This is a genomic window from Streptomyces cynarae, assembly GCF_025642135.1.
Lineage (GTDB): Bacteria > Actinomycetota > Actinomycetes > Streptomycetales > Streptomycetaceae > Streptomyces > Streptomyces cynarae.
In genome coordinates this window covers 1,075,423-1,190,350 of sequence record NZ_CP106793.1, presented here as the reverse complement: position 1 = coordinate 1,190,350, position 114,928 = coordinate 1,075,423, and the positions used below count along the sequence as shown (strand labels likewise).

The 114,928-nt window shown below is 71.9% G+C and carries 95 protein-coding genes, 1 tRNA gene and 7 pseudogenes (2 of these 103 running past the window's edge); 51 read left to right on the top strand and 52 right to left on the bottom strand.

Going from position 1 to position 114,928, the window contains the following annotated elements:
- Positions 1-1,841, top strand: partial view of a SpoIIE family protein phosphatase gene (locus N8I84_RS05685; protein ID WP_263228523.1) — the 3' portion only. Its footprint begins 232 nt before the window's first position; the window shows 1,841 of its 2,073 coding nt (coding positions 233-2,073); its start codon lies off the left edge, out of view; its stop codon occupies positions 1,839-1,841.
- A 47-nt stretch (positions 1,842-1,888) separates the two neighbouring features.
- Positions 1,889-2,748: pseudogene (locus N8I84_RS05680) on the top strand (Fpg/Nei family DNA glycosylase).
- Between the two features lie 41 nt (positions 2,749-2,789).
- Here N8I84_RS05680 and N8I84_RS05675 read toward each other — a convergent pair.
- The 5 genes from N8I84_RS05675 to N8I84_RS05655 form a co-directional block, all read right to left on the bottom strand.
- Entirely contained in the window at positions 2,790-3,449 is a 660-nt protein-coding gene (locus N8I84_RS05675; protein WP_263228522.1) for a zf-HC2 domain-containing protein, read from the bottom strand.
- Positions 3,450-3,607: 158 nt separating this feature from the next.
- Positions 3,608-4,123 (bottom strand): hypothetical protein, encoded by a 516-nt coding sequence (locus N8I84_RS05670; protein WP_263228521.1) that lies wholly within the window; start codon positions 4,121-4,123, stop codon positions 3,608-3,610.
- 136 nt (positions 4,124-4,259) lie between these two features.
- Positions 4,260-4,808: a sigma-70 family RNA polymerase sigma factor gene (locus N8I84_RS05665; RefSeq protein ID WP_263228520.1), complete on the bottom strand. Its 549-nt coding sequence runs from the start codon at positions 4,806-4,808 to the stop codon at positions 4,260-4,262.
- Between the two features lie 134 nt (positions 4,809-4,942).
- Positions 4,943-6,367, bottom strand: a complete 1,425-nt coding sequence (locus tag N8I84_RS05660) for an amino acid permease (protein WP_263228519.1) — start codon at positions 6,365-6,367, stop codon at positions 4,943-4,945.
- Between the two features lie 95 nt (positions 6,368-6,462).
- The gene (locus N8I84_RS05655) at positions 6,463-6,924 is read right to left on the bottom strand and encodes a universal stress protein (RefSeq protein ID WP_200421865.1); all 462 of its coding nucleotides are present in this window, start codon (positions 6,922-6,924) and stop codon (positions 6,463-6,465) included.
- Between the two features lie 171 nt (positions 6,925-7,095).
- Between N8I84_RS05655 and N8I84_RS05650 the strand changes: the two are divergent.
- A pseudogene (locus N8I84_RS05650) lies at positions 7,096-7,604 on the top strand (polysaccharide deacetylase family protein); the annotation flags it as partial.
- Positions 7,605-7,722: 118 nt separating this feature from the next.
- Here the strand turns inward: N8I84_RS05650 and N8I84_RS05645 are convergent.
- The 4 genes from N8I84_RS05645 to N8I84_RS05630 form a co-directional block, all read right to left on the bottom strand.
- Positions 7,723-8,412 (bottom strand): class F sortase, encoded by a 690-nt coding sequence (locus N8I84_RS05645; RefSeq protein WP_263228518.1) that lies wholly within the window; start codon positions 8,410-8,412, stop codon positions 7,723-7,725.
- Positions 8,413-8,465: 53 nt separating this feature from the next.
- Positions 8,466-9,032: a hypothetical protein gene (locus N8I84_RS05640; protein WP_263228517.1), complete on the bottom strand. Its 567-nt coding sequence runs from the start codon at positions 9,030-9,032 to the stop codon at positions 8,466-8,468.
- A 264-nt stretch (positions 9,033-9,296) separates the two neighbouring features.
- Entirely contained in the window at positions 9,297-10,061 is a 765-nt protein-coding gene (locus tag N8I84_RS05635) for a bestrophin-like domain (protein WP_263228516.1), read from the bottom strand.
- Between the two features lie 16 nt (positions 10,062-10,077).
- Positions 10,078-10,206: a hypothetical protein gene (locus N8I84_RS05630; protein ID WP_263228515.1), complete on the bottom strand. Its 129-nt coding sequence runs from the start codon at positions 10,204-10,206 to the stop codon at positions 10,078-10,080.
- 749 nt (positions 10,207-10,955) lie between these two features.
- On the opposite strand from N8I84_RS05630, the gene N8I84_RS05625 reads away from it, so the two are divergent.
- The 3 genes from N8I84_RS05625 to N8I84_RS05615 all read left to right on the top strand — a co-directional run bounded on the left by N8I84_RS05625 (position 10,956) and on the right by N8I84_RS05615 (position 15,174).
- The gene (locus N8I84_RS05625; RefSeq protein WP_263228514.1) at positions 10,956-11,906 is read left to right on the top strand and encodes an SCO0930 family lipoprotein; all 951 of its coding nucleotides are present in this window, start codon (positions 10,956-10,958) and stop codon (positions 11,904-11,906) included.
- Positions 11,907-12,217: 311 nt separating this feature from the next.
- Positions 12,218-13,030: an SAM-dependent methyltransferase gene (locus N8I84_RS05620; RefSeq protein WP_263228513.1), complete on the top strand. Its 813-nt coding sequence runs from the start codon at positions 12,218-12,220 to the stop codon at positions 13,028-13,030.
- On the top strand, positions 13,027-15,174 hold the full coding sequence (locus tag N8I84_RS05615; protein ID WP_263228512.1) for a putative bifunctional diguanylate cyclase/phosphodiesterase: 2,148 nt from the start codon (positions 13,027-13,029) through the stop codon (positions 15,172-15,174). The genes N8I84_RS05620 and N8I84_RS05615 overlap by 4 nt, the downstream gene beginning before the upstream one ends.
- 4 nt (positions 15,175-15,178) lie before the next feature.
- On the opposite strand, the gene N8I84_RS05610 is transcribed toward N8I84_RS05615, so the two are convergent.
- Positions 15,179-16,042, bottom strand: coding sequence for a LysR family transcriptional regulator (locus N8I84_RS05610; RefSeq protein WP_263228511.1), 864 nt, complete (start codon positions 16,040-16,042; stop codon positions 15,179-15,181).
- Positions 16,043-16,164: 122 nt separating this feature from the next.
- Between N8I84_RS05610 and N8I84_RS05605 the strand changes: the two genes are divergently transcribed.
- Positions 16,165-17,055: an NAD(P)H-binding protein gene (locus tag N8I84_RS05605; protein ID WP_263228510.1), complete on the top strand. Its 891-nt coding sequence runs from the start codon at positions 16,165-16,167 to the stop codon at positions 17,053-17,055.
- A gap of 12 nt (positions 17,056-17,067) precedes the next feature.
- Here the strand turns inward: N8I84_RS05605 and N8I84_RS05600 are convergent, their stop codons facing one another.
- Positions 17,068-17,952, bottom strand: a complete 885-nt coding sequence (locus tag N8I84_RS05600; protein WP_263228509.1) for a LysR family transcriptional regulator — start codon at positions 17,950-17,952, stop codon at positions 17,068-17,070.
- Between the two features lie 120 nt (positions 17,953-18,072).
- Here N8I84_RS05600 and N8I84_RS05595 point away from each other — a divergent pair, with 120 nt between their 5' ends.
- From N8I84_RS05595 to N8I84_RS05565, 7 genes are all read left to right on the top strand, one after another.
- Positions 18,073-18,744 carry a succinate dehydrogenase gene (locus tag N8I84_RS05595; protein WP_263234671.1) on the top strand — a complete coding sequence of 224 codons (672 nt, stop codon included), beginning with the start codon at positions 18,073-18,075 and terminating at the stop codon, positions 18,742-18,744.
- Between the two features lies 1 nt (position 18,745).
- On the top strand, positions 18,746-20,704 hold the full coding sequence (locus tag N8I84_RS05590) for a fumarate reductase/succinate dehydrogenase flavoprotein subunit (RefSeq protein WP_263228508.1): 1,959 nt from the start codon (positions 18,746-18,748) through the stop codon (positions 20,702-20,704).
- Positions 20,701-21,450: a succinate dehydrogenase/fumarate reductase iron-sulfur subunit gene (locus N8I84_RS05585; RefSeq protein ID WP_263228507.1), complete on the top strand. Its 750-nt coding sequence runs from the start codon at positions 20,701-20,703 to the stop codon at positions 21,448-21,450. Before N8I84_RS05590 ends, N8I84_RS05585 begins: the two co-directional genes overlap by 4 nt.
- 239 nt (positions 21,451-21,689) lie before the next feature.
- Positions 21,690-22,460, top strand: coding sequence for a GNAT family N-acetyltransferase (locus N8I84_RS05580; RefSeq protein ID WP_263228506.1), 771 nt, complete (start codon positions 21,690-21,692; stop codon positions 22,458-22,460).
- A 172-nt stretch (positions 22,461-22,632) separates the two neighbouring features.
- Positions 22,633-23,445, top strand: a complete 813-nt coding sequence (locus tag N8I84_RS05575; protein ID WP_263228505.1) for a lysophospholipid acyltransferase family protein — start codon at positions 22,633-22,635, stop codon at positions 23,443-23,445.
- Positions 23,446-23,494: 49 nt separating this feature from the next.
- Positions 23,495-24,994, top strand: coding sequence for a metallophosphoesterase family protein (locus N8I84_RS05570; protein ID WP_263228504.1), 1,500 nt, complete (start codon positions 23,495-23,497; stop codon positions 24,992-24,994).
- 124 nt (positions 24,995-25,118) lie between these two features.
- Positions 25,119-25,592, top strand: a complete 474-nt coding sequence (locus N8I84_RS05565; RefSeq protein ID WP_263228503.1) for a nuclear transport factor 2 family protein — start codon at positions 25,119-25,121, stop codon at positions 25,590-25,592.
- Between the two features lie 70 nt (positions 25,593-25,662).
- Here N8I84_RS05565 and N8I84_RS05560 read toward each other — a convergent pair whose 3' ends face one another.
- Both N8I84_RS05560 and N8I84_RS05555 read right to left on the bottom strand, forming a co-directional pair.
- On the bottom strand, positions 25,663-26,364 hold the full coding sequence (locus N8I84_RS05560; RefSeq protein ID WP_263228502.1) for an HdeD family acid-resistance protein: 702 nt from the start codon (positions 26,362-26,364) through the stop codon (positions 25,663-25,665).
- Positions 26,365-26,539: 175 nt separating this feature from the next.
- Positions 26,540-28,495 (bottom strand): APC family permease, encoded by a 1,956-nt coding sequence (locus tag N8I84_RS05555; protein WP_263228501.1) that lies wholly within the window; start codon positions 28,493-28,495, stop codon positions 26,540-26,542.
- Positions 28,496-28,753: 258 nt separating this feature from the next.
- On the opposite strand from N8I84_RS05555, the gene N8I84_RS05550 reads away from it, so the two are divergent.
- Both N8I84_RS05550 and N8I84_RS05545 read left to right on the top strand, forming a co-directional pair.
- The gene (locus tag N8I84_RS05550; protein ID WP_263228500.1) at positions 28,754-29,158 is read left to right on the top strand and encodes a luciferase domain-containing protein; all 405 of its coding nucleotides are present in this window, start codon (positions 28,754-28,756) and stop codon (positions 29,156-29,158) included.
- Positions 29,159-29,267: 109 nt separating this feature from the next.
- Positions 29,268-30,482: an MFS transporter gene (locus N8I84_RS05545; RefSeq protein WP_263228499.1), complete on the top strand. Its 1,215-nt coding sequence runs from the start codon at positions 29,268-29,270 to the stop codon at positions 30,480-30,482.
- Between the two features lie 18 nt (positions 30,483-30,500).
- On the opposite strand, the gene N8I84_RS05540 is transcribed toward N8I84_RS05545, so the two are convergent.
- Positions 30,501-30,983 carry an inorganic diphosphatase gene (locus N8I84_RS05540; protein WP_263228498.1) on the bottom strand — a complete coding sequence of 161 codons (483 nt, stop codon included), beginning with the start codon at positions 30,981-30,983 and terminating at the stop codon, positions 30,501-30,503.
- Between the two features lie 202 nt (positions 30,984-31,185).
- Here N8I84_RS05540 and N8I84_RS05535 point away from each other — a divergent pair, with 202 nt between their 5' ends.
- Complete coding sequence (locus tag N8I84_RS05535) at positions 31,186-31,707, top strand: TIGR03668 family PPOX class F420-dependent oxidoreductase (protein ID WP_449334038.1); 522 nt, start codon at positions 31,186-31,188, stop codon at positions 31,705-31,707.
- On the top strand, positions 31,688-32,113 hold the full coding sequence (locus N8I84_RS05530; protein ID WP_263228497.1) for a CBS domain-containing protein: 426 nt from the start codon (positions 31,688-31,690) through the stop codon (positions 32,111-32,113). The genes N8I84_RS05535 and N8I84_RS05530 overlap by 20 nt, the downstream gene beginning before the upstream one ends.
- Positions 32,114-32,123: 10 nt before the next feature.
- Here N8I84_RS05530 and N8I84_RS05525 read toward each other — a convergent pair whose 3' ends face one another.
- On the bottom strand, positions 32,124-32,411 hold the full coding sequence (locus N8I84_RS05525; RefSeq protein WP_263228496.1) for a hypothetical protein: 288 nt from the start codon (positions 32,409-32,411) through the stop codon (positions 32,124-32,126).
- A gap of 149 nt (positions 32,412-32,560) precedes the next feature.
- Between N8I84_RS05525 and N8I84_RS05520 the strand changes: the two genes are divergently transcribed.
- Positions 32,561-33,379 (top strand): SAM-dependent methyltransferase, encoded by an 819-nt coding sequence (locus tag N8I84_RS05520; RefSeq protein WP_263228495.1) that lies wholly within the window; start codon positions 32,561-32,563, stop codon positions 33,377-33,379.
- Positions 33,380-33,389: 10 nt separating this feature from the next.
- Here the strand turns inward: N8I84_RS05520 and N8I84_RS05515 are convergent, their stop codons facing one another.
- Complete coding sequence (locus tag N8I84_RS05515) at positions 33,390-34,589, bottom strand: hypothetical protein (protein ID WP_263228494.1); 1,200 nt, start codon at positions 34,587-34,589, stop codon at positions 33,390-33,392.
- A gap of 264 nt (positions 34,590-34,853) precedes the next feature.
- On the opposite strand from N8I84_RS05515, the gene N8I84_RS05510 reads away from it, so the two are divergent.
- Entirely contained in the window at positions 34,854-35,549 is a 696-nt protein-coding gene (locus tag N8I84_RS05510; protein ID WP_263228493.1) for a helix-turn-helix transcriptional regulator, read from the top strand.
- Between the two features lie 35 nt (positions 35,550-35,584).
- Positions 35,585-36,073 (top strand): phosphatase domain-containing protein, encoded by a 489-nt coding sequence (locus N8I84_RS05505; protein ID WP_263228492.1) that lies wholly within the window; start codon positions 35,585-35,587, stop codon positions 36,071-36,073.
- A 68-nt stretch (positions 36,074-36,141) separates the two neighbouring features.
- Here the strand turns inward: N8I84_RS05505 and N8I84_RS05500 are convergent, their stop codons facing one another.
- The 7 genes and pseudogenes from N8I84_RS05500 to N8I84_RS05465 form a co-directional block, all read right to left on the bottom strand.
- A complete protein-coding gene (locus N8I84_RS05500) occupies positions 36,142-36,357 on the bottom strand; it encodes a dodecin (RefSeq protein WP_263228491.1) in 216 nt (71 codons plus the stop codon).
- A 62-nt stretch (positions 36,358-36,419) separates the two neighbouring features.
- Positions 36,420-37,391, bottom strand: a complete 972-nt coding sequence (gene egtD, locus N8I84_RS05495; protein ID WP_263228490.1) for an L-histidine N(alpha)-methyltransferase — start codon at positions 37,389-37,391, stop codon at positions 36,420-36,422.
- Positions 37,388-38,215 carry an ergothioneine biosynthesis protein EgtC gene (gene egtC, locus N8I84_RS05490; protein WP_263228489.1) on the bottom strand — a complete coding sequence of 276 codons (828 nt, stop codon included), beginning with the start codon at positions 38,213-38,215 and terminating at the stop codon, positions 37,388-37,390. Before egtC ends, egtD begins: the two co-directional genes overlap by 4 nt.
- A complete protein-coding gene (egtB, locus tag N8I84_RS05485) occupies positions 38,215-39,531 on the bottom strand; it encodes an ergothioneine biosynthesis protein EgtB (RefSeq protein ID WP_263228488.1) in 1,317 nt (438 codons plus the stop codon). The genes egtC and egtB overlap by 1 nt, the downstream gene beginning before the upstream one ends.
- Positions 39,528-40,845: pseudogene (gene egtA / locus N8I84_RS05480) on the bottom strand (ergothioneine biosynthesis glutamate--cysteine ligase EgtA). The gene egtB and the pseudogene egtA overlap by 4 nt, the downstream one beginning before the upstream one ends.
- Before the next feature lie 732 nt (positions 40,846-41,577).
- Entirely contained in the window at positions 41,578-42,024 is a 447-nt protein-coding gene (locus N8I84_RS05470) for a type II toxin-antitoxin system PemK/MazF family toxin (protein ID WP_263228487.1), read from the bottom strand.
- Between the two features lie 81 nt (positions 42,025-42,105).
- Entirely contained in the window at positions 42,106-42,300 is a 195-nt protein-coding gene (locus tag N8I84_RS05465; RefSeq protein WP_200422768.1) for an antitoxin, read from the bottom strand.
- Between the two features lie 93 nt (positions 42,301-42,393).
- Between N8I84_RS05465 and N8I84_RS05460 the strand changes: the two genes are divergently transcribed.
- Complete coding sequence (locus tag N8I84_RS05460) at positions 42,394-43,074, top strand: alpha/beta fold hydrolase (protein ID WP_263228486.1); 681 nt, start codon at positions 42,394-42,396, stop codon at positions 43,072-43,074.
- Between the two features lie 28 nt (positions 43,075-43,102).
- Here N8I84_RS05460 and N8I84_RS05455 read toward each other — a convergent pair whose 3' ends face one another.
- Positions 43,103-44,026, bottom strand: coding sequence for a LysR family transcriptional regulator (locus N8I84_RS05455; RefSeq protein WP_313884240.1), 924 nt, complete (start codon positions 44,024-44,026; stop codon positions 43,103-43,105).
- 203 nt (positions 44,027-44,229) lie between these two features.
- On the opposite strand from N8I84_RS05455, the gene N8I84_RS05450 reads away from it, so the two are divergent.
- Both N8I84_RS05450 and N8I84_RS05445 read left to right on the top strand, forming a co-directional pair.
- Entirely contained in the window at positions 44,230-45,546 is a 1,317-nt protein-coding gene (locus N8I84_RS05450) for a YbfB/YjiJ family MFS transporter (protein ID WP_263228485.1), read from the top strand.
- Between the two features lie 80 nt (positions 45,547-45,626).
- The gene (locus N8I84_RS05445; protein WP_263228484.1) at positions 45,627-46,232 is read left to right on the top strand and encodes a GOLPH3/VPS74 family protein; all 606 of its coding nucleotides are present in this window, start codon (positions 45,627-45,629) and stop codon (positions 46,230-46,232) included.
- Positions 46,233-46,259: 27 nt separating this feature from the next.
- Here N8I84_RS05445 and N8I84_RS05440 read toward each other — a convergent pair whose 3' ends face one another.
- From N8I84_RS05440 to N8I84_RS05415, 5 genes are all read right to left on the bottom strand, one after another.
- On the bottom strand, positions 46,260-46,955 hold the full coding sequence (locus N8I84_RS05440) for an SDR family oxidoreductase (RefSeq protein WP_263228483.1): 696 nt from the start codon (positions 46,953-46,955) through the stop codon (positions 46,260-46,262).
- An 84-nt stretch (positions 46,956-47,039) separates the two neighbouring features.
- Positions 47,040-47,642 (bottom strand): muconolactone Delta-isomerase family protein, encoded by a 603-nt coding sequence (locus N8I84_RS42680; protein ID WP_313884239.1) that lies wholly within the window; start codon positions 47,640-47,642, stop codon positions 47,040-47,042.
- Between the two features lie 333 nt (positions 47,643-47,975).
- Positions 47,976-49,463 carry a flotillin family protein gene (locus N8I84_RS05425; protein WP_263228482.1) on the bottom strand — a complete coding sequence of 496 codons (1,488 nt, stop codon included), beginning with the start codon at positions 49,461-49,463 and terminating at the stop codon, positions 47,976-47,978.
- Between the two features lie 134 nt (positions 49,464-49,597).
- Positions 49,598-49,822, bottom strand: coding sequence for a hypothetical protein (locus N8I84_RS05420; protein ID WP_263228481.1), 225 nt, complete (start codon positions 49,820-49,822; stop codon positions 49,598-49,600).
- Positions 49,819-51,267 carry an amidase gene (locus N8I84_RS05415; RefSeq protein ID WP_263228480.1) on the bottom strand — a complete coding sequence of 483 codons (1,449 nt, stop codon included), beginning with the start codon at positions 51,265-51,267 and terminating at the stop codon, positions 49,819-49,821. The genes N8I84_RS05420 and N8I84_RS05415 overlap by 4 nt, the downstream gene beginning before the upstream one ends.
- Before the next feature lie 156 nt (positions 51,268-51,423).
- Here N8I84_RS05415 and N8I84_RS05410 point away from each other — a divergent pair, with 156 nt between their 5' ends.
- Positions 51,424-52,458, top strand: a complete 1,035-nt coding sequence (locus tag N8I84_RS05410) for a LacI family DNA-binding transcriptional regulator (protein WP_263228479.1) — start codon at positions 51,424-51,426, stop codon at positions 52,456-52,458.
- Between the two features lie 63 nt (positions 52,459-52,521).
- A complete protein-coding gene (locus tag N8I84_RS05405; protein WP_263228478.1) occupies positions 52,522-53,955 on the top strand; it encodes a benzaldehyde dehydrogenase in 1,434 nt (477 codons plus the stop codon).
- Positions 53,956-53,973: 18 nt separating this feature from the next.
- On the opposite strand, the gene trxA is transcribed toward N8I84_RS05405, so the two are convergent.
- A complete protein-coding gene (gene trxA, locus N8I84_RS05400; RefSeq protein ID WP_390898855.1) occupies positions 53,974-54,405 on the bottom strand; it encodes a thioredoxin in 432 nt (143 codons plus the stop codon).
- A gap of 73 nt (positions 54,406-54,478) precedes the next feature.
- Here trxA and N8I84_RS05395 point away from each other — a divergent pair, with 73 nt between their 5' ends.
- A complete protein-coding gene (locus N8I84_RS05395) occupies positions 54,479-55,909 on the top strand; it encodes a dihydrolipoyl dehydrogenase family protein (RefSeq protein WP_263228475.1) in 1,431 nt (476 codons plus the stop codon).
- A gap of 11 nt (positions 55,910-55,920) precedes the next feature.
- On the opposite strand, the gene N8I84_RS05390 is transcribed toward N8I84_RS05395, so the two are convergent.
- Entirely contained in the window at positions 55,921-56,568 is a 648-nt protein-coding gene (locus N8I84_RS05390; RefSeq protein WP_263228473.1) for a peptide deformylase, read from the bottom strand.
- 135 nt (positions 56,569-56,703) lie between these two features.
- Here N8I84_RS05390 and N8I84_RS05385 point away from each other — a divergent pair, with 135 nt between their 5' ends.
- Both N8I84_RS05385 and N8I84_RS05380 read left to right on the top strand, forming a co-directional pair.
- The gene (locus N8I84_RS05385) at positions 56,704-58,098 is read left to right on the top strand and encodes a PepSY-associated TM helix domain-containing protein (protein WP_263228472.1); all 1,395 of its coding nucleotides are present in this window, start codon (positions 56,704-56,706) and stop codon (positions 58,096-58,098) included.
- Positions 58,099-58,424: 326 nt separating this feature from the next.
- Entirely contained in the window at positions 58,425-59,420 is a 996-nt protein-coding gene (locus N8I84_RS05380; protein ID WP_263234668.1) for a PP2C family protein-serine/threonine phosphatase, read from the top strand.
- A gap of 67 nt (positions 59,421-59,487) precedes the next feature.
- Here N8I84_RS05380 and N8I84_RS05375 read toward each other — a convergent pair whose 3' ends face one another.
- The 4 genes from N8I84_RS05375 to N8I84_RS05360 form a co-directional block, all read right to left on the bottom strand.
- The gene (locus tag N8I84_RS05375; protein WP_263228470.1) at positions 59,488-62,109 is read right to left on the bottom strand and encodes a CBM35 domain-containing protein; all 2,622 of its coding nucleotides are present in this window, start codon (positions 62,107-62,109) and stop codon (positions 59,488-59,490) included.
- Positions 62,110-62,432: 323 nt separating this feature from the next.
- Positions 62,433-63,515 carry a LacI family DNA-binding transcriptional regulator gene (locus N8I84_RS05370; RefSeq protein WP_263228468.1) on the bottom strand — a complete coding sequence of 361 codons (1,083 nt, stop codon included), beginning with the start codon at positions 63,513-63,515 and terminating at the stop codon, positions 62,433-62,435.
- A 331-nt stretch (positions 63,516-63,846) separates the two neighbouring features.
- Positions 63,847-65,337 (bottom strand): RICIN domain-containing protein, encoded by a 1,491-nt coding sequence (locus N8I84_RS05365; protein ID WP_263228466.1) that lies wholly within the window; start codon positions 65,335-65,337, stop codon positions 63,847-63,849.
- A 316-nt stretch (positions 65,338-65,653) separates the two neighbouring features.
- Positions 65,654-66,469, bottom strand: a complete 816-nt coding sequence (locus N8I84_RS05360; protein WP_263228465.1) for a maleylpyruvate isomerase family mycothiol-dependent enzyme — start codon at positions 66,467-66,469, stop codon at positions 65,654-65,656.
- 200 nt (positions 66,470-66,669) lie between these two features.
- On the opposite strand from N8I84_RS05360, the gene N8I84_RS05355 reads away from it, so the two are divergent.
- The 3 genes from N8I84_RS05355 (at position 66,670) to N8I84_RS05345 (ending at position 68,968) form a co-directional block, all read left to right on the top strand.
- Positions 66,670-67,719 carry a DNA topoisomerase IB gene (locus tag N8I84_RS05355; RefSeq protein ID WP_263228463.1) on the top strand — a complete coding sequence of 350 codons (1,050 nt, stop codon included), beginning with the start codon at positions 66,670-66,672 and terminating at the stop codon, positions 67,717-67,719.
- Between the two features lie 199 nt (positions 67,720-67,918).
- Positions 67,919-68,293, top strand: coding sequence for a hypothetical protein (locus N8I84_RS05350; protein WP_263228461.1), 375 nt, complete (start codon positions 67,919-67,921; stop codon positions 68,291-68,293).
- Positions 68,294-68,296: 3 nt separating this feature from the next.
- Positions 68,297-68,968: a hypothetical protein gene (locus N8I84_RS05345; RefSeq protein ID WP_263228459.1), complete on the top strand. Its 672-nt coding sequence runs from the start codon at positions 68,297-68,299 to the stop codon at positions 68,966-68,968.
- Positions 68,969-69,019: 51 nt separating this feature from the next.
- On the opposite strand, the gene N8I84_RS05340 is transcribed toward N8I84_RS05345, so the two are convergent.
- Entirely contained in the window at positions 69,020-69,283 is a 264-nt protein-coding gene (locus N8I84_RS05340) for a hypothetical protein (RefSeq protein WP_263228457.1), read from the bottom strand.
- Between the two features lie 764 nt (positions 69,284-70,047).
- Here N8I84_RS05340 and N8I84_RS05335 point away from each other — a divergent pair.
- Both N8I84_RS05335 and N8I84_RS05330 read left to right on the top strand, forming a co-directional pair.
- Positions 70,048-72,177, top strand: coding sequence for an RICIN domain-containing protein (locus N8I84_RS05335; protein ID WP_263234667.1), 2,130 nt, complete (start codon positions 70,048-70,050; stop codon positions 72,175-72,177).
- Between the two features lie 176 nt (positions 72,178-72,353).
- The gene (locus N8I84_RS05330) at positions 72,354-73,355 is read left to right on the top strand and encodes a DMT family transporter (protein ID WP_263228455.1); all 1,002 of its coding nucleotides are present in this window, start codon (positions 72,354-72,356) and stop codon (positions 73,353-73,355) included.
- A gap of 13 nt (positions 73,356-73,368) precedes the next feature.
- Here N8I84_RS05330 and N8I84_RS05325 read toward each other — a convergent pair whose 3' ends face one another.
- The 3 genes from N8I84_RS05325 to N8I84_RS05315 all read right to left on the bottom strand — a co-directional run bounded on the left by N8I84_RS05325 (position 73,369) and on the right by N8I84_RS05315 (position 77,447).
- On the bottom strand, positions 73,369-74,289 hold the full coding sequence (locus N8I84_RS05325; RefSeq protein WP_263228453.1) for an MBL fold metallo-hydrolase: 921 nt from the start codon (positions 74,287-74,289) through the stop codon (positions 73,369-73,371).
- Positions 74,290-74,375: 86 nt separating this feature from the next.
- The gene (locus N8I84_RS05320; protein WP_263228452.1) at positions 74,376-77,177 is read right to left on the bottom strand and encodes a SpoIIE family protein phosphatase/ATP-binding protein; all 2,802 of its coding nucleotides are present in this window, start codon (positions 77,175-77,177) and stop codon (positions 74,376-74,378) included.
- Positions 77,178-77,228: 51 nt separating this feature from the next.
- A complete protein-coding gene (locus N8I84_RS05315) occupies positions 77,229-77,447 on the bottom strand; it encodes a hypothetical protein (RefSeq protein WP_263228451.1) in 219 nt (72 codons plus the stop codon).
- Positions 77,448-77,608: 161 nt separating this feature from the next.
- Between N8I84_RS05315 and selA the strand changes: the two are divergent.
- Positions 77,609-78,990 (top strand): annotated as a pseudogene (selA, locus tag N8I84_RS05310) (L-seryl-tRNA(Sec) selenium transferase).
- 5 nt (positions 78,991-78,995) lie between these two features.
- Positions 78,996-80,744 (top strand): annotated as a pseudogene (gene selB / locus N8I84_RS05305) (selenocysteine-specific translation elongation factor); the annotation flags it as partial.
- A 34-nt stretch (positions 80,745-80,778) separates the two neighbouring features.
- Here selB and N8I84_RS05300 read toward each other — a convergent pair.
- Positions 80,779-80,872 (bottom strand) — tRNA-Sec (locus N8I84_RS05300).
- Between the two features lie 34 nt (positions 80,873-80,906).
- On the opposite strand from N8I84_RS05300, the gene selD reads away from it, so the two are divergent.
- The gene (selD, locus tag N8I84_RS05295; protein WP_263228450.1) at positions 80,907-81,914 is read left to right on the top strand and encodes a selenide, water dikinase SelD; all 1,008 of its coding nucleotides are present in this window, start codon (positions 80,907-80,909) and stop codon (positions 81,912-81,914) included.
- A 16-nt stretch (positions 81,915-81,930) separates the two neighbouring features.
- On the opposite strand, the gene fdh is transcribed toward selD, so the two are convergent.
- From fdh to N8I84_RS05275, 4 genes are all read right to left on the bottom strand, one after another.
- The gene (fdh, locus tag N8I84_RS05290) at positions 81,931-85,206 is read right to left on the bottom strand and encodes a formate dehydrogenase (RefSeq protein ID WP_263228448.1); all 3,276 of its coding nucleotides are present in this window, start codon (positions 85,204-85,206) and stop codon (positions 81,931-81,933) included.
- 5 nt (positions 85,207-85,211) lie between these two features.
- Positions 85,212-86,027, bottom strand: coding sequence for a hemerythrin domain-containing protein (locus N8I84_RS05285; protein ID WP_263228447.1), 816 nt, complete (start codon positions 86,025-86,027; stop codon positions 85,212-85,214).
- 85 nt (positions 86,028-86,112) lie between these two features.
- Complete coding sequence (nrfD, locus tag N8I84_RS05280; RefSeq protein ID WP_263228446.1) at positions 86,113-87,141, bottom strand: NrfD/PsrC family molybdoenzyme membrane anchor subunit; 1,029 nt, start codon at positions 87,139-87,141, stop codon at positions 86,113-86,115.
- On the bottom strand, positions 87,138-88,184 hold the full coding sequence (locus N8I84_RS05275) for a 4Fe-4S dicluster domain-containing protein (RefSeq protein WP_263228445.1): 1,047 nt from the start codon (positions 88,182-88,184) through the stop codon (positions 87,138-87,140). The genes nrfD and N8I84_RS05275 overlap by 4 nt, the downstream gene beginning before the upstream one ends.
- A gap of 170 nt (positions 88,185-88,354) precedes the next feature.
- On the opposite strand from N8I84_RS05275, the gene N8I84_RS05270 reads away from it, so the two are divergent.
- Positions 88,355-88,858: a MarR family winged helix-turn-helix transcriptional regulator gene (locus tag N8I84_RS05270; protein WP_263228444.1), complete on the top strand. Its 504-nt coding sequence runs from the start codon at positions 88,355-88,357 to the stop codon at positions 88,856-88,858.
- A 33-nt stretch (positions 88,859-88,891) separates the two neighbouring features.
- Here the strand turns inward: N8I84_RS05270 and N8I84_RS05265 are convergent, their stop codons facing one another.
- The 3 genes from N8I84_RS05265 to ctaD form a co-directional block, all read right to left on the bottom strand.
- Positions 88,892-89,632: a DUF4142 domain-containing protein gene (locus tag N8I84_RS05265; RefSeq protein WP_263228443.1), complete on the bottom strand. Its 741-nt coding sequence runs from the start codon at positions 89,630-89,632 to the stop codon at positions 88,892-88,894.
- Between the two features lie 128 nt (positions 89,633-89,760).
- Complete coding sequence (locus tag N8I84_RS05260; RefSeq protein ID WP_263228441.1) at positions 89,761-90,132, bottom strand: hypothetical protein; 372 nt, start codon at positions 90,130-90,132, stop codon at positions 89,761-89,763.
- Positions 90,129-91,841, bottom strand: coding sequence for an aa3-type cytochrome oxidase subunit I (gene ctaD, locus N8I84_RS05255; protein ID WP_263228440.1), 1,713 nt, complete (start codon positions 91,839-91,841; stop codon positions 90,129-90,131). Before ctaD ends, N8I84_RS05260 begins: the two co-directional genes overlap by 4 nt.
- A 210-nt stretch (positions 91,842-92,051) precedes the next feature.
- Between ctaD and N8I84_RS05250 the strand changes: the two genes are divergently transcribed.
- Positions 92,052-93,065, top strand: a complete 1,014-nt coding sequence (locus N8I84_RS05250) for a YihY/virulence factor BrkB family protein (RefSeq protein WP_263228438.1) — start codon at positions 92,052-92,054, stop codon at positions 93,063-93,065.
- 76 nt (positions 93,066-93,141) lie between these two features.
- Here N8I84_RS05250 and N8I84_RS05245 read toward each other — a convergent pair whose 3' ends face one another.
- Complete coding sequence (locus tag N8I84_RS05245; RefSeq protein WP_263228436.1) at positions 93,142-93,582, bottom strand: SPW repeat protein; 441 nt, start codon at positions 93,580-93,582, stop codon at positions 93,142-93,144.
- A gap of 201 nt (positions 93,583-93,783) precedes the next feature.
- On the opposite strand from N8I84_RS05245, the gene N8I84_RS05240 reads away from it, so the two are divergent.
- From N8I84_RS05240 to N8I84_RS05230, 3 genes are read left to right on the top strand one after another with little or no spacing between them, the layout of a single operon-like run.
- Positions 93,784-95,589, top strand: a complete 1,806-nt coding sequence (locus N8I84_RS05240; RefSeq protein ID WP_263234666.1) for a thiamine pyrophosphate-requiring protein — start codon at positions 93,784-93,786, stop codon at positions 95,587-95,589.
- The gene (locus tag N8I84_RS05235) at positions 95,579-96,742 is read left to right on the top strand and encodes an enolase C-terminal domain-like protein (protein WP_263228435.1); all 1,164 of its coding nucleotides are present in this window, start codon (positions 95,579-95,581) and stop codon (positions 96,740-96,742) included. The genes N8I84_RS05240 and N8I84_RS05235 overlap by 11 nt, the downstream gene beginning before the upstream one ends.
- A gap of 30 nt (positions 96,743-96,772) precedes the next feature.
- The gene (locus N8I84_RS05230) at positions 96,773-99,925 is read left to right on the top strand and encodes an FAD-binding and (Fe-S)-binding domain-containing protein (RefSeq protein WP_263228434.1); all 3,153 of its coding nucleotides are present in this window, start codon (positions 96,773-96,775) and stop codon (positions 99,923-99,925) included.
- A gap of 25 nt (positions 99,926-99,950) precedes the next feature.
- Here the strand turns inward: N8I84_RS05230 and N8I84_RS05225 are convergent, their stop codons facing one another.
- Together N8I84_RS05225 and N8I84_RS05220 are read right to left on the bottom strand one after the other, a co-directional pair.
- A complete protein-coding gene (locus N8I84_RS05225; RefSeq protein ID WP_263228433.1) occupies positions 99,951-100,760 on the bottom strand; it encodes a ribonuclease BN in 810 nt (269 codons plus the stop codon).
- A 275-nt stretch (positions 100,761-101,035) separates the two neighbouring features.
- Complete coding sequence (locus N8I84_RS05220; protein ID WP_263228432.1) at positions 101,036-101,269, bottom strand: hypothetical protein; 234 nt, start codon at positions 101,267-101,269, stop codon at positions 101,036-101,038.
- A 1-nt stretch (position 101,270) separates the two neighbouring features.
- Here N8I84_RS05220 and N8I84_RS05215 point away from each other — a divergent pair, with 1 nt between their 5' ends.
- From N8I84_RS05215 to N8I84_RS05205, 3 genes and pseudogenes are all read left to right on the top strand, one after another.
- Positions 101,271-101,768, top strand: a complete 498-nt coding sequence (locus N8I84_RS05215; RefSeq protein WP_263228431.1) for a hypothetical protein — start codon at positions 101,271-101,273, stop codon at positions 101,766-101,768.
- A gap of 231 nt (positions 101,769-101,999) precedes the next feature.
- Positions 102,000-105,122, top strand: a pseudogene (locus N8I84_RS42675) (HAD-IC family P-type ATPase); the annotation flags it as partial.
- A gap of 302 nt (positions 105,123-105,424) precedes the next feature.
- Positions 105,425-106,564 carry an HAD-IC family P-type ATPase gene (locus N8I84_RS05205; RefSeq protein WP_263228430.1) on the top strand — a complete coding sequence of 380 codons (1,140 nt, stop codon included), beginning with the start codon at positions 105,425-105,427 and terminating at the stop codon, positions 106,562-106,564.
- A gap of 25 nt (positions 106,565-106,589) precedes the next feature.
- Here the strand turns inward: N8I84_RS05205 and N8I84_RS05200 are convergent, their stop codons facing one another.
- Positions 106,590-106,730 carry a hypothetical protein gene (locus tag N8I84_RS05200; protein WP_263228428.1) on the bottom strand — a complete coding sequence of 47 codons (141 nt, stop codon included), beginning with the start codon at positions 106,728-106,730 and terminating at the stop codon, positions 106,590-106,592.
- Positions 106,731-106,877: 147 nt separating this feature from the next.
- Between N8I84_RS05200 and N8I84_RS05195 the strand changes: the two genes are divergently transcribed.
- The 3 genes from N8I84_RS05195 to N8I84_RS05185 all read left to right on the top strand — a co-directional run bounded on the left by N8I84_RS05195 (position 106,878) and on the right by N8I84_RS05185 (position 109,575).
- A complete protein-coding gene (locus N8I84_RS05195; RefSeq protein ID WP_263228427.1) occupies positions 106,878-107,288 on the top strand; it encodes a hypothetical protein in 411 nt (136 codons plus the stop codon).
- Between the two features lie 191 nt (positions 107,289-107,479).
- Positions 107,480-108,631 (top strand): glutathione-independent formaldehyde dehydrogenase, encoded by a 1,152-nt coding sequence (locus tag N8I84_RS05190; RefSeq protein WP_263228426.1) that lies wholly within the window; start codon positions 107,480-107,482, stop codon positions 108,629-108,631.
- Between the two features lie 62 nt (positions 108,632-108,693).
- Positions 108,694-109,575 (top strand): universal stress protein, encoded by an 882-nt coding sequence (locus tag N8I84_RS05185; protein WP_263228425.1) that lies wholly within the window; start codon positions 108,694-108,696, stop codon positions 109,573-109,575.
- 4 nt (positions 109,576-109,579) lie between these two features.
- Here N8I84_RS05185 and ftsH read toward each other — a convergent pair whose 3' ends face one another.
- A complete protein-coding gene (ftsH, locus tag N8I84_RS05180; protein WP_263228424.1) occupies positions 109,580-111,676 on the bottom strand; it encodes an ATP-dependent zinc metalloprotease FtsH in 2,097 nt (698 codons plus the stop codon).
- A gap of 323 nt (positions 111,677-111,999) precedes the next feature.
- Here ftsH and N8I84_RS05175 point away from each other — a divergent pair, with 323 nt between their 5' ends.
- From N8I84_RS05175 to N8I84_RS43065, 3 genes and pseudogenes are all read left to right on the top strand, one after another.
- A complete protein-coding gene (locus N8I84_RS05175; protein WP_263228423.1) occupies positions 112,000-113,565 on the top strand; it encodes a cytochrome P450 in 1,566 nt (521 codons plus the stop codon).
- A complete protein-coding gene (locus N8I84_RS05170; protein ID WP_263228421.1) occupies positions 113,549-114,553 on the top strand; it encodes a (-)-alpha-amorphene synthase in 1,005 nt (334 codons plus the stop codon). The genes N8I84_RS05175 and N8I84_RS05170 overlap by 17 nt, the downstream gene beginning before the upstream one ends.
- Positions 114,554-114,786: 233 nt before the next feature.
- A pseudogene (locus tag N8I84_RS43065) lies at positions 114,787-114,928 on the top strand (ATP-binding protein); it runs 2,782 nt beyond the window's last position.

The following is a 114,928-nucleotide window of genomic DNA, read 5'->3' as shown; positions in this document are numbered from 1 at the left end:
CCCTGGTGGCCCGGGCCATCAAGGACGGCAGCGAGAACTACGGCACCTACTTCCGCGTCCGCTGCCGCGACGGCACCCTGCGCTGGACCCACACCCAGGGCTACATCCGGCGCGACGAGACGGGCCGTCCGCGCCGGATCATCGGCATCGTGCGCGACGCCACCCAGGAGCTGCGCGACGGCCTGGCCCGCACGGAACAGCTGGCCCAGGACGAGGCGCTGCGCCGGCAGACGAGCATCGTCGAGTCCACCACCGCCGCGCTCGCCCACGCCCGCACCGTCCAGGACGTCATCGACGTCCTCAAGGACAGCCACGGCCTCACCCACCTGGGTGCGGCCAGCCTCGTCATGGGCCTGGTGGAGGCGGGCCGCATCCGGATCGTCGCCGAGGGCCCCGAGGGCAGCTCGGTGCCCGGCACCCGGGTCACGCGCGTCGACGAGGCCTACCCGATGAGCGAGGTGGTACGGACCCTCCGCCCGCGGTTCATCGAGTCGCCGGAGGAGTTCGCCGAGCGCTACCCCGTCCTGTGGCCGCACCTGACGGACCTGCGCATCACCTCCGCCGCCTATCTCCCGCTCGTCGCGCAGGCCCGCCCCATCGGCGCCATGGGCCTGCTCTACGACGACCGGCGCGGCTTCACCCCCGACGAGCGCAACGTCCTCGTCGCGCTCGGCAGCAGCATCGCGCAGAGCCTGCAACGGGCCATGCTCTACGAACAGGAGAAGGACCTCGCCCAGGGCCTCCAGCAGGCGATGCTGCCGCGCTCCATCCCCAGCGTGCCCGGCGCCGACGTCGCCGTCCGCTACCGCTCGGCGGCCCTCGGCCGGGACATCGGCGGCGACTGGTACGACCTGATCCCGCTGCCCGGGGACCGGGCCGGCGCCGTCATCGGTGACGTACAGGGCCACGACACCCACGCGGCCGCCGTCATGGGCCAGCTGCGCATCGTCCTGCGCGCCTACGCCGCCGAGGGCCACCCGCCCGCCACCGTGATGGCCCGTGCCTCCGTCTTCCTCAAGGAACTCGACACCGAACGCTTCGCGACCTGCCTGTACGCCGAGGCCGACCTGGCCACCGGAGTGGTGCAGCTGGTCCGCGCCGGCCATATCGACCCGCTGCTCAGGCTGTCCGAGGGCACCTGCCGGCGGCTGCCCGTCGAGGGCGGCCTGCCGCTCGGGCTGTCCGCCGAGTTCGACCGCCTGGAGTACCCGGTCACCACGGTGGAGCTGGACCCCGGCCAGACCCTGGTGCTGTGCACCGACGGCCTGATCGAAGAGCCGGGCGCCGACCTCGACGAGGGCGTGCACACCCTTCAGGAGCTGGTCTGCGCCGGCCCGGACGACGTGTGCGACCTCGCCGACCGGCTCATCGACGCGGCCGAGGAGCGGGGCGGCGACGACGACGTGGCCCTGCTGCTCCTGCGGCGCCGGGGGCTCACCCAGCGGTCCGGCGACCGCCTCCGGCAGGACGTCCCGCCCGGGGACCGGGAAGCCCTCACCGCCGCCCGGCACATGATCCGCGCCACCGTCCGCGCATGGGGTGCCGGCGAGCGCTCCGACGAGATCGAACTGGTCGCCGACGAGCTGATCACCAACGTCCTCGTGCACACCGAAGGCACCGCCGTCGTCACCCTGCGGGTCCTCACCGGCCACGCCCGCCGCTTCCGCGTCGAGGTCGAGGACGCCTCCAGCGCCCTGCCCCGCCGCCGTGACGCGGGCGAGTCGGAGGTCTCCGGCCGTGGCCTGCTGCTCGTCGACCGGCTCGCCGACGTGTGGGGCGTGGAGGCCCGCGGCGGCGGCAAGGTCGTATGGGGCGAGTTCACGGTCCAGGAACGCGGCTGACGGACGCGACGGGTGGCGACGTCGGTGGCTGGTGGCACCCTGGACACATGCCGGAACTGCCCGAGGTCGAAGCGCTCAGGGACTTCCTCGCCGACCGTCTCGTCGGCCACGAGGTGGTCCGGGTGCTGCCCGTCGCGATCAGCGTCCTGAAGACGTACGACCCACCGGTCACCGCCCTCGAGGGCCGCGAGGTCACCGGCGTCGCCCGTACGGCAAGTTCCTGGACCTGGACGCCGGCGGACTGCACTTCGTGACACACCTGGCCCGGGCCGGCTGGCTCCAGTGGAAGGACCGCCTGCCCGACGGCGCGCCCCGCCCCGGCAAGGGCCCGCTCGCGCTGCGGGTCGCGCTGGAGACCGGGGAGGGCTTCGACCTGACGGAGGCGGGCACTCAGAAGCGGCTGGCGGTGTACGTCGTCGGTGATCCGCTCCAGGTGCCGGGCATCGCCCGCCTGGGTCCGGACCCGCTGGCCGACGGCTTCGGCGAGCAGCGCCTCGCCGAGCTCCTCGCGGGGGAGCGGCGCCAGATCAAGGGCGCGCTGCGTGACCAGAGCCTGATCGCGGGCATCGGCAACGCCTACAGCGACGAGATCCTGCACGCCGCCCGGATGTCCCCGTTCAAGCTGGCCTCGTCGCTGTCGCCGGAGGATGTGCACCGCCTGTACGACGCACTGCGCACGACGCTGACCGAGGCGGTCGAGCGTTCGCGCGGCCTGGCCGCCGGGCGCCTGAAGGCGGAGAAGAAGACCGGCCTCCGGGTCCACGGCCGTACCGGGGAGCCCTGTCCGGTGTGCGGCGACACGATCCGCGAGGTCTCCTTCAGCGACTCCTCGCTGCAGTACTGCCCGACCTGCCAGACGGGCGGCAAGCCGCTGGCGGACCGCAGGCTGTCCCGGCTGCTCAAGTAGGCGGACCGTCCCGGCTGCTCGAGGAGAGAGGGCAGCGCCGGTCAGCGGGCCTTCAGCGTGACCAGGTGCTGTCCGTCCTTGGTGCGCACATCGAAGTGGTCGATCTGGTCCGATGGCATCCCCGTGCCGCCCTGGAGCGTGGTCGGCTCGCCGTCCTCCGCGGGATCCATCCAGCTCGCCACCGTCTGCTCCGAACCGTCCTTGCCGACCACGACGAGGCGGCAGGGATGCGGCCCCGACCGGTCCTTGACCGTCACGTCGATCTGGCTGCCCCAGACCTCGTCGTGCGCGGTGATCCGCGCCCATACGCCCGTGTCCGGGTCGGTCGCGGTCATGGCCGTCACGGTGGTGGACGTCGAGCCGTGCCCGGCGACCAGAGCCGTCGTCGGCCCTCCGACCGCGAACACCACGGCCGCCGCGACCGCGTACAGCCACCGCCGGCGCCCGCTGCGGTGCTTGGTCGCCACCTCGTCGAGCAGCCGCTCCAGCAGCCGGGGCCCGGGCGCCGCGAAGGGGTGCACGGACCGCGGGGTCGCCCTGCGGTAGAGCATCAACTGACGCGCGGCGGGGCGGAACTGCGTCACGTGCGCCGCGCACGTCGGGCACTCCATGAGGTGGTCCTCGAAGCGGAAGGCTTCCGCCTCGTCCAGGACGCCCAGCGCGTAGGCGCCGACGTCGCGGTGGCGTTCCAGGGACCTCATACCAAATCCTCAGGCCGGTGGGCGGGGTGGGGGTGGTGCTGCTGTTGCCCACCGGTACGGACCAGGCGGCCGAATCACTCAAGGCCGTTACCGAATCGCGGCCAAGAAAGGTGTTCGGAGCCGCCGGGCCGGCGGATTGGTCGTCCCGGGAAACTTCTTCAGAAGAGATGGATGGCGAGATGTCCCAGGGGGAGTCCCAGCTGCCAGGCCGGCGTCCACACCTTGGGGCCGTCGTCCTCGCCGACCACCGGGCCGCCGCCGGGCACCGCGTCCAGATCGGGGGCGAGCAGCTCGGTCTCCTCCAGCCAGCGCCAGGCCGCCGCGGCCAGCTCCAGGTCCGGCGCCGGTCCGCCCGACCGGGCCGCTTCCGCGGACAGCTCCGCCATCCGCTCGCACACCCAGTCCTGCCAGGGCTGGTCGTACGCCGTCAGCGAGAGCCAGGTCTCCAGTTGCGAGACGACCCGGATGCGGGAGAGCTCGCCACCCGTGTCGGACAGGAAGATCGTCAACGCCAGCGCGTCGCGCCCGGCGCGGAACTCGAAGGACGTCGGCGGCATCAGGTCGCCGGTCCGCAGCAGCTCGTCCGCGATGTACTCGGCGTACAGCCATGCCATGGGAACGGTCAGTTCACCGCCGTCGGTGCCGTCCGTGCTCTCGTGGCCTCTGTGCAACATCCCTTCCTGCCTTCCTCCGGTGCGTGCGCGTCGCCCGAGACTCGGGCCCCAGTCCGCAACACGGATGAGGCAAGCCCATTGCTCAACCATGGTCCGCAGCAAGGCGCTTTGCGAAGGCTTGACTCTGGCTTCGGTTTCACCGCAGGTCCGCCGCGTATCCCGGAAGGACCCGGCGCAGGGCGCGCAGGGCGTAGTACGCACGGGACTTCACAGTACCGGGCGGAATCCCCAGTGTTCGGGCGGCCTCCGCCACACTCGCCCCGTGGAAGTACACCTGCACCAGGACTTCCCTGTGCTCGGGAGTGAGTGTCTTCACAGCCCGCCGTACGTCGAGCGTCGCGGCGGCCCGTTCGGCGTGGTCGGCGATCACCCGGGCGTTCTCCGGGACGGCGTCCCCGACCTCGGCGGGACGGGCCTGACGCGCCCGCTTGGCGTCGATGGCGAGCCGCCGGCCGACGGTGAGCAGCCAGGGGCGCACGGAGTCGAAATCAGGCGCGCGCAGCGCTTCGGGGTGTTGCCAGGCGCGTACGAACGTCTCCTGCAGCAGGTCCTCGGCGCGCTGACGGTCACCGTCCGAGAGCCTGAGCAGCAGCGCGAAGAGGGGACGGCCGTGCTCGCGCTGCAACTCGGCCAGCTCGTGCTCGGCGGTCGTCCCGGTGGTGGGGGTGGTGCTTCCGGCCGTCATGGGCGTATGGCAACGCGCCTTCGCCCGCCGGGACAGAGCCGGGACGGCGCGGTGCGGTGGGCGGTCGCTGTTCGTCGGTGAACGGTGCGGTGAGCGGTCGACCGGAGAGGCGAGGCGGGCCTTCCGGTGTCGGATCAGGAGGTGGGCGGGGCCTTGGCCAGCTCGGAGCGCCGGTAGGAGTAACCGAAGTAGACGATCTGGCCGATCAGGAACCACACGGCGAACCGCACCCATGTCTCCCACCGCAGGAACGTGATCAGCCAGAGCGAGAAGACCACACCCATCGCGGGGAGGAACGGCATCCACGGCGTCCGGAACGTGCGCGGCAGGTCCGGCTGCCGGTAGCGCAGCACGATCACCGCCGTACACACCACGACGAACGCCAACAGGATGCCGATGTTGGTCAGTTCGGCCACCTGGGCGATCGGCAGGAACCCGGCGATGAGGGCCGAGGCGATCCCGACGATCCATGTCACACGGGTCGGGACGTGACGTGTGGGGTGCGTCTTGGCGAACCACGAGGGCAGCAGTCCGTCGCGCGACATGGAGAACCACACCCGGGTGACGCCCAGCATGAACGTGAACATGACGGTGAGGATGCCGATGATGGCCCCGATCGCGATCACGTCCGCGAGCCCGCTGAGGCCGACCGCCTTGAACGCACTGGAGAAGCCGCTCTCCTTGTCGATGTGCTGGTACTTCTGCATGCCCGTCAGGACCAGGCAGGCCGCCACGTACAGCACCATGGAGATCGCCAGCGAGTAGACGATCGCCTTCGGCATGTGGCGCTGTGCGTCCTTGGACTCCTCCGCGGCGGTCGACATGGCGTCGTAGCCGAAGACCGCGAAGAACACGGTCGCCGCACCGGTGAACGCGCCGCCGACGCCGTAGGGGAAGAACGGGTGGTAGTTGCCGCTGTCGATGTGGAAGACGCCGACACCGATCACCAGCAGCACGACGAGGATCTTCAACCCCACGACGAACGTCTCGAAACGGGCCGCGTTGCGGATGCCGAGGTTCAGCAAGTACGCGATCAGCAGGCACAGCACGAGCGCGAACAGGTCCACCCGGTGTCCGGCGCCCGTGCCCGGCGCCCCCAGCATCCACGCCGGCAGGTGCGCGCCCATCTCGCCGACGAGGAAGCCGAAGTAGCCGGAGATGCCGATGGCGACCACCGCCACGATCGCCGTGTACTCCAGCAGCAGGTCCCAGCCGATGAACCAGCCGGCGTACTCGCCGAGCACCGCGTAGCCGTACGTGTAGGCCGATCCCGCCTTCGGGATGAGCCCGGCGAACTCGGCGTACGACAGGGCGGCGGTCGCGCTCGCCAGGCCCGCGATCAGGAACGACACCAGGACCGCGGGTCCGGCGGTGCCGTTCGCGACCGTGCCGGCGAGGGTGAAGATGCCGGCGCCGATGATCCCGCCGACGCCGATCGCCGTCAGCTGCCACAGGCCGAGCGAGCGCTCGAGCCGGGTGCCCTCGCCGACCTCCGTCTCGTCGATGTGCTCGATGGGTTTGCGGCGGAGAATTCCCTCGCCCTTACGGAGTCCGGCCATGAGCCTCACCTCTTCGCGGACCTCTTCGCGGACGGCAATGCGCTGGCCGGATCATGATGGCGCAGCTCCGCCGGGGAGGGAAGACGGCGACCTCCCTACGGTACGACTGTTACGGGCCAGCGGCCCGCCTTCACCAGGCGGATCGCCACCGAGCCGACGATGCGGTGGCCGGCCTGCTCCGAGGCGCCGACCACGACGGCGTCCGCCTTCAACTCCTCGGCCGCCTTGACCAGGCCGTTGTACGGGTCGCCGCGGAAGGTGTGGAACTCCCAGCGCACGTCGAATATGCCCTTCACCCGCTCGGCGGCCTCACGGATCTGGGCGACCAGCTCCTCGGCGATCTCGTCGGTCGTCTCCGCCACCGGAACCCCGAGCGCCGCCCCGGCCGCCATCACCGGCTGGACGTACACGACCGCGAGCAGCGCGTGCTGCCGCCGGGCGAGACCGCCGGCGTAGGCCGCGGCCCGCAGCGACGAGTCGGAGCCGTCCACCCCGACGAGGATGACCTTGGGCCCGTCCGTGCCCCGCTCGAACTGGTGCGAGTGCTGTTCCGTCACATGGGCGAGGCTATCGGAATCCGCAGGTCCGGGCCGCTGCGGCCGGGGACCACGGGCCGGACGTCCGCTCAGGTCCGTACATTCGGGTACCTGGGTCCCATTGGGGTGATTTCCCCGTCGTGGTCGGTGTTGCGCGGCCGCGGGCGCACCGATCCGCGTGACTGAAGAATCATGAAAAAGGATCAGCTGCCCTCGCGGCGCCGCCTGCTGCTCGCCGGAGCCGCCGTCCTGGGCGTGGCCGGGGCGACGGGAGCGGCCGGACTGTTCCTCGAGGACGATCCGGTACGTGCGGCGCGCGGCGCACTCGCCGCCCCGGGCCCGGGGCCCGCACCCGGCAGAAGCCGTCCACGTTCCGGCTGCGGCCCATGACCGGGTCCGGCCCTGTGCGTCGCACGCCGGTGCGGACCGCCGCGCGGCGCGAGCCGATCCTGCGGATGCCGGGCCGCGGCAGGAGCATGGTGCTCACCTTCGACGACGGTCCCGACCCCCGCTACACCCCGGGCATCCCGCGGACCCTGCGCGAGTACGACGTGCGCGCGATGTTCTTCGTCTGCGGGGAGATGGCCGCGGACCACAAGGACCTGCTGCGCGAGATGGCCGACGACGGTCACATCGTCGGCAACCACACCTGGACCCACCCGTTGCTCACCCGGCTGACCCGCCCCGGGATCCGCTCCGATCGGCGCTGCGCGACTATCTGCCGTTCCTGCTGGGCGCCGGCTACCACCTCACCGTGCCGGGGAGGCGGTCGGCCTGAACACCCTGCCGGGCACGTGCGCCGGTCGCGGCCGGCCCCGCTCAGCGCACGGCGACCATCCGGGCGAACACCACCACGTTCCCCGCGTAGTTCCCGTCGACGAACTCTCCCCCGCAGGTGATGACCCGCAGTTCCGGCGCCCCCTTGTTCCCGTAGACGCGGTCGCCGGGGAAGTGGGCCTTGTCGAAGACCTCGTTGCCGTAGACCTCGAACACGGCCGTCCTGCCGTCCTGGCGCCGGACCTCGACGTGATGGCCCTTGCCCAGTGCACCGAGCCCGTAGAAGACGGCCGGCCCCTCATGGTTGTCGACATGGCCGACGATCACGGCCGTGCCCTTCTCACCGGGTGAGACCGCGCCGGTGAACCAGCCCGCCAGGTTCGGATCCTCGGGTGGCGGGGCGGCCACCCAGCCGGACGTGTCCAGGCCCACGGGTATGACGGGGGCGTCGATCTGGAGCGCCGGGATGCGGACACGCTCGACCGCGGAGTACGGCAGCGGATCGGGCGCCGAGACGCTGGACCCCGAGCCCGAGCCCGAGCCGGGGCCCGAGCGGGAGTCGGGGGCTGGGGCCGCCGCCTTCGCGGGCTGGGGCGGGCCCACAGGGGACTCGCCCGAACCGTTCCGCACGAGGGCGAGACCCGTGAGCAGCACCAGCGCGATCACGCCCCACGGGGCGCTCTTGCGCTGGTGCCCGCTCTCTCCTCCTTCGGCAGGCCCGGAAGCAGACATTCGCCATCCCCTCCCGGCGCCGCCGTCTCGCCGCGCCGTTCACGCTGTGACGGTCAGGAGGTGCTGCCGCGGCCACGGCGGCGCGTAAGGTGCCAGGCCGTGCCGACCGAGACCAGGACGAGGGCGGCACCGAGGCCGGTCTTCTTCAGGTCGAAGCCGCCGATGCTGCCACCCTCACCGGCGTGCACGCCGTGCTGTGGCCGCTCCGCCTCGCCGCGTCCGCGACCCGAGCCCTCGTCCCGCGACTCCTCGTCGCGGTCGTCGCGCCCGGCGGCCATGACGAGCTGCCGGTGGCCGGCCTGGTGGCCGCACTGGAACAGCACGTCGAACGTGGTGCCCGGCAGAGCGTTCCGGCCGACCGTGACCGTGGCCGAGTTCCGGCCGCGGGGGATGGTGACGTCGTCGAAGGCGCCCGAGAAGACCTTGGCGTCCTGGTTGCAGCCCCGCACCGGCAGGTTGATCCGCCCGCCGGGCGCGACCGCCGCCGGTTCCAGGTTGTAGGAGAAACCCGAGTTGCCCGCGCCGGCCTCCCCGCCTCGGGCGACGGCCGTCGTACACGCCGTGAGGGCCAGGGCACTGACGCCCAGCATTGCGGCCGAAGCGAGGCGAATCGCGCGCATGGTGAGCCTCCAGGTCTCCGAGGAGCCGTGCCGCGGACCTGTTCCGCTTGCGTCGAAAATGCACCTCGTTGCCCGAAACGCTAAGAAAGGGGGTGGCTGGGCGCGATCCCAGTAGAGCGAATGGGGTACGGGAATGTGCCGCTCAGGGGACGCGGGGCGGTGAAGGGGGCGGGCGCGGAGGGCGCCCGCCCGCTTGAGGGCTCGGTGGGTCCGCCCCAGCCATGAACGGCAGGGGCCGCCCGCCCGTTGAGGGGGCGGGCCCCGTCAGCCGTGCAGCTGTGGGAACAGCGCCAGGAACGGCTCCGAGGAGGCCGAGATGCCCCGGCTGTAGGGCGCGTCGAAGTCCCAGATCAGGAAGAGCAGGAAGGCGATCAGCGCCGAGAAGAGCCCCGCCAGCAGGAGTTCGCGGGCCGTGCGCCGGATCTGCAGCGCGAACACCATCCCGATGGTGACCACCGCCCCCGCGATCAGCCCGAACCACACCACCGGCGGCATCGTCGAGCCGGTGGCGTCGGCGCGCGCGTTGCGCGCCGCGTCGGCCGCCGTCACCTGGTCCACGAGCGGTTGGTACGCCTGCGCCTCGTAGTCCGTCTTCGGGTGGTAGTCGGTGACGTCCTGACGGATCCGCTGGAACAGCTCCTGGCCGCGGGCGGTCACCTCGCCGTGCTCGGCCATGGCCTTCCACTCGGTGGTGACCACATGGCCGACATACGCGTTGACGTCGGCGCGGACGCGGTCGCGGACGTCCGCCGGATAGACGCGGACGCGCTGCGAGATCTCGTGCAGCGCCTGTGCCTCGGCCTGCACATGGTCCTGGGCGGCGCTGCGGGCCTCCCACACCCCTGCGATGGCCAGGCCCAGCACGATGGCGTACACCACGCCGATCCACATCGTCATGTACTCGATCACGTCCGGGGTCTCGGACGGGTCCTCGTCCACGGCGGCCGTGCGGGCCCGGACCAGGGTCACCATGACCACGACGGCGCACGCGGCCGCCATCGCGAGGGTGAGAACAAGCCATTCCGACAACAGGTGCCTCCAGAGATCAGCGCGGACGCAGCGCGGCGATGGCGAACACCGCGGGCGCGACGATGAGCAGGGTGAACGTGAGCGGCGACGGCCCGTCGTGGGGCGGCCGCGGGTGGGACACGGGGTGGTAGGCCGGATAGCGCACCGGGGTCGGTGCCGGGTGCGGGCTCGGCCTGGGCGGGGGCGTCGGGGACGGCGTCGGTGCGGGCGGGGGATGTGGACGGGGACCGGGGCGGGTCTCGGGACCGGCCGCGGGGCCGGCGGCAGGCGCGCGGCGGCACGGGCTTCGGTGTGGGGTGCGGCCGCGGAGGTGGCGGTGGCTCGGGCGGCGGCTTGGGGGCGGGCGTCGGAGTCGGGGTCGGGGTGGGGCTGGGTGGCGGCGTGGGGCTCGGGCTCGGTGCGGAGCACGGCGGCGTGGGCCAGAGGTCGCCGCCCGCGACCGCCACCGCCTCCGTGCCGCCCGGGCCGGTCGAGGCGTACGCGCACGCGTCGGCCGACGCCGCCCCGGCGGGAACGCCCACGAGGAACCACGCCAGCGTCACCAGGACCAATCCCCGGGTGACGAGGGCCGTTCGGGGCCGTTGGGGTCGTTGCACGACCGAGATCATCGGCTTCACCGCGCCCCCGCACGCCCGGGCCCCGGCGAATTGCCTCGAAGGAGGGAGATCCGCCTTCGAGTTGTTTCGGGCAACCACGTCCGGTACGGACCGAGTTGGGCACATCCGTGCGAGGGGTGCCGGGGGCGGGCCGGGGCGGTGGCCGGAAACGCGTCACAGGTTCCGGAAAGAAATTCCCGGCCCGATTGAACACACCGGGCACTCCCGCCCGTACCCATGGCCACACAGCGGCGCACAGAGGACGCTGCAACACCGAAGCTGACAGCGGGAGTTGAGAATGAAGACAACCTGGCGGAGCGCCTCCCTCGTGGCGACCGCTGCCGCCGTGCTGGCGCTCACGACGGCGTGCGGTTCGCAGAGCGGCACCCAGTCGACGGGCAGCCAGAACGTGGGGGCCACCGCTCTCCCGGGCGGCCTGGGTTCCAGCCCCTCCCTCCCCGGAAACGGCTACGGCGCCGACTCCACCGCCGCGCCGAGCGCCTCCGCCTCCGCGGGCGGGCAGTCCGCGGGTCAGCTCGCCGTCGTCGACAACGCGAAGCTCGGCAAGATCGTCACGGACGGCGCCGGCTTCACCCTCTACCGCTTCGACCAGGACACGGCCGAGCCGCCGAAGTCCTCCTGCGACGGCGACTGCGCGAAGGCGTGGCCGCCGGTCCCCGCCGAAGGGGCCACCGTCGCCTCGGGTATCGACACCTCCCTGCTCGGTGAGGTCACCCGCTCCGACGGCACCAAGCAGCTCACCATCGCCGGCTGGCCGATGTACCGGTACGCCAAGGACACCAAGGCCGGTGACGTCAACGGCCAGGGAGTCAAGGGCACCTGGTTCGCGACCGCACCCACCGGCAAGAAGGCCGGCGCCGCCCTGCCCGGCCTGTCGGTCCGCAACGACCCCAAGCTCGGCCCGATCGTCGTCGACAAGAACGGCATGACGGTCTACCGCTTCCTGAAGGACAAGGCCTGGCCCGAGCCGGTGTCGAACTGCACCGGCGCCTGCCTGGAGAAGTGGCCCGTCGTCGCCCCCGTCTCGGCAGACGACACCAAGGGCGTCCAGAAGAAGGGCCTCATGGGCTTCACCCGCCCCGACGGCGCCAAGCAGATGACCGTCAACTGCTGGCCCATCTACACCTTCTCCGGCGACAAGGCCCCCGGAGACACCAACGGTCAGGGTGTGGGCGGCACCTGGTACGCCGTCTCGCCCGACGGAAAGCCGGTCGGCGCGCCGAAGTAGTGATCACACCTCCCCAGGGTTGATCGACCGCCTCACCCAGTCAGCGACGGAACGCGGAAGGGAGTGGACGCACAAGCCGGACGAACGGGACACAGGCGCGCACGACCGGTCCACCCCCTCCGCACCGCACGGAGGGGGTGGGCCCTTTGGCGCGGGCGGCTGCGCGCGCCCCCGCTCTCCACGGAAAGACCACGTGGTGACCGGGAACGGACGGTCAATTTCCGTTTTTACTCGCTCGGTTGGCGGACGATCAGTAGCCTCTGCTCGAACACCGGATCGCCTACACCGTCGCCAACGCCTTGGAGAGCTGCATGGAGCGCCCCGCCTGGGCCCCTCGGAGCATCGACATCTCCGTGCCGAGTGTCGCCCGTATGTACGACTTCTACCTGGGCGGCTCCCACAACTTCGAGGTCGACCGCGAAGCGGCGCGCAGGGCCATGGAGTACATGCCGGGGCTTCCCAAGATCATGCAGGCGAACCGGGCGTTCATGCGCCGCGCCGTGCGCTTCGCCGTTGGGGAGGGCATCACCCAGTTCCTCGACATCGGCTCCGGCATCCCCACCTTCGGCAACGTCCACGAGGTGGCGCAGCAGGCGCACCCGGGGGCGCGCGTGGTGTACGTAGACCACGACCCGGTGGCGGTCGCGCACAGCCGGGCCGTCCTCCAGGGCAACGAGCACGCGGACGTCGTCGCGGCCGACCTCCGCAAGCCCCAGGAGATCCTGGCGAGCCCTCAGGCGGAGCGACTGATAGACCGGAACCGGCCAGTCGCGCTCCTTCTCGTTGCCATACTGCACTTCGTGGAGGACACGGACGACCCGTACGGTGCGGTGGCCGAGTTGCGCGACTTGCTCGCGCCGGGCAGCCTGCTCGTTCTCACGCACGCCTCGTACGAGGGGATCCCGCTGCCGAAGGAGCGGGCCGACGGCGCGGTCGACGTGTACAACACCATCCGCAATCCGCTGATCATGCGCTCGCGCGACGAGATCGCGCGGTTCTTCGAGGGGTACGACATGGTGGAACCCGGGCTGGTGCCGATGCCGAAGTGGCGGCCCGACACGGCACCCGAGGACGAGGATCCCTTTTCGTTCGCGGGGTTCGCCGGCGTGGGGCGCTCGGCGTGACCGCGGGACCGGGTGGACCGGAGGACAGACTGCGCAGGTTCGCGACGATCTGGAGCCGGGCCGTCTATCCGGTGACCTCGACGTCGCTCACCCGGCCGGAGTTCGAGGAGCGACTGCTGCCGCTGGCCCGGCAGTTGAGCGAGGCGTTGCGGATCAGGGCGTTCGACGCCGCCGCGGCCAAGGGGATCGGCGCGGCGCTCATCGACGCGCACTGCACCGACCCGGAGGCCCTCAGCCGCACCCTCGACTGCGTCGACGCCTACCTCGTGCTCTACTGCGGCGACCCCGACGGCTCCGCGGAGGCGCAGGAGGCCCAGCGCACCCGCTGCTCGCGGTTGCAGCACGCGATGGCCGCCGGGTTCGCGGCGGCGCTCAAGGAGCGCACGCTGGCCGAACAGGAGGCCATCGCCCAGGCCGCCCTCACGGCCCAGGGCGAGGTGGCCGAGGCCCTGCACGCCACCGAGGCACGCTTCCGCGCGGTCTTCGAGGGCGCCGCCATAGGCATCGGCATCGCCGACCTCGACGGCAACGTGCTCCAGGTCAACGGCGCCCTGCTGCGCATGTTCGGCGGCTCCGAGCAGATGGTGCGCGGCCGCAACGTCGCCGAGTGGACCCACCCCGACGACGCACCGCAGGTCTGGCGCCTGTACGACGAGCTGGTGCGCGGCGAGCGGGACCACTACCACGTGGAGAAGGCCTTCTACCGGCCTGACGGAACGGTTTTGTGGACCAACCTCACGGTGTCCCTGCTGCGCGACGCCGACGGCAATCCGCAGTACCAGCTCGCGCTCATGGAGGACACCACCGAGCGGCGGCTGCTGAACCTCCGGCTGCGGTACGAGGCCACGCACGACGCGCTCACCGGCCTGCCCAACCGGACCCTGTTCTTCGAGCGGCTGGAGAAGGCCCTGGCGGCGGGGGAGGGCCGGCGGTTCGGCCTGTGCTACCTCGACCTGGACGGCTTCAAGACCATCAACGACAGCCTCGGCCACGCGGCCGGGGACCGGCTGCTCGTCGAGGTCGCCGACCGCCTGCAGGCCTGCGCGACCGGCCCCGGCGAGATGGTCGCGCGCCTCGGCGGCGACGAGTTCGTGGCGCTGACCACCGGGCCCGACACCGAGCGCGGGGTCGACGAGCTCGCCGGGCGCATCATGAACGCGCTGGTCACCCCGATCAGCGTCGACGGCCGCGAGCTGACCGTGCGCGGCAGCATCGGCATCGTCGAGGGCCCGGTCGGGGAGCGCGGCCCGGCGGAGGTGCTGCGCAGCGCGGACATCACCATGTACCGGGCGAAGTCGGCGGGGGGCAACCGCTACGAGCTCGCCGATCCCGAGGCCGACGCCCGGGCCATCACCCGGCACGGGCTGACCACGGCACTGCCCACGGCCCTGAACCGGGGCGAGTTCTTCATCGAGTACCAGCCGCTGGTCCACCTCGGCGACGGCAGGGTGCACGGCGCCGAGGCGCTGGTGCGCTGGCTGCACCCGCAGCACGGGGTGCTCGGCCCCGACCGTTTCATCCCCCTCGCCGAGCGCACCGGGCTGATCGTGCCGCTGGGCCGCTGGGTGCTCCAGGAGGCGGTACGGCAGGCCCGTGCCTGGCAGGAGAAGCAGGACCAGCCCGGCCCGCTGCGCATCAACGTCAACCTCTCGCCCTGCCAGCTCACCCATCCGGGGCTGGTCTCCGACACCGTCGAGATCCTGGAGCGGGCCGGCCTCGAGCCGGACGCGCTCTGCCTGGAGGTCACGGAGTCGGCGCTCATCGGCGCGGACGACGCTCTGCTCAAGCCGCTGCGCCGGCTGGCCGAGATGGGGGTGGACATCGCCCTCGACGACTTCGGCACCGGCTACTCGAACCTCGCCAACCTGCGCCGGCTGCCGGTGCGGGTCCTCAAGCTGGACCGTTCCTTCACCCAGAGCATGCAGCAGTACCCGGCGGACCCGGTCGACCTGAAGATCGTGGAGGGCATCGTCTCCCTCGCCCACAGCCTCGACCTCGCGGTCACGGTGGAGGGCGTGGAGACCGGCGCTCAGGCCGAACAGCTGCGGATGATGGGCTGCGACACGGCCCAGGGCTGGTACTACGCCCGCCCCGGCCCCCCGGAGCGCCTGCACGAACTGGCCCTGGTGGACGCGACGGGCTGAGCCGTCACGGCCGTACGGCCTGTGCGTCCACGGCGCCTGCCCGTACGGCCTCGGCCACGGAGACGGCGGCCCGAATCAGCGCAGCGGTGGCCGTCGAGCGGGACTGCTGCGGCCAGGCGATGGCCAGGACCGCGGGCGGCGCGTCCTCGACGGGGCGGTAGGCGACACCCGGGCGCGGGTAGCGGGCGGCGACGGAGGCGGGCAGCAGGGTGACCAGGTCGCCCAGCGGGATCAGCGTGAGCAGTTGGGCGAGATCGCGGCCCTCCCGCCGCATCCGGTCGATGAACGGGTGCAGATCGCCGGGGCGCAGGCCGAGGTCGGCGAGGCCGAGCCGGTCCCTGGAGGCCAGCGGGTGCGCCGCGGAGAGGACGGCGACGCGCGGCTCGGCGAACAGCGTCTCGACGTCCAAGCCGGTGCGGTCGAACGGCTCGTATACGAGGGCGGCGTCGGCCTCGCCCAGGCGCAGCAGTCGTGGCTGTTCCTGCCATCCGCACAGCCGGACCGTGACGGGCACGGCCCCGGGTTCGGCCGCGACGCGCTCCAGAATCGGCTCCAGCAGTCCGGCATCGCCGTCGGCCTTGACGGCCAGGACCAGCTTCCTCTCCCGGGCGGCCGCGCGCTGCGCCCGTCGAGCTGCGGCCTGCAGGGCCTCCAGCGCGACCCGCGCCTCCGCGAGGAGCACCTCGCCGGCCGGGGTCAGAGCGACGCTGTGCGTGGTCCGCTCGAACAGGGTGACACCGAGCTCCGCCTCCAGGTGCCGGATCGCACGGGACAGGGGCGGCGGGGAGATGCCCAGCCGCTCGGCCGCGCGGGCGAAGTTGAGTTCCTCGGCGACGGCGACGAAGTAGCGCAGCGGACGGGACTCCACGGTTCCCCCCTCCCGGTATTGCCTTGAGGGTAACAACCGGGAGCGGACCGGTCCTTCAGTTCCGGTGGGCCGGGGAGCAGTCTCGATCACGTCTTCCGAACCCGTTCTTCCCGGAGGTTCCCATGATTCTCGTCACCACCCCGACCGGACAGATCGGCAGCCGGGTCCTCGACGCCCTCCTCGACGCAGGGGACACGGTCGGGCCGATCCGGGTGATCGTCCGCGATCCCGCGCGCCTGACCCCGCGCGTCCGCGACCGCGTGGAGGCCGTGCGGGGATCGCACGCCGACCCCGACGTCGCCGCCAAGGCGTGCGCGGGCGTCGACCGGGTGTTCTGGCTGGTGCCCCCGACACCCACCGCCCACAGCGTCGAGGGGCACTTCCTCGACTTCACCCGGCCTCTCGTCGAGGCGATCGAGAACCAGGGCGTCCAGCGCGTCGTCGCCGTCTCCACCCTGGGCCGCGGGGTCGCCGAGAAGGCCGGGCAGATCTCGGCCTCGCTGGTCATGGACGACCGGATCCGGGCCACAGGCGTCCACCACCGGGCGCTGTGCCCGCCGTTCCTGATGGAGAACCTGCTGCACCAGGCCGAGTCGATGCGCAGCGGGGGCGTTTTCTCGCTGGCGGCCGACGGTGACCGGGTGCTGCGCACCTGTACCACTCGTGACGTCGGCGCCACCGCGGCGCGGCTGCTGCTCGACGACTCCTGGACCGGCCAGGCGGATGTGCCGCTGGTCGGCCCCGACGAACTGACCCCCGAAGGCATGGCGCGGATCCTGTCCGAGGTGCTGGACAGGCCTGTCCGCTTCCAGCGGATCAGCGCCGACGACCACAAGGTGATGCTCCTGCGTCACGGCGCGACCGAAGCCTGGGCGCAGGGCCTGGCCGACATGGTGCGGGCACTCGACGAGCAGGGCTTCTACGGCGTGGCCGAGCCGAGCAGCCCGGACACCGCGCCCACCTCCTTCCGCCGGTGGTGCGAGGAGGTGCTCAAACCGGCCGTGCTGGGCTGAGTCGTTCCGGCCTCACCGCTCCAGCAGCATCCGCTGCAGCTCCCGCGCCGCACGCGGCGGTGCCACATCGCTGCGGTGGGCCAGCGCGATCGTCCGGTACAGTCCGGGCCGGGCCAGCGGGGTCACCCGCAGCCCGCGCCCGGAACGGGTGGCGACCATCCGCGGGACCACGGCCACGCCCAGGCCCGCCCGCACGAAGCCCAGCACCGCGTCCATCTCGCCGCCCTCCACCGCGAAGACCGGCTCGAAGCCCTCGGCGCGGCACGCCGCCACGGTGAGTTCCCTCAGGTCGTAGCCGTGCCGGAACATCACCAGGCGCTCGCCCTCCAGATCCGCGATCCGGACCGTGCGGCGACCGCCGCCGGGTCGTGGCGCGTCCGGGGAGGAAACCACCACCAGGTCCTCGCGCAGCAGCTCCACCGTGGTCAGGGCGGGGGAGGGAGTGGGCAGCGGCAGCACGATCAGCGCCAGGTCGAGGGCGCCGCGCGCGAGCTCCCGTACCAGGTCGTGGGAGCCGCCCTCCTCGATCAGCAGCCGGATGCCGGGGTAGCGGTCGTGGAAGGCGCGCAGCACATCCGGCAGCAGGCCGGTGCACAGGCTCGGGGTGGCGCCCAGGCGGATCCGGCCGCTGCGCAGCTGCACCAGCTCCTGCACCTCGTGCCGGGCCGTGTCCGCGTCGGCCAGGATCCGGCGGGCCAGGGGCAGCAGCGCCTCCCCGGCGTCGGTGAGCGTGATGTTGCCGCGCGCCCGTAGGAACAGATCCGCCCCGAGCTCCCGCTCCAGCGCCCTGATCTGCTGCGACAGCGAGGGCTGGGCGACATGGACCAGCTCCGCGGCCCGGGTGAAGTGCCGGGTCTCGGCGACGGCCACGAAGTACTGGAGCTGCTGGAACTGCACTCACCCATCATAGGAGACGTCTATCGAAACGAGCCGGACCATGTCTTGGACCGATGAGGACATTCGGCCCTAGCGTGCTGTGACATGGCACTGGCAACGCGGACGGACCGACGGCCGTCCATGGCACGCACCGTGTGGGACTCCACTGTCGGCAAGAAGACCGTGATGGCGGTCAGCGGCCTGATCATGCTGCTGTACCTGGTCGCCCACGTGATCGGAAACCTGAAGATCTACTTCGGGGCGGGCGAGTTCAACCACTACGCCCACTGGCTGCGCACCGTCGGCGAGCCGTTCATGCACTACGAGTGGACGCTCTGGCTCATCCGGATCGTCCTGATCGTGGCCGTCGTCGCCCACGCCGTCTCCGCCTACCAGCTCAGCCGCCGCGACATCAAGGCCCGGCCCAGCAAGTACGTGCACAAAAGGCCGCGGGCGAGCTACGCCACCCGCACCATGCGCTGGGGCGGGATCATCCTCGGCCTGTTCATCGTCTGGCACGTCCTGGACCTGACCACCGGCACCGTGCACCCGGGCAGCTTCCAGCCCGGGCACCCGTACCAGAACGTCGTCGACGACTTCTCCCACTGGTACAGCGACGTCATCTACATCGTCGCGATGCTGGCGCTCGGCCTGCACATCCGGCACGGCTTCTGGAGCGCCGCCCAGACCCTCGGCGTCGGCAGCCGGAGGCGCGACCGCGCCCTGAAGACCGTCGCCAACGTCCTCGCGCTGCTGCTCACGGCCGGATTCATCGCCGTACCCGTGGGCGTCATGACCGGAGTGGTGAGCTGACATGACCGACTACGTGAACTACACATCCGGCGACCCGGTCGTCGACAGCAAGGCCCCCTCCGGCCCCGTCCACGAGCGCTGGGACAAGCGCCGCTTCGAGGCCAAGCTGGTCAACCCCGCCAACCGCCGCAAGCACACGGTCATCGTCGTCGGCACCGGCCTCGCCGGCGGCTCCGCGGGCGCCACCCTCGCCGAACAGGGCTACCACGTCGTCCAGTTCTGCTACCAGGACTCCCCGCGCCGCGCCCACTCGATCGCCGCGCAGGGCGGCATCAACGCGGCCAAGAACTACCGCAACGACGGCGACTCGATCCACCGGCTCTTCTACGACACCGTCAAGGGCGGCGACTTCCGCGCCCGCGAGTCCAACGTCCACCGTCTGGCCCAGATCTCGGTGGAGATCATCGACCAGTGCGTGGCGCAGGGCGTCCCCTTCGCCCGCGAGTACGGCGGCCTCCTCGACACCCGCTCCTTCGGCGGCGTCCAGGTCTCCCGCACCTTCTACGCCCGCGGCCAGACGGGCCAGCAGCTCCTCCTCGGCGCCTACCAGGCGCTGTCGCGGCAGATCGCCGCCGGGAACGTGGAGATGCACCCGCGCACCGAGATGCTCGACCTGATCGTCATCGACGGCCGGGCCCGCGGCATCGTCGCCCGGGACCTGATCACCGGCAAGATCGACACGTACTTCGCGGACGCCGTCGTCCTGGCCTCCGGCGGTTACGGCAACGTCTTCTACCTGTCGACGAACGCCATGAACTCCAACGCGACCGCGATCTGGCGGGCCCACCGGCGCGGCGCCTACTTCGCCAACCCCTGCTTCACACAGATCCACCCGACCTGCATCCCGCGCACCGGCGACCACCAGTCCAAGCTCACCCTGATGAGCGAGTCGCTGCGCAACGACGGCCGGATCTGGGTGCCCAAGGCCAAGGGCGACGACCGCCCGCCGAACGAGATCCCCGAGGACGAGCGCGACTACTACCTGGAGCGCATCTACCCGTCCTTCGGCAACCTCGTGCCGCGTGACATCGCCTCCCGCGCCGCGAAGAACGTCTGCGACGAGGGCCGCGGCGTCGGCCCCGGCGGCCAGGGCGTCTACCTCGACTTCGCGGACGCGATTCTGCGCATGGGCCGCAAGGCCGTCGAGGCCAAGTACGGCAACCTCTTCGACATGTACCAGCGGATCACCGACGAGGATCCGTACGAGGTACCGATGCGGATCTACCCCGCCGTCCACTACACGATGGGCGGCCTGTGGGTCGACTACGACCTGCAGACGACGGTTCCGGGCCTGTTCGCGATCGGCGAGGCCAACTTCTCCGACCACGGCGCCAACCGCCTCGGTGCCTCCGCGCTGATGCAGGGCCTGGCCGACGGCTACTTCGTCCTTCCGGCGACCATCAACGACTACCTGGCCCGCAACCCGCATCGGGCCGATGAAGACGCTGTCACCGTCGAACACCCCGCGGTGCAGGAGGTGCTGGCCGAGACCGAGGACCGGTTGAACCTGCTGCTCGCCGTCGACGGCGACCGTACCCCGGACTCCTTCCACCGCGAACTCGGCGAGCTGATGTGGGAGTTCTGCGGCATGGCCCGCAGCGACTCCGGTCTGCGCAAGGCCCTGGAGCGGATCCCGCAGATCCGTGAGGAGTTCTGGCGGCGGATCAAGGTGCCCGGCACCGGCGAGGAGCTCAACCAGTCGCTGGAGAAGGCCAACCGCATCGTCGACTACCTCGAGCTCGCCGAGCTGATGTGCCTCGACGCGCTGCACCGCACCGAGTCCTGCGGCGGCCACTTCCGCGAGGAGTCCCAGACCCCGGACGGCGAGGCCGCCCGCAAGGACGACGAGTTCTCCTACGCGGCCGCCTGGGAGTTCACGGGTACGGGCCAGGCCCCGACCCTCCACAAGGAAGACCTGGTCTTCGAGTACGTCCACCCCACCCAGCGGAGCTACGCATGAAGCTCACCCTGCGCGTCTGGCGGCAGAAGAACGCCGACGCCGACGGCGCCATGTCCACCTACGAGGTGGACGGCATCTCGCCCGACATGTCCTTCCTGGAGATGCTGGACGTCCTCAACGAACAGCTCATCCTCTCCGGAGAGGAACCCGTCGCCTTCGACCACGACTGCCGCGAGGGCATCTGCGGCGCGTGCAGCCTGGTGATCAACGGTGACGCGCACGGCCCCGAGCGCACCACCACCTGTCAGCTGCACATGCGGTCCTTCGAGGACGGCGACACCATCGACATCGAGCCCTGGCGGGCCGCCGCCTTCCCCGTGGTCAAGGACCTGGTCGTGGACCGCTCGGCCTTCGACCGGATCATCCAGGCCGGCGGCTACATCACCGCCCCGACCGGCTCCGCGCCCGAGGCCCACGCCACCCCCGTGCCCAAGGCGGACGCCGACTACGCGTTCGAGCACGCCGAGTGCATCGGCTGCGGCGCCTGCGTGGCCGCCTGCCCCAACGGCGCGGCGATGCTCTTCACCTCGGCCAAGATCAACCACCTCAACGTCCTGCCGCAGGGCGCGCCCGAGCGCGAGACCCGCGTGCTGGACATGGTGGCCCAGATGGACGAGGAGGGCTTCGGCGGCTGCACCCTCACCGGCGAGTGCGCCACCGCGTGCCCCAAGGGCATCCCGCCGGTCTCCATCACGAACATGAACAAGGAGTGGCTGCGGGCCACCCGCAAAGTGGGCAAGCGGTAGAGCCGCCCACACAGGAACGTTCGCCGGCAGGGTGCGGACGGGTGGGACCGGGTGTGGTGCTCAAGACCCGGTCCCGCCAGGCACCGTCCCGGCACACCTGGCATTCAACAACCCCACACCCGCTCTCCCTTCGCGGGCCACGCACAGGCCAACCGGCATCGGAAGAACAGGAGCGCGCAGACCGAACCGCTCAGGTCTGCGCCCGCACCGCCGAACCGGCCCGTGACCAGGAGAGAGCCATGACCGGCGTTTCCACCCTCGCCAGCCCCCCACCGCCGCTGGCGCCCACCCGCTACACCGTCTCCCTCGCCCGTGACGAGGCCGACGTCCGGGCCGCGCAGCGGCTGCGCCACGACGTCTTCGCCGGGGAGATGGGCGCCCTCCTGTCCACCCCGCAGCCCGGCCTGGACATCGACGCCTTCGACGCGTACTGCGACCACCTGCTCGTGACGGACTCGGTGACCGGCCAGGTCGTGGGCACCTACCGGCTGCTGCCGCCCGAGCGGGCCGCGATCGCCGGGCGGCTGTACTCGGAGGGCGAGTTCGACCTCGGCCCGCTCGCGCCGATCCGCTCCGGGCTCGTCGAGGTGGGCCGCTCCTGTGTCCACCCCGACCACCGCGACGGCACGGTCATCGGCCTGATCTGGGCCGGCATAGCCCGCTACATGACGGACGGCGGCCACGAGTGGCTGGCCGGCTGCTGCTCCCTGCCGCTCGCCGACGGCGGTGCCCTCGCCGCGGCCACCTGGGAGCGGGTGCGGGCCAAGTACCTGGCGCCCGAGGAGTACCGGGTACGACCGCTGCTGCCCTGGCGCCCCGGGACGCCGGCCCCGGAAGGGCACACCGAGCTGCCCCCGCTGCTGCGCGGTTACCTCCGCCTGGGCGCCTGGGTCTGCGGGCAGCCCGCGCACGACCCGGACTTCGGCGTCGCCGACCTGTACGTGCTGCTGTCGATGCGCCGGATCAACGCGCGCTATCTGCGGCACTTCCTCTCGCTCGTCCCGGCGTGATGAACACCCCCCGGACCGGAGTGACGAACGTGTCCGGTGTCGGCTCCGCCCTGCGGGCGCGCCGCGGCACCCCGGTGCTCGCGAGCACGACGGCGCTGCCGGCCCCGGACACGGCGCCCGGGCCGCGGCCCGTCGAGGTGCACGTGCGGCGCCCGCCCCGGCGAGCCCCTGGATGCCCAGCGCCCCCTGCTCGCCGCAGTCCTGCGTGGAGGCCGTGGCGTCGGCGGCCGCCGTACCGCGCGCCGTCCTGCGGTTCGCGGCGGTCCTGACGCTGATGGTCGCCGGGCTCGCGTTCTTCCCGGTCGTCCGCCGGATACCCGTCGCACCGCGTGAACGGGCCGTCCGGACCTGGTGCCGAACGGTCGTGCGCGCCACGGGCGTGCGGGTGCGGATCACCGGGGCCGCCCCGCCGGACGGCGGCCTGCTGATGGTCGCCAACCACATCTCCTGGCTGGACATCCCGCTGCTCGCCGCCGTGCGGCCCGGCCGGATGCTCGCCAAGTCCGACATCCGGCGGTGGCCGGTGGCGGGTGCGCTGACCGCCCTCAGCGGTGCCCTGTTCATCGACCGAAACCGGCTGCGGGCGCTGCCGGACACGGTCGCCCGCATCGCGGACGGCCTGCGCGGTGGTTCGGCGGTCGTGGTGTTCCCCGAGGGCAGCACCTGGTGCGGCAGGGCGCAGGGCCGCTTCCGGCGCGCCGCCTTCCAGGCGGCACTGGACGCGGGCGCGCCCGTCCAGCCGGTGCGGCTCCACTACCGGTACGACGGGGGCCCGGTGAGCACCGCGCCCGCGTTCGTGGGCAGCGACTCCCTGCTCACCTCCGTGTGGCGGGTCCTCACGGCACGCGGCCTCGTCGCCGAGGTCCGGGTCATGCCGGCACTGGCGCCGGGCGGCGCGCCGGACCGCCGCACCCTCACCCTGGCCGCCCAGCGGGCCGTCGGACTCCCGGAGCGCGCACGACCGGACCCGCACGCACACCTCTGAGGCACCCTCGCCGCTCCGGTGCGCCGTCGGTCATTGCTACGGTGCACCGGTGTCCGAATCCTCACGCGATACCGCCGAGGGCGCCGGCTGGGGCGCCGTAGAACGCGGCAGTTACCGGGACTTGATGCCGGGTCATGTCGAAAAGCTCTCCTGGCTGAACCCGAGAACCCTCTGGGCGGCACGCAACGGCGTGCTGGCCTCCTGGTTCGGCGACCCCACCGGTCGTACCCGGAGCCGCTGGGCAGAACAGTGCGAGGCGGCGGGCGCGCCCGCGGACAGGGTGATCCGGCGCGACGACCAGGACCGCTTCTCCTTCATGGTCCTCGGGGACACCGGCGAGGGGGACGACCCCCAGTACGCCGTGGTGCCGGGCTTCCTGAAGGTGGGTCAGGACACCAGCTTCGCCGTCATAGCCAGCGACGTGATCTACCCGGTCGGCGCGACCGCCGACTACGGGACCAAGTTCTTCCGCCCGTACCAGGACTACCGTGCACCCATCTACGCCATACCCGGCAACCACGACTGGTACGAGGACCTGTACGGGTTCATGAGCGTCTTCTGCGACGCCCCGCCGCTCGCCCCGGACCCGGCCTGCCGCCCGCCGCTCCGCGCCCGGCTGCGCTCCATGCTGTGGCACCGCCCGGGCGCACAGGACGAACAACGCCTCGCGGAGGCACGCGCGTTGCGCTCGGCACCCGAACAGCAGGCCGTGCAGCCCGGCCCGTACTGGGCCATCGACGCCGGACCCGTCCGTATCGTCGGCATCGACACGGGTCTGCTCGGCACCATCGACGCCGAACAGGGCCGCTGGCTGCGGGAGGTCTCCCGGGGGCCCCGCCCCAAGATCCTCGTCACCGGCTCGCCGCTGTACGTGGACGGCGAGCACCACCCCTGCCCCATCGACGGCGGCGGCACGGTCGACGACATCGTCCGCGCCCCGGACCACCGCTATGTCGCGGCGATCGGCGGAGACATCCACAACTACCAGCGCTACCCGGTGGACGTGGACGGCCGCACGATCCAGTACGTGGTCTCCGGCGGCGGCGGCGCGTTCATGCACGCCACCCACACCATCCCGCGCGTGTCCATCGCGGACGTCACCGAGAAGGAGTTCCGCTGCTACCCGCTGCGCGGCGACTCCCTCGCCTTCTACAGCAGGCTCTACGGACGCCGGCTGCGGCTGCGCCGCTTCTTCACCCTCACCGAGGCCGAGGCTACCGCCGTCATCGCCGAGCGCCTGGGCATCCCCCCGACCCGCAGCCAGGCGACACCCGCCCGGGTCACCTGGCGCACCCGCCTCGTCGCCAGTCTGCTGGGCGCCGGAGGCCGCCCCGACCGGACCTCCCGTATCCGGCTGCCCGTCCGTAAGATCTATACCCAGCTCTTCTCGCCGAGTTCGGCCACCTACAGCCCGCCGTTCTTCAAGAGCTTCCTGCGCCTGGACGTCACGACGGAGGCGGTCCGGCTGCGCTGCTTCGCCGCGACCGGCAACCGGCGCGAGGAACTCGACCCGCCCGTCGAGGACGAGGTGACCATTCCGCTTGTGTGAGGGCGAAAGGCCGGGGCGGGGCGTTGCGCGTGCGTCCGGACTGTCGCGGCTGCGGGAGGACCAGCGGTCTCGTACCGTGGTCGCCCGAGTGGGGAACAACCGTTCTCACTTTCGCGGAGGCGATATGACGCACCCACCCCGTCCACCGTTCCCGCCGTTCACCCACGAGACCGCAACGGAGAAGGTGCGGCTCGCGGAAGACGCCTGGAACACCCGCGACTCGGAGAAGGTCGCGCTCGCCTACACGGTGGACTCCCGCTGGCGCAATCGGGCGGAGTTCGTGACCGGCCGCGACGAGATCGTGGCCTTCCTCACCCGCAAGTGGCGTCGCGAGCTGGACTACCGGCTCATCAAGGAGCTCTGGGCCGTCGACGGCAACCGCATCGCGGTGAGGTTCGCCTACGAGTGCCACGACGACTCGGGCAACTGGTTCCGCTCCTACGGCAACGAGAACTGGGAGTTCGACGACAACGGCCTGATGCGCCGGCGACACGCGTCCATCAACGACCTCCCCATCCAGGAGGAGGACCGCCTGTTCCACTGGCCACCGGGACGCAGACCCGACGACCACCCGGGGCTGAGCGACCTGGGACTGTGACCACTCGGCGGCGCGCCGTGCGAACACGACCGACTCGCGATGAAAGCCAGTGGGTCACCGGCCCCGCCGATCAGTGCTGGGGGTGCGGGCGGGCGTGGAAGAGGGGGCGCCGCTGGGTGGCTGTGCCCGCAGCGAGTTGGCCGATCTCGATGCGCGTCCTGATCGCGCGGACCACCTCGGTCAGGCCCAGCACTATGGCCATGACGCCCACGACCAGGGTGAGTGTTGCGATCGAGGCGAACGGCATGATGATCATCACGATACCGGCCAGAGCGCCGATGATGCCGAAGGCCACGTGCCAGCCGCGCGCCGGCATGTCCTGGACGGATGCCGCCGCAGCCGTCTCCGTGGTGCCGCGCAGCAACCAGCTGAAGCCGATCCACAGGGCGAGCAGCAGGAGCGACTCCAGGGGGCCCCGGAAGGAGACCAACCCCAGCAGGATGGAGGCCGCACCGGTGATGAAATGCAGTACGCGAAGGTGCCTGGGGATGTGGGTGCCGAAGGCGGCGGCGAGCTGGAAGACGCCGGTGACCAGCAGATAGATGCCGAAGAGCACGCCGGCGACGCGCAGCGTCGCGCCTGGCCAGACCAGGGCGACGACGCCAAGGGCGATGCTGGCTAGGCCCATGGTGAGCAGGATCTGCCAGCCCATGTTCGCCAGGGCAGCCATGCCCTCGGCCAGGGGAGTCTCTTGTGTTCGCGGTGTCTGTTGCGTTCGCGGTTCTGTGCCGTGTGCGGGAACGGGGCCGGGGGAATCGGAAGGAGATGTCATGACACCTGCCTCCTTCTGGGAGCGGCGTGGTCACGTCAGTACACGTCCATCGTCACCCGATCGGCCTCATGTCGCTCGGTGGGACGGAGGATGCGGCGGTGGTCCGTGACGCAAGGCCACAGCGGACGCGCCCCCGCTCAGCCGACGCGCCCCCGCTCAGCCGACGCGCCCCCGTTCAGCCGACGTGGACCCGCGGTCGCCGCTTGCGCTCCGGCTCCGCCTCCCGCAGCACCTCCCGGGTGACCGGGGCCACCTCGCCCTGGCCGAAGAGGAAGAAGCGCAGGAAGTTGGCGAACGGGCCGCCCTCGGTCCACTCGAAGTAGATGTGCGGGATGCAGCCGGTCGTGTCGCGGACGTGCAGCAGCAGCGCCGCGAGGGCGTTGGGGATCGAGGACGACTCCAGTGTCAGGACGCGGTAGCGGCCGTGCAGCACCTCGCCCCGCACGACCAGCCCCGCCTCGAACTCCGAGGGGTCGCCGACGGTCACCTCCACGAAGACGAAGTCCTCCTGGGCGGTTACGTCGTTGTCCGCCCGGATCTGCTCGATCTTTGCGCGGTACTCCGCGACGTCGCGCCGGTCCGGCTCATTGGCGACGAAGCGGATACGTCGGCTGGCGGTATCCCTGACGAAACGTTCCGCCATGTCATCGAGCGTCACGCTGGTCACACGGAGCTCGAAGGCACGGGCCAGCCGCGACAGCAGCGAGACGAGGATGATCCCGGCGATGAAGCAGGCGCCGATCTTCACACCGTCCGGCCGCTCGATGACGTTGACGACGGTGACGTACAACAGGACCGCCGAGACGACCGCGAAGCCGATGGTCCAGCCGCGTTGACGGGCCTTGCGCGCGGCGATGGTCACCGCGATCGCCGCGGACGACATCAGCACCAGGACGCCGGTGGCGTAGGCGCCGCCCTGGGCGTCGACGTTGGCGTCGAAGATCCAGGTGACCAGGAAGGCGATCAGGGTGAAGACGATGACCATGGGGCGCACCGCGCGGGCCCAGTGCGGGGCCATGCCGTAGCGGGGCAGGTAGCGGGGCATCAGGTTGAGCAGCCCGGCCATGGCGGAGGCGCCCGCGAACCACAGGATCGCGATCGTCGAGATGTCGTAGAGGGTGCCGAATCCGCCGCCCAGATACTCGTGGGCGAGGTACGCCAGCGCACGGCCGTTCGCCCGGCCGCCCGGCTCGAACTCCTTCGCCGGGATCAGCACGGTGGTGATGAAGCTGGTGGCGATCAGGAAGACGCTCATGATCAGCGCGGCGGCCGTGAGCAGCTTCTTGGTGTCCCGGATCCGGCCGGCGGGCTTGTCCTCGGTGTCGCCGGGGTCGCCCTGGACGTGGGGCATGACGGCGACGCCGGTCTCGAAGCCGGACAGGCCGAGCGCCAGCTTCGGGAAGACGATCAGTGACACGCCGACCATGGCGAGCACGTTGCCGTGCTGGGTGGTCAGGGCGTTGCTCCAGTCGGTCACCACATGTCCGGCGGTGACCACGTGCCACAGGCCGACGGCCACCACGACGGCGTTCAGGCCCAGATAGGTCGCCACCAGTGCGACCGCGACACCGATGGCCTCCAGGAAGCCCTTGAGGAAGACCGCGCCCAGCAGCGCCACGAGGAAGAGGGTGATCACCATCTCCTTGCCGTGCAGCAGACCCGTCAGATGCGGGTTCTCCACGAGGTGGGTGGAGGCGTCGGCGGCGGAGAGGGTGATGGTGATCAGGAAGTCGGTGGCGGCGAAGCCGAGCAGGGTGAGGACGAACAGCTTGCCCTGCCAGAAGGAGAGCAGGCGTTCCAGCATGGCGATGGAGCCCTCGCCATGCGGGCTCTCCTCCGCCACGCGCCGGTAGACGGGCAGGGCACCCGCCAAGGTGACGGCGACGAGGACGACGGTGGCGACGGGGGAGAGCAGTCCGGCGGCGAGGGCGGCGATGCCGGGCTGGTAGCCGAGGGTGGAGAAGTAGTCGACGCCGGTCAGGCACATGACCCGCCACCAGCGCTGGCCCTTGTGCGGGGGCTCGGGCTGGGCGTGCGGGCCCTGCGCGGTGCCCTTGCCCATGTCGGACAGCCCCTGCAGCATCCACGCCCGCAATCGACTCGCAGGTGGGTGTTCGATGGTCGCGGCCATGGACGTGCTCTCCTGTTGTGCGGCTTGCGCCTGTTGTGCGACTTGGTGCGGGAATCGGCCCTCACACGGACGGCCGCACCAGCGTAAGCAGAGAGTGACGCGAGGGCCCACGGATGACGGGCCTCGCGGCGTCAAGCTTCCGTTAAGAACGGCCGGTGGACGGCAGACCACCCGGAAGAACGCCTCCCCAACCTCACGGCACGGTTACGGAACCCTCAACCTCTGGTGGCGGGGGAGTGAGGAGACGACGATGGGCACATGACTCTGGCCCAGCGCGCTCTGGAACGGCTCGACGCCTGGCCCGACCTCACGGTGCAGCCGGCCAGTTGCGGCACGGGGCGGGCGCTCGGCACCCCGCACAGCGAGATCGTCCACTTCCACGGCGACCGCGAGGCGGACGTGCACCTGACCACCGGGGCCATCCGCCGTTTCTCCGGCGACCTCGCGGAGTCGACCGCCATCCGCATCCTGCCCGGCTCACGCTGGGTCACGGTGCGTCTGCACTGCGGCACCGACATCGACCTGCTGCTGAGTCTGGTGAGCGTGGCGCTGCACGCCCACCAGGCCTCTCAGCCACCCGCGCCCCACGCGTCCGCCGCCTGCAACCTCCACCGCGTCATGCTGCTGCCCCGCGACCTCGACCCGAGCGGGTTCAGCCACTGACGTCCAGCCGGGCAACGCCGACAAATGTGTAGACGATAATGCAGTCGACGTGCTCGTTTGAGACACCGCGCCGGCTCGGCGGTGTCCGGATCCGGGAGGCGCAGTGGGTGTGACATCGGCGCGACAGGCGCCGGCGCGGGCCCGGATGGGGCCGTGGCGGTTCGTGGTGTGGTTCGGCACGGTCAGCCTGCTCGCGGACTTCGTGTACGAGGGCGCCCGCTCCGTCACCGGTCCGCTGCTGGCGTCGCTCGGCGCCTCCTCTCTCGTCGTCGGCGTGGTCACCGGCGCGGGTGAAGCCGCCGCGCTGGGGCTGCGGCTGGTCTCCGGACCGCTCGCCGACCGCACGCGCCGGTTCTGGGGCCTCGCGGTCGCCGGGTACGCGCTCACGGTGGTCTCCGTACCCCTGCTCGGCGTGGTCGGGACGCTCTGGGCGGCCTGCACGCTGGTGATCGCCGAGCGGGTCGGCAAAGCGGTGCGGTCCCCGGCGAAGGACACCCTGCTGTCGCACGCCACGGCGGTCACGGGACGCGGCCGCGGCTTCGCCGTCCACGAGGCGATGGACCAGGTGGGAGCCCTGGTCGGACCGCTGACCGTCGCCGGGGTCCTCGCCCTGACGGGCGGCGACTACGGGCCGGCACTGGGCGTGCTGGCCCTGCCCGGCGTGGCGGTGCTCGGGCTGCTGGTGTGGCTGCGGGCCCGGGTGCCCGACCCGGAGGCGTACGAGCGCGGGATCACCCCGCCGTCGACCGCGCCCGGGGCCCCCGACGGCCGCCTGCCTACCGCGTTCTGGACTTACGCGGCCTTCACCGCGGCCACCACCGCCGGCTTCACCACCTTCGGTCTTCTCTCCTACCACCTCGTCGAACGGCACCTGGCGCACACGGCATGGGTGCCGCTGCTGTACGCGGCCGCCATGGCCGTCGACGCGGTCGCCGCGCTGGCCACCGGGTGGGCCTACGACCGGTACGGGCCCCGCGTGCTCGCGGTCCTGCCGCTGCTGTCGGCGGCCGTCCCGGTGCTCGGGTTCACCCGCACGGTGACGGTCGCCGTGGCCGGGTCGCTGGTGTGGGGCGCCGCCATGGGCGTGCAGGAGTCCACGCTGCGGGCGACGGTCGCCGACCTCGTGCCCTCCGGGCGGCGGGCGACCGCGTACGGGATCTTCGCCGGCGTGGTCGGCGCGGCGAGTCTGGTGGGCGGCGCGCTGACCGGAGCCCTGTACGGCTCCTCGATCCCGGCCCTGATCACGGTCGTCGCCGTGGTCCAGGCCCTCGCCCTGATCCTGCTCGCCGTCACCAGGCCCGGCCGCGCGCGGGCCCGGCGCTGAGAGCTCCGCACGGCTGCGTCAGCCCTCCGAGGCCCGCCGACGGGAGGCCTCGATCTCCGCGTACGCCTGCTCCCGCCCCTCCCAGTGGGACCCCTCGACCGACTTGCCGGGCTCCAGGTCCTTGTACACCTCGAAGAAGTGGGTGATCTCCAGCCGGTCGAAGGCGGGGACGTCACCGATGTCCTGGACCCCCGCGTAGCGCGGGTCGTGCGCCGGGACGCAAAGGATCTTGTCGTCGGGGCCCTTCTCGTCCTTCATGACGAACATGCCGACGGCGCGGCACTCGATCGCACAGCCGGGGAACGTGGGCTCTCCGACGATGACGAGGGCGTCGAGCGGGTCGCCGTCCCGACCGAGCGTGTGGTCGATGTAGCCGTAGTCGGCCGGGTACTGGGTCGAGGTGAACAGCATCCGGTCCAGGCGGATGCGGTGCTGTGCGTGGTCCATCTCGTACTTGTTGCGCGATCCCTGCGGGATCTCCACGATCACGTCGAATTCCACGACGGCCTCCTTGCCTGGTCGGTCGGCAGGCCGGGGCGCGGGCCGGGCTTCCAGTGTGCCCCGGCCTCCCGCACGGCGGCATCCGAGGGCCGACCGTGTGAGAGCGCCGGACGCCGGGTACCCGCCAGCGCCGGAAGGAGTACCCGCCGACGTGCCGGAGCTGTCTCGCGGCGGTGTCACGCGACCGTGAGGAGGAGCGGGAGTGCCGCGGATCGAAGAGGACGAGGCACGGCGACGGTTCACCGACGCCCGCGTGGCGCGGCTGGCGACGGTGGACCCCGAGGGGCGCCCCCACCTCGTGCCGGTCGTGTTCGCCGTGCGCGGCGACGGCGGGATCGTCATGGCCGTCGACCGCAAGCCCAAGAGGTCCCGGCAGCTGAAGCGGTTGCACAACATCGCCGTCCACCCGGCCGTGAGCCTGCTGGTGGACGCGTACGACGAGGACTGGGAGCGGCTGTGGTGGGTACGGGCGGACGGAGGCGCCCGGGCCGTGCCGCCGGAGGTGTCCGAGGACGACGACCGATGCGAGTACGACGCCGCGCTCGCCCTGCTGGGGCGGAAGTACCCCCAGTACCGGGACAGTCCGCCGGACGGACCGGTGGTCGTGGTCACCGTCCACCGCTGGAGCGGTTGGCGCGCCGGCCCCGAGTCCGGGGCGGCCGACCGGGAGCCGCACTCCGACACGACGAACCAGGAGGTTCCCCATGACCAGGCAGGTACGTGACGTGATGTCCCGTGGCACGGTCGCCGTCGAGCCGATGACCTCAGTGGCGCGGGCGGCTCGCCTGATGCGCGACGAGAACGTCGGCGACGTGCTGGTGACGTACGACAGCGACCTGTTCGGGGTGCTCACCGACCGCGACATCGTGGTCCGCATGATCGCCGAGAACGGCGACCCGGACACCACGACCGCGGGCTCGGTGTGCAGCCGTCCCCCCGTGGTCACGCTCGCGCCCGACGACACCACCGACCACGCGGCCGCCCTGATGCGCCGACACGCCGTGCGCAGGCTCCCTGTCGTCGAGAAGGGCGGCTGCCCGGTCGGCATCGTCAGCCTGGGCGACCTCGCCGCGGCCGAGGACCCGCGTTCTGCTCTGGCGGACGTCAGCAACGCCCGGCCCAACCGTTGAGGGTCTCTCGTCAGCGCCGGGTGTCGGGTCCCCCCAGATCGTCGACCACAGTGGTCCGGCGGGCCCGGCGCGCGCCCCGTGTCCGGTGCGTCGCCGCGCTCACCGCCGTGGCCAGGCCCAGCGCGAAGATCAGGGCCAGGGCGAGACCGGCGCAGAAGATGGCGAGGGTGTTCATGGTGGCGATGTTCTGACCGAGCATCGACACGGTGTAGTGCGGGCCGCCGCCCAGATTGTCGGCGATCACGAGCCCGGTGAAGGCGGCGGTGGCCGCGAAGAGGAGCATTCCGAGGAAGCGCATCCGAGTCATCTCCCCAAAGAGTCGTGACACCCTGCGGGTACCCGCCCCGGCAGGGGCCAGACAGCGGCGAAACCGCCCCCCGGGGCACCGCGGCGACGGCACAATGGCCGGCGGCGGCGCGTCACCGCCGAGGCCGAGGGGAGACGGACGTGAGCGAGCACCAGCGCCAGTCGGGCGGGCCGACCCGGGTGGACACCCAGGTGGCCCACAACGCCCGGGTGTGGAACTACTGGATCGGCGGCCGGGACAACTACGAGATCGACCAGAAGGTCGGCGACCAGGTCGCGTCGATGTTCCCGGTGATCCGCGAAGTGGCCCGCGCGGACCGTGCCTTCCTCGGGCGGGCGGTCCGGTTCCTGGCCGACGAGCGCGGGGTGCGGCAGTTCCTGGACGTCGGCACCGGGCTGCCGACGCTGGACAACACCCACGAGATGGCCCAGCGCATCGCACCCGAGTCCCGGATCGTGTACGTCGACAACGATCCCGTCGTGCTGGTCCACGCCCGCACCCTGCTGACCAGCACCCCCGAGGGAGCCACCGACTACGTCGACGCCGACGCGCACGACCCGGACTCCGTCGTCCGCCGCGCCGCGGCCACCCTCGACCTCACCCGCCCCGTCGCCGTCATGATGCTCGGCATCCTCAACTTCGTCCTCGACACCGACCGGGCACGGGACATCGTCCGCACCCTCATGTCCGCGGTGCCGTCCGGCAGTCACCTCGTCCTGACCCACCCCACCACGGACGCCGACCTCGGCGGACAGGGCAACGTCGAGGCGATGCGGTTCTGGAACGACAACGCGACCCCGCCCATCACCGCCCGCACCCGCGCGGAGGTCACGTCCTTCTTCGACGGCCTGGACATCCTCGCCCCCGGCCTCGTCTCGTGCGCCCACTGGCGGCCCGACGCGGCCTCCGCCGGCGCGGTCACGGTCCCGCAGTTCGGCGCGGTCGCCGTCAAACCCTGAAGTGCCGTGCTCACAGCGGAGTGTGGCTGGCCGTCATGAGGTACGTCCCGTAGGTCACGGAGAGCAGGGTGAGCGCGATGCCGAGCAGGCAGGCCTGTTTCGGCCGCACCCGCCAGGTCCGTACGAGCCCCCGCGCGAGCGGGATCAGCAGCGGGAACGCGGGCAGCAGGAAACGCGGCTTCGACGCGTAGGGACCGGAGCCGCCGACCGTGATGAGGAGCAGTATCCCGGCGTAGACGATCAGGGCCAGCGGCGCCCGGTCGACGCACAGCAGGCAGAACAGCAGGATGGCCGCCGCGACGATCACCAGCGCCAGGGGGTAGACGACCCGGCCGCCGTGCACCAGCAGCCCCTTGAGGAAGTGCAGCGAGCCCGCACCGAAGTCGAAGCGGGAGTCCCAGGCGCGCTGCACGGTGAAGTAGCCGCCGAACAGATCACCCATATGGGCGCCCACCCACAGCACGAAACTCACCCAGCCGAGGGGTGCGATGGCAGCGCCGAACCACAGCCCGAGCGGGACCCGGCCACGCCGCCTGACGATCTCGTGCACGGCTACGACGACCACCGCGGCGGCCACGGAGAACCCCGTGGGCCGGGACAGACCCGCCAGGGCCGCCAGCGCGCCGGCCCACAGCCAGCGGCCCGTCATCACCGCGTACAGCGACCAGACGGCGAGCGCCGTCAGCAGGGACTCGGTGTAGGCGAGGTTGAGGACGACGGAGTGCGGCATCGCGGCCCACACTCCGACGAGGACGGTGGCGACCGCGCGTCCGTACAGGCGGTGGCCGATCACGTAGATGCCGTACGCGGCCACCCCGGCGGCGCTCCAGGCGACCAGCAGGGCGGCGGTGCCCGGAGTGATCGGCAGGACGGTGTACACGGCGCGGATGAGTCCCGGGTACAGGGGGAAGAACGCCCAGTCCCGCTGGACGGCACCGTTGTGAAGGACGTGCACGTAGCTGCCGTAGCCGTGCTGTGCGATGTGCAGGTACCAGCGGGAGTCCCACGAGTGGGCCAGACCCTTGAGCATCGGGTGGCCGGCGAGGTGGTTCGCCACGGCGATCGCGACGATACCGGCCATGCGGATGGAGGCGAACAGCGCGAGGGCCGACGTGGCGCCGGGCAGGAGTCGGTTGTCGAAGGGAAGGCGGATGCGACGGGCACCGCCCCCGGTGCGCAGAGGGGCGGGGGCGGGCGAGAGTGCACTCACCCTCTGACCCTCCGATACCGGCGCACGGTCCGCAACGTGAGGTTTGGCCATGGTTGGGTCATATACCACTGCTGTACGAGAATCTGGCGTGATGGAGTGCTGAGGCAGGTGAGTCATGCACGCCTGAAAGGACGAAGTTCCGTGGTGGGGAGGTTGCCTGGCCGCCGGATGTTCTCACCCTTTCGCGTGACGAGTGGCACCGGCGCGGTCCCTGCCACTTGACTGGGAGTGAACGCTTCTGTCCCCGACGGAAGGAGGACCCGCATGGATTTCCGCCCCCGGCGGATACCCCTGCCGCCCACCAGATCCCCGGCGCCGGACAGCCGCGCGGCGGTCTTCTGGCGCAACCGCGCGCTGGGCCTGTTCGACCGGCTCCCGCTGCCCACGGCCTACTGCACGACGGACGGCACCATCCTGCGGGTCAACGCGGCCATGGCGGGGGAGTGGGGGACACTCGCCGGCCCCCTGCGCGGGCGCAGCATCCTCGATCTGTTCCACCCGGAGACCAGGGACGAGTTGCGCGCCGTCACCGAGGCGATCCGGCTGCACCGCAGGTCCCGTTACACCGTCGCGGTCGGCTGGACCACCGCGGCCGGCGTCGAGCGCCGCGGCGAGATGACCGTCGACCTGGTCGGCGAGGCCTCCCACAACGCGCCGGACCTGCTGTTGATGCTCCCCGTCCGCGAGGACGTCCCCGCCCCGGCGCGAGACTGCGACGTCGCGCCGGTCAAGGCGGACGAGATCGAGGCCCGGATCCTCGCGCTGGCGGCGGCCGGCTCCACGACCGGCCAGATCGCCTCCGCCGTGGGTCTGACCGTGGACGGCGTCAACTACCACTTCAAGCAGCTCTCCCGCCGCTGGGGTGTGACCGGCAAGGCGGCCCTGGTGGCGCGCGCCTACGTCGAGGGCGTCCTCGCGCCCGCCGTATGGCCGCCGACGCCCGCACGGCCGGACGGCTGACGGTGGCCACGAGGCACTCTCCTTAGAGTGGGTGCGTGACCAACGACAGCAGACCCGTCGCCGTCTTCGACCTGGACAACACCCTCGCCGACACCGCGCACCGGCAGCGCTTCCTTCGGACGAGACCGCGTGACTGGGACGGCTTCTTCGCCGCCGCGCCGCAGGACCCGCCGCTGGCCGAGGGGATCGCGCTCGCGCTGAGGACCGCAGAGGAGTGCGAGCTGGTCTATCTGACCGGGCGGCCCGCGCGCTGCCGGCGCGACACCCTCGACTGGCTCGCCGCCCACGGGCTGCCCGAGGGGCGCCTGTACATGCGGTCGAACGGCGACCGCAGGCCCGCCCGCGTCACCAAGCTGGAACTGCTGCGCGAGCTGGCCCGCGGCCGGGAGGTCCGCGTTCTCGTCGACGACGACGAACTGGTCTGCCAGGACGCCGAACGAGCGGGTTTCACCGTCGTCCGTGCCCACTGGGCGTCCCCGTCCGCCGACCTGAAGGACGCCCAGGAACGGGAGGGGCGGACCTGACGGGTCCACCCCGGGCGGACGTGTGAGGCCCGCCCGGCGGACGTCGGACGCCCGCCCCTCGCCCTCCGCTACTCGCCGTCCTCGAGCCGGAAGCCCACCTTCAGGCCGACCTGGTAGTGCTCGATCCGCCCGTCCGCGATCCGGCCCCTGACCTGGGTGACCTCGAACCAGTCCAGGTTGCGCAGGGTCTGTGAGGCGCGTTCGATCCCGTTGCGGATGGCCTGGTCGATGCCATCGGGCGAGCTGCCGACGATCTCGGTGACCCGGTAGATGTGATCGGTCATGCGGATGCTCCTCTCCTTGGCGGGTGTCCGCGGGTGTCCGCGGGTGTGTCGCCCGCGCCGGCTCAGTCGGCCGGGCGTGCCGAGCTCAGGGACAGGGCGAACCTCCCTTCCCCGTCCGTCCACCAGTGCGTCAGGTCCAGGCCGGCGGCGGCCAGTTCCCGACTCACACCGTCCTTGCGGAACTTCGCCGACACCTCCGTGCGCAGCTCCTCACCCTCGGCGAAGTCGACCGCCAGGCCAACCGCCGGGACCTTCACGGTCTGCGCGGTGCGCGCACGCAACCGCATCTCGATCCACTCGTTCTCCGCGTCCCACAGCGCCACATGGTCGAAGGCGTCCGGGTCGAAGTCGGCGCCCAGCTCCCGGTTGACGACGGCCAGCACGTTCTTGTTGAACGCGGCCGTCACCCCGGCCGTGTCGTCGTACGCCGCCACCAGCACCGAGGGGTCCTTCACCAGGTCGGTGCCGAGCAGCAGCGTGTCCCCGGGCGCCATCAGGGCCCTCACGGCCTTGAGGAACGTCGCCCGTTCGGCGGGCACCAGGTTGCCGATCGTGCCGCCGAGGAAGGCGACGAGCCGCGGCCCGGGCGTCTCCGGCAGCGTGAGGGCCGCCGTGAAGTCGGCGATGAGCGCGTGGACGTGCAGCCCTGGCCGCTCGGCGGCCAGGGCCTGTCCCGCCTGGGTGAGCGCGCTCTCGCTGACGTCGACGGGGACGTAGGTGTGCAGTCCGCTCATCGCGTCCAGCAGGTGCCGTGTCTTCTCGGACGAACCGGAGCCCAGCTCGACCAGTGTGCGCGCACCGGCCGCGGCCGCGATCTCCCCGGAGCGGGCGATGAGGATGTCCCGTTCGGCGCGTGTGGGGTAGTACTCCGGAAGCTCGGTGATCTCTTCGAACAGGTCGCTGCCGTGGGCGTCGTAGAACCACTTCGGGGGCAGCGTCCTGGGGCTGCCGGTGAGGCCGGTGAGGACGTCCGTGCGCAGCGCGGCGTCCGTGGCGTCCTCGGGCAGGGTGCGGGTGAGATGGAACGGGCTCACGTGCGGGGCTCCTCGGGTGATGGGGGTGCCCCCACTCGAGCGGAGCCGAGAGTGGGGGAGGACGCCATGTCGTCGCGCGGGTCCTTGAGCGGGGTCAGCAGGACGTCGGTGGTGTCGGCCGTGAGCAACGTGCGGTCGGGCACCTCCTGCCAGCGCGAGTCGTCGTCGTGGGGCTCGGAGGCGACGACGATGCTGCTGCCCGGCTCGGCGAGGTACCACAGGGTGTCGCCCCACGCGGTCGCCGCGATCGTCGAGCCGTTGGTGAGCAGCAGGTTGAGCCGGGAGTCGGGGGCCGCCGCGGCGACCTCGAGCACGGTGTCGGTCAGCGCCTGCCCCCCGTCGTCGCCGGCGCGCAGCCGGTTCAGCACGAGCGCCCAGACGAGGGCCGAGTCGGTGCGGGCCTCCAGCGACAGCAGTTCGGCCGGCGGCAGGGACCGGGCGAGGGCGGCGACGGAGCGCGGCCATCCGGGCACGGCCCCGTTGTGGCTGAACAGCCACCGGCCCGCCGCGAACGGCGCCGCCGCGGCCTCTCCCGCGGCGCACCCTTCGGTCGCGTCCCGTACGGCCGCCAGCAGCGCACCGGAGCGCACGACCCGCGCCAGATCGGCGAAGGACGGGTCGCTCCAGATGGGCTCCATCCGGCGGTACCGCGCGGGCACCGGATCACCCTCGGCGTACCAGCCGACGCCGAAGCCGTCGGCGTTGACCGTGCCGAACCGCTGTCGCCGCGGCTCCCACGACTGCCGGTACAGGCTGTGCGACGGCTCCTTGAGGAGCCGGCCGAGCGGCTCCTCGGGGCCCAGGTACGCGAGATGACGGCACATCACACGTCCCGGGCGGTGCGGAAGCCGGAGAAGATCTGGCGCCGGATCGGATAGTCCCAGTTCCGGAAGGTGCCCCGGCAGGCCACCTGGTCCACGGCGAACGAACCGCCGCGCAGCACCTTGTACTCCGGTCCGAAGAACACCTGCGAGTACTCCTTGTACGGGAAGGCCGTGAACCCCGGGTAGGGCAGGAAGTCGCTCGACGTCCACTCCCACACGTCACCGATCAGCTGCCGTACGCCGAGCGGGGAGGCGCCCGCCGGGTAACTGCCGACCGGCGCGGGACGCAGGTGCCGCTGCCCGAGGTTGGCGTGCTCGGGGGTGGGGTCGGCCTCGCCCCACGGGTAGCGCCGGGACCGTCCCGTGGCAGGGTCGTGGCGGGCGGCCTTCTCCCACTCGATCTCGGTGGGCAGCCGGCGCCCCGCCCAGCGCGCGTACGCGTCCGCCTCGTACCAGCAAACGTGCAGCACCGGCTCGTCGGGCGGTACGACCTCGGTGACGCCGAAGCGCCGCCGCAGCCACTGCCCGCCCTCCCGACGCCAGAACAGCGGGGCCTCGACGCCGTGCTTGCGGATGTGGGCCCAGCCCTCGAGGCTCCACCAGCGCTCGTCGTCGTAGCCGCCGTCCTCGATGAAGGCCGTGTAGGCGCCGTTCGTCACCGGGACGGCGTCGATGTAGAACGGCGGCACCTGACGCTGGTGCGCGGGCCGTTCGTTGTCCAGTGCCCACGGCTCGGTGGAGGTGCCCATGATGAACGGGCCGCCGGGCACGAAGACCTCGGACGGGCCGTCGTACGGCGTCACCGGCTCCGGGTCCGGGGCGGTGAGCGCCTGCGGGCCCTTGCGGAGCTGGTGTGTGATCAGCATCGTCTCGTCGTGCTGCTGCTCGTGCTGGGCGATCATGCCGAAGGCGAAGCCCGCCTCGGTCAGGCGCCGGCCCGTCAGCGGCGTGCGCTCCAGCACGTCCAGGGCCCGCCCGCGCACCTCGGCGGCATAGCGCCGGGCCTCGTCGGGCGGCAGCAGCGGCAGCGAGGGCCGCTCGGCGCGCGGGTGTTCGAAGGCGTCGTACAGCCCGTCGATCTCGGGCCGTATCGCCTCGCGGCCGGCGACCGCGCGCAGCAGCCACAGCTCTTCCTGGTTGCCTATGTGCGCCAGGTCCCACACCAGCGGGGACATCAGCGGGGAGTGCTGTGCCGTCAGGTCGGATTCGTCGACGCAGGTGGTCAGGAGCGCGGTGCGGTCGCGGGCCGTGGTGAGGGCGTCCAGCGCGCGCTCCCGGAGTATCTCGGGGTCGATCGGGGACCGTTCGTCGGTCATGTGCGGATGTCCTTCCCGTGGAACCGGGTGTCGTCCCCGCCGGAGGGGGTGTCCTTCCCGTGGAACCGGAGCAGCAGGTCGTCGGCGGGGCAGCGGCCCCGGGCCACATAGCGGTCGGTGAACTCGGCGACGGCACCCAGCACGTCGGCGGTGGCACGAGCGAGCCTCGGCAGCGCCTCGGCGGCGGCCGCGAAGCAGGCGACGGCGGCCTCGTGCAGGTCGGGGTCGGCCAGACCGTCGCGGGCCGCGGCGATCCACAGCGGGTTGCACGGCGGCGGCAGGGGGCCCGCCCGCTCCTCGAGCGGTTTGACCGACCGGTAGGCGGTCTCGGCGGCCTCGGGGTCGTCGAAGAGCGCGGCCGTCACGGCGAGCGGCACGATCCAGCCGTCGTCACCCGGCTGCGCGTCGATCATGCGCAGTTCCAGATGCCCGCGTGGTCTGACCGGAGGGAACAGCGTCGTCATGTGGTAGTCCAGGTCCCCGCGGTCCGGCGGATCGGCGGACCGGGTCCAGGCCCGGAAACTCAGGCCCTGCGGCACCCGCCAGGGTCCGCTGCCGTCGCGGACGCACATCACCGGCGCGTCCAGCACGCGCCGGGCCCAGGCGGCGCGCGGGTCGCCGTCGAGCGGGGCGCGCTGGAGCGGCCCGGGTCCATGGCCGTCCACAGGAACTGCCGCGTCGAACGCCAGCCCGTGGGCGGCCCCCGGCCAGCGGGGAGTGCGCGAACGCGGCGACCAGGACCGCGCCCAGCTGGTGCGCCAGCCGCCAGCGCCGCCCGAACCCCAGGGGTCCCGGCTCCTCGTGTCCGGCGTCCAGGCACACCTGCACGGAGGCGGAGGAGCACATCATGGACCGACCCTCGGGTCCCGCACGGTCCAGGCAGCGCTCCATGGCGTCGTAGCGCGGCTCGCGGAGGTAGCGGCGCGGAGCGCGCCAGGGGTCGTGGCCGTGGCCGCTGAGGGCGAGGCCGGCCTCGCGCAGCACGGCGCGCACCGCGTCGAGATCGGCGGAGACGGACCCGACGCACTCCATGAGGGAGGCGGCGGGAGCGGAGCTGAGCTCCAGCTGACCGCCGGGTTCGACCGTGAGGGCCGAACGCAGGGGCAGGGTCCGCAGTGCGGCATAGGCCGCGTCGAGACGTTCCGGTGGTACGGGGAGCCACGGCGTGCGCGGCTCGTGGACGAGCCATTCCACTTCGACACCGAGCGAGCGGGGCGGTCCGGTCTTGAAACAGATACCGCGGACCAGCGCCTCCACGTCGGCTTCGGTGACGGCGGAGCGGTGCTCCGTACAGTCACTCACCGAATCGGACATGTCGGGATCCTCCTGAGGTTCCACCATGTCGCCGATCCGGGCCCCAGGAGGCCGGACCGGCATCGCTCGTCCCACCCAAGACGTTCCCATGGATTCGCACAAGGGTGCACAGTGGGGCTTTCCGGACTGCTTTCCTCTTGTTGCGCGAGTCGCGAGACGTTGTTTCCGGGACCGCGAAACTCTGTTGCGGCGTGAGACCAGCATCGCTCACCATGCGTTCATGAGCACGGCGGGGGAGATCGGCGCCGCACCGGGGGAGCGGGCGCGCGGCGCGCTCACGGCGCCCACGGGGGTGGCGCCGTGAGCGCGCGCCTGCGCGGGATCGCGCGGCAGACGGGGAGATCCGTGGCGGCGGGGGCCAACCGCGCGCCCGACGGACGTACGGTGGCCATCACCGCGGCGGGACCGCCCGTACACGGACCCGGATGTACGACCCGCACCCCGTGGGCGTACCGCCGACCGACAAGGTCACCGGGGTCTTGGAGGTCACCGGGGAGAGCCGCCTGGAAGCCGCCCGGCGCCTTGTCGGCCGGTCGGGTGATCCGGCCGGCGTCCTGAAGCCTCCGCCCTCCCCCAAGCTCTCAACCTCGTTCGCGCAGGGAACGGGGACCCCCATCCCGGGCGGCGGCGCCCCGGCGCAGGTGGCCGGGGGGGGGGGGGGGGGGGGGGGCCACCGGCTGCCGTCCGGGCGCCGGTTCTCGGGGTACTGGGGGCGCCGCCCGACCCCGGGGCTCAGTTCCAGCCGTAGCGTTCCCTCAGCCGGTGCACCACGAGGTTGAACCGCATCCGGTCCAGCGCGCACGCCTCGCGCCGCATGCCGGCCTCGTGCACCCGGAGGACCCGGTCCACGTCCACCCAGGAGTCGCGCCCGGACCGGTCCCAGGGCCCGCTCCCGATCGGCACCCACTCCCGGTCGCCGTCGTGCCGCTTGCTGGAGAGCTGCACGGCCAGCAGCGTGCCCGCCGCCTCACGGGCGACCACGAGCACTGGGCGGTCCTTGCCGCGCCCGTCGTTCTCCTCGAACGGCACCCACGTCCAGACGATCTCGCCGGGGTCGGGGTCGCCGTCGTGCGCGGGGGAGTACTCGGTCCGTACCCGGCCCACCTCACGGGGGTCGGCCTCCGTGGTGGCGGAGGGGCCGTAGCGGCCGGGGACGTCTTCTTCGGTAAAGGCAGTCACGCGGCTCACGGTAGAGCGTCACGGCGCACGCACGTCGAGCGGGTCGGCTGGTGACGCCGTGTCAACTTCCCGTGGCGGCTGCTACGGCTGGGGCGGGTTGTCCTGCTCAGGCCGGGACCGCATCTGCTCCCTGAGCGCGTCCGGACCCTTGTCGACCGGACCGGGCTGCGCGCCGTGTGGCTGTTCGCCTGCGGGCTGCCCCGCCTTGTCGTGGCCCTCACCGGTGCGTTCGCCATGGCCCTTGAGCATCTGCCTCAGCTTGTCCATCACGGACATGACACCCTCCTTCGCGGGTCTCCCCCTCCTTCCAGGATCAGGGCCGTTCGCCAGGGGTGCATCCGCTGGGGACGTGCCGCGTACCCTCCAGGCATGGTTGACCACTGCTCGGTCGACGCCGGAGGCGTCCGGCTGGCCTGCCGGATCTCGGGACCGCCCGACGCCCCGCCACTCGTCCTGTTGCACGCCCTTGGCGAAGACGGCTCCAGCTGGGACGCGGTGGCGCCGCACCTCGCCCGCAGCCGACGCGTGCACGCGCTCGATCTGCGCGGCCACGGCCGAAGCGACTGGCCGGGTGCGTACTCGCTCGAGCTGATGCGAGCCGATGTACTCGGCTTCCTCGACGCGCTCGGCCTCGGCACGGTGGAGCTGATCGGGCACTCCCTGGGCGGCGTGGTGGCCTACCTGCTCGCCCAGGACAGTCCGGGGCGGGTGAGCCGGCTCGTCCTGGAGGACGTACCGGTGCCGCGCCCCCGACGCCCGACCGCCCCGGCCCGGCCGGACGGCGACCTGACCTTCGACTGGGAGGTGGTGACGGCGGTCAGGCCGCAGCTCGACACGCCGGATCCACGCTGGCTGGAGCGGCTCGGCCGGATCACCGCCGAGACCCTCGTGCTCGCCGGCGGTCCCGGCAGCCACATCCCCCAGGACGGCATCGCGGAACTGGCGCGCCGGGTCCCACGCGGGCGGGTGGTCACCATCCCGGTCGGGCACCTCATCCATGAGGCCGCCCCGGACGCTTTCACGGACGCCGTCTCGGCCTTCCTGCTGTGAGCCGTCCCCGGGTCAGCGCCTGTACGGGTCAGCGCTTGTACGGGTCGCCGTCGGGCAGCCAGGCGTCGGGCGCGTGGATGCCGAGGTCGCCGGCCCCCTCGGCCAGGGCCTCGGCGACGGCCCGTACCGCGGCGCGCTCCTCGCTCTCACGCCAGACCACGGACCACGTCCAGTAGACCTTCGGAGCGACCAGGGGCCGCCGCACCAGGTCGGGGGGCAGGGGAGTGGTCTGGCCCTTGGGGGAGTTGACCACCGGACGGCGGCTGCGGCGGACGTGGTCGAAGAAGGCGGGGCCGGTGATGCCGCCGTCGGAGATGCGCACCGCGCGGGCCCCGGTGTCCTCGGACAGGTGCCGGGCGAAGGCGTTCCACGACTCCCAGGACAGGGTGTCGTCGTCGAGGAGCACGCTCGTGTCCCCGACCGGTACGTCACCGTCGTCACCGCCGCTGGAGACGGCGTACAGCCGGTCTGCGCCGATCAGCCGGGCCCGCAGGCCCCGGTGTGCCAGGTCCTCGGCGCGTATCCAGCACACCGCGAGGTCGAGACTGCCGTCCGCCACCCGGGCCGCCTGGGTGTGGGAGGGCGCCACCCAGGCGTCGACGTGCAGTTGGGCGACCCCCGCGGTCCGGGCCGTCAGATCCGGGGGCAGCCAGTTGACGTAGCCGAGCCGAACCGGCTGCGACCCGGCGAGACGGCCTGCCCGGCGCTTGAGGTCGTCGGCCCGCTCCACCAGGGCGCGGGTGTGCGGAAGCAGGGCCGCGCCCGCCGGGGTGAGGGACACCGAACGGCGGTCACGGTCGAACAGTCGCACCCCAAGATCGCGTTCGAGTGCCTTGATCTGTTGCGACAGAGACGGGCCGGCGATCATCAGACGATCGGCGGCCCGGCCGAAGTTCAGCTCCTCGGCGACCGCGAGGAAGTACCGCAACTGGCGCAGTTCCACGCTCGTCATGCTACGTCGGTGGGAGGCTGCGCCTACCAGCAGGGAGGCAGCCGGTCGTGGCGTTCGCGCTGGTGGGGACCCCAGTATGGGGTCACGGAAACGCCTCGGGCGCCGAGCGCCCCGGGGCGTCCACCCTGTTGGAGAAGGATCATGCGAGAGTCGGACGTGAACGAACTGCACCCCGGCCGTTCGGGCGACCCGAGGCACGCGTCATGAGCCCGCGCGCCCCGCGTCCCTCGTCCGCCGGACCAGGCACCCCCCTGCACTCGCCCTGGGCCCATGTCGCCCAGGCCGCAGCGGCCCTCGCGGCGGGCATGGGGGTCGGCCGGTTCGTCTACACGCCGATCCTCCCCCTCATGCACGCCCGGGCCGGGCTGTCCGCCGCCGCGGGCGCGAACCTGGCCACCGCCAACTACGTCGGCTACCTCCTCGGAGCCCTGGTCGGCATCCTGGCCCCCGCGCTGGTCCGCTCACCCCTCGCCCTGCGCGGTTCTCTGGTCGCGCTGACCGTCACCCTGGCCGGGATGCCGACCACGCACAGCACCGCCGTGTGGCTCGTGCTGCGGCTGCTCGCCGGGATCGCCAGCGCCCTGATCTTCGTCATCGCGGTGAGCTCCCTCCTCGGCCACCTCCGGGACCACCCAGCACACCTGCCCGGCTGGGCCTTCGGCGGAGTCGGGGCGGGCATCGCCCTGTCCGGGCTCATGGTGCTCGCGCTGCGCAGCCTCGCCGACTGGCGGGCCGCCTGGTGGGCCGCGGCGGCCCTCGCCGCCGCCCTCGCCGTGGTGTCCTGGAACCTGCGTCCCGAAGAGGCTCCCGCACGCGACCTTCCGCGACCCGGCCGGGAACGCCGGACAGCTGCGGATGCGGCTCAGCCCGCGGGGACCGCCACGGCCGCGCGGCCGGGCACGCGTCCGCAGCGCTGGTTCAGCGCCCTCTTCGTCAGCTACACCCTCGAAGGCGTCGGTTACATCGTCGCCGGCACCTTCCTCGTCGCCGCGATCGAGCAGAGCTCCCCGGGCTGGGTCGGCAGCGGTGCCTGGGTGCTGGTCGGTCTCGCGGCCGTCCCGTCCTCGGCGCTGTGGGCCAGGCTCGGGCGCCGCTGGTCCCGCCCCGGTCTGCTGCTCGCAGCGCTCGCGATCCAGGCGGTCGGCATCGCCCTGCCCGCCCTGCTCGGGTCGGTGGCGGCGGCCCTGGCGTCCGCCGTCCTGTTCGGCGCGACCTTCATCGGCATCAGCACCCTGGCCCTGGCCACCGGCGCCCACCTGCGGTACCCGCGCTCCGTCGCGCTGCTGACGACCGGGTACTCCGTGGGTCAGATCCTCGGCCCCCTGGCGGTCGCCCCGCTGCTCCACCACGGCTACCGCCAGGCCCTGCTCCTGGCCGCCGTCGTGGTCCTCGCCGGCGCGCTCGCCGCGGGCGTCCTGCGCATCGGCTTCCCGCACCACCGGGAGGTCGTGCGGGGCGGCGCCCCGGGAGACAGGCCCGCAGCGGCGGACGCCGTACCGGCTTCGACGGACCGTCGCTGACGCCGCCGCGCTACTGTCGGGCTGTCGGGACGGCCGCTCAACGACCTACCGCCACCGGAGCCACTGACGGGGAGCCGCACATGACCACTGCACGGGACCTGCTGATCGTCGCCCTGGGCGCGGCGCCCGGCCGTTCCGCCGAACCGGGCGATCTCTCGCTCGCGCTCGCGGGAGCGGAGCTGCTCGACCTCCGGGACGCCCGGGCCCTCACGCTGGACGGAGACCTCGTGGTACCGGGCGACCCGCCGGTGACCGACGACCGACTGGTGCGGGAGGCCGCGGCGTCACTCGTCCGGCAGACGCCCCACGAAACCGTCGAGGACTGGCTCTGGCGCCGGGGGCGTGGTCTGTCCTCGGCGTATCTGGCCGCCTTCGAGGACGAGGGACTGCTCAAGCGGCAGCACCGCCGCCTGCTGCCGTCCTGGACCGGTGAGGCGGTGCTGGCCGACTCCGCCGCCCGGCAGCGGGCGGCGGACCGATGGGCCGAGGACGAGCCCGTGCTCGCCGCTCTCGCCACGGCCATCGGGATCCGTGAGACACCCGCCGGAGAGCTGCCGGACGAGACCGACGAGGCCGTGACGACGGTGCTCGCCGCCGTCGACGACGCGGTGACGGAGCTGACGGCCGTACGACAACGACGAGCCATCGAGAAGGCGGCCTTCGACAACATCTGGAGGGGGAACTGACACGGGCGCGGGCCGCCCGCCGGTCCGTTACGGGGTCCCGTCGTCGAGCGGCTGGGACAGGGCCGCCTTGACCTGCCTCGTCCGCTCGTCGGCGAGGACCTCGACCCGGTCGTCGGCCAGAGCCCGCATGGTCTGCTCGGCGACGTCCCCGGCGCTGATCTTCGGCGCGTCCGTCCAGTCGGCCAGGTCCGTGTCCACGAAGCCCGCGTGCACCCCGATCACCAGCGTGCCCTGGTCGCGCAACCCCTCGCGCAGTGCGCTGGTCAGCGACCACTGCGCCGCCTTGGAGGCCGCGTAGCCGGGCCAGCCGGGCCGGCTCGCCCAGGACGCCACCGACAGCATGTTCACCAGGGCGCCGCCCCCGTTCCGTGCCAGGACGGGCGCGAACGCGCGGGCGACGGCCCAGGTGCCGAAGAAGTTCACCTCCATCGCCTCACGGGCGCCGTCGAGGGAGCCGTCGAAGAGCTTGGTGCCCCAGCCGCCCACACCGGCGTTGTTGATCAGGATGCTGACGTCACCCGCCGCGGTGGCGGCCGCGGCGACCTCTTCATGACGGGTGACATCCAGACGCAGCGGCGTGACGTCCGGGTCCGTCACGCTCTCCGGGTCGCGCGCCGCCGCGTAGACCTTGACGGCACCGTGGTCGAGCAACGCGCGGGCGAACGCCCTGCCGATGCCGCGGTTCGCACCCGTGACCAGGGCCACCGATCCGGCGATGTCCATAGCTCCTCCTCATGCCGTGGGACGGGACTCGTTCGTCCGCCGACGCGCACCACTGCCCCGGGCCCATCCTCCCCGGGGACGGCGTCAACTTGCGTGCAGCGCCGGGTCGTTCGGGTGTTCGCTGAGAGGCGTCGTCTCGACGGTCGTCCAGGGCGACAGCGGGAGCGCCTCCAGGACGGCCTCCAGCTCGGCCGTGTCCCCGGCACGCCACAGACCCAGTGCCCGCCCCTGGCCCGGTAGCTGCCACAGTCGTACGAGGCGCCCCTGGGCGGCCAGTCCCCGCGCACGGACCGCCTCCGCTTCCATCGCCGAGTCGATCACCTGAGCGCGCGTGCCCTCGGCCGCCGAGCGAGTGAAGTGGACCAGGAATTCCCGGGCACCCGCCGGTCCGGGCGCCGTCGGCGACGGGTCGTTCGGGTGCGGTGACAGCGGGGTGGCCTCGTCCGTGCGCCACACGCGCAGCGGCATGGAGACCAGCACTTCCTCCAGCCGGGCGTCGTCCTCGGCCGCGAACAGCCCCAGCGTGCGCCACTCGCCGGGCCGGAGCGGCGGGCGCCACAGGCGGAGCAGGTGCCCCTGTGCGGCCGGCTCACGCGAGCGCGCGGCCTCACGGGCGCGGATGTCCGCGACGGCTTCCTCGGGCGTGCCCTCGGGGACGTGGGTGGTCATCGTGACGAGGTATTCCATGGCGCGACTCCCGTTGCGGCTCGCTGTGCCCTCCGCATCACCATCACGCGCGGCGCGGCGGTGCGCACCCTTGCCGACCGAGCTCCGGATCCGGTGCCGCACGCCGGCATTACCTGTCAAGGGAGTGACGGGAATCTCGTCCCCGTCACCGCTGAGGCCACGGCCGCCGAGCCGGGGCCCGGCCCGCCCCCGCCGGGATCACCGGGCACCGTGCCGCAGAGCGCACTTCGGGCGTACAGGATCCGAACTCCGTACGCCCGAAGCTCAGTGCCTCAGTCCTCAGGCCTCAGCGCCTCAGCGGCTCAGTGCCTCAGCGCCTCACTGCCGAGGGACTCATCCCTCGTCGTTCTCCACCGCGACCTTCTCCGGCCGCGGCGGCACGAACCCGTTGAGCCCGGCAGTCCCCGCCGCCGGCGCCGCGTTCTGGTTCATCGAGGACAGCACCTGGCGGGCGAGCCCCAGACCGGTGCCGCCCATCGTCAGGGCCTTGGCGAACATGTCGGCCATGCCGTCCGCCCCGTTGAGCAGCACCATGTTGTCGACGTTGCCGAACGCCGACGCGCCCGCCCGGACGATCTCCGGCCACTTCTCGGCGAGTTGCTGCGCGACCACGGCCTCCTGGTTGTCCGCGAGGGCCGCGGCACGCGCCTTGATGGCCTCCGCCTCCGCAAGACCCTGGGCACGGGTCGCCTCCGCCTCGGCCAGACCCTTCGCCTGGGCCGCGGCCGCCTCGGCCTCACCGGTCGCGCGGGTCGCCTCGGCCGCCGCCGCACCCCGCGTCTTGGTCGCCTCGGCCTCCGCCGCCGCGGCCGTCTTGACCCGCGTCGCCTCGGCCGCCGCCGCCAGCTCGGTCTCCTTCGCGTTGGCCTGCGCCGCCGAGATCCGCGCGTCACGCTCGGCCTCGGCCAGCGTGCGCTTCTCGTACGCCTTCGCGTCAGCGGGCTTGCGGACGTCCGCCTGGAGCTGCTGCTCGCGCCGGTGCGCCTCCAGCTCCGCGACCCGGGTCTCCTGCACCACGACCTCCTGGCGGGCCGCGGCATCCGCGAGCGGACCCGCCTGGCGCGCCTTGGCGGCCGCCTTGTCCCGCTCGGCCTGGTACCCGGCCTGCAGGATCTCGCTGTCCCGCGTCGCCTCCGCCATCCGCGCGAACGACTGCTGCTCCGCCTCGGTGGCGAGGCGGTTCGCCTCCGCCTGCGCGATGCGCGCGTCCCGCTGCACCGCCGCCGCGTGCGGCGACGCCAGGTTCCGGATGTACCCCGTCGGGTCCTCGATCTCGTGGATCTGCAGCGAGTCCACGATCAGACCGAGCTTCTCCATCTCCGTACCGCAGGCGGCCCGGGTCTGCCCGGTGAGCTTCTCGCGGTCGCGGATCATGTCCTCGACCGTCAACCCGCCCACGATCGAACGGAGATGACCGGCGAACACGTTGTGGACACGCTCCGACATCAGCTTCTGCTGGTCCAGGAAGCGGCGGGCCGCGTTGGCGATCGACACGAAGTCGTCGCCCACCTTGAAGATGACCACGCCCCGCACCTTCAGCGGAATGCCCTGATGGGTCACGCAGTCCACGTGCAGTTCCGTCTCGTTGAGGTCGAGCGACAGCTTGCGCACCGCCTGCACGCCCGGCAGGACCAGCGTGCCGCGCCCCGTGACGATGCGGAAGCCCATCCCTTCCTCGAGACCCTCCGTCCGATGCTTCGAACCGGAGATGATCAGTGCTTCGTTGGGCTCCGCGACACGCCACATGAGCTTGAAGATCCCAACGATGACAAGCAGCGCGAGGACGACAGCCCCCGCGACGACGCCGATGACCATCGGCATACGCCCCCTTTGCCTGGTGCCGGGTCGGCACCGAACGAAGGCGAGTCTGCGCCTGCGCAAGCCCGGGGTGAAGACACTGACGAAACCTTGTTGCAATCTTGACGCCTACGCCTCTCACCTGCGGTGAGAGAGGCTCAACTGTCGTACATGGCCTCGACGTAGACGGTTCGGGGCGGCAGATACTCCATCACCATCACCACCGCGCCCCGCTCGATGCGGCCGGTTCCGTCCGCGGGATACGCGAGGAAGTGCTCGGCCCCGCCGCGCACGCGGACGATCACCTCACCGACCAGCCCGGGCCCGACGGTACCGGTGACACGTCCCATCAAGCCGACCATCGGCGCATCATCCATGGTCACAGGGTACGGTTCGCACGCTCCTGCGTCGCCCGAGCGTCCAGGGCGTCCGCGTACCGCGGCCACCGCCCGTCCCAGCGTCGGTCCGACTCCAACTGGGCCGCCAGCGACACCAGAAGAGGCTCGCTGTTCGCCGGGCCCAGCAACTGCGCGCCCACGGGCAGACCGTCACCGACGAAACCCGCGGGCACGCTGATCCCCGGCCAGCCCAGCACGTTCCACGGCCAGGCGTACGGACAGGCCGCGATCATCGCCCGGTCCGTGTTCCAGCCGTTCATGTTCGCCAGCGTTCCGATGCGCGGCGGGGGAGCGGCCGTCGTCGGTGCGAGGAGGACGTCGTACGTCGTGAAGAGCGCCCCCACGCGCCGGTGCAGCGTCGCCTCCGCCCGCTGCGCCACACGCAGCGGAGCCCCACCGAGCAGCCGGCCCAGGCGTGCGGCGTCGCGGGTGCGCCGGTCGAGCAGGTCCGGGGACGGCACGTTGCGCACCCACTCGGCCAGGCCTGCGGTCGCCCGCGGCACGAACGCCAGCCCGATCTGCCCGTACCGCGGCTCCGCCTCCTCGACGACGTGACCGAGCGCGGCGAGCCGCTCCGCGAGCGCGAGCACCCGCTCCCGTACGCGGGGATCGAGCCGCGCAGGCAACGCCGTGAACGGCGGCTTCAGCGAGAGCGCGATCCGCAGCCGGCCCGGGTCGCGTCCCACCGCGGCCGAGATGTCGAGCGCGGGCGGCCGGTGCCGTTCGCCGTCGTGGTTCCCGCTCGCCGCGTCCAGGAGCAGCGCCGCGTCCGCGACCGTACGGGCGAGCGTGCCGTTGACCGTGATGCCGTAGAAGGACTCGGGGCTCGGCCAGGTCGAGATCCGGCCGCGCTGCGGCTTGATGCCGACCAGGTGCGTCCAGGCAGCCGGGATGCGGACCGACCCGGCGCCGTCCGAGCCCAGCGCGGCCGGCACCAGGCCCGCCGCGACCGCCGCCGCGGAGCCGCCGGACGAGCCGCCCGGTGTGTGGCGGAGGTTCCACGGGTTGCGCGTGGCGCCGAAGGCGGGCCCCTCGGTGAACGGCCACTGCCCCAGCTCGCAGGTGTTGGTCTTGCCGACGATCACCGCGCCGGCGGCCCGCAGCCGCCGTACCGCCTCGCCGTCCTCGGCCGCCGGCGGGAACTCGCCCGGGCAGCCGAACGCGGTGGGCTCGCCCGCCACGTCCATGTCGTCCTTGACCGCCACCGGCACCCCCAGCAGCGGCCGCCGCACCCCGGCCGCCAGCAGCCTGTCGGCCGCCTCCGCCTCGAGGAGCGCGGCCTCACCGCGCACCACGCGGAATGCGTTCACTGTGGGCTGCGCCGCCTGGATCCGGGCCAGCGTGCGCTCCACGAGCTCCCGGGAGGTCATCTCGCCGGCGGCGAGCGCGCGGGCGCACACCGCCGGTCCCGGAATGCGGTCGGACGTCATGGGACACCTCCGCGGAACCGTCTTCTACCGAACGGTAACCTGTGCGCGCGCCCCGCGACACCGAATGCGCAACTTCCCTTGTGGGAGGGGTGGTTACGGCCGCATGCGCACCCCGGGAACGCACGGTGTGAGCGTTCTGCGAAGATGCGGTACGTCATGGTGCAGATACCGAAACAGCCCGTCCCTTCGTCGCCCGCACCACCCGCCGTGCCGACGAGTGCCGATGTGGCACGCCTGGCCGGTGTCTCGCGCGCGACCGTCTCCTACGTCCTCAACAACACCAGCGCCGTACGCATCAGCGAACCCACCCGCCGCCGCGTCCACGAGGCCGCCAAGGAACTGGGGTACGTCCCGCACGCGGCCGCCCGCAGCCTGCGCGCCGGACACAGCCGCATGGTGCTCATGCCCTCGCCGAACGTGCCGGCGGGACCGCTGTACAGCCGGTTCCTGAGCGAACTGCAGTGGGCGCTCAGCCGGCTCGACTACACGGTCGTGCAGTACGGCGGCATCGGCCTCGACCGCGACGAGGCGGCCCGTGCATGGGCGGAACTGCGGCCGGTCGCGGTCATCGTGCCCGGCGGCGGCCTCGGCGCCGAGGGCGTCCACGTCCTCAAGCGCTCAGGGGCCCGCGCCGTCGTCACCCTCGGCTCCGAACGCGTCGAGGGCGCGCACGCGCTGCTCCTGGACCAGGACGGGGTGGGGCACAGCGTCGGGGTCCATCTGCTGGCCCGCGGCCGCCGCCGAGTCGGTGTGGTCATGCCCGAGGAGCCCGGTCTGGAGTTCTTCTCCACGCCCCGCCTTCAAGGCGTGCGGCGCGCCCTGGAGGGCACCGACGCGACCGTCACCGAGCTGCCGCTCGCCTACGAGGAGGACTCCGCCGCCCGGCTGGCCGGGCGCTGGCGCTCTCTGGGCCTGGACTCCGTCTTCGCGTACAACGACGAGTACGCGATGCTCCTGATGCGCGCCCTCCAGGACGAGGGCGTGGACATCCCCCGTGAGACGGCCGTGGTCGGCGCCGACGACCTGATGCTCGGCCGGCTGCTGCGCCCGCGGCTGAGCACCGTCCATATCGAGCTGCCGTCCGGACGCGATCTCGCCGAGCTGGTCGACCGCGCGGTGCGCGATCCTGGAGGTGAGCCGGAGGTGCACGAGGTGTTCGGGGCACGGATCGTGCACCGCGAATCGAGCTGAGCACGCGGGACGGGCCTCCACGCGCACCGTGCGCCCCGCCCGGTGCCGGATCGGAGAGCCGTCATGCTGCTCGACACGCAGACCTGGCAGCCGCAGCCGCTGACGGGCGCCGAGTACACCGTCACCGAGCCCGCCACCGGCGAGTCGCTCGGCACCGTCACGCTCGCCTCCGAACAGGACGTCGAGACCGCCGCCCGGGCCGCCGTCACCGCCCAGGGCGCCTGGGCGAAGACCCCCTACAGCGTGCGCGCCGCCGTGCTCCGCAGGGCCGGCGACCTGCTCGCCGTGCACACCGACGAGCTGCGCGACTGGCTCGTCCGCGAGTCCGGCTCCGTCCCGGACAAGGCCGGCTTCGAGCTGCACGTCGCCGCGCAGGAGTGCTACGAGGCGGCAGCCCTCGCGTCGCACCCGACGGGGCAGGTCCTGCCCTCGGAGGCACCCCGGCTGTCGTACACGCGCCGTGTCCCCGTCGGCGTGGTGGGCGTGATCGCCCCGTTCAACGCCCCGCTGATCCTCGCGGTCCGCTCCGTCGCACCGGCCCTCGCCCTCGGCAACGCCGTCGTGCTCAAACCCGACCCGCGCACCGCTGTCTGCGGCGGCCTCGCCGTGGCCGCCGTGTTCGCCGAGGCGGGACTGCCCGAGGACCTGCTGCACGTCCTGCCCGGCGGACCCGACGTGGGTCAGGAACTGGTCGCCGACCCGCACGTCCCGGTCATCTCCTTCACCGGGTCGACCGCCGCCGGCCGCGCGATCGCCGAGGCCGGCGGACACCACCTGAAACGGGTACACCTGGAACTCGGCGGCAACTCCGCGCTGATCGTCCTCGAGGACGCCGACCTCGACGCCGTCGTCTCCAGCGCGGCCTGGGGGTCCTTCTTCCACCAGGGCCAGATCTGCATGACGACCGGCCGTCACCTCGTCCACGCGTCCCTGTACGAGGACTACGTCGAGCGGCTCGCCGCCAAGGCCGACACGCTCACCGTGGGCGACCCGTACCGCGAGAAGGTGCACCTCGGCCCCGTCATCGACGCGAGCCAACTCGCCCGGATCCACGGGCTGGTGGCGGCCAGCACCGCTCGCGGTGCGAAGCTCGTGGCGGGGGGCACGCACCGCGGCCTGTTCTATCGGCCGACGGTGCTGGCCGGAGCCGACGACACGACACCCGCGTACACGGAGGAGGTCTTCGGGCCGGTCGCACCCGTACGCCCCTTCACGACAACGGAAGAGGCCGTCGGCCTCGCCTCCGCGGGGCCGTACGGCCTCTCCCTGGGCATCGTCACACGGGACGCCGTGCGCGGCCTCGACCTGGCCGAGCGGATCCCGACGGGCATGGCCCACATCAACGACCAGACCGTGGGGGACGAGGCTGTCGCGCCCTTCGGCGGCCTCGCCGCCTCCGGCACCGGCGCGCGTTTCGGCGGCGAGGCCAATCTGGACGCCTTCACCGACCTGCGCTGGACCACGGTGCGCGGGGACGTGGCCACGTACCCCTTCTGACCGCCCGGCCGGGAGCCGTCACTCTCCGTTCTGTTCGGCCTTGGCCTGCTGCTCGGACACCGCCTTGCGGACCTCGTCCATGTCCAGCCCGCGGGCCTGCCCGATCACGTCGTCCAGGGCGGCCTGCGGCAGCGCGCCCGGCTGCGCGAACACGGCTACGCGGTCACGGACGATCATCAGCGTCGGGATCGACTGGATGCCGAACGCCGCCGCGAGCTCGGGCTGCGCCTCGGTGTCCACCTTGCCGAACACCAGGTCGGGGTTCTCCTCGGCGGCCTTCTCGTACACCGGCGCGAACTGACGGCACGGCCCGCACCAGGACGCCCAGAAGTCGATCAGGATGAAGTCGTTGTCCTGGACCGTCTGGTCGAAGTTCTCCTTGGTGAGCTCCACGGTGTTGCTCATGGCGTATCCCTCTTCCTGATGTCGGGGCCGAGCCGCTGTCGTCAACTGTCACACTTGGTCACGTATTCCGCGCCCTACCCGTGTGGCCCCCGGGCACACCACCCACCAGACTGTCCCCATGACGGAAACGGAATCCATCGCGTACGACGTCGTGGTGCTCGGAGCCGGGCCCGTGGGGGAGAACGTCGCCGACCGCACCCGTGCGGCCGGCCTGTCCACCGCGGTCGTGGAGAGCGAGCTGGTCGGCGGCGAATGCTCATACTGGGCGTGCATCCCCAGCAAGGCACTGCTCCGCCCGGTGATCACCCGCGCCGACGCCCGCCGCGTCCCCGGCGTCGCCCACCTCGTGCAGGGCCCCCTCGACGCCCGCGCGGTCCTCGCCCACCGGAACTACGAGGTCGGGGACTGGAAGGACGACGGGCAGGTCTCCTGGCTGGACGGCATCGGGGCCGACCTCTACCGCGGCCACGGACGGCTGGACGGGCCGCGCAGGGTCACGGTGACCGGCCCGGACGGCGAGCGGCACGTGCTGACCGCCCGGCACGCGGTGGCCGTGTGCACCGGCAGCGACGCCCAGCTGCCCGACCTGCCAGGGATCGCCGAGGTGAACCCGTGGACCAGCCGTGAGGCGACCAGTGCCCAGTCCGTCCCCGGCCGGCTGGTCGTCGTGGGCGGCGGTGTGGTGGCCTCCGAGATGGCCACCACCTGGCAGGCCCTCGGCTCCCAGGTCACTGTCCTGGTGCGCGGCAAGGGCCTGCTGCCGCGCATGGAGCCGTTCGCCGGGGAACTGGTCGCGGAGGCGCTCACCGAGGCGGGCGCGGACGTGCGCACCGGCACCTCGGTGGAGTCGGTACGGCGCGAGGGCCAGACCGTCGTGGTCGTCACGGACGCCGGCGACCGGCTTGAGGCCGACGAGATCCTCTTCGCCACCGGCCGGACCCCGCGCACCGGCGACATCGGCCTCGACACGGTCGGCCTGGAGCCCGGCTCCTGGCTGCCGGTCGACGACACCCTGCGGGTGGCGGGCAGCGAGTGGCTGTACGCGGTCGGCGACGTCAACCACCGCGCCCTCATGACCCACCAGGGCAAGTACCAGGCGCGCATCGCGGGCGCGGCGATCGCGGCCCGCGCGGCGCACGTCCCGCTGCTGGAGACGGACCGCTGGGGCGCCCACTCCGCGACCGCCGACCACGCGGCCGTCCCGCAGGTGGTCTTCACCGACCCGGAGGCGGCGACCGTGGGCCTGTCGCTGGCCGAGGCGGAGCAGGCGGGCCGCCGGGTGCGCGCCGTGGACGTCGAGTTGTCCTCGGTGGCGGGCGCGAACCTGTTCGCCGACGGCTACCGCGGCCGCGCCCGCATGGTCGTCGACCTGGACAGCGAGACCCTGCTGGGCGTCACGTTCGTCGGCCCCGGCGTCGGCGAACTCATCCACTCCGCGAGCATCGCCGTCGCCGGCGAGGTGCCCATCGACCGTCTGTGGCACGCGGTGCCGTCGTTCCCGACGATCAGCGAGGTGTGGCTGCGGCTGCTGGAGACGTACCGGGGCTGACACCGGAAGCCTCAGTCGGGCAGCGTGAATCCCAGTTCCCGCGCTGCCCGTTCCGGCGTCGGCCCGCCCCAGCGCGCCGCCACCGCCTCGTTCGACGACAACGAGCGCAGCTCGGCGCGGTCCAGGTAGAGCGTGCCGTCCAGGTGGTCCGTCTCGTGCTGGACGATGCGCGCCGGCCAGCCCGTGAACTCCTCGTCCACGGCGGCCCCGTGCTCGTCCAGCGCCCGCAGCCGCACCCGGGCGTGCCGGGCCACCACGGCCTGCCAGCCGGGCACGCTCAGACAGCCTTCGAAGAACGCGGCGCGCTCGGTGCCGACCGCCTCGTACGACGGGTTGACCAGCACCCGGAACGGCTGCGGCACCCGCCCGCGCACCACCCGGACCTCCTCCGGGACCGGCGCCGGGTCCTCGATCACCGCGATCCGCAACGCCACCCCGACCTGGGGCGCGGCGAGACCCACGCCCGGCGCGGCGTGCATCGTCACGCGCAGGGCCTCGACGAAGCGGGCCAGCAGCGCGGGCCCCAACTGCCCGTCGAACGGCTCGGCGCCGGAGCGCAGCACCGGATGACCGGCGGCGACGATCGGCAACGGGCCACCGGCGGCGAGCAGTTCCTCGACCTGCTCGGCCAGGGGCTTGTGGTCACGCGGAGATCCCATCGCGCCAGCATGCCACGGCCCCGTCGGCGCCTGACGTGTGACGCACGCCACGTGCACCTGGCGGAACCCGGCCCTGTCCTGCTCCGACCTCTGGACCGCCACCGCTGAGAAACGAGCCCCCGGAGAGGCCCGCCGATGCCCACCCCTCCCTCGCCCACGACGGACGAGTCCGCGCAGTCCGTCGCCCCCTCACCTTCACGATGGGCGCCCTTGCGCCCCCTGGTACTGCGCCTGCACTTCCACGCCGGCCTTCTCGTCGCCCCGTTCCTGCTGACAGCCGCCCTGACGGGATTCCTTTACGCCGCCTCGTTCCAGGCGGAGAAGATCGTCTACGCCGACGAGCTGACCGTCCCGGTCGGCGGTGGCAAGCTGCCGATCAGCGAGCAGGTCGCCGCCGCCCGCAGGGCCCACCCCGAGGGCGCGCTGTCCGCCGTACGGCCCTCCCCGGCGAAGGACGCCACCACCAGGGTGCTGCTGTCCGGCGTCCCCGGCGTCGCCGAGGACCACACACTCGCCGTGTTCGTCGACCCGTACACCGGGAAGGTGCGCGGCGCCATGGAGCAGTACGGCTCCACCGGCGCCCTGCCGCTGCGCACCTGGATCGACGAGTTCCACCGCGACCTGCACCTCGGCGAGAACGGGCGGCTCTACAGCGAACTCGCCGCCAGCTGGCTGTGGGTGATCGCCGGTGGGGGCCTCGTGCTGTGGTTCGCGCGCCGGCGTTCACAGCGCGCGGTGCGCGGCACGAGCGGCCGCCGCCGCACCCTCGGTCTGCACGGGACGGTCGGCGTGTGGGCCGCCGCCGGGTTCTTCTTCCTCTCGGCGACGGGCCTGACGTGGTCCACCTACGCGGGGGCCAACGTCGACGAACTGCGCACCTCGCTCGGCCAGGCCACCCCGTCGGTCTCGGCGGCGGTGAGCGGCGAGCACGCGGGTCACGGCTCGGCGGCGGCCACCGGCGGCGGCGAGCACGGCGTGGGCCTCGACGCGGTGTTGGCGGCGGCACGCGGGGAGGGGCTGAGCGACCCGGTGGAGATCGTCCCGCCCGCCGACGCGACCTCCGCGTACGTCGTGAAGCAGGTGCAGCGCAGCTGGCCCGGGAAGCAGGACTCGGTCGCCGTCGATCCGGCCACCGGCGACGTCACCGACGTTGTGCGCTTCGCGGACTACCCGGTCCTTGCCAAGCTGACCCGTTGGGGCATCGACCTGCACACCGGCGTCCTCTTCGGGATCGTCAACCAGATCGCCCTGATGGCGCTCGCGCTCTGCCTGGTCCTGCTGATCGTCTGGGGATACCGCATGTGGTGGCAGCGCGGCCGGGCCGGGGCGTTCGGGCGGCCGATCCCGCGCGGCGCCTGGCAGCAGGTGCCGCCACAGATCCTCGTGCCCTGCATGGCGGCGGTTGCGGTCCTCGGCTACTTCGTGCCGCTGCTCGGCATACCGCTCGCGGCGTTCATCGCGGTGGACGTCGTGCTGGGGGAGATCGCCCATCGGCGCGGCAGGCGCGCCGTCGGCGGCCGCGCGGCGTGATCCGACGCGCGGCCGTGGACGCCGGACGGAGACGACAGGCGCTCCACCGGGTCATGCTCCACCGGGTCATGCTCCACGAGGGCGCGGATGAGAATCGGATGAGCCCGGCGCGGTGGCGGCTACCTCTTTACGGGGATCCGCGAGGCTTTTCATGAGGACCGACAGGTACGTCTGCGACGATGCGGTGTGCGAGGCCCGCAGCGCGGGGGGAAGGTTCCAGCGGCCTGTCCGACCCCCTTGATCCGGGACAGGCCGCCCCGGTGCCGGAGGGCGACGTGACCTCGGAGAACCGCCAGTCGACCGTCCTGTCCGTGCTGCCCTTCGCCATGATGGCTACGGTCGCGGTGGTCGACGTCGTAGTCGGCCCGTCCATGCACTTCCTGCCCCTGGTGTCGCTGGGACCGGCGTTCGCCCCTCTCGTGGGCGGCTGGAGACGCACCGCGTGCGTCGGCGGGACAGCGCTGCTGCTGTGCGTCGGCCTGGCCTGGTACGACAACCTGACCGACGTGCGGCGCGGCTCCATGACCTTCGCCTCCGTCGTGGGGGTCACCATCGCCGGGCTCCTGGCCGTGTCCATGCGCCGGAAGCGGGAGGCGGAGCTGGACAGCGTCCGGTCGATCGCCGAGGCGGCCCAGCGGGTGCTGCTCAAGCCGGTGCCTCGGCTTGCCGGCCGTCTGAGAGCGGCCGTCTCCTACACGTCCGCTGTCGCCGAGGCCCGGATCGGCGGAGACCTGTACGAAGTCGTCGCCGCATCCCAGGGCGTTCGGGTCATCGTGGGGGACGTCCAGGGCAACGGACTGGAGGCGGTGGAGACCGCGGCCGTGGTTCTCGGGGCCTTCCGGGAGGCCGCGCTGGACGAAGCGGACCTGGTGCGGGTCGGACGCAGGCTCGAGCGGTCTGTCGCCCGGCAACTGGACGGCGAGAAGTTCGTCACCGCCATCCTTGCCGAGGTGAGCGGGCATCAGGCCACGTTCCTCAACTTCGGCCACCCCGCACCCATGGTGATCCGGTCCGACGGGACCATGCACCTTCCCGAACCGCCCGCGTACGCGCTCCCGCTGGGCCTCGGTGAACACGGCCCGGCCGAACCGGAGCCGTTCGGCACCGACTTCCTCCCGGGCGACCAACTTCTGCTGTACACCGACGGGATCATCGAGGCACGTGATGCCGACGGCCGGTTCTATCCCCTCACCGAACGCGCGTACCTGCTCAAGGAACCGGACCCCGAGGCGGCGTTGGAATCCCTGCGCCAGGACCTGCTCCAGCATGTGAACGGCCCGCTCCAGGACGACGCGGCGATGCTGCTGCTCCGGTACCGGTGACGAAGCCGGGCGGGGCCGCCGCCGGGCCCGGGTGCGGTCCGGCGGCGGTTCGTGTGCGCGGTGACGGTCAGCCGTTGACCGGCGCGACCTCGATGTAGTCGATGTCGGGTGCGTAGGCGGAGGGGTTGGAGAGGGTGAGGGTGTTGGTTCCGGCGTTGAGGGTGACGGTGGTGGGCAGTGACCAGAAGTCGCTCCAGCTGTAGGTGTTGCGGAAGGTCAGCGTGGTGGCGGTGCCTCCGTTGACCGACAGCTGGGCGGTACGGGACTTGACGTTGGTGTTGTAGTTGCCGGTGCCCGCCCGGTCGTTCTCGGCGTAGTGGATCACGACCGTGTACCGGCCGGCGGTGGCGGCGTCGACGTTGCCGAAGGTGAGGGTGTTGGCGGAGCCGTTGCCGATGTAGCCGACGTCCTTCCCGCCGGAGGTCCAGGTGTTGGACTGGATCCTCGCGGCGCCGGCCAGGGTGGCGTTCTCGGCCTCGTACTTGGTGACGCCGGTGGTGTCACCGGAGCCGTCCACCTTCAGGTCGCGCAGGGTGAGGGTGGTGCCGCTGCTTGGGCTGACGGTGACGCGGTTGATGCCGGCCGCCAGGTACAGGCGGGCGCTGGAGGTGGTGGAGGCGCCGCCGGAGGAGCCGTAGGTGGCCACGGTGGTGCCGTTCAGGGCGAGGTTGCTGCTGCCGCCGACGGAGGCGTAGTCGGTCTTGACCGTGTAGTAGCCGTCGGTGGGGGCGTAGGTGTCGAAGGTGGCGCTGTCACCGGAGGTCATGGTGAGGCGGCCGGTGCCGGTCTCGCCGATGTCACTGTACGAGTAGGCCGGGCTTCCGCTGACGTCGGCGAGCGTCGCCTCGTACACCGTCTCCGGGGTGCTCTGCGCGGCGGTGAGGTCGATCTTGTCCAGGGTGACCTGGCCGGCGGAGGTGCCGAGCGTGGGGTCGGTCACGGCGAGCGAGATGGTGTGGCTGCCCGCGCTCAGGCTGACCGGGACGGTGACCGTGGAGCGGTACTGCCAGTTCAGCGTCGAGGGGTAGTTCACGAACCGGGGGTTGGCGCCGTCGACGCGCAGGACCTGCTGCGAGGGGGACCCGTTCTGGTTGCCGTAGAAGACGCGCAGGTTGTAGGTACCCGTCGAGGGGACGCTGACGGTGAAGACGACCTTGCTGTCGCTCTGGGTCAGGAAGCCGACGTCCTTGGTGCCCGAGGCGGCGTAGCCGTTGGCGTTGCTCACGGTGCCCTGGGTGGCGATGGTGCCGTCGGTGATGGCGGCGTTCTCGGCCTCGTAGGAGGCGCTGTAGGGCACGCTCGGGGTGGCGGCGGTGCCTCCGCCGTTGGGGGTGACCGTGATCCGGTAGGCGGACATGCTGTTCAGACCGGTGAGCGGCACGGTGATGGAGCCGCCGGAGGGGGTGTAGGCGGCGCGGGAGATGGTCCGCGGCGGGGCGGAGTTGCCCTCGTAGCCACTCCAGTCCAGGGCCTGGACGGAGACTTCGACGTTGCTGCCGAAGGTGGCGGAGGGGATGTGGTTGATCACCACGTTGGTGTCGGTGGCCGATCCGCCGACGATCACCTGCGCCTGCTGGCGGGAGGTGTCCAGGGAGGCGATGCCCTGCAGGGTGTCGATGGTGTTGGCCTGCGGCGGTGTGGTCTGGACGGTCTGGCCGGTCATCTGGGCGTACCAGTGCCAGAACCACCAGGTGCCGTTGGGGATGTTGGTGTGGACGGTGTTGCCGTCCATGTTGCCGGCGATGTCCCAGTACGGCTGCTCGGCATAGACCTTGGTGTCCTCGAACATCGCGGCCCACTGCACCATCTGCCCGGGCACCGACAGGTCGCGCCGGTTGGAGTACTCGTCGATGTTGATGGTGATGGGGCTGATGCCGCGGACGCTCTCCAGGGAGCGGTAGGTGCTGTAGTGGCTGCGGTAGTCGGCGAGCGAGCCGGGGCCCAGCTCGTGCCAGGTGAACACGTCCGGAAGCTGGTTGTTGGCCTTGGCGTAGGTGAGGAAGTCGCCGAAGAACTTGCTGTTGAAGTTGGCGGTGTTGGGCCCGCCTATCTTCGCGCCGGGGAAGTCGCTCTTGATGCGCCGGTAGACGGTGCTCCAGTCGGACTCGAAGCTGTTCAGGGCCGAGGCGTAGGTGCTGGAGTTGGAGCTGCCGAGCCCTGTGTACCAGTTGCCGTCCGGCTCGTTGAACGGGACGAAGACCACCTTGTTCGCCCAGGAGGTGCTCTTGACGGCGTTGACCGCGGTGTCGACCTTGGTGAGGTAGTCGCTGATCCCGAGGTTCTGGTACGGCCAGTCCGAGTACTCGTCCTGGATGTTGGTGTACATCGTGCCGCCGCCGTTGCGGAAGAACGACGGGGCGACCTGCATGATGTCGCCGTTGGGGTGCTGGGCGCCGTTCGGGGGCTTCTGGGAGCCGGTGGTCAGCTTCAGCGGCGCCAGCAGACCGTCTCCGGGAACTCCGTCGTCGCTCTGCCCGTAGAGCGCGCCGTTCGAACCGCGCAGTACGGCACCGGTGGTGGTGCCGAGGTCCACCGTGAACGTCTGGGTCGCCGCGGCGGCCGTCTGGGTTCCGGCGAGCGTGGCGCCGACCAGGGCGGTCGCCGCCAACAGCGCGCCGGAGAACACGCTTCTGCCGGGTCCGGTACGTCGCGGCGGCGGGCCGCCGCGGGTGCGGGTGGCAACAGGCATGGGAACCTCACCTTCCTCTCCCGCCACGGTGCGGGAGGACTCGGGGTACAGACCGGATGTGATCGCTCACATCCCCTGCGGACGGAGCGGTGTACCGACGCCGTGGGCGGTACCGGGCAAGGCGGTACCGCGGCGCGTACGTCGACGGGTGACGGTGGCTCGGGAAGGGGATCGGAGATGGAGATCGGAGATGGAGATCGGAGACCGGAGACCGGAGGTGTGGGAATGAGGTCGGTGGGTGAAGGGTCGGTCAACTACGTCAGAACCGGCTGGAACCGGCTGGACCGGCTGGACCGGCCGAACCGAACGGACCGGCCGTCGGCTCAGCCGGTCCGGCCGGGCGCCGGGCCGGTACTGTCCCGGACGATGAGTTCGGGCTCGGCCCACAGCGCCGGCGCGGGCGCGTTCTGCGGGTCCAGCAGCCGGTGCAACATGCCGAAGGCACCGCGTCCCAGCCCGTCGAAGTCCAGTCGGACCGTGGTGAGGGCCGGATGTGCGAACGCCGCATGCGGTACGTCGTCGAAGCCCATGACGCTCAGGTCTCCCGGCACGTCACGGCCGGCTTCCCGGGCCGCGCGCAGCACCCCGAGCGCCAGGTCGTCGTTGCCGCACAGAAGGGCGGTGACCTCCGGGTCGGCCACCAGGGCACGTGCGGCCAGATACCCCGATCGCGGGCTCCAACCGCCCTCTACCGGCTCGGGTACCGGCCGCCCCGCGTCCGCGAGAGCCTCCCGCCAGCCGCAGGCGCGCTGGCCGATGCGGGTGGTCGACGAAGGGATGGCCATGTAGTGGACGGTCCGGTGCCCGAGGCCGAGCAGGTAGCGGGTGGCCTGCGCGGCCGCCGACCGGTCGTCGATCCACGCCACCGGTCGGTCGTCGCCGCGTCCCTCCTCCGGCCGCTCGACGACCGCCGCCGCGGGGAACTCGGCCGACAGTGTCTGCCAGGCACGCGCTCCCGGTGCGTTGAAGGCGATCACCAGCACCGGCTCACCGGGGCGGGCCGGCCGGGACGCCACCTCGTTCGGAGACTCCGCCGCGTCCTCGTCCAGGACGCTGATGGCCACCGTGAAGTCGGCCGCCCGGGCGGCCTCCTCGATACCGCGCAGCGCCAGCGAGGCACCGTACAGAGTGGTGTCGGAGGTCAGCACGGTCACGGACCGGACCGGTCCGCCGGCCAGTGCCCGCGCCAGTCGGTTGGGCTTGTAGCCCATCTCCTCGATCACCTGCAGCACCCGGTCCCGGGTCGACTGGCGCACCTTCGGGTTGCCGTTGACGACCCGGGAGACGGTCTGATGCGAGACCCCGGCCACTTTCGCCACGTCCCAGATGCTGACCGACCGCGGCCGGTCGGCGGGTTCCTGGGACGACTTCGCGTCCGGCACGGGGACCGGGGCCGATTCCTGCATGTCGGTGGACTCCTGGTGGGTGATCCGTCGTGTCTGCCGATGTGGACTGCTGCATCGCGGTGTTCATGCGCCCGCCGCTTCACCGCCAGGGCTCACGGCCGGCACCGCCGGGATGGTGAGCAGCACCTGGGAGACGGAGTCGCAGCCTCCGTCATGTCATCGATCACCATGCGAAGCAGACGTGAGTGTTATCGATAACACTTCCCGGGTCAAGGGGTACGCGAGCTGAGGCGGCATCCGACGGACGAAGTGCTTCCGCCGGATGCCCGTCGCGTCCAGGGTGCCCGGCCCGGCGACCAGGTGGTCGATCCGGGCCTGTCCCCTCACGGCATCAGGAGAGATTCCACTGCTGGCTCGTCGCGCCGGTGCCCGTTTCCTGGTCCACCGCCGTTCCCTTGGTGGTGGAACCGCCCGCCGCACCGATGTTCAGGTCGCTGCCCACACCGGCCAGCATGTACGTGCTGCCGGTGTAACTGCCCACCAGGTCGAGGAACCACTGCTGGTTCGTGCCGCCGTTGCACGTCCACTGCTGCAGTTGCAGGCCGGTGTCGGTCGACTGGTTCGGCACGTCCAGGCACAGGCCGCTGTTCACGCTCTTCAGGGTGTAGACGTTGTCCCCGACCCGGGTGAAGGTCCACTGCTGGTTGGTGCCGCCGGTGGACGTCCACTGGATGACCTTGGCGCCGTTCGATGTGGAGCCGCCCGACACGTCCATCAGCAGAGTGCTGTTGACGTCGGTGAGGGTGTGGACCCCTGCCGTGGGAAGGCCGCTGTCGGCGGTCCAGGTGCCGGCGCCGGCGTCGAGGGACCACGTGGGGTACTGACCGAGGTTCACCGTGCGTCCCCTGATGGTCAGCGGCAGCCAGATCAGCTTCGAGGAGCCGAGGTCGGAGGTGTTCCAGCGGTCGCCCGCGTAGATGTAGGTGGTCCCGGAGGTGCCCTGGACCGTGATGACGTTCGCCGTCTGGCTGCCGTAGGTGTGGGTTCCGGGAGCGGCGAAGTTCCGGAACGCCGACCAGGGGCCGCCCAGTGACGTGGCGGTGGCGTAGATGTTGTCGTTCAGGCTCCACCCGGTGAGATGGGAGCCGAACACGTAGTAGACGCCGTTGACCTTCACCATGGCGGGTGCCTCGACGCTGTTGCTGCCACTGCCGCCCAGCACCGCCACCGCACTGTCCACGGAGAGGTAGTCGGCGGAGAGCTTGTCGATGCGCAGGCCGTTGTTGCGGTCCTCGCTCAGCAGATAGGCGGTGCCGTCGGTGTCCTGGAACAGGCCGATGTCACGGCTGAGGTTGCCCAGCGGACGGAAGCTTCCCTGGTAGGTGTACGGACCGCACGGGGTACTGCTGGTCGCCACACCGACCTTGGCCTCGGAGTAGTCGGTGCTGTCGATGTGCATGTACATCACGTACGTGCTCGTCGAGGCGTTGTAGATGACCTTGGGACGCTCCACGATGCGGCCCGGCCCCAGGTCGCCGCTGCTCTGTCTGGCCAGGGCGACGCCCTGGTAGGTCCAGGTGCCCAGGTCGGTCGAGGTGTAGCAGGGTATGTCCTGGAACGACGTGTCCGACGAGGTCTCGCCGGTCTTGTCCTCGCCGAAGCCGTACCAGGTGCTCCCCACCTTGATGATGCCGAGGCCGTGCAGCTGTAGCGCGTTCCCGTTCTGGTCGGTGCGTGTGGCGCCGGTGGTGAACGACACGGTGGCCGCGTGCGCCTCGGTGGCCGGGAGCAGCAGTGCCGCCACGGCTCCGAGAAACGTCAGAAAGGCGGCGGCTCTGCGGCGCCGGCGGTCCGCGGGCCGGCGGGGTGTTCCCTCGGGCATGCTTCGTCCCTCTCATCAGGTGCCAGGCGGGGACCAATGAGAGTCGGATCTGTTCGGCGGCGTCAATATACGCGTTCGATTTTGTTGATTCTTGACTGGCCAAGGCGAGCCTGGACGTGCTCGATGAGGGTGCATGGGGGCGCATGAGGGCTGCCGTCCGAGATTTCGGGCAACGACCCTGGTCGCCGAAGGGTTGACCTTGCAGGCGTCCACGCATTAGAACTGTGGCGCCGCAGTTGGAATCTGTTGTCTCTTGATTGGCCTTGTTCGTTCCCTGGTCCCTGTATGAGGGGTCACCTCGGACCGTCGGCGCGACTCAGAACGCCGTGTGGGCGAACCAGCGGTCCAGTACCGCGACCTCTCCCGAGACGTCGAAGGCGGAGTCCCGGTACGACCGCCGGCCGTAGAGCAGGAGCAGGAGGTCCGCCGCCTGCCCCCGGACCCCCGCCGTCACCGCCCCGGTCGGCGCCTCATCGGCTGCTGCCGGTGCCAGCAGGTGAAAACCGTCCGGATCCAGTCGCACCCGCCACTCCTCGCCGGTACCGCCGGCCGAGTCCGCGCACCGGAAGGCGATGACCTCGCCGTTGCCGTGCAACTTGGTCACCGCCGGCGCGAAGAGACCCGCGTAGGGCAGGTTGACGAGGAACTCGTCCACCCCGTCCGCCGCCAGCACGGGATCGATCTCCGACTCCCGGCCGACGGCCCGCTCCGCGTCCACCCGGTGCACCAGCGTCTCGCACAGCATCCGGCGGGCCCAGAACCGCGCATGCTGGTCCTCGCCCCAGGCCCACATCCCCGCCTGAGGATCCGTGGCCCGCAGCACCTCCGCCACCGCGGCTACGCCCTCCGCCACCCAGTCGGCATACTCCTGCGCGCGTTCCGGCAGCCCGAGTTCCAGGTCGCGGCTGCGCGGAGGCTCCTGCACCAGCCGGGACAGCAGTGTGCTGAACCAGCGCTGCAACGCCCCGACGTGCCGGGTGAGTTCGGCCAGGGTCCAGTCCGGGCAGGAGGGTACGCCGGTCCCGGGGTCCGCACCTCTCACCACCTCGGCGAAGCGCAGCGTCTCCCGCTCGATCGCCTGCCGGTAGATGTCGTACGGCAGAGGGTGCCCTGCCGGGCTCGCCGTTCCCATGTGCTGCCGCCTTTCCCGTCCGCAGTCGGATTCCGCCGTGATCAGTGTGTCGGTTGAAGTCCACTCGAAGGCAAATCCGCGCGGTGCCCGGGCGAGCGACTGACGGGTCCGGATGAGGGTACCGGTCACGCCGTCAGAAGTCGGCAGCCGGACGTCAGGAGGCCATCGCCTGCCGATTGAGCCGTGTGAAGGGTGATGAGGTGCGTCTGCGTCACAGTCGTCCCTGCGATCCGGGCTACACGCGCAGGCGCCGCGGTCGGGGGTTCCAGTATCTCGACGCCTCCGGGAACGTTCTGACGGATGCGTCGGAAATCGAGCGGATCAAGGGGCTGGTCATTCCTCCCGCCTGGGAGGACGTATGGATCTGCCGTCATCCCCACGGCCACCTCCAGGCCGTCGGCACCGATGCCGCAGGACGCCGCCAGTACCTCTACCACCCCGGGTTCCGGGCCCAGCAGGAGGAGAGCAAACACGAGCACGTCCTGGAGGTCGCCGATGCGCTGCCGCGCCTGCGGGAAGCCGTGGAAGCCCACCTCGGCCTCCGAGGACTGACCCGGGACCGTGTCCTCGCCACCGGCGCGCGCCTGCTCGACCTCGGCTTCTTCCGCATGGGAAGCGAGCGCTACGCGGACATGAACAACTCCTACGGCCTGACCACGCTGCTGCGCCGGCACGCCAGGACCTCGCGGGGACGCATCGTCTTCAACTATCCGGCCAAACACGGCAAGGATCTGGTACAGGCCGTGGGGGACGACGCCATACTCCGAGCGCTCACCTCCCTGCTGCGGCGGCGAGGGGGAGGCGACCGGCTGTTGGCCTACTGGCAGCCGCCCGGCTGGCACGAGGTCTCGGGCGACGACCTCAACACCTATCTGAGGGAGGTCAGCGGCGTGGCCGTCACCGCGAAGGACTTCCGTACCTGGCACGCCACCGTCCTGGCCTCCGTCGCCCTCGGCGTCTCACAGCCCGCGGCCCGCAGCGAGACCGGGCGACGCCGGGCGATCGCCCGTGCCGTCAGGGAGGTCGCCGACTACCTGGGCAATACGCCGGCGGTCTGTCGCGCCTCCTACATCAACCCGCGCGTGATCGAACTCTTCGAGGAAGGCGTCACCGTCGCCCCGTCCCTGGACCGGCTGGGGGACGGGGCCGCCTTCGGTGTCCCGGCGACGCAAGGCGCGATCGAGAAGGCCGTCGTTCACATGATCAGAACCGGGCGCCCTCCCGCCGGCAGGGGGACGGACCTGATCTAGAGCGGTACGCCAGCCCCCGGTGGCGCCCCGCCGGCCCGGTCGCGCCCCGGCGGCCGGTCGCGCTCGGCCCGGCCCCCTTGCCGCCGTCCGCTCATGTGTTTTGTCAGGTGGTGCCCGGGTACTGCGGCCCGAGGGTGTCGAAGGGCCGGGAGCAGTGCGTCCGTCTGCCCCGGCGCACCACCGGACGGGAGGAGTTCCGATGAGTCCGCTGTGCGTGGCCCGGGCCCAGGGCTTGTTCAATCTCGTCGGTGGCGGCCGGCCCCTGCTTCACCTGCGCAGCTTCGAGTGGGTCTTCGGCCCCGAGACCGAGCACTGGCTGCAACGGACGAGCGCGGGTCTCCTCCCCACCAGCGGCTGGGCGCTGCTCGGTACCCCCGCCGTGCCCGGCGGCACGGCCCAGGCACGCCGTACGGGCGTGGGCACGGCCGTGACGCTGCCGGCTGTCGACCTCGTCCACGTGCCGCGCGGCCGGATCCGACCCACCTGTCTGCTGGACGCGGCGATGCAGGCCGAGTGGCTGGCGGCCTGGGGGCGGTGCGGCCGCCTGAGCGGTCACCACGGGAAGGAACGGTGACGCGTGCCGGGCACGACCGCGCCACACGCCGACCGGGGGCGCGCCGGGCGGGTGCGGCTGCGGTTCGAGGGGTGGATCGCGGGGATCGGCACGTCGTCGGGGACGCGGGTGGTGCTCGGTCACTGGGTGCGGTCGCCGTTCGGTCCGTTCACCGATGTGATGCTCGAGCGGAAGGACGGACACCGCATCCTTCTGGCCCCCACCGCGCAGACGGCGCGCTTCGTCGCCGGCACCTACCTCTTCGACGAGGTTCGGGTCGTACACGTCGGGGTGGAGGCCGTTCGCGGGCGATGCACGGTGTCGGCCCCGGCGCTCGACCTCCGCTTCGTCACCGGCCGCAGAGGGCCCGCGGGCCTGCTGCTCAGAGCCGTGCCCGGTCCGCTCGCCGCCCGTCCTGCCTGGGCCCTGCTGGTGGCACCGGCCGCCAGGGCGTTGCTGGGGGTGCGGACCCACGGCAGCGCGGGCGCCGGCCGGTACGAGTGGTACGGGGCGAAGGACCTGCGTCCTGTCATCGAGGCCCGGGCCGTCTACGACGGGGAGGACCTCGGTTCCCTGGCACCGGTCGAACCCCCGGTGCGGTTCGGGTTCGGCTCGACACCCCGCAGGCCGTGCCTGGTGAGCGTCACCACCACGGTGGCCGTGGAGGAGAGCCGGCAGGTGGTTCCCGTACGGTGACCCGGCAGGTGGTTCCCGTACGGTGACCCGACCGGGAACCACCCCACCGGGTCAGGTGCCGGCGGCGTCGCCGTCCGTCCCGCGCTCGCCGGTCCCGGTGTCGGGCTCCCGCCGTGCCCGTTCCTCCTTCTCGACACCTTCGAGGGGCTTGCCCGCGGTGGTGCCGCGCTCGGTCTGGTAGCCCTCCTCGGCGCTCGCCGTACCCGGCACCGTGCGCTCCCGCGCCTGGCTCTCCGCGCCCGAGTGGGCGCCCGGCTCGCCAGGGTCACGCCCCCGCGCGTACCCGCTACCGCGGCGGTCCTTGCGATCACTCATGTCCGTGCCTCCGGTCGGTCTCGGGACCCTCTCGGGTTTCCTGGGGGCACACAAACGGCGTCGCGGCGCCTGCCGGGCCCCGCATTCCGCACGCCAGCCGGCCGTGGCGGCCGCGGTCCCACCGTTCGGCGTCGGCTCCGCGGCACGGCCGACGCCCACGCCCGAGCCGCCGGGGAGTGGACGACACAGGCGGTCGCCCCCGGCATGGAGGTCCGCACCGGAATCCTGCGGCACGCCGGTGCGGCGCCGTCGTGGACCGTGACCGTCAGGCGCCGCCCGGGCGGGCCGGTCACCGGTCCTTCAGCCGTCGAGGCGGACGGCGTCCGGGACGGCGGGGCCGTTGTCGCCGCGTTCAACTCCTTGCCGCTCGACCGGCGTTCGGAGCCTTTCCTGCTTCATCTCTTGACGCTCCTGGTACAGACCTTTAGATTCACTGACCGCTCACCGTTCCATGAATGCGCTCGACTTTCAGCCTTGTGAACGCAGGGTGGTGCTTCGGGGAAGCGGCTCGGTGTCGCGCGGGCGCGGCTTCGTGCCCTGCCTCCCCGCCCACCGCCTCCGAAAGGCCGTACTCCACACGGCCGGACGCCCCCACCATCAGCCGCGTAGTCGGCACAGGAGGACCCGTGTTCAGCCTCTTGCGCACCACCCGAACGCACCGCCGCAGAACCGCTACCGTCGTCCGCCCCTGGGCGGCGGCCGCCCTGGTCACGGCATCGGCCGCGTCCCTGCTCACCGCCACGCCCGCCCAGGCGCTCACCGCCATGTCCACCCGGGCGGCACCTTCCCGAGCCGCTGCCGCGCAGGCCGCGGCCCTGCCGACCGGCTGGGCGACCGTCGTGAACGCCGGGAGCGGCAAATGCCTGGACGCCAGGGGCGCCGGAACCGCCAACGGCACCGCGGTCCAGCAGTACAGCTGCAACAACACCGGCGCGCAGCAGTGGAGTTTCACTTCCACCAGCGACGGCTACGTGCGCGTCGGCAACCGCAACGACGCGAACCAGGTCCTGGACGTGACCGACGTGTCCACCGCCGACAACGCCCTGGTGCAGCTGTGGACGTACGGCGGCGGCGACAACCAGCAGTGGCAGGCCGTCGACGAGGGTGCGGGCGCCTACCACTTCGTCAACCGGCACAGCGGCAAGTGCCTGGACGTCCCCTCCGCATCGACCGCGGACAGCGTCCAACTGCAGCAGTACACGTGCAACGGCACCGCGGCCCAGCGCTTCCAGGTGACGCCTGTCTCCACCTCGCCGAGCGACGTGGACCTCGGCCCCAACGTCGCCGTCTTCGACCCCTCCATGTCGTCGTCGGCCATCCAGAGCAGACTGGACTCCATCTTCAAGCAGCAGGAGACCAACCAGTTCGGCTCCCAGCGCTACGCCGTGCTGTTCAAGCCGGGCACGTACAGCAACGACGTCAACGTCGGCTTCTACACCCAGGTTCTGGGGCTCGGCCTGTCACCCGACGCCGTCACCGTCAACGGCGCGGTGCACGCCGAGGCCGACTGGTTCCAGGGCAACGCCACCCAGAACTTCTGGCGCGGCGCGGAGAACCTCTCGGTCAACCCGGCCGGCGGCACGGACCGGTGGGCGGTCTCCCAGGCCGCGCCGTACCGGCGGATGCACCTGCGGGGCAACCTCCAGCTGGACGACGGCGGTTGGTCCAGCGGCGGGCTCATCGCCGACAGCAAGATCGACGGGCAGGTGCGCTCGGGGAGCCAGCAGCAGTGGCTGACCCGCGACTCGCAGCTCGGGAGCTGGACCGGCGCCAACTGGAACATGGTCTTCGTCGGCAGCCAGGGCGTGCCGGCCACCAGCTTCCCCAACCCCCCGTACACGACGGTGGACCAGAGCCCGGTCAGCCGTGAGAAGCCGTTCCTGTACGTGGACGCCTCCGGCGCCTACCGGGTGTTCCTCCCGTCCCTGCGCACCGACTCCACGGGGACCAGCTGGGCGAGCGGCAGCGCCGCCGGGGCCTCCCTGCCCCTGGACCAGTTCTTCGTCGTGAAGCCCGGGGCGACCGCCGCACAGATCAACGCGGCGCTGGCAGCCGGCAAGAACCTCCTGGTCACCCCCGGCGTCTACCACCTGGACCAGACGCTGAAGGTGACCCGCCCCGACACGGTCGTCCTCGGACTGGGCCTCGCCACCTTCGTCCCCGACAACGGCATCACCGCCATGACCGTCGCGGACGTGGACGGCGTCAGGATCGCCGGCCTGCTCTTCGACGCGGGAACGACCACCTCGCGGACGCTGCTGGAGGTCGGGCCCAGTGGATCCGCCGCCTCTCACGCGGCCGACCCGACGTCCCTGCACGACGTCTACTTCCGGATCGGCGGCTCGGCCGTCGGCAGGGCCACCACCAGCCTCGTGGTCAACAGCGACGACGTCATCGGCGACCACATGTGGCTCTGGCGCGCCGACCACGGCAACGGCGTCGGCTGGACCAGCAACACCGCGGACACCGGCCTCGTCGTCAACGGCGACAACGTCACCATGTACGGCCTGTTCGTCGAGCACTACCAGAAGTACCAGACGATCTGGAACGGCAACGGCGGCCGGACGTACTTCTTCCAGAACGAGATGCCCTACGACCCGCCGAGCCAGGCCGCCTGGATGAACGGTGCGACACAGGGCTACGCGGCCTACAAGGTCGCCGACTCGGTGACCAGCCACCAGGCGTACGGTCTCGGCAGCTACTGCTACTTCAACGCCGACCCGGGCGTGACCGCCGAGCACGCCATCGAGGCGCCGAACAACGCGAACGTCCGCTTCCGGGACATGGTGACCGTCTCCCTCGGCGGCACCGGGACCATCCGCCACATCGTCAACGACCGTGGCGGGCCGTCCAACTCCAGCACCAACGTGGCCGATCTGGTCGCGTATCCGTGAGTCTGTCCTGACCGCACGGCAGCGGTGCCTCCCGTCGTGAGAGTGCGGCGGGAGGCACCGCTGCCGTCTCTTGGGCGCACCGGATGGCGCGAGGGTGAACGGTTCGGCCGGTCGCCGATCACCGCCGTCGCCGTCCCGGACGGCGGCCCCGCGGTTGCGGGTCGTTGCTCGACGCCGTGGACTTGAGTGCGTGGGGCGCCCGCAGCCCTGCCGACCTGGTGTGGAGGAGACATGATCGTCGCTGCGGGGGCGGTGGCACCCGGGGGCGGCGCGCCGTGCTGAGCGTGCTGCTCGCCGTCCTGGCGGCGATCGCGAACGCCCTGGCCTCCGTGCTGCAGCGCAAGGCGGCACGGGACCGCCCGGAGAGCGAGAGCCTGAGCTTGCGGCTCGTACGGCACCTGTTGCACCGGCCGGTGTGGTTCGCCGGCGTCCTCTCGATCATCGCCGGATTCCTGTTGCAGGCCGCGGCGCTGGGCAACGGCCAGATCTCACTGGTGCAGCCGGTGCTGGTGCTGGAACTGCCCGCCACCCTGCTGCTGGCATCGCTGGTGTTCAGGAGCCGACTGGGCGTCCGGGAATGGGGCGCCTCGGTGATGATGGCCGTCGGCCTGGCGGGACTGCTGTTCTCCCTGTCCCCCTCGCAGGGCTCGGCCGCCCACGCCACCGCTCTGAGGTGGGCGTTCGCCTCGGGAGTGAACGTGCTGCTGGTCGCCGCCATGGTGATGTGGGCCCGTCTCGCCGGTCCCGGGGCCCGCAAGGCGGCCCTCCTGGGCGTGGCGACGGGATGCGCTTTCGGGTTCACCGCCGCGCTGATCAAGGGCGTGACGGACGCCTTCAGCCACGGCATCGGCGCGGTGTTCAGCAGCTGGCAGCTCTACGCCATGATCGTGGCCGGCGCGGGCGCGATGTTCCTGCTCCAGTCGGCCATGCACGCCGGACGGCTGCTCGCCAGCCAGCCCGGCCTGACGATGTCCGACCCGGTCATCGCCATCCTGTGGGGCGTCTTCGTCTTCGGCGAAGCGGTCCGGGGCGGCGTCTACACCGTCTTGTCGGTCGCGGGGGCAGTCGTCGTGGCCGTCGCGGTGACGCTGCTCACCCGTTCGCCCCTGCTCGCCGGCCAGACCGGTCGCGGAGAAGAGGGGCAGCCCCGCGGCGGGGCCGACGCGAAGACGCAATAGCGTCCCCGAGCTCTCATCCGAGGCCGGCGAAGGGGTCGCTCGGCTGCCAGGCGGCGGGCAGGACGACGTCGACGCCGTCACGGCGCGCCAGGGGCAGCAGTCGGCTCATGGTCGTGTCGAGGTCGTCGAACAGATAGGGCAGCGGGCGCAACGGGCGCCCGAGACCGGTGAAGAAGTCGTCCCAGTGCACGAGGACGACGCGCCGCGCTCCGGTGGCGGTGACGACCTCGTCCCAGTACGCCTGGAGGAACGCGGCGGGCTGCCTGCCCAGGTTCCCGATGCCCAGATAGACGACGTCGGCCCGGTGACCGCGCAGGGCGCCCGGCCGGTGGTTGGCGCTGGCGTGCAGCAGCAGACGGCCGCGGGGATGCGCGACCAGCACGGAGTAGACGGTGCCGGTCTTCCAGGCCCGGGCGCGGGCCGGCGGGACCAGGGGCCGGTCGATGCTGCCCGGGTAGTGGTCGCCGGGACTGTGCAGGGAGGTGACGAAGGTCAGGTCGAAACCGCCGTAGGTGAGGGTGTCGCCGTCCTCGACGACCCGCAGCGATCGTGCGGGGACCCCCTGACCGCGCCCGACGTTCGCGGTGGACCGCGACCCGACCAGCTCGGCACCGGTTTCCAGCGCCCACAGCGGGGCGTCGAGGGCGTGGTCGTAGTGGGAATGGGCGCACACCACGGCGGCGAGGGCGTCCACGCCCAGTCGCTCGGCGGCCGCGCGGACCAGCCTGCGGTCGGGCGCGATGCGGCCCATGGCCACGCGCAGCAGGCCGGGCCGGGTGACGAACCCGTCCATGAGGAGACGGGTCTCACCGTCCGACAGCAGGACGGAGCTGGTGCCGAGGAAGTGGGCGGTCAGTCCGTCGTGCGGGAGCGCGGCACGTTGCAGATAAGGCAGGTAGGGCCGCAGACCTGGCCGGCTGATCGGTGTCCTCACCCGGTCATCCTCGGGCACTGTGCGGCCCAGGTGCCAGCCCCGGTGTCACTGCGGTCGGGCAAGGGTGCCGGGGGCGAGATCCGCTCTCACATGGCGGGGTCGCCGAACTGTTCCAGGAGGACGTCGACCGGCGTGGGGTCCGTCGCGGCGGGCGTGCCGTCGTGGAGGGTCTGCTCCGCCCAGATCACCTTGCCCTCGGCCGTGTAGCGCGTCCCCCACCGCTGGGCGAACTGCGCCACCAGGAACAGCCCCCGCCCGCCCTCGTCCGTGGTCGCCGCCCGCCGCAGCCGCGGCGAGGTGCTGCTGCCGTCCGTCACCTCGCAGATCAGGCAGCGCCCGTACAGCAGCCGCACGGACACCGGTGGCGCCCCGTGCCGGATCGCGTTCGTGACCAACTCGCTGATGATCAGCTCCGTGGTGAACCCGATCTCCTCCAGCCCCCACTCCAGCAACGTGTCCCTGCACCGTGTCCGGACCGAGGGCACGACCGCCGGGTCCGGCGGCACGTCCCACCCGGCCACGCACGAGCGCGGGAACAGCCGGGTCCGCGCCACCAGCAGGGCGATGTCGTCGGCGGGTCGCGACGGCCCCACCGCTTCGATCACCGCCTGGCACGCCTCCTCCGGACTGCGCCTCCCGGCCGCGCCCAACGCCCGGCGCAGCCGATCCAGGCCGACGTCGATGTCACGGGCGCGTTCCTCCACCAGACCGTCGGTGTAGAGCACCAGTTGGGAACCCTCGCTCAAACGCAGCTCGGCGGTTTCGAAGGGGTAACCGCCCAGGCCGAGCGGTGCCGACGCCGGCACGCCGGGACAGGTGACGGTTCCGTCCGGACGCACCACCACCGGTTCGGGGTGCCCGGCGCGGGCCATCGTGCACGCCCCCGTCACCGAGTCGTAGATCGCGTACAGACAGCTCGCTCCCGTCACCGCCTCGCCCTCGTGGCCGTCGGCGGTCTCGGCGGCGTCCTCCTCGTTGTCCATGCGGGCGACCAGGTCGTCCAGGTTGCCGAGCACCTCGTCCACGGGGAGGTCCAGCGTGGAGAAGTTGCGCACCGCGGTGCGCAGTCGCCCCATCGTCGCCGCCGCGTGCAGTCCGTGACCGACGACGTCGCCCATCGCCAGCGCCACACGTGCGCCCGGCAGCGGAATGACGTCGAACCAGTCCCCGCCCACCCCCGTCGCAGCCGGCAGATACCGCCAGGCCACCTCGAGCGCGTCCTGCTCCGGTTGCCCCCGCGGCAGCAGACTGCGCTGCAACGTCACCGCCATCTCGTGCTCCCGCGTGAACCGCCGGGCGTTGTCGATGGCCACCGCCGCCCGCGCGGCCAGTTCCTCCGCGAAGTACAGGTCGTCCGGCTCGAACGCGGGGGAGTCCGTCGTCCGGTAGAAGTTGACGACACCGAGCGGCACGTTCCGAGCCTGCAACGGCATGGTCACCAGCGAATGCAGCCCGAGTTCCAGCGCCTTGCGGGCGCGTTCCGGATCCTGCTCCCGCCAGCCGTGCGCCTGCCGCAGGTCCGGCTCCAGCATCCCCCGACCCTCCTGGAGCGCGTGCATCTGCGGGGTACCCGGCGAGAACGTGATCATCTCGCCCATCGGATACACCGGCATCACCTGCCGGTCCCCGCTGATCGCCGTACGCCGCAGATGCCGCCACCCCTCCGCCGTCGGTTCCCAACCCCGCAGCACGGCATCCAGCAGATCGACGGTGACGAGGTCGGCGAACTGCGGCACCGTCACATCCGCCAGCTCCTGCGCCGTACGCCCCACATCGAGCGTCGTCCCGATCCGCAATCCGGCCTCGTAGAGGAGCTTCAGCCGCTCCCGCGCCACCTCGGCCCGTCCCGAGACCGCCGCCAGCTCCGTGGTGTCCCGCAGCGTCACCACGCTGCCTCCCGGGCCACCGTGGGGGAACGTGGGCCGCTTGTTCACCGCCAGCAGCCGGTCCTCCGTGAGGTGCACCTCGTCGGTCACCACGTCCGGCGAGATCAGCAGCCGTGTGATCTGCTCCGGCAGCCCCAGCTCCCCGACCGGGCGCCCCTGCGCGTCGGCCGGCAGGCCCAGCAGCCGCCGCGCCTCGTCGTTGACCAGCAGCAGCCGCCCTTCGGGGGTGGTGATGAGCACCCCTTCCCGCACCGCGTGCAGGACCGCCTCGTGGTGCTCGTAGAGCCGCGCCAGCTCCACCGGGGCCAGGCCGTGCGTCTGCCGCAACAGCCGCCGGGACGCCAGCGTGGTCCCGGTCGCGGCCAGTGCCAGCGCCACCGCGCCGGAACCGACGATGATCGGCAGCTGCGGCATCCACAGGCGCGACACGTTCTTGACCGTGATCCCCGCCGACACGAGGCCGACGACCTTGCCGTGCGAGTCGTTCACCGGGACCACCGCCTGCACGGCCGTGCCCTTGCCGGCGGGAAGGGGCGGCCCACCGGCCTGCTCGATGACGGTACGGCCTGCCAGCGCCGGCTTGATGTCGCCGACGAACTTCTTCCCGATCTCCTTCGGGTAGGGGTACGTGTAACGAATTCCCTTCGTGTCCGTGACGACCACGAAATCCACGCCCGCCTTCTTCCGCGCCGCTTCGGCCCGCGGCTGCAGGACCGCCGACGGGTCCCGGCTGTGCAGCGCCTCAACCACTCCGGGCGCGTTCGCGAACGACTGGGCCGTGACGACCGACACGCGGCGCCCCTGCTGCAGCGCGTCCCGCGCCGCCTGGAGCATCACGCTCGCCACCGCGGCCAGGACCAGCAGCACCACGATCACGATCTGAAGGAGGAACACCTGCCCGGCCGCGCTGTGAGGGTTCAGCACGGAACCGCGACGCTCACGCGCGCGTCCGGTGGGCGGGGGCCGCGCCTGGGTCCGGTCTCGTCCGAAACGTACCCTCATGTTCCCTTCTTAGCACCGCTGTGCGCGCCACGGCCGACCGATCTGAAGCCGTCAGCGTGCCCTCTCCCACACCTCGGGGCCACCGCCGTGCCACTCGATCAAGGGCGACTCGGCGACGTCCACCTCGTCCACGCCCTCCAGCCCGGCGTGCTGCAGGAAGACCGTCAAGTCATGCAGCGAATAGGCGGTGCCGAGGATCTCACCGTCCGCGCGCACGCGCCGGCCGCCGCTCTCGCTCGGCGGGTACACGATCACTCGACGCTCGGCCATGGCTCCAGCCTCGCCCCCGGGGGCCGGGCCCGCATGCCGGGCTACTCCGCGCACAGCCCCGGGCCCTGGCGCCCCGGCGTGTCGAGCGGGCCGCCGGGGGCACTGGGAGACGATGGGGTTTCCTCGGACAGCCGGGCCGGGGCCGGAGAGGCAGGGGCCGCATGGAGCAGGGGGTCACACCGGAGGGAGTCGGTGACGGGACCGGGGCGGCCGCGTCCGGCGTCGGACACGCGCCCCGGCGAAGCGGCGCCGTCGACACGCGACGGCGCATTCCCCGCACCGACACCCTGCTGAGCGATCCGCACCTTGCGGAGGCCGTGGGCGGCTGGGGCCCCGCGTGGTGAAGGCGGCCGTGCGGCAGGCGCAGGAGCAGGCACGCGACGGCAGCATCGCGCCGGAGCGGGTGCGGGACGCGGCCCTCGCCCTGCTCCCGGGCACGGCGAGCGGGCTGCGGCCGGTGATCAACGCCACCGGAGTGGTGCTGCACACCAACCTCGGCCGGGCGTCCCTGTCGGACGCGGCCCGGCAGGCGGTGCTGGAGGCCGCCGGGCCCACGGACGTCGAATTGGATCTGCACACCGGCGTCCGGGCCCGCCGCGGGCGCACGGCTCTGAAGGCGCTGTGCGACCGGGTGCCCTCCGCCGGCGCGGCGCACGTCGTCAACAACGGAGCCGCCGCGCTGGTCCTGGTCGCGACCGCGCTCGCCGCCGGAAAGGAGATCGTGATCAGCCGGGGGGAGATGGTGGAGATCGGCGACGGTTTCCGACTGCCGGACCTCCTGGTCTCCACCGGGGCCCGGCTCCGAGAGGTGGGCACCACCAACCGCACGACCGCCGCGGACTACGCCGCCGCGATCGGGCCGGAGACGGGATTCGTACTGAAGGTCCACCCCTCCAACTTCCGCGTCACCGGGTTCACCCGCGCCGCCGATGCCGGCGAACTGGCGCCGCTGGGCGTCCCGGTCGTCTCCGACATCGGCTCCGGGCTGCTCGCCCCCCACCCGCTGCTGCCCGAGGAACCCGACGCCGAGACCCAGTTGCGGTCAGGCGCCTCACTTGTCACCGCGAGCGGCGACAAACTGCTCGGCGGCCCGCAGTGCGGCCTGCTCCTCGGCGACGGGGAGTTGGTCCGCACCGTCTCCCGGCACCCCCTGGCCCGCGCCCTGCGCGTGGACAAGCTGACCCTGGCCGCCCTGGAAGCCACGCTCACCGGACCGCGGACCCCGACCGCCGCCGCCCTGGCCGCCGACCCCGAACAGCTGATGGCCCGCGCCGAGGAGCTCGCCAAGGCGCTGAGCGCCGACGGCATCGACGTACACGCCGTCGACAGCGCGGCGACCGTGGGAGGCGGCGGCGCGCGCGGGGTGACGCTGCCCAGCGCCGCCCTGTCACTGCCCGAGTCCTGCGCCGCCTCGCTGCGCACCGGCGCCGTTCCCGTCGTCGGGCGTCTGGAGGCGGGGCGCTGTCTGCTCGACCTGCGGACGGTGCCGCCGAAGGACGACGAGCGGCTGGCCGGGGCCGTGCGGTCGGCGGCGGGGAGGTAGGCGCCATGCGGGTGCTGGCCACCGCCGGGCACGTCGACCACGGCAAGTCCGCCCTGGTGCGGGCGCTGACCGGGATGGAACCCGACCGCTTCGAGGAGGAGCGGCGCAGGGGGCTCACCCTCGACCTCGGTTTCGTGTGGACCCGGCTGGGGACGGACGGGGAGCATCTGGCCTTCGTCGACGTGCCGGGACACGAACGGTTCGTCGCCACCATGCTGGCCGGAGTCGGACCCGTGCCCGCCGTGCTGTTCGTCGTGGCGGCCGACCAGGGCTGGCAACCCCAGTCCCAGGAACACCTGGCGATCCTCGACGCCCTCGGCGTACGGCACGCCGTGCTCGCGGTGACCCGCAGCGACCTGGCGGACCCCGAGCCCGTGCGCGCCGACGCCGTGGAGCGCCTGGCCGCCACCTCGCTCGGCGCGGTGCCGTCGGTGGCGGTCAGCGCGGTGACCGGCGCCGGACTGGACGAACTGCGTGCGGAACTGGCCCGGTCGGCGCGGTCGCTGCCGGTGCCGCCCGCGGACGCGGACGTGCGCCTGTGGCTGGACCGCGCCTTCACCGTACGCGGCCACGGCACCGTGGTGACCGGCACGCTCGGCGCGGGCACCCTGCGCGTCGGCGACCGGCTGGTGACGGGCGACGGCTCCACCCTGCTGAAGGTGCGCGGGCTGCAGTGCCTGCACGAGGACCGGTCCGCCGTCAGCGGCGTGGCGCGGGTGGCGGTCAACGTGCACGGCTCCGTGGACGGTGCCCTGCGGCGGGGGCAGGTGCTGCTGACACCGGACCGCTGGCTGCTCACCGACCTCGTGGACGTGCGTGTCACCGGCGAACCGGTCGCCGACCTGCCTCGCACGGTCACCGTCCACATCGGTACGGCCGCCGTCCCTGCGACGGTCCGCCCACTGGGGGAGGACACCGCGCGGCTGACCCTGAACCGGGCCCTGCCCCTGCGTGTCGGGGACCGGGCCGTGCTGCGGGAGCCGGGAGGGCAGCGCATGCCGCGCGGGGTGACCGTGCTCGACGTACGCCCGCCGCGACTGGCCCGGCGGGGTGCGGGACGTACACGGGCGGCCGAACTGGCGGCCATGACCGGCCGCCCGGACGGTGCCGCGGAGCTGCGGCGCCGACGGCTCGTCCGTCGCTCGGAGCTGTCGGCGATGGGGGTGCCGCCGCCCACCGCGCCCATCGCCGGGGAATGGCTGGTCGACGAGACCCACTGGGCGGCACTGCGGGAGCGCCTGGCCGCCGAGGTGAAGCGGTACGCCGAGGAGCACCCGCTGGAACCGGGCCTGCCGACCGAGGCGGCCCGGCGCCTGCTCGGCCTGCCCGACCGGGCGTTGGTGGACGCGCTCGCCGAGACACCGGGCCAGGCCCGGCTGCTGCGCCGGCAAGGCCGGTTGTACGGTCCCGACAGCCTCCGGCCGACACTGCCACCGCCCCTCCAGGCCGCCGTCGACGCCGTACGGCGCGAGCTGACGCGGACGCCGTTCCGCGCACCGGAGGCCGACCGCCTGAAGGAACTCGGGCTCACCCGCAAGGCGGTGGCCGCCGCGGTCTCGGCGGGCGCGCTGCTGGCGGTGGCCGACGGCATCGTGCTGCTCCCGGGAGCGGACGCCCGGGCCGCCGACGTCCTGCGCCGGCTGCCCCAGCCGTTCACACTCAGCGAGGCCCGCCGGGCCCTGGACACCACGCGCAGGGTGGCCGTGCCGCTCCTGGAACTGCTGGACGCGCAGGGACACACCGAGCGGGTGGACGACCAGCGCCGGCGCTGCCGGCCCGAGCCGGGCAGCGGAGGCGGACGGGAATCGAACCCGCCTGCCCGAGATCCTCGGACACCTCGGTTTTGAAGACCGGGAGGGCCACCAGGCACCCACACGCCTCCACCGCTCGCCAGGCTAGTGCCCCAGGAGACAGGTATGACACCGACCCGCCAAGAGACCGTCCGCCTCACGCAGTTCGCCCATGGCGGCGGCTGCGCCTGCAAGATCCCGCCCGGAGAGCTGGAGGAGGTGGTCGCCGGGCTGACCGTGCCGCCGCTCGCCGGGGGCGACACCCCGCTGCTGGTCGGCCTCGCCACCGGCGACGACGCGGCCGTGGTCACCCACCGGGGGACGGCGATCGTCTGCACCGCCGACTTCTTCACCCCGGTCGTGGACGACCCCTACGACTGGGGGCGCATCGCCGCCGCCAACGCCCTGTCCGACGTGTACGCGATGGGCGGCCGGCCTGTGCTGGCCGTGAACCTGCTGGCGTGGCCGCGCGACCGGCTCCCGTTCGACCTGGCCCGCGAGGTGCTGCGCGGTGGACTGGACGTCGCCACCGAGGCGGACTGCCACGTAGGCGGCGGGCACAGCGTGGACGACCCGGAACCGAAGTACGGCATGGCCGTCACCGGTGTCGCCGACCCCGAGCGGCTGCTGCGCAACGACGCCGGCCGGCCGGGACTGGCCCTGTCGCTGACCAAGCCCCTGGGCATCGGTGTGCTCAACAACCGGCACAAGGCCACCGGCGAACGGTTCGAGCAGGCCGTCGCCACGATGGCCGCCCTCAACCGGGACGCATCCCGTGCCGCGCTCGCGGCCGGAGTCACCTGTGCCACCGACGTCACCGGCTTCGGCCTCCTCGGCCATCTGCACAAGCTGGGCCGCGCCTCCGGCGTCACCGCCGTGGTCGACACCGCCGCCGTGCCTTACCTGGACGGCGCCCGGGAAGCCGTACGGGACGGTTACGTCAGCGGCGGCACCCGGCGCAACCTCGAATGGGTCACCCCGCACACCGACTTCGGGGACACGGACGCCGACACCCGCCTGCTGCTGGCCGACGCGCAGACCTCCGGCGGCCTGCTCGTCGCCGGGGAGGTACCCGGCGCGCCCGTGATCGGGGAACTCGTGCCGCGCGGCTCGCACTCGGTGGTACTGAAGTGAGCTCCGCGACGGTGGTTCAGACCTCCGTACCGGTCTGGTCGTCGATGCCGGCCCGGGCCCGGTAGGCGCGCACCAGCTCGACGGCCGCGGGGCCCCTGGGACGGCGGCCGGGCCGGATGTCGACGGCGAAGGCCTTCGTCTCCTGGATATGGGTGTTGGGGTCGAGGGACATGTGCACCAGCTCGTTGGCCGCGTCGCCCGTGGTGTAGCCGTTCGGCCCCCAGTGGTAGGGCAGACCGACCTGGTGCAGGGTGCGGCCGTGCACGGTCAGCGGCGGCACCCGGTCGGTCACCAGCACCCGCGCCTCGATGACGTTCCGGGCGCTGACGATCGTCGCCCAGCCGGTGTGCTCCAGGCCGCGCTCGGCAGCGAGTTCGGGCGACACCTCGCAGAAGAACTCCGGCTGCAACTCGGCCAGGTAGGGCTGCCAGCGGGACATGCCGCCCGCGGTGTGGTGCTCGGTGAGCCGGTAGGTGGTGGCGACGTACGGGAACACCTCCGTGCCCGGCTCGTCGCCGCTGGGCTGGTAGCGGTTGTCCGGGTGCGTCGGCATCAACTGCCGTACGGGATTGCGCTGCTGGGGGTACAGCAGGTTGGTGAAGGGCGAGTCCTGCGGCTCGTAGTGCGTGGGAAGCGGCCCGTCGGTGAGCCCGGAGGGCACGAACAGCCAGGCCTTGCCGTCGGCCTGCATGATGAACGCGTCGGTGCCCGACAGCGCCTCGGCGCCCGTGGCGTCCGGCGGGGGCTGGTGATGAGGGGACTTGTTGTTCGCGAAGTCGGGGATGTCGTGGCCCACCCACAGCGCCTTGTCCTCGTCCCACCACACCAGTGCCTTGCGCTCGCTCCACGGCTTGCCGTCCGGGTCGGCGGAGGCCCGGTTGTACAGGATGCGGCGGTTGGCCGGCCAGGCCCAGCCCCACTCGTTCGCCACCCAGTTCTGCTGCTTGCCCGGCTTGCGGCGGGCCGCCTGGTTCACGCCGTCGGCGTAGACCCCGCAGTAGATCCAGCAGCCGCAGGCGGTGGAGCCGTCGTCGTTGAGTTGTTCGTAGGAGGCCAGCGGTTCGCCCTCGGCGTCGTAGCCGTTGATCTCCGCGAGGACCGCCTCCGCCTCGGGCTCGGCGTTCTCGCCCTTGGTGGGGTAGTCCCAGGTCAGGTCCAGCACCGGGCGGTCCATCCCGTCGGCCGACCCGGCGAGCTTCTCCCGGATGATGCGGCCGAGGTGGTAGGTGAACCACAGGTCGCTGCGCGCCTCGCCGGGCGGTTCGACGGCCTGGTGGTGCCACTGCAGCAGACGCTGGGTGTTGGTGAAGGTGCCGTCCTTCTCGGTGTGCGCCGCGGCGGGAAGGAAGAACACCTCGGTGCGGATGTCCTCCGTGCGCAGCTCACCCGTCTCGATCTCGGGGCCGTCCTTCCACCAGGTGGCCGACTCGATGAGGGAGAAGTCGCGTACGACGAGCCAGTCGAGGTTGGCCATGCCGAGGCGCTGCATCTTGGAGTTCGCCGAGCCGACCGCCGGGTTCTCACCCATCAGGAAATAGCCCTTGCAGGTTCCCTCCAGCTGGGCCATCACCGTCTCGTAGGTCGAGTGGGAGCCCGTCAGGCGCGGCAGGTAGTCGAAGCAGAAGTCGTTGTCCGGTGTCGCGGCCTCGCCCCAGTACGCCTTGAGCAGGCTCACCAGGTACGAGCGCATGTTGCCCCAGTAGCCCTTGTGCGCCGCCTCCGCCTCGATGAAGGCGTCGAGGTCCTGGTTGTGGTGCGCGTGCGGCATCGGGATGTAGCCGGGCAGCAGGTTAAACAGGGTGGGGATGTCGGTCGAACCCTGGATGGAGGCGTGTCCGCGCAGGGCGAGGATGCCTCCGCCCGGACGGCCGATGTTGCCGAGCAGGCTCTGCAGCACGGCGGCCGCGCGGATGTACTGGACACCGACGGTGTGCTGCGTCCAGCCGACCGCGTAGGCGAAGGCGGTGGTCCGCTCGCGTCCGGAGTTCTCCGACACGAGTTCGCACACCTGGCGGAACAGGTCCTGCGGCACCCCGCAGATCCGCTCGACCATCTCCGGGGTGTAGCGGGCGTAGTGGCGCTTGAGCACCTGGAAGACACAGCGCGGGTGGGTCAGTGTCTCGTCGCGCTCGGGCTCGCCCTCCGGGATCGCGGCGCCACCCGAACCGTGGGCCTCACCGCGCGCCGCCTCCGACACCGAGCGGCCGCCACGGGTGCGCTCCTCGTACTCCTGGTCACGTTCGCCCGAGGCCGCCTGGATCTCCGTGCCCTCGTACTGCCAGCTGCTGTTGTCGTAGCTGCGGCTGTCGTAGCTGCGGCTGTCGGCGTCCAGACCCGAGAAGACGCCGTCGAGGTCCTCGGTGTCCCGGAAGTCCTCCCGCAGCACCACCGGCGCGTTGGTGTACGCCACGATGTAGTCGCGGAAGTACTTCTCGTTGCTCAGGACGTAGTTGACGATCCCGCCCAGGAAGGCGATGTCCGAACCCGCGCGCAGCGGCACATGGAGGTCGGCCAGCGCGCTGGTGCGGGTGAACCGCGGGTCGACGTGGATCACCTTCGCTCCGCGGGCCTTGGCCTCCATCACCCACTGGAACCCGACCGGATGGCACTCGGCCATGTTCGAGCCCTGGATGACGATGCAGTCGGAGTTCTGCAGGTCCTGCTGGAAGGTGGTCGCGCCGCCGCGGCCGAACGAGGTTCCCAGACTGGGAACGGTGGAGGAGTGTCAAACACGCGCCTGGTTCTCGATCTGAATCGCTCCCAGGGCGGTGAAAAGCTTCTTGATCAGGTAGTTCTCTTCGTTGTCGAGGGTCGCCCCGCCGAGGCTCGCGATGCCGAGCGTGCGCCGGGTGCGGTTCCCGTCGACCTCCCACTCCCAGCCGGCCCGGCGCGCCGCGATCACCCGGTCGGCGATCATGTCCATCGCCGTGTCGAGGTCGAGACGCTCCCACTCGGTGCCGTAGGGGCGCCGGTACAGGACGTGGTGCTCGCGCGCGTCGCCGGTGGTCAGCTGGAGGCTCGCGGCGCCCTTGGGGCACAGACGGCCGCGGGAGACGGGGGAGTCGGGGTCGCCCTCGATCTGCGTGACCCGCTCGTCCTCGACGTAGACGTTCTGGCCGCAGCCCACGGCGCAGTACGGGCACACCGACTTGACCACCCGGTCGGCGGTGGCGACCCGGGGCGTGAGCCGCGCGCTGGTCCCGCTCTTGGCCGCGGCCCCGCGGCCCAGCGGGTCGGTTCCCTTGAGCTGGCGGTAGACCGGCCAGGAGTCGATCCATGTGCGCACGCCCATGTCTGCTACTCCTCCCGTTCGGTTCCTCGTCGTGCGGCCTCCCAGGCGCGTACGACGCCGGACCCGAGACGTTCCCGGTCCTCCTGCGGCAGATTCTCCCGCAGGCGGGCGAACACGGCATCCTCGAAGGCCACGTGCCGGCGCAGTCGGTCCACCAGTTGCTCGACCAGTTCGTCGAACTCCTCGGTGTCAGGTGAGGCTTCGCTCAGGGCCGCCAGGATGCCGGCCCCCTCCCGCTCCTGCCGGAGTCCCTGGTCCGCCAGATGGTCCCCGTCCTCGAGGACGTCCCGTACGGCCGGCCAGAGGTGGCGCTGCTCGGCCGGCTCATGACCCTGCAACGCCTCGGTGATCAGGCCGACGAGGGACCCCCTGCGCGACCGCTGGGTCTTCGAGCCGCCCTTCTTGGCGCCCGGCAGAGCCTGTACCTGCTTCAGCAGGGCCGTCACCCGGTCGTGGTCGCGCGTCAGCACCGTGGTCAGCTCGTGCACCTCACCGGGGGCCCGCTCACCCTCCGGGCGGAGATCCCGCTGCTCGGCGGCCCGCCGCATCTGGCCGTCCGCAGCGGCGCGGTGCTCGACCCACCGGTGCACCGATTCCTTGCCGGTGGGGTTCTCGGACGGCGGGTCGGACAGGTGCTGGGTGGACTCCCGGGGCATACCCGGACGGTGCTGCTCCGCGGTGGTGAGGGTGCCGCCGCCGTCCGCGGGCAGCCCCGTCGCGATCAGGAAGGCCTGCCCCGCGGGTATGCCGAGCCGCCGGCCGGCCTCCTCGTAGTCGAGACCGTCCGAGAGCAGGTCCAACACCTGGCTCCGGGTGGGCATGCCGTCCATCTCCTTCCGGCCCGGCTGGTCCTGGGTACCCGCGACGCGGCCGGCGAAACGGTCGCACTGCAGGGGCGTCGAACCGTCAGCGACCGCGGGCGTCCAGCCGTTCCCGTTGCGGTACGACCGTGTACTTGGGGTCCTCGGCGGACACCACCCCGGCATGGAACACGGCGAACCGCAGCGCCGCCGAGCCGGCCAGCAGTGCCGCGCCGGCCGTCGCCGGCAGACGGCGGCCCTCGCGGCCCGGACGCCGGCCCGCGAGGGCCGCCAGTGCGGCGCCGCCCGCCGTGAGCGCCTCCGCGGCGCGCAGCAGCGTACGGGGCCTGCCCTGCTCGTACGGTTCCGCCGCCAGGCCCGTGCGCCGCTTCATCAGCTGGAAGGCGCCCAGCTCCAGGGCGGCACCCAGCACCGCCATACGGCGCGCGGGCCCCGCCTGCGCCGCCGGGGCGCCGACCAGGCCCAGTCCGGCCGCCGCGCTCGCGGCGGATCCCGCGAACACGAACGGCATCTCACGGTAGCCCTCGTGCCAGGTGGGCACCGCCGTGTCGGAGATCAGCACGGCGGTGTAGGTGGCGACCGCCGGTCCCACGACGGCCGCGCCCGCCGTGGCGGCGGCCCCGGCCATGCGGTAGCGGCCCGCCACGTCGGCGGCAGCGGCGGCCACCGTCAGCGGCGCGTAACCGGCGAGCAGCCAGGAGCCGACGCTCATCGGTGAGGTCGGCTTGAGGACGCGGAGCATGTTGACGAAACGGGCCGGGCGCCCCAGGTCGTGCACGAGCGCGGCCAGCGAGAGCGAGATCGCACTTGCGGCGCCCAGCTTCGCGGTACGGGCCAGTACCGGCCGCCCGGTGGCCTGGCCCCCGGCGGCGAGCAGCGACGACGCGCCCGCGAGGCCGCCGAGGTAGAGGTAGCCCGCGATGTCGAGGGGTTTCCAGACCGGCTTGTTGAGGATCGGTTTGCCGTAGTACGAGGAGAACCGCGCCTCGGGCACCATGGACCGCTCGCCGCGACCGCGGCGTCGCCGTCGGCGTCCGGTGTGCGCGCCGGTGAGGGCCTCGCGTTCGGGGCGAGCCTCCTCCACGCCGTCGCGGGTGACGTCGGAGCCGGTCATCGCGGCCTCCTGGCGAAGCTGACGGCGGCCAGCGCCGCGAGGGATGCGGCGGCCACCGCCGCGTGCCGCCACATCGAGGGCAGGTCCCGGGTGGTGACGACCGGGTCGGGCGGCAGACCGTAGACCTCCGGCTCGTCCAGCAGCAGGAAGAACGCGCCGTCACCGCCGACACCGTCCTCGGGGTTCTCGCCGTACAGGCGGGCATCGGTGACGCCGGCGGCGTGGAGCCGGGCGACCCGGGCGGCGGCGCGTTCGCGCAGCTCGTCGAGCGGGCCGAACTGGATGGAGTCGGTGGGGCAGGACTTGGCGCACGCCGGTTCCATCCCGACGCCGAGCCGGTCGTAGCACAGGGTGCACTTCCACACCCGCCCGTCGTGGGGACGCTGGTCGATGACGCCGTACGGGCAGGCGGGCACGCAGTACCCGCAGCCGTTGCAGATGTCCTCCTGGACCACCACCGTGCCGAACTCCGTCCGGAACAGCGATCCGGTCGGGCACACGTCGAGACAGGCGGCGTGCGTGCAGTGCTTGCAGACGTCCGAGGACATCAGCCAGCGGAGTTCGGTGCGTCCGTCCGGGGACACGGGCGAGATCTCCCCGGCCGGTGCGCCGACGGGTGCGGAGCCGGGCGTGGGGGCCGTGGCTCCCGGGCCCGGGGAGGAGGCGGAGGTGCCGAGGCTCCGGGCGGCGTCGAAGACGTCCACGTCCTGGTGACCGGTGCCGGGCTCCTGACCGCCCAGCGGTTTGCGCTGCTCGATGAACGCCACGTGCCGCCAGGTGTCCGCGCCCAGCCCCTGGGTGTTGTCGTAGGACATGCCGGTCAGTTCCAGGCCGTCCTCGGGTACGGAGTTCCACTCCTTGCACGCCACCTCGCACGCCTTGCAGCCGATGCACACGGAGGTGTCCGTGAAGAAACCCATGCGCGGCGGGGTGTCGGTGTACCCGGCCGCCTTCGCCACGTCGGGTTGCGGACCGAAGAGCAGGTTGGCGCGCACTGCTTCCTCGCCTGCCCCGCCGGCCGCCGCGGCGCTGCCACGTGTCATGCCCCCAACCTCCTCGGCCTGTGGTCGTCGGCACCCGTCGACTCGGCGCTCACTCGCTGTTCGAGCCTGGCACGAGTCCCCCGGGCGCGCTCGCCGGAAACGCTCTCGGGGACTCCGTTTCGGCGGCGTCGCGTGGGTGGGCGGCGGGTGCCGCGCGGTAGAAAGGGCGTATGCCGCAGCGTGAGAGCCCCGGGCGGGCCGGGGACGACGTCGATGCGGTGACCCGCGCCGTCATGACCGCGTCCCGGCTGCTGATGGGAATCTCCGCCCGTTCCCTCGCGCAGGTCGAGGAGCCGGTGACCCTCCCGCAGTTCCGGATGCTGGTGGTGCTGTCCACCCGCGGGACCACCAAACTGGTCACCCTGGCCGACCTGCTGCAGGTGGCCCCCTCCACCGCCATGCGCATGGTCGACCGGCTCATCGCGGCCGGGCTCGCCGACCGGCAGACGAACCCCGACGACCGGCGCGAGACCCTGCTGCGGCTCACCGAGGACGGCAGGCGGACGGTGGAGGACGTCACCGCGCGGCGCCGTTCCGAGATCGCCGCGATCGTCGAAAGGCTCGCGCCGGAGCGTCGGGCGGCGCTCATCGAGGCCCTCGCCGCCTTCAACGAGGCGGGCGGAGCGCCGCCGGCACCCGCGGAGGACGAGACGGAGCCGCACCCGCTCGCGTGACGGCCCGTTCCCCCGGCGCCGCGCGGGCGGAGGTCAGTTGGCCGACGGACTGGGCGTGGGGGAGGCCGTGTTGACGTTCAGGTCCGGGCGCGGAGTGAGGACGACCATCGGCTCTCCGGGCTGGGGCGCCGGAGGGGTGAGCTGGTCCTTGGGGAGCTTGGGCGGGGTGGTCTGCTGGAAGTTGGCCTGCTCGAAGTTGACCGTGCCCGTCTTCTCCATCATGGTCAGGTGGTCCAGGACGGTGTCGTTGGCCAGGTCGGCGAGCTGACGCACCAGCGTGTTCTTGGTGGTGGCACGGATCTTGGCGATCACCGGGAAGATCTGGCCGTGGGTCACACGCATGATGTTCGCGGCGGTGGAGTCGAACTCCTTGCCGTTGGCCGCATCCGCGGTCGCCACGAACTGCTGCTGTTGCGGTGTCGCCCGGTTGGGCAGGGCGATGCCCAGTTCCGGGGCGATCTTGCGGCACATCTCGTCGAGTCCGGCGTGCCCGACGATCAGGTGCTTGCCGGCTTCCCGCATCTCCGGCGACGAGCCCTTCTTCAGCGAGATCTCGCCCAGGGGGTACTCCCACAGCCCCGCGGAACGCACCTTGACCACGAAGTCGCGGTCGGCCTCGGTCAGCGGGCCGTACCGGGTGTTGGCGATGATCCGGTCCGGAGAGCTGGACGTGGTCTGGACCCCGAGCATGGCGGGGTAGGCGAGAGCGGTGAGAGTCAGGCCCAGCGCCCCGGCCACGAAGAGGGTTCCTGCGATGTTGCGGGATATGGGCATGCTGCCTCCATGCGCGAGCGGCTTGTACAGCAGGAGGTACGTAGGCGCCAGCCGCATCGATCATTGCTTTGGGAAAAACTTGTTCAGCCTCCTGTGTCGTGCGTCACAGGAGGAGGTGTGCGGGGGGCTCACCGTGTCAGGGCGCACAGGGCCGTGATCAGGCCTGTGATGCCGAGGAGCGCGCAGGCGCACGCCGCGTGGGCCTTGAACAGAGCGCGCCGCAGTGCGGTGTACCGGGCCTCGTACTCGTCCCGCAGCTCCCGGGCGCGCCGGGCGATGACGGCCAGCGTCTGACGGGTGATGTCGAGACGCTGGGTGACGTAGTGGCGTACCAGGTCCTCGGCCTGTGCGGTCGTCAGCCAGGGGAGCCGGGCGCACAGGGCCTCGGCCTCGCGGTGCGCCCTGTCGTACTCGGCGTGGGCGAGCAGGTAACCCTCGACTTCGGCGGCGAGCGCGGGGCCCTCGGCGTGCGGTGCCCCGTCGTCCGGTGCCGCGCTCACCGCCGGGGCTCCTGGTGTCCCGGTGCCTTGAGCACGTCGCGCTTGCCGGTGTAGGTCGCGTAGTCGACCTCGGCCAGGTCGGGGTGGTGGAGGTCGAAGGCGGGGGACTCGGAGCGGATCCGGGGCAGGGTGGTGAAGTTGTGGCGCGGCGGTGGGCAGGAGGTCGCCCACTCCAGCGAGCGGCCGTAACCCCAGGGGTCGTCGACCTGGACGCGCTCGCCGTACTGCGCGGTCCTCCACACGTTGTACAGGAACGGCAGGGTGGACAGGCCCAGCAGGAAGGCGCCGATGCTGGAGACGGTGTTCAGCCAGGTGAAGCCGTCGGCGGCCAGGTAGTCGGCGTAGCGGCGGGGCATGCCCTCGGCGCCGAGCCAGTGCTGGACCAGGAACGTGGTGTGGAAGCCGACGAACAGCGTCCAGAAGTGGATGTACTCCAGGCGGTGGTTGAGCATGGTGCCGGTCATCTTCGGCCACCAGAAGCTGAATCCGCCGAACATCGCGAACACGATGGTGCCGAAGAGCACGTAGTGGAAGTGCGCGATGACGAAGTAGCTGTCGGTGACTTCCCAGTCGAGTGGCGGCGAGCCCAGGATCACGCCGGTCAGCCCGCCGAAGAGGAAGGTGACGAGGAAGCCGGCCGCCCACAGCATCGGCGGCTCGAAGGACAGCGAGCCCTTCCACATGGTGCCGATCCAGTTGAAGAACTTCACACCGGTCGGCACGGCGATGAGGTAGGTCAGCAAGGAGAAGAACGGCAGCAGCACGCCCCCGGTGGCGAACATGTGGTGGGCCCACACCGTGACCGAGAGGCCGGCGATCGAGATCGTCGCACCGACCAGGCCCATGTAGCCGAAGATCGGTTTGCGGGCGAAGACGGGGATGATCTCGGTGATCACGCCGAAGAACGGCAGGGCGAGGATGTAGACCTCGGGGTGCCCGAAGAACCAGAACAGGTGCTGCCACAGGAGCGACCCGCCGTTGGCCGGATCGAAGACATGGGCGCCGAAGCGGCGGTCGGCTTCCAACGCGAAGAGGGCGGCGGCCAGCACGGGGAAGGCGAACAGGACCAGGACCGAGGTCAGCAGCACGTTCCAGGTGAAGATCGGCATCCGGAAGATCGTCATGCCGGGAGCGCGCATGCACACGATCGTGGTGAGGAAGTTGACCGCACCCAGGATGGTCCCGAACCCCGCCAGCGCCAGCCCCATGATCCACAGGTCGGCACCGAGCTGGACGGCGCGTTCGGGGCCGCTGAGCGGGGTGTAGGCCGTCCACCCGAAGTCCGCCGCCCCGTTGGGGGTGAGGAAGCTGCTCATCACGATCAGCGCGCCGAACAGGAACAGCCAGTACGACAGCATGTTCAGCCGCGGGAAGGCCACGTCGGGCGAGCCGATCTGGAGTGGCATGACCGCGTTGGCGAAGCCGGCGAAGGTCGGTGTGGCGAACAGCAGCAGCATGATCGTGCCGTGCATCGTGAACAGCTGGTTGTACTGCTCCTTGGACACGATCTGCAGGCCCGGGCGCGCCAGCTCCGCCCGGATCAGCAGCGCCATCACCCCGCCGATCAGGAAGAAGGCGAACGACGTGATCAGATACAGATGCCCGATCTTCTTGTGATCCGTCGTCGTCAGCCAGGACACCACCACGCGCCCCGGGTGGCGACGCCCCTCGGCCGGTACGAAGGTGGCCGGCTCCGTCTGTGCGGTCATCGCAACAACTCCAGATACGGGAAAAAGCCGCGAATGGGAATTACGCGGTCAAAGATCCCGTAACGGCGCTTGCTGCGCACGCGCATGCGGCTGAATGGCTCGTCGTGTCGGACCACCGCCCAGTGGCGGGTGCATGCCACCTGACCTATCCTCACGAGCAGGACGACGTGAGGTGCCGGCGGGTGCCCGGCGGAGCGCACGAGGCAGACCATGGGAGTCGTGGCCCGCGTGGACGCGTACCAGCGGCGCCACCGCTGGGCGGGGCTGCCGCTCGCCGTGGTGTACAAGTTCTACGACGACCAGGCGACCTATCTCGCCGCGGTCCTCACCTACTACTCGTTCCTGTCGCTGTTCCCGCTGCTGCTGATCCTCGTCTCCGTCCTCGGCACCCTGCTCAGCGGCAACCCCCAGCTGCGGGAACGTGTGCTGAACTCCGCGCTCGGCGAGTTCCCCGTCATCGGCGACCAGCTCGGCGAGAACATCCACTCCTTCCACGGCAGCGGCGTCGCCCTCGTGGTGGGCGTCCTGGGCAGTCTGTACGGCGCCCTGGGCGTGGCGCAGGCCGCGCAGCACGCGCTGAACAAGATCTGGGCCGTGCCGCGGCACGCGCGCCCCGATCCGTTCCGGTCACGTCTGAGGGGCCTGCTGTTCCTGTCGATCCTCGCGCTCGGGCTGTGCCTGACCACGGGGCTGTCCGTCGCGGAGTCGCGGGCGAGCGTGTTCGGCGCCCGGCTGGAGACCGGCGTCAGAGTCGCCGCCGCGGCCGCGGCCATCGTCCTCAATGCGGCTCTGCTGCTGCTCGTCTACCGGACGCTGATCCGGCGCCGGCTGCCGCTGCGCCGTCTGTTCGGCGCCGTCCTCGGGGGCGCCTTCGCCTGGCAGCTGCTGCAGTGGGGCGGTTCGTACTACGTCAGCAAGGTGCTGCGCGGCGCCACGGCCACCTACGGCCTGTTCGGCATCGTCCTCGGTCTGCTGGCCTGGCTCTACCTCGGGGCACTGATCTTCCTCATGACGGCCGAGGTCAGCGTGGTCCGGATCATGCGGCTGTGGCCGCGCAGCCTGTTGACCCCGTTCACCGACCGGGTGCAGCTCACTCCGGCCGACCGGCGGGCCTACCAGTCGTACGCGGCCACCGAGGCCTTCAAGGGCTTCCAGAAGATCAGGGTCCGCTTCGGTTCGCCCCCGCGCCCGCCCTCCGGCGGCCCCCCCGAGGAAGAGGGCTGATCACCGGGTGGCCACCATGCAGGACGGCGTGTCGTGTCCGTGACACGACACGCCGCGGTGATGCCATCCGCTCGTCTCAGTGAGGGGCGCGGCGGGCGAAGCGGACGGTCAGGCCCATGGCCGCCAGCCCCAGGACAGCCGTGACGGCGCCGATCCAGCAGTTGTTCCAGACGATGCCGGCCCGCGCGCCGTGCGCGGCGGTGACCACCCAGGGCGAGATGATGAGCCACGCGCCGAGCGGGGCGACCACCCACGCCAGGCGGAGCATCCGTTCCGGAGCCAGGGCCGCGCAGAACCCGATGAGGCCGACGGCGATGCCGACGATCAGGTTGTTGACGGCGATGAACGGGGTGCCCGAGAAGTGCACGACCCAGGGCGAGATCGCCGCGTAGAGACCCGCCAACAGGACCAGTCCGCCCAGAGCGACGGCCGACCCGCTGGACGCGGTGCGTTCCAGCCGTTCCCGCATCTCCGCCAGGTCGGGATGCGTGGTCATGCCGGTGGTGTGCTGCGCCATTGCTGTCGCCTCCTTTGAATAGGGGCGTTCTTTGCCTCATGCAATAGTTTACTCCGTTTTGGTGGTTATGTAAGATCTTGCGGCGTTATCTGGGGGTTATTGCACCTATGGCGTGAGGGTGGCCGCGTCGCCGTGCTGTTTACGCCGCGCCCGGGAGGGTCACTCATCGTGGCGGCAGAGGTGCGCGGCGAGGGAGCGGACATGGCGTTGGTGGCGGATTTCGTGTTGCAGCGGCTGCGCGAATGGGGTGTCGGGCGGATCTACGGCTATCCGGGTGACGGGATCAACGGACTGCTCGGAGCCTTCGACCGGGCCAAGGGCAGCCCGGAGTTGATCCAGGTCAGGCATGAGGAGATGGCCGCGTTCATGGCGTGCGCCCATGCCAAGTTCACCGGTGAGGTCGGCTGTTGCACGGCCACCTCAGGTCCCGGCGCGGTGCACCTGCTCAATGGGTTGTACGACGCCAAGCTGGACCACCAGCCGGTGGTCGCGGTGGTGGGTCAGCAGAAGCGGCTCTGTCTCGGCTCGCACTACCAGCAGGAGATCGCTCTGGAGCAGCTGTTCGCGGACGTCTCCGAGTACTGCCAGATGGTCGTGGAGCCGGCGCAGGCGCGGCACGTCATCGACCGGGCGTTCAAGACGGCGCTGACCACCCGGGGTGTGGCCACGATCATCATTCCTGAGGACGTGCAGGAGGCGGACGCCCAGCCCTCGCCGCCCAAGATGCACGGCGCCGTCTTCTCCAGCGTGGGCTGGAGCCGCCCCCGGGTGCTGCCCGACGAGGGCGAGCTGCGCAAGGCGGCCGACGTCCTGAACTCCGGCAGCAAGGTCGCCATGATCATCGGTCAGGGTGCGGCCCACGCCGAGAGCGAAGTCGTCGAGACGGCCGAACTGCTGGGCGCGGGGGTCGCCAAGGCGCTGCTGGGCCGCGAGGTGCTGCCGGACGACCTGCCGTTCGTCACCGGCCCCATCGGTCTGCTCGGCAGCAAGGCCAGCGACAACATGATCCAGGGCTGCGACACCCTGCTGATGGTCGGCACCAGCTTCCCGTACGCCGAATGGCTGCCCGACGAGGGCCAGGCCCGCGGTGTCGAGATCGACATCGACGGGCGGATGATCGGCATCCGCTACCCGATGGAGGCCCACCTCGTCGGGGACTCCAAGGAGACGCTCAAGGCCCTCCTGCCGCTGCTCAGGCGCAAGGAGGACCGACGCTGGCGGCAGCAGGTCGAGAAGGATGTCGCCGAGTGGAGCGCGGTCTGCGAGAAGTGGTCCGACCAGCACTTCGGCGGGAAGATCAACCCCCAGGCCGTCGCGGCCGAGCTGTCGCCCCGGCTGCCCGACAACTGCATCCTGACGGCCGACTCGGGCTCGGGGACGAACTGGTGGGCGCGTCATCTGAAGCTGCGCAAGGGGATGCAGGCGTCCCTGTCGGGCACGCTGGCCACGATGGGGCCGGGGACGCCGTACGCGATCGCCGCGCGGTTCGCCTATCCGGACCGGCCGGTGATCGCGTTCGTCGGCGACGGCGCGTTCCAGATGAACGGCATGAACGAGATGATCACCATCAAGCGGTACCTGGACCGGTTGTCCGGGCCCGCGCCGTTCGTCTTCTGCGTGTTCAACAACCAGGACCTCAACCAGGTCACCTGGGAGCAGCGGGCCATGGCCGGGGACCCCAAGTTCCCGGGCTCGCAGTACATCCCGGACGTCCCGTACGCGAAGTACGCCGAACTCCTCGGTCTGAAGGGCGTCTACTGCGACAAGCCGAAGAAGGTCGGCGCCGCCTGGGACGAGGCGCTCGCCAGCGACCGGCCGGTCGTGCTGGAGTTCAAGGTGGACCAGGAGATCGCCCCGATCCCGCCGCACATCATGACCGAGCAGGGGAAGAAGGCCGCCAAGGCCGCCGTGCACGACCCGGAGAGGGTGGGCATCGCCACCAAGGGCGTACGCCAGAAGCTCGCCGAGTACGCCGAGCGCCTTCCCGGACGCCACCATGGGGACTGACCCCGGGGCCGCCGGGTCCGCGGGCCCGGAGCCTGCCGAGTACCGCATCGACGCGGTCGACGTGCACGCTTTCGAGGTGCCCACGGACGGCCCGGACGGCAAGGAGCAGGACGGAACGCTGGACTGGGGCTCCACCACGGTCGTCCTGGTCCGGGTTCACGCCGGCGGGCGGACCGGGCTGGGGTACACCTACGGGGACGTGTCGGCCGCCTCGTTCCTCGAATCCAAGCTGGCGCCGGCGATCAAGGGCCAGGACGTCACCTCGCCGCCGGCCCTGTGGCAACGGATGGGCGTGCGGATCCGCAACGCCGGACGCCCGGGCGTCGGAGCCATGGCGGTGTCCGCCGTCGACGTGGCGCTGTGGGACCTCAAGGCGAGGCTGCTGGGGCTCCCCCTGGTCCGGCTGCTCCCGGCGTACCACGACCGCGTTCCCGTCTACGGCAGCGGCGGCTTCACCAACTACCCGCTGGACCGCCTCACCGACCAGCTCACCGGATGGGTGGACCAGGGCATCCCCCGCGTCAAGCTGAAGACCTCGCGGGACCCCGAGCGCGACCCGCTGCGGCTGACCACGGTGCGCAAGGCGGTCGGCGACGAGCCGGAGCTGTTCACCGACGCCAACGGGGCCCTCGGGCGCAAGGAGGCGCTCCACTGGGCGCGCCGCTTCCACGAAGAGTGGGACGTGCGCTGGTTCGAGGAACCCGTCAGCTCCGCCGACCTGGAAGGACTGCGCCTGCTGCGCGAGCGCGGCCCGGAGCGACTGGAGATCGCCGCGGGCGAGTACGCCTACACGATGCGGGACTTCGTCAACCTCGTGGAGCGTCCCGCCGTGGACTGCCTCCAGGCGGACGTCACCCGCTGCGGCGGCATCACCGGCGTCCTGGAGGTGGCCGGCCTCTCGGCGGCCCATGACCTCGACCTGTCGGCGCACTGCGCCCCGGCGGTGTCCGCGCACGCCTTCTGCGCCGTACGACGGCTGCGGCACCTGGAGTACTTCCACGATCACGTACGGGTCGAGGACCTGCTGTTCGACGGCACTCTGTCGCCGGTGGACGGCGCCCTGCGACCGGACACCGGCCGTCCGGGACTCGGGCTGGACGTCAAGTGGGCCGACGCCGAGCCGTACCGCGTGTACGGGGCGCGGCCGGCCTGACCAGACTCGCTGAGGAAAGGTGAGGATCCGATGGCGAAGGCAGCACGCCGGGCGACGCGCGAGGTGCCGACCAAGACCCACCCGGAGATCGCGGGCCCGCCGCGGGCCCGCATGACCCTGGACGTGGGCAAGCTCGAGAGCGCCCTGCGCAAGGCGGTCGAGGGCGAGGTCCGCTTCGACACCGCCTCCCAGGGCCTTTACGCACAGGACGCCTCCAACTTCCGCCAGGTCCCCATCGGCGTCGTCATCCCCCGCACGTTGGACGACGTGGTCGCCGTGCACAAGATCTGCCACCGGTTCGGTGCGCCCGTCCTCAACCGGGGCGGAGGCACCAGCCTGTCCGGCGAGACGGTCAACGAAGCCGTCGTGATCGACCACTCCAAGTACCTCACCCGCATCGGGAAGATCGACCCCGATCGCCGCTTGGTCACCTGTGAGCCGGGCGTCATCAACGAGGAACTGAACCGGCACACCGGCCGCTACAACCTGGTCTTCGGGCCCGACCCGTCCTCCCACTCCCGCTGCGTCATCGGCGGCAACATCGGCAACAACTCCTGCGGCATCCACTCGGTGCAGTCGCAGTTGTACGGACCCGGCCCCCGGACCAGCGACAACACCCACGCCCTTGAGGTGGTCACCTACGACGGCGCCCGCTTTTGGGTCGGCGTCGACGAGGAGAAGGACCTCGACCGCATCATCGCCAAGGGCGGCCGCAAGGGCGAGATCTACGCCGCGCTGCGCGACCTTCGCGACAAGTACGCCGACGCCATCCGGGCCGGCTTCCGCTCAGCCGAACAGGTGCCGCGCCGGGTCTCCGGCTACAACCTCGACGAACTCCTGCCGGAACGCGGCTTCAACGTCGCCCGCGCCCTGGTCGGCACCGAGAGCACCTGCGCCACCGCCCTGCAGGCGGTCCTCATGCTCACCCCCGCCCTGCTGCAGCGCACCCTCGTCGTCGTCGAGTACGACGACCTCGCCGACGCGGCCGAACACTGCATGGAGATCATCGAGCATTTCAAGCCGATCGGACTGGAGGCGCTCGACGACGAACTCATCCGCGACCAGCAACTGCAGAACATGAACGTGGAGGACATCCAGGAGCTGCCGCGTCTCGGCGGCGGCGCCTGGCTGCTGGTGCAGTTCGGCGCGGACACCGCCGAGGAGTCCGTCGGCCAGGCGCACCGTTTCCTGCGGTGGCTCACCGAGGACAAGGGGTACGAGCGGGACCGTGTCCGGGTCGCCAAGAGCAAGCAGGAGGGCGGCACCAGCGAGCACCTGTGGGCGATCCGGGAGAGCGGTCTCGGCTCGACCGCGTTCCCGCCGGACGGGAAGGACCACTGGCCGGGGTGGGAGGACTCGGCCGTCCCGCCGGACCGGATCGGCGAGTACGTGCGCGAGCTGCGCAAGGTGATGGACCGGCACGGCATCAAGGGCGCCATGTACGGCCACTTCGGGCAGGGCTGCATCCACTGCCGGCTCAGCTTCGACCTGCGCACCGCCGACGGCCTGGCGACGTACCGGGCGTTCATGGAGGAGGCCGCCGACCTGGTCGTCTCCATGGGAGGCTCGGTCTCCGGGGAGCACGGTGACGGCCAGCAGCGCGGCGAGTTGCTGGAGAAGCAGTACGGGCCCGAACTCGTCCAGGCCATGCGGGAGTTCAAGGCGATCTGGGACCCGCAGGGGAAGATGAACCCCGGCAAGGTCGTCGATCCCTACCGGATGGACGAGAACCTGAAACTGGGCACCGACTACAACCCGCCCCGGCACCGGACCAAGTTCGCCTACGAGGAGGACGGCGGGGACTTCGCCCACGCGACGCTGCGGTGCGTCGGGATCGGCAAGTGCCGGGTGCCGCAGGCCGAGACGACGATGTGCCCGAGCTACCAGGTCACCCGGGAGGAGAAGCACACCACCCGCGGCCGGGCCCGGCTGCTGTACGAGATGCTCCAGGGCGAGGTGATCACCGACGGCTGGCAGTCCAAGGAGGTCGCCGAGGCGCTCGACCTGTGCCTGGCCTGCAAGGGCTGCACCAACGACTGTCCCGTCAACGTGGACATGCCCACCTACAAGGCGGAGTTCCTGTACCACCACTACAAGTCGCCCCGCCGCCGGCGCCCCCGCCATGCATACGCCTTCGGGTTCGTCGACCAGGCCGCCAGAATCGCCTCACGCGTTCCGGAAGCCGTCAACCTCGTCACCCATACCCCCGGACTGTCCCACCTCGCCAAGCTGGTCGCGGGCATCGACCGCCGCCGGCCGCTGCCCCGCTTCGCACCCATGACGCTCCAGGAGTGGTTCACCCGGCGCGGCGGCACCGCCAATCCGAGCGGGCGGCCCGTGGTCCTCTTCCCCGACACGTTCAACAACCACTTCCACACAGACGTGGGGGTGGCCTGTGTCGAGGCGATCGAGGCCGCGGGCTGGCGGGTGATCATGCCGGAGGAGCACATCTGCTGCGGACGGCCCCTGTACGACTACGGCTTCCTGGACACCGCCGAACGCTACCTCCACCGGGTCCTGGACGTCCTGCGGCCCCATCTCAGGGCCGGCACACCGATCGTCGGCATGGAACCGAGCTGCCTCGCCGTCTTCAAGGACGAACTGCCCAAGCTGCTCCCGCACGACGACGACGCGAAACGGCTCACACGCAGCGCCTACCACTTCCCGGAGTTCTTCCAGACGTTCGGCATCGACCCTCCCTCCCTCAAGGGCAGGGCGTTGCTGTGGGGCCACTGCCACCAGCGCGCCACCGGCGGCATGAGTCCCGAGCAGGAGCTGCTGGAGAAGATGGGCCTGGAGGTGGAGAGCCTCCAGGGCGGGTGCTGCGGACTCGCCGGATCCTGGGGCTTCGAGTCCGGCAAGTACGAGATCTCCATGGACTGCGGCGAACAGGCCCTGCTGCCCGCGATCCGCGACGCCGACAAGGACTGCCTGATCGTCGCCGACGGTTTCTCCTGCACCACCCAGATCAAGGACGCGCGCACGGGACGGCAGGCCCTGCATGTGGCCGAAGTGATGAAGATCGCCCGCGACAGAGGCGCCCAAGCCATCACGCGACGGCCCGAGCGCGGTGCCGCCCGCAGGTCGGCTCCGCCCTGGCGGGAACGGGCACTGCGGGTCGCGGTGGCGGCCGCAGTGGTGGCCGCCATCTCGGCAGCAGGGGTCCGTGCGGTGCGCCGCTGAGCCGCGGTGATGCGGGCCGGGCCGGTCACCGGTTGACGCGCGGCCACCAGTGATGCTCGCAGAACCAGCGGCCGAACAGCGCGCCGCCGAAGACCACGAACCCGACACCGGTCAGCCAGGACTCCAGCACGAGGACGACCCCGAGCGGTCCGTAACTGACCGCGTTGCTGACGATGAGCGGCGTGAAGACGAGATAGGAGAAGACCCGCAGACCGATCAGACCGACCATGGTGGCGAACGCGCCCGGCAGCAGGTCTCGCCAGCGGACCTGACCGCCCAGGAGGAAGCGCTGGCCCCACCAGAAGAACAGCACTCCGGTCGCGAGGGACACCACGACCCGCAGCCATCCGTGCAACGCCAGACGCGTCTGCACCTCCTGGTAGAGGTAGGCGGTGAGCACGATGAGCCAGGTGGCCTGGCGCCAGATGCGGTGCCACGGGCCGGGAGGCAGGTTCCAGATCCGCTCGTAACCGTTCTGGACGCTCCCGCCGAAGGACACCCCGAACACGGCGAGCAGAATCCCGCCCCACACGCTGGTCGCGCTGATCACCTTGCGCGGCGCGGTGGTGATGTCGGTGACCACGTGCGCGGAGCGGCCGGACAGCCCCATGCCGTCGACCAGCCACGTCGTGAAGCCCCCGTGCGCCAGAGGGTCGGCGGCCGCCACCACGATGAGCAGGGGCGCCAGGGTCACCAGGGCCAGCGTGGCGAAGCCGAGGGCGCGGTGCATCAGCTCCAGTTCACGGCCGCGCCGGACCAGGTCGTACGTCTTCAGCCGGTCCCACACGTGGTGCACGGCCTGCCGGGCCAGTTTCACGGCCTGTTCCGCGATCATCCTCCCGCTCCCTGGGGCGCCCCGCCGATGCCTGACGGGTGATCGGGGGACGGGTTGACAAACGTGGGACCGCCCGGGCGCACCCGCCGTGACCTGACGGGATCACCCCGGATCACATCACCTTGCGCTGGACCGGGGCCGCGAGGGCCGGGGCGGTGTCCGGAGGCGAAGGTCCGCCGGCGGGCGGACGACCGGCCGACGGCGGGCGGACGATCGGCCGACGGCGGGTGGGCGACCGCCCGAGGCCCGCCGTGCCGCGTCCGCGACGTCCGCCGTCACTTCGAGCCGGAGAACCGGGCGAGCGGCCCCTTGTGCCGGAGCAGGGCGTATCCGATGCCGAGCCCCAGGGCCACCGGAGCCTCGAGAGCGCCCGCGACGGCCAGCGCGCCGATACCGACGTACAGGGGCAGGCCGTGCGCGGCGGGCAGGACCCGGCGCGCGGCGGCCACAGGAACCGCGACGGCGTTGACAGCCCAGGTGGCGGCCTCGCCGAACGAGGGGACGGTCAACGTGATCGTGCGCTTACCGGAGGCGGCGGGCTGTTTCCTCTCCGGCCGTCTCACGGCCGATTGCCGCACGACCGGCCGAGTCGTGACGGCCTGCCTCACGGCCGCCTGCCTCGTGGTCGCCTGCCTCGCTGCCGCCTGCCTCGTGTTCGCCTGCCTCGTGACCGGCCGTTTCGGGGTCGACTGCCGCGCGACCGACCGCGTCGCAGACGACTGCCGAGCGGTCGACTGCCGAGCGGTCGACTGTGTCGTCGTCGCCCGGCTCGTCGCCCGTCTCGTCTTCGGCGGTGTCGCGGCCGCCTGTCCTGTCGTCGCCCGTCTTGTCGTCGCAGGCCTTGTCGCCGACTGTCTGGCGGCCGGCTGTCTGGTCGTCGTTTGCGTGGCGTTCGGCCGGCCGGCGACCGGCCTACGGGCGCCCGACGACGCGTCGGAGCGCTGCCTCGTGCGCGCCGAGGCGGTGGGCTGCGCCGCCTTCGTGCTGCTCGTCACCGTGCGTCTCTGAGCGGTCTCCACCGAGCGCTTCTGTGTGGACTTTCGCGCGGTCTTCGGCGTGGTCACGGTTCACATCCGTTCGTGGGTCCGGGACATCGCCCCCCACCGAGGCAGACGGTACCGGCGGGGAAAGGGGCCTGCGAGCCGGGAAGCCGTTCGGATCAGCCCGCCGGGCGGGCGCTTCGGGTGGGCGCGATGATCGGATCCGTACGAGGACCGGCCCGCTCGGGAGGTGGCACCGATGTCGCTGCTGTCAGGGACGCGCCTGCCACTGCCGGGCCCGCTGGCCGACGGCCTGGCCGCCGGAGCCCGGGGTGCCGCGGAGGCGGCCGTGACGCTGCTCGGCCTCGGCCGACGGGACGTGTGGTCCCGCCCGGGCCGTTGCCACATTCAGGTCCGTGGCGTGCACGGCCCCCGCGGCATCGGGGTCGGCCGGATCGTGGAGCGCGCTCTGGAGGAGCACCCCCGGGTGCTGTGGGCGCGCGTGAACGCACCGGCGGAACGGGTCGTCGTGGAACTGGCCTCGCCGCCGCCGTCGCGGCAGGAGCTGCTCCGGATCGTCGCCCACGCCGAGGCCCACGGGGCCGCCGCCACCGCGGACCCCGGCGAGCACGACGAATGGTGTCCCGAACCGCACCACCCCTGTCAGGCGCCGCGCAGCCGGCCCACACTCCCGGTCCTCGCCGCGGACATCGCGGGCCTGCTCCTCACGGTCGCCACGCGCCTGTCGCCGTGGACGCCGCTGCCGGCCGAGGCGGGGGCGCTGGCCACCGCCGTCCAGTGCCATCCCTGGCTGCGCAGACTGGTCACCTCAGGCCTCACGGAACTGGAACGCCCCGAATCGGTGGTTCTGACGCTCAACGCGCTCGTCCAGGGCCTGGCCACCCGCGGCGGAGGACTGATGCTCGACACCGCGCAGCGCATCGCGCAGTGGCGGGAGGCGAACGCGACCCTCGAGGCGTGGGCGGACGCCGAGCCGCGGCTGGTGCGGGGACCGGAGCATGCGCAGGCCGAACCCGTCGTCGTGGAACGGCCCCGGCTCCACCGCGACGTGACGGCACGTTACGCCGAACGGGCCATGGGGGCGGGCGCCGCCGTGGGCGCCCTGACCGCACCGTACGCAGGACCGCGGCGCGCGCTCGCGGTGGCGCTGGCCGGCATGCCGAAGGCTCCCGAGGCCGGGCGGGAGGGCTTCGCCACCAGCCTCGGCAGGGTCCTCGCACTGCGCGGCGTCGTGGCCATGGACCGCGGTGCGCTGCGCCGCCTGGGCCAGGTGGACACCGTGGTGCTGGACGTGGACGTGCTGCGCGGTGGGCGGTACGAGCTGACCGACCTGGTGCCGCTCGACGGCGCCGACACCGAACAGTGCTCCGACCGGCTCTTCGCCCTGTTCGACCCGGCCGCGCCGACACGGATCCGGCGCGACGGCGAAGGCTGGGTGATCGGCCCACTGGAGGACCTGGAGCTGACCGGCCGCACCGGGCGCCCGGCCGCCGAGCGGCTGCGGTCCCGGGGCAGCGAACGGGTGCTGGGACTCGCCCGGCGGCGCCGCCTGATGGCCGTCGCGGGCGTGGCGACGCAGACCCTTCCGGGCACGCAGGCCCTGGCCGCGGCCGCCCGGCGTTCCCAGATCCGTGTGGTCCTCGCCGGAGACCGGACCGACCCGCGGCTCGGTTTCGTCGACGCGACGGTGCCCTCGGGGCGCCACCTGGTGGCGTCGGTGCGGGCCCTTCAGGCGGACGGCGCGGTGGTGCTGCTGGTGTCGGGCAACCGCCGTGCGCTCGCGGCGTCGGACTGCGGCATCGGCGTGCACCGGGACGGGGAGCCGGCGGCCTGGGGCGCCGACCTGCTGGTCGGCACCGATCTGGAGTCCGTCGCGCTGATCCTGTCCGGCGTGGGCGTGGCCCGCAGGGTCGACCGGGACAGCGCCGTGCTGTCCAGCGGCGGCAGCGGCATCGGCGCGGTGGCGGCGTTGCGGGCACCGGCCGCCGAGGCGTGCTCGCGCGGGCAGGCGGCCTGCAACACGGCCGGGGCGATCGCCTTCTGCCTGGGCGTCTGGCGTGCCCGGCAACTCTGCTCCCGGCCCGTCACACCCTCCGTGGCGACCGTGCCCTGGCACCTGATGCCGCCCGCGCGGGTCCTTCAGAGGCTGCGGACGTCCGCCGACGGGCTCTCCCCGCAGGAGGCCGCCGCGCGAGCCAAAGGCCCCTCGGGGACAGGTGCCGCGCCGCACACCACCCTGCTGTCCGCGTTCGTCGAGGAACTGGCCAACCCGCTGACTCCGGTGCTCGCGGGCGGGGCCGCCCTGGCCGCCGCCGTCGGGTCCAGGGCGGACGCCGCACTGGTCGCCGCGGTCACCGCCACCTCGGCCCTGGTCGGCGCTGTGCAGCGGGTCCGCACCGAGCGTGCCCTCGCAGAGCTGACCGCCCGCTCCGCGGTCGGGGCACGGGTACGGCGCGGTGGCGTCGAGCGGCTGGTCACCGCCGAAGAGCTGGTGCCGGGGGACGTCGTCGTGCTGAGGCCCGAGGACGTGGTGCCCGCCGACTGCCGGCTGCTGCACGCCGAGGGACTGGAGGTCGACGAGTCGTCGCTGACCGGAGAGTCCCTGCCCGTCGCCAAGACCCCGGCACCCGTGGTCGCCGCGCAGCTCACCGAGCGCTCCTCGATGCTCTACGAGGGCAGCACCGTCTCCGCCGGCGAGGCGGTCGCCGTGGTGGTGGCCACCGGCGCGGCCACCGAGGTGGGGCGCACCATGGCCACCGCACGGGAGGCAGCACCGGTCACCGGCGTCGAGGCGCGGCTGTCGTCGCTGACCAAGGCCAGCCTCCCCGTGGCGACGGCGTCCGCGGTGGCGGTGGCCGGGGCGGGACTGCTGCACGGGCGCCCGCTCGCCCAGAGCATCACCTCCGCGGTGAATCTGGCCGTCGCCTCGGTCCCCGAAGGGCTGCCGTTCCTCGTCAACGCCGCCCAACTGGCCTCCGCGCGCCGCCTGGCCGAGCAGGGAGCCCTCGTCCGCAACCCGCGCACCATCGAGGCACTCGGCCGGGCCGATGTGCTCTGCTTCGACAAGACCGGCACCCTCACCGAGGGCAACCTCCAGCTCGTCGCGGTCGGCGACGGAGAGCGGAACGTGTCCGTCGACCGGCTGGGCCCACGGCACAAGGCGATCCTGTCCGCGGCGCTCCGAGCCACCCCCGCCGTCCGGCAGTCCGAGCCGATGGCCCACCGGACCGACCGGGCGGTGGACACCGGGGCCCGCCGGGCGCGGGTGTCGGTAGGCCGCGGCGCGCCCGGCTGGCGGCGCACCGGCACCCTGCCCTTCGACCCGTCCCGGGCCTACCACGCCACGGTGGGCCGCACCGCCGGCTCCACCCTGTTGAGCGTCAAGGGCGCCCCGGAGACCGTGCTGGCCCGCTGCTCGCGCAGACGCCGGAACGGGGCCGAGAGCGCGCTCGACTACGCCGGGCGCAGGGCACTCGCCCGGGCCACGGAGGAGCTCGCCGACGGGGGCCGCCGCGTCCTCGCCGTGGCCGAACGCACCCTGGGGCAGGGCGAGGAGCTGACCGACGACGCGGTGCGGGACCTCGTCTTCGTGGGCTTCGTCGTCCTCGCCGACCCGGTGCGCCGTTCGGCCGCGCCGCCACCGCCCGGCTGCGCGCGGCGGGCGTGCACACCGTCCTGCTCACCGGCGACCACGCCGCCACCGCGGAGGCCATCGCGGCCTCCGTCACCGGCGAGCCGCACCAGAAGGTCTGCACCGGGCCGGAGTTGGACGCGCTCGACGACGAGGAACTCGACGCCCTGCTGCCCACGGTGGACGTGATCGCGCGGTGCACCCCGCACCACAAGGTCCGTATCGTCGAAGCGTTCCAGCGGCTCGGCCGCGTGGTGGCGATGACCGGCGACGGCGCCAACGACGCCCCGGCCATCCGGCTCGCCGACGTAGGCATCGCCCTGGGGCGGCGCGGCACGCCCGCGGCGACGGCCGCCGCCGATCTCGTCATCGGTGACGACCGTCTGGAGACGATCGTCACCGCGCTCACCGAGGGCCGGGCGATGTGGACCTCGGTCAGGACCGCGCTGGCCATCCTGATCGGCGGCAACCTCGGCGAGGTCACCTTCAGCGTGCTCGCCTCGGCCGTGGCGGGCAGCTCACCGCTCAGTGCCCGTCAGATCATGCTGGTGAACCTTCTCACCGACCTCGCCCCGGCGCTGTCCATCGCCGTCCGCACGCCGGCCGAGAGCACGGGGGAGAACCTGCTCCGGGAAGGACCGCACCACTCGCTGGGCACCTCGCTCACCCAGGAGATGGTGCAGCGCGGGCTCACCACGGCTCTCGGCGCGGGCCTCGCCTGGACGGCCGCCCGGTTCACCGGCACGCGCCGCCGCGCCGCCACGGTGGCGCTGGTCGCGGTGGTCGGCACCCAGCTCGCCCAGACCCTCACCAGCGGCGGCGCCGACCTCCAGGTGCTCGCCGCCACCGTCGGTTCGGCCGCCGTGCTCGTCGGGATCGTCCAGACCCCGGGCATCAGTCGGTTCTTCGGTTCCACCCCGCTCGGCCCCGTCGGCTGGGGCACCGCTGTGGCGTCCATCGCGACCGCCACGCTCCTCCACGGGACGCTCAAGCCCCTGTCGCAGCGCCTGGCCGGTGCGGGATGGCTGCCCGCCTGGGGCGAGGACGCCGGGGCCGAGGCGCCCGGGGAGGCCGTGCCCATGCCGGCGGCCGCCGCCCTGACGGCCTGGCTGAGCGGTGCGCTGTCCCGCCTGGGCCTGCCGGTACCCGGGACGGGCACTGTCGTCGCGTGAGCGAAAAGCCGGTCCCGCGTTCCTGTCACTCCTCGGGCGCGTCCTCGTCCACCCGGTACGCCTTGGTCCAGGTGGCGCCACAGCGGCAGCGGGACGACTCGATCAGTTCGCCGTTCTCGCTCACACTCAGACCGTGTCCGATGCGCACGTGAACATGTTCACCCACGGCGCGTCTCCTCTCGCTGACGGAAGCCGGCGGAAAAGCCATTCAACGAGATGCCGCGGTGCTGAGTAAGAGGGCGTTCGCATGGTGAGACGTTTCGAGAAACGTGCGGATTCGTCCCGGACGTCAAAATGGAAGGGAGGAAGCGTTATGGCACGGATACTCGTCGACCGCGAAGAACTCGTCGTACGCCTGAGGTGGCGGGAAAGGGCGGCCGCCCGCCGGGGCGACGTACGGGTGCCGCTCGAGGCGGTACGCCGGGTGACCGTCGAACCGGACTGGTGGCGTGCCCTGCGGGGAGACCGCCGGCGGGGGCTGTGGATCCCCGGGACGCTGTGCATCGGGACGCGGGGCCATCCCGGCGGAGAGGACTTCGTGGTGGTGCGGCCCGGCGCGCCCGCCGTGTGCGTCGCCCTGCGGCCCGGCGCCCCCTTCCGCCTCCTTGCCGTCTCGGTGCCGGACGGCGCCGAGGCCACGGCGCGACGACTGCGCCGGCTCGCACCCGGGATCGACTCCTCGACCCGCGCGCGGGAGGCGATCCCCGTCCCGGGGGAGAGCTGACCGCAGGACCCGCGGCGGACCGCCGACGTGGGTTGCGGCCCCTGTCGCAGGGGCGTTTTCTGGAAGTGACCGGCGGTGAAAGAGCGCGAACGGGGCCACGGCACAGCCCGAGGGCCCGCGCCTGTAGTGCCTCCCCCGGTAGCGGCTCCGTCCCGCCGCCGTCAGCCGGATTCGACGCGGAGGTGACGCAGGTGAAAGCCGTCGTCTACGAGAAGCCCTTCAGCGTGGCTGTGAGGGATGTCCAGGATCCCCGGATCGAGCACCCGAACGATGTGCTCGTACGGGTCACGTCGACCGCGATCTGCGGTTCGGACCTGCACATGTACGAGGGCCGCACGGCGGCCGAGTCGGGCATCGTCTTCGGACACGAGAACCTCGGCATCATCGAGGAGGTCGGCAGCGGCGTGACCTCCCTGTCCGAGGGTGACCGGGTCGTGATGCCCTTCAATGTCGCCTGCGGATTCTGCAAGAACTGCCTCGTGGGAAAGACCGGTTTCTGCCTCACGGTGAATCCCGGGTTCGCCGGCGGCGCCTATGGATATGTGGCGATGGGCCCGTTCATCGGTGGTCAGGCGGAACGGCTGCGGGTGCCCTACGCCGATTTCAACTGCCTGAAACTGCCACCCGGTGAGGAGTTCGAGACCGATTTCGTCCTGCTCGCCGACATCTTCCCGACCGGTTACCACGGATGCGAACTCGCCCAGGTGTCCCCCGGGGAGAGCGTGGCCGTGTATGGTGCCGGCCCGGTGGGTCTGATGGCCGCCTACTCGGCCTTGCTGCGCGGGGCGTCGAAGGTGTTCTCCGTCGACCGGGTGCCCGAGCGGCTCGCCAAGGCGGAGGAGATCGGGGCCGTCCCCATCGACTTCACCAAGGGCGACCCTGCCGAGCAGATCAAGGAACAGACGAACGGAGAGGGCACCGACAAGGGCGTGGACGCCGTCGGCTACCAGGCCCAGGCGCACGACGCCAGCCACGAGGAACCCGCCATCGTCCTCAACGAGCTCGTGGAGACGGTGCGGCCCACCGGCATGCTCGGTGTACCGGGCCTGTACGTGCCCTCCGACCCCGGCGGACCCGACGAGCACGCCAAGCGGGGGCAGTTGCTGGTCTCCATCGGCCGGATGTTCGAGAAGGGTCAGCAGATGGGCACCGGCCAGTGCAACGTCAAGCGGTACAACCGCCAGCTGCGCGACATGATCATCGCGGGGCGGGCCAAGCCCAGCTTTGTGGTCTCCCATGAACTGCCGCTGGACCAGGCGCCGCAGGCGTACGAGAAGTTCGACAAGAGGATCGAGGGCTACACCAAGGTGGTACTGCACCCCGGTCACGCCCTCGCGGCCTGAGCGACGGGTCCGGGCGCGAACGGGCGGCCGGACCCCGTCGGTTCTGGTTGCCGGAGACGACGATGGCCCGACCCGAGGATCGCCGGCCGATCGTGGCCGGTGTCGACCCCGATCCCGCCAAGCGTTGGGCGCTCGCCTGGGCGGCGGACGAGGCCGCCCTGCGCCGTGTGCCCCTGCGTCTGGTGCACGCGGAGACGCTTCCCACCGCGGGGATCAGGAGATGGGAGCCGCCGCCCTCGTGGGAGGCCTGCGCCCGAGCGCTGCGGGAGGCGGGGGAGCAGGTGCTCAGGGCGGCGGTGTCGTTCGTGGAGGCCCGGCAGCCGGGGATCGAGGTGTCCGGCCTGCCGGCCGAGGGCGACCCGGCGTGGGTCCTGCGGGAGCAGGGACACGACGCGGCGGCCGTCGTCCTCGGGTCATGGCATCTGAGCCGGGTCCGGGAGGTCTTCTCCGCCTCGGTCACCCTGAACGTCATGGCGCACGCCCGTTGCCCTGTGGTCGTCGTGCCCGAACCGCAGGACACCGTCCATCAGGACGAGTACTTCGTCGTCGGCGTGGACGGCAGCGCGCGTTCCGCTGCCGCCGTCGACGTGGCCTTCCAGGAGGCCGCCCTGCGCGGGGCCGGGCTGTGCGCGCTCTACGTCTGGCAGCCGGGGCTGCTCGGGGTGCTGGACGAGCACGCGGCCCGTCAGGACTGCCGGCGGCTGCTCCACGAGACGGTGGCCGATCGCGGCGCCGCGTACCCGGACGTCGCACTGCATCAGGAGCTGGTCGGCGGCCATCCCGTGAAGGAGCTGACCGACTCCTCCGCCCACGCGCTCGGTCTGGTGGTGGGCACCCGCGGGCACGGCGACTTCGCCGGCATGCTGCTCGGCTCGGTGAGCCAGGGCGTGCTGCACCACGCGCACTGCCCCGTCGTCATCGTGCCGCACGACCTCCACGCATGAGCCGTCAGGATCCTGCTCCGGTGCCGGTACCGGTGGCGGCGCCGGTCTCGGTGGCGCCGGTCTCGGTGGCGCCGCCCTGATCTTCCTGCCCGGGAACCTCTCCCGGCACGCGGACCGGTGGCGTCGCGGCCCGCAGATCCTCGACCGCGCGCTCCGGAAGGTTTCCGTCCGACTCCCGCCGCTGCTCACCCTCCTGCCTCAGGACGTCCAGGACGGCCGAGCCGTCGATGGTCTCGCGGCTGACGAGCAGGCCGGCGAGCCGGTCCAGGGCCCGGCGGTGCTCCCGCAGCAGCCCCGTCGCCCGCTCCTCGGCCTCGCGCAGCAGGCGTGCGGCCTCCTGGTCGATGATCCGCTGGGTCTGTTCCGAGTACGGCTGCCGGATCGAGTCCTCCGGGGTCTCACCCAGGTAGTGCGGGCCCGCGGCGGCGTAGCCGACCGGGCCGAGCGCCGAGGACAGGCCGAAGTCCCGCACCATGCGGGTGGCGATCTGGGTGGCCCCGGCCAGGTCGTTGGCGGCGCCGCTGGAGCCTTCGCCGAAGACCACGAGCTCGGCCGACCGGCCGCCGAGCCGCACCGCGAGCAGATCCGTCAGATAGGCCTCGCTGTACAGATGGCGTTCGGCCTCGGGCAGCTGCTCGGTCACCCCCAGCGTCATGCCCGACGGCAGGACGGTGACCTTCGCGACGGGGTCGGCGTGCTCGCACAGCGCGGCGACCAGGGCATGCCCCGACTCGTGGACGGCGACCGAGTGGCGCTCCTCCGGGAGCAGGGCGTTGGACGCCTCGCGACGGCCCAGCAGGACCCGGTCGCGGGCGGCGTCCAGGTCGTGCGCCTCGATCAGCACGCGGTCGGCCCGTACAGCGTTGATGGCGGCCTCGTTGACCAGGTTGGCGAGGTCGGCGCCGGAGAAGCCGGGTGTGGCTCGGGCCACCGTGCCGAGGTCGACGTCGGACGAAAGGATCTTGCCCCGGGCGTGGACGGTGAGGATCGCGGCGCGCTCGGCCTGGTTGGGCAGGGGGACGGTGACCTGCCGGTCGAACCTGCCCGGGCGCAAGAGGGCCGGGTCCAGCGCCTCCGGCCGGTTGGTGGCGGCGAGCACGACGATGCCGGTGGACTGGTCGAAGCCGTCCATCTCGGCCAGCAACTGGTTCAGGGTCTGCTCTCGTTCGTCGTTGCCGCCGATGTGACCGCTGCCCGAGCGGCGCGCGCCCACTGCGTCCAGCTCGTCGATGAAGATGATCGACGGCGCGCGCTTGCGGGCCTCGTCGAACAGGTCCCGCACCCGGGAGGCGCCCACGCCGACGAACATCTCCACGAACGCGGACCCGGTCACCGACAGGAACGGGACGTCCGCCTCACCGGCGACCGCACGCGCGAAGAGCGTCTTGCCGGTGCCGGGGGGTCCCACCATGATCACTCCGCGGGGTCCCTTGGCGCCGGCCGCCGCATAGCGCATGGGGTTGCGCAGGAAGTCGACGACCTCGCTGATCTCCTGCTTCACCCCGTCGTATCCGGCCACGTCGTCGAACCGGGTGGTGGGCCGCTCCGCCTCGATGATCTTCGCCCGGGAGCGGCCGATGGCGCTGAGCCCACCGGTGACCGAGCGCGCGGCGCGGCGCCCGAACCACCAGAAGGCGCCGACCAGGAGCAGCAGCGGGAGGAAGGTGACGAAGAACGACAGGAACGGGTTGCCGCCGCTCTTGCTCTGTGAGGCGGTGATCTGCACGTGCTTGGCCTGGAGCTGCTGCTGCAGCGACCCGGTCCCCAGTGCGGTGGGCAGCTGGGTGGTGAACTTGGTTCCGTTCTTCAGGCTGCCGCTGACCGCCCCCTTGTCGTTGATGTCGACCGTCCTGACCTGCCCGGCACCGACCTTGGCGGTGAAGTCGCTGTACGTCAGGTGGGCCGGCGGGGTCCCCGACGGGGCGCGCACCAGCATGATGACGACCAGGAAGGCCAGCCACAGCAGCGGAACGATCCACCACTGCCGGCCCCCCGGCGTGGGCCGCTGGTTCCCGGGCGGCCTCGGCGCGTCCCGGGGCGGCCCGGACTTGGCCGGCGGCGTGAGATGCCGGTGCGGCATCCGCACTCGCGTGATCACCACCCACCGCCTCCTCCCACCAGTGCGATGTCACCCGGCGCCCGGCGGCGGGGCATTCCCGGGTCACTTCTCATGGTCCCTCGCCCGGCCCCGGAACGGCGCCCGGCCGGGGTAAGCCGGCGACGAATCCGGAGAAGGAAGAATTGCCGGTCGGTGTAGCCGACATCAACAGTGGCCGGTCCCATGCGCCTTCGTGCTCCTGTGCGCCCCCCGGGAAAAGCGCGCGGGAAGCGGGCGGCGGGTTGGACTGGGCAGGACAGGACTCATGCTCCACGTCCGAGGAACGTTCACCGATTTCCTGTGTCGACCGCGGAAGGTGGTATTCGATGAGCGGTTCCCTGCCCGAGACCCGGCGAGTATGGACGGTGGCCACTGCGCCGGGCATATTCCCATTCGTCGGTCACGGTATCACCCTGTTCCGGAACCCACTGCCCTTTCTGAATTCCGTTTCCAGTTACGGTGATCTGGTCGAGATACGCTTAGGTCCCCAGCGCGCCTGGCTGGTGTGCCACCCGGAGCTGGTGCACCGGGTCCTCATGGACGCCCGTACCTTCGACAAGGGCGGTCCGCAGTACGACAGGCTGCGGCCGCTGATGGGCAACGGCCTGGTCACCTGCGCCCACGAGGACCACCGACGGCAGCGCAAGCTGATCCAGCCCGCCTTCCACGCGGCCCGCATCGCCGACTGCGCGCGGGTGATGGGCGAGGAGGCCGAGTCCGTCCTCGGCGCGTGGCGGCCCGGCGAGCGGGTCGACGTGAGCGGGGCGATGCTGGCCCTGACCACCCGGGTGACCAGCCGCTTCCTGCTTTCCGACGCACTGGACGCCGCGACCGTCGCCGAGCTGCGGGACTGCCTGGCGGCCCTGGTCCGGGGCCTGTTCGTCCGTACGGTCGTGCCGCTCGCCCCCCTGTTCCGGCTGCCCACGCCCGCCAACCGCCGTTACCGCCGTGCCTTCGACCGCCTGCACGCGATCGTCGACTCCGTCATCGACGAACGGCGGCGAGGCCGCCCCCGTGACGATCTGCTGGGGAGCCTGCTGGAGGCCGAGCGGGGCCACGGGGGAGCGGCGGTCACCGGTCGGGAGATCCACGACCAGCTGATCACGCTCCTGCTCACCGGCGTCGAGAGCACGGCGATGTGCCTCGGCTCGCTGTTCGCCCTGCTGCCCCGCCATCCGGAGGCCGAGCGCCGACTGCACGCGGAGGTCGACGAGGTGCTCGCCGAGGGGCGGCCGCCCGGCCAGGAGGAACTGACGCGCCTGGTGTACACCCGCGGCGTGGTGACGGAGACGCTCCGGGTGTATCCGCCGGGCTGGCTCTTCACCCGGACCACCACCAAGGAGACCGACCTCGCAGGCGTTCGGCTCCCGAGGGGGACGACCGTGCTGTACAGCCCCTACGTCCTGCACCACGATCCCGCGTCGTTCCCCGACCCCGACCGGTTCCTGCCCGAGCGCTGGCTGCCCGGGCAGTCCGCGGCCGTGCGCAACGGCGCCCTGTTGCCCTTCGCCGCCGGCAGCCGCAAATGCGTCGGGGACGCCTTCGCCATGGCGGAGGCCACCCTGGCCGTGGCGACGGTCGCCCGCCGCTGGCGGCTGCGGCCGCTGCCCGGGCATGTCGAGCAGCCGCGCCCCGCAGCGACCCTCGGGCCGAGGGCGCTGGAGATGATCTGCGAATCCCGGTCGCAGACGCCGCCGGGGAAACCGCCGTCGCAAGCGTCCGGCACCCCGGACAAAGACGGTGCGCAGCCCTTTGGGTCTCCGCCAGAGGTCGTACGCATTCCGCCCGGCACCACCACGCGGTCCCCCCAGGAATTCCCCGCAAACGGAACGGTTACATCCTCGCCGCGGAACCGCCGGAGGGAAGGTGACAAACATGTCGGTGGAGCATGAGGACAGCACAGCCCGACCGTATGCCGGAAATCCGTCGGGAAACCTCAAGGAACTGATCGAGTCCGAGCTCTACATGCCCTTTCCCCCACTGCGCAATCCGCACGAATCGGAAGCCGCGGCCGGCGTCGAGGAATGGTTGCGGAGCTGGGGACTGACCGACGACCCCGCAGTCGCGGCGATGATCGCCCGGACCCGTCCCGCGGAACTGGCCTCCTACAACAGCCCGACCATGGACGCCGGCATCCTACGGATCGTGGCGAACCAGATCGCCTACCAGTTCGTCTTCGACGACCAGGCCGAAGAGCTCGGCCGGCGCCGGCCGAGCAGGCTGCTGCCCATGCTGTGCGAGAGCATCGGCATCCTGCGCGACGGCCGGCCGCCGACCACGCCTCTCGGGGCCGCCCTGGCCGACCTGCACCGGCAGGTCGAAGAGCGCTGCACCCCGGACCAGACGGCACGCTGGGCATGGCACGGCCGCGAGTACGTGCACGGCCTGCTGTACGAGGCGGTGGCACAGACCGACCCTCCCCGTATACGGATCGGTCTCTGCGGCTCGATACGGTCCCTCACCGCGGGCGTCGAACCCTTTTACCCGCTGTGCGAGGCAGCACAGCCCCACCAACTGTCCCCCGGCGAGCTCTGGCACCCGGCCATGCGCCGACTGCGCAGACTGTCGGCCGACGCCGCGGTGTGGATACCCGACCTGTTCTCCGCCATGAAGGAGCAGCGGGAGGGCGGCGTGATCAACCTGGCCCTGGCCTACGCCAGGGAGCACCACTGCACCCTGCCGCAGGCCGTCCGGCTCGCCATCGGAAGGATCAACCGCACCGTCAGGGAGTTCGAGCGGCTCTCCGAGCAGATCAGGCCGCGGTCGAGCCCCGCAGCCCTCGGCTATGTGGACGGCATGGCGGGCTGGATCCGCGGCTGTTACTACTGGTCCCGCGACGTGCCGCGCTACGCGGACACCGCGACCGTCCCCGTCGGCTGACGTACGACGCGCAAGCGCCGCCCCGCGTGACGGCGACGCCTCGGGCACTGCCCACTGGGCTCCCACAAGGAGCCCAGTTCGCGGCAATACCCGAGGTGGAGACGGGTAAACCGCCGTCGTTCATGATTCATTCTTTCCATACGCCGTGCCGCTCGAAAGCCCCCTGACCGCGCCCACCAGGGCATACGCTCAGCCTGACTTCCGACAGCTGACGGCAGGAAGCGGCGGGGCACATGGCACACGGACCACGGCAGCCGATCACCGGCCACCGGCACTTGCTCGAGCGGAACCGGGAACTGAAGGCGATCGACTCCGCGTTGGCGGACCTGTGCGACGCGGCCGACGGCGCCCCGCCCGCACGGCGGGGCGGACTGC

Excerpts from the sequence above, each read along its gene's own strand:
- N8I84_RS05240 (WP_263234666.1), top strand. The coding sequence starts at position 93,784 with ATGGCGTTGGTGGCGGATTTCGTGTTGCAGCGGCTGCGCGAATGGGGT.
- N8I84_RS05285 (WP_263228447.1), bottom strand. The coding sequence starts at position 86,027 with ATGCCCACCCGGAGCCAGGTGTTGGACCTGCTCTCGGACGGTCTCGAC.
- N8I84_RS05445 (WP_263228484.1), top strand. The coding sequence starts at position 45,627 with ATGACCACTGCACGGGACCTGCTGATCGTCGCCCTGGGCGCGGCGCCC.
- N8I84_RS05270 (WP_263228444.1), top strand. The coding sequence starts at position 88,355 with ATGCCGCAGCGTGAGAGCCCCGGGCGGGCCGGGGACGACGTCGATGCG.
- ctaD (WP_263228440.1), bottom strand. The coding sequence starts at position 91,841 with ATGACCGCACAGACGGAGCCGGCCACCTTCGTACCGGCCGAGGGGCGT.
- N8I84_RS05460 (WP_263228486.1), top strand. The coding sequence starts at position 42,394 with ATGGTTGACCACTGCTCGGTCGACGCCGGAGGCGTCCGGCTGGCCTGC.
- N8I84_RS05415 (WP_263228480.1), bottom strand. The coding sequence starts at position 51,267 with ATGACGTCCGACCGCATTCCGGGACCGGCGGTGTGCGCCCGCGCGCTC.
- selD (WP_263228450.1), top strand. The coding sequence starts at position 80,907 with ATGACACCGACCCGCCAAGAGACCGTCCGCCTCACGCAGTTCGCCCAT.
- N8I84_RS05335 (WP_263234667.1), top strand. The coding sequence starts at position 70,048 with ATGTCCACCCGGGCGGCACCTTCCCGAGCCGCTGCCGCGCAGGCCGCG.
- N8I84_RS05640 (WP_263228517.1), bottom strand. The coding sequence starts at position 9,032 with ATGCGCGCGATTCGCCTCGCTTCGGCCGCAATGCTGGGCGTCAGTGCC.
- N8I84_RS05170 (WP_263228421.1), top strand. The coding sequence starts at position 113,549 with ATGTCGGTGGAGCATGAGGACAGCACAGCCCGACCGTATGCCGGAAAT.
- N8I84_RS05675 (WP_263228522.1), bottom strand. The coding sequence starts at position 3,449 with ATGAGGTCCCTGGAACGCCACCGCGACGTCGGCGCCTACGCGCTGGGC.
- N8I84_RS05405 (WP_263228478.1), top strand. The coding sequence starts at position 52,522 with ATGCTGCTCGACACGCAGACCTGGCAGCCGCAGCCGCTGACGGGCGCC.
- N8I84_RS05565 (WP_263228503.1), top strand. The coding sequence starts at position 25,119 with ATGACGCACCCACCCCGTCCACCGTTCCCGCCGTTCACCCACGAGACC.
- N8I84_RS05230 (WP_263228434.1), top strand. The coding sequence starts at position 96,773 with ATGGCGAAGGCAGCACGCCGGGCGACGCGCGAGGTGCCGACCAAGACC.
- N8I84_RS05450 (WP_263228485.1), top strand. The coding sequence starts at position 44,230 with ATGAGCCCGCGCGCCCCGCGTCCCTCGTCCGCCGGACCAGGCACCCCC.
- N8I84_RS05595 (WP_263234671.1), top strand. The coding sequence starts at position 18,073 with ATGGCACGCACCGTGTGGGACTCCACTGTCGGCAAGAAGACCGTGATG.
- N8I84_RS05560 (WP_263228502.1), bottom strand. The coding sequence starts at position 26,364 with ATGACATCTCCTTCCGATTCCCCCGGCCCCGTTCCCGCACACGGCACA.
- N8I84_RS05465 (WP_200422768.1), bottom strand. The coding sequence starts at position 42,300 with ATGTCCGTGATGGACAAGCTGAGGCAGATGCTCAAGGGCCATGGCGAA.
- N8I84_RS05380 (WP_263234668.1), top strand. The coding sequence starts at position 58,425 with ATGATGGCTACGGTCGCGGTGGTCGACGTCGTAGTCGGCCCGTCCATG.
- N8I84_RS05580 (WP_263228506.1), top strand. The coding sequence starts at position 21,690 with ATGACCGGCGTTTCCACCCTCGCCAGCCCCCCACCGCCGCTGGCGCCC.
- N8I84_RS05185 (WP_263228425.1), top strand. The coding sequence starts at position 108,694 with ATGGCCCGACCCGAGGATCGCCGGCCGATCGTGGCCGGTGTCGACCCC.
- N8I84_RS05410 (WP_263228479.1), top strand. The coding sequence starts at position 51,424 with ATGGTGCAGATACCGAAACAGCCCGTCCCTTCGTCGCCCGCACCACCC.
- N8I84_RS05555 (WP_263228501.1), bottom strand. The coding sequence starts at position 28,495 with ATGGCCGCGACCATCGAACACCCACCTGCGAGTCGATTGCGGGCGTGG.
- N8I84_RS05550 (WP_263228500.1), top strand. The coding sequence starts at position 28,754 with ATGACTCTGGCCCAGCGCGCTCTGGAACGGCTCGACGCCTGGCCCGAC.
- N8I84_RS05620 (WP_263228513.1), top strand. The coding sequence starts at position 12,218 with ATGGAGCGCCCCGCCTGGGCCCCTCGGAGCATCGACATCTCCGTGCCG.
- N8I84_RS05500 (WP_263228491.1), bottom strand. The coding sequence starts at position 36,357 with ATGACCGATCACATCTACCGGGTCACCGAGATCGTCGGCAGCTCGCCC.
- N8I84_RS05665 (WP_263228520.1), bottom strand. The coding sequence starts at position 4,808 with ATGACGGCCGGAAGCACCACCCCCACCACCGGGACGACCGCCGAGCAC.
- N8I84_RS05455 (WP_313884240.1), bottom strand. The coding sequence starts at position 44,026 with ATGACGAGCGTGGAACTGCGCCAGTTGCGGTACTTCCTCGCGGTCGCC.
- N8I84_RS05510 (WP_263228493.1), top strand. The coding sequence starts at position 34,854 with ATGGATTTCCGCCCCCGGCGGATACCCCTGCCGCCCACCAGATCCCCG.
- N8I84_RS05315 (WP_263228451.1), bottom strand. The coding sequence starts at position 77,447 with ATGGCCGAGCGTCGAGTGATCGTGTACCCGCCGAGCGAGAGCGGCGGC.
- N8I84_RS05320 (WP_263228452.1), bottom strand. The coding sequence starts at position 77,177 with ATGAGGGTACGTTTCGGACGAGACCGGACCCAGGCGCGGCCCCCGCCC.
- N8I84_RS05425 (WP_263228482.1), bottom strand. The coding sequence starts at position 49,463 with ATGCCGATGGTCATCGGCGTCGTCGCGGGGGCTGTCGTCCTCGCGCTG.
- N8I84_RS05660 (WP_263228519.1), bottom strand. The coding sequence starts at position 6,367 with ATGGCCGGACTCCGTAAGGGCGAGGGAATTCTCCGCCGCAAACCCATC.
- N8I84_RS05605 (WP_263228510.1), top strand. The coding sequence starts at position 16,165 with ATGATTCTCGTCACCACCCCGACCGGACAGATCGGCAGCCGGGTCCTC.
- N8I84_RS05265 (WP_263228443.1), bottom strand. The coding sequence starts at position 89,632 with ATGCCCATATCCCGCAACATCGCAGGAACCCTCTTCGTGGCCGGGGCG.
- N8I84_RS05275 (WP_263228445.1), bottom strand. The coding sequence starts at position 88,184 with ATGACACGTGGCAGCGCCGCGGCGGCCGGCGGGGCAGGCGAGGAAGCA.
- N8I84_RS05340 (WP_263228457.1), bottom strand. The coding sequence starts at position 69,283 with ATGAGTGATCGCAAGGACCGCCGCGGTAGCGGGTACGCGCGGGGGCGT.
- N8I84_RS05390 (WP_263228473.1), bottom strand. The coding sequence starts at position 56,568 with ATGGGATCTCCGCGTGACCACAAGCCCCTGGCCGAGCAGGTCGAGGAA.
- N8I84_RS05365 (WP_263228466.1), bottom strand. The coding sequence starts at position 65,337 with ATGCCCGAGGGAACACCCCGCCGGCCCGCGGACCGCCGGCGCCGCAGA.
- N8I84_RS05360 (WP_263228465.1), bottom strand. The coding sequence starts at position 66,469 with ATGGGAACGGCGAGCCCGGCAGGGCACCCTCTGCCGTACGACATCTAC.
- N8I84_RS05245 (WP_263228436.1), bottom strand. The coding sequence starts at position 93,582 with ATGGCGCAGCACACCACCGGCATGACCACGCATCCCGACCTGGCGGAG.
- nrfD (WP_263228446.1), bottom strand. The coding sequence starts at position 87,141 with ATGACCGGCTCCGACGTCACCCGCGACGGCGTGGAGGAGGCTCGCCCC.
- N8I84_RS05250 (WP_263228438.1), top strand. The coding sequence starts at position 92,052 with ATGGGAGTCGTGGCCCGCGTGGACGCGTACCAGCGGCGCCACCGCTGG.
- N8I84_RS05235 (WP_263228435.1), top strand. The coding sequence starts at position 95,579 with ATGGGGACTGACCCCGGGGCCGCCGGGTCCGCGGGCCCGGAGCCTGCC.
- N8I84_RS05395 (WP_263228475.1), top strand. The coding sequence starts at position 54,479 with ATGACGGAAACGGAATCCATCGCGTACGACGTCGTGGTGCTCGGAGCC.
- N8I84_RS05195 (WP_263228427.1), top strand. The coding sequence starts at position 106,878 with ATGGCACGGATACTCGTCGACCGCGAAGAACTCGTCGTACGCCTGAGG.
- N8I84_RS05625 (WP_263228514.1), top strand. The coding sequence starts at position 10,956 with ATGAAGACAACCTGGCGGAGCGCCTCCCTCGTGGCGACCGCTGCCGCC.
- N8I84_RS05590 (WP_263228508.1), top strand. The coding sequence starts at position 18,746 with ATGACCGACTACGTGAACTACACATCCGGCGACCCGGTCGTCGACAGC.
- egtB (WP_263228488.1), bottom strand. The coding sequence starts at position 39,531 with ATGACCGACGAACGGTCCCCGATCGACCCCGAGATACTCCGGGAGCGC.
- N8I84_RS05585 (WP_263228507.1), top strand. The coding sequence starts at position 20,701 with ATGAAGCTCACCCTGCGCGTCTGGCGGCAGAAGAACGCCGACGCCGAC.
- N8I84_RS05670 (WP_263228521.1), bottom strand. The coding sequence starts at position 4,123 with ATGTTGCACAGAGGCCACGAGAGCACGGACGGCACCGACGGCGGTGAA.
- N8I84_RS05440 (WP_263228483.1), bottom strand. The coding sequence starts at position 46,955 with ATGGACATCGCCGGATCGGTGGCCCTGGTCACGGGTGCGAACCGCGGC.
- N8I84_RS05530 (WP_263228497.1), top strand. The coding sequence starts at position 31,688 with ATGACCAGGCAGGTACGTGACGTGATGTCCCGTGGCACGGTCGCCGTC.
- N8I84_RS05175 (WP_263228423.1), top strand. The coding sequence starts at position 112,000 with ATGAGCGGTTCCCTGCCCGAGACCCGGCGAGTATGGACGGTGGCCACT.
- N8I84_RS05385 (WP_263228472.1), top strand. The coding sequence starts at position 56,704 with ATGCCCACCCCTCCCTCGCCCACGACGGACGAGTCCGCGCAGTCCGTC.
- N8I84_RS42680 (WP_313884239.1), bottom strand. The coding sequence starts at position 47,642 with ATGGAATACCTCGTCACGATGACCACCCACGTCCCCGAGGGCACGCCC.
- N8I84_RS05645 (WP_263228518.1), bottom strand. The coding sequence starts at position 8,412 with ATGTCTGCTTCCGGGCCTGCCGAAGGAGGAGAGAGCGGGCACCAGCGC.
- N8I84_RS05370 (WP_263228468.1), bottom strand. The coding sequence starts at position 63,515 with ATGCAGGAATCGGCCCCGGTCCCCGTGCCGGACGCGAAGTCGTCCCAG.
- N8I84_RS05575 (WP_263228505.1), top strand. The coding sequence starts at position 22,633 with ATGCCCAGCGCCCCCTGCTCGCCGCAGTCCTGCGTGGAGGCCGTGGCG.
- N8I84_RS05350 (WP_263228461.1), top strand. The coding sequence starts at position 67,919 with ATGAGTCCGCTGTGCGTGGCCCGGGCCCAGGGCTTGTTCAATCTCGTC.
- egtC (WP_263228489.1), bottom strand. The coding sequence starts at position 38,215 with ATGTGCCGTCATCTCGCGTACCTGGGCCCCGAGGAGCCGCTCGGCCGG.
- N8I84_RS05525 (WP_263228496.1), bottom strand. The coding sequence starts at position 32,411 with ATGCGCTTCCTCGGAATGCTCCTCTTCGCGGCCACCGCCGCCTTCACC.
- N8I84_RS05225 (WP_263228433.1), bottom strand. The coding sequence starts at position 100,760 with ATGATCGCGGAACAGGCCGTGAAACTGGCCCGGCAGGCCGTGCACCAC.
- N8I84_RS05375 (WP_263228470.1), bottom strand. The coding sequence starts at position 62,109 with ATGCCTGTTGCCACCCGCACCCGCGGCGGCCCGCCGCCGCGACGTACC.